We start from the raw sequence: 109,989 nt of genomic DNA, 5'->3' as shown, positions 1-109,989 counted from the left end.
GCACGGTTCGGCCCATTCTCCATGCGGCTTCACGCGTATCGGCCATGACGAACGCGAATCCTTTCAATGGCGCGCGCAGCGTCATTCTGAAAAGGCGGTTCTTGCAATCGTCACTGAGTTGCGTTGTCATGTTTCACTTGCGCGTGGTCACAGCGGTACGGATATGTTGCCTTGATTTTCTAGTAAGCAGGCAGCGTGCAAGCTGTCAAATTTGATCGGCAAACGTTTCAATTCCCAAGATGATACGACACGTTTGTGACGAACGTGATGACGATATGCTTCCGGCCGTAAGGAAATGTGAATGGAAGCGCTAAGCCGCGCTTTCGCAGAAGACGGTTTCTGTGTCCGTTCGCTCGACGGTGAGATTGGCCGAGCGCGCGCCCTTTGGCCTCGTGCAATGGCGCACGCCTGCTGGAATCGTCAGAATGTGGCCCGCATCGAGTTCGACGGAGCCGTCCTCGAAATCGATCACGAGCGTGCCTTCGATTCCCACGAAAGTCTCATCGGATGCGGGATGGAAATGCCAGCGGTAAGGCGCGTCCATCACGCTGATGTGAACCTCGTGATCGTTCAGGTTTGCGATGACGCGGTTCAAGTAGCCATCGCGCGCGGCATCGGCGATAGCCATGAAGTCGGTCGCTTGCGGCATGCTGTCCTCTGCGGTTGCATCGATCGATTCAGGCTAATGCAATGGACCGCAAGTGACAAAGGAATTGTCCTCACGCTCTTGTGAGCGGCATTCGCTTTAGCGTTTTATTTCGGATGCGCCGCAATGAAATTCTTTAGCGCGGTATAAGCGGGCTTTAGCGTTTTTCCATCGTTTTGAATGACGCCATAAGGGCCTTCGCCGCCGGGCGGGTCATCGTAAAGTTCATAGACCTGCACGGATTGAATATTGTATTGCGACGCTAAAGCGAGCATCCTCCCGACCATGTTGTTGGCGAGAAACGCACCCGCCTGCTGCTGCGTGCCGGGAAAGGTCGGGCGCACGCCGGTTTCGTTGATCCAGATCGGTGCACCGAGCGACTTGAGCACGCCGATGACGTTATAGCAACCGGTGCCACCACATGCGTGCGTGATGTCGCCCTGCTCCGAATACCAATGCCATGCCGTGATATCCCACGGCACGTTCGGATGCCCGCTCGTGCCGTCGGGTTGCGTGCCGCGCGCAAGCATGACATCGAAGGCGTAATGCATCCACGTATTGCCGCCCATGATGATCTTGCCTGTTGGATCGATCGACTTGATGCCCGCGATCATGCCGCGAATGACGCCACGCGCGATTTGATATTTCGCGTTATCGAAGTCGGTGTTGCGCACGCCATCGACCCAGCCGACCAGACATTGTTCGGCGAGTTCGTTGGTGACTTCGTAGTAAGGGTAACGACGAACGGAAACGATGGCTCGCGCCTGAGCATAAGCCGCCTGATACGCCGCGCTTTCGTTCGGAAAATTGATCCCTTGCAGGATCACCGGATAGACCATGACGCGGGATCTCGCCATCGTGTGGGCCACGCCCGCGAGGATCGTTGCGTTGGTCTGATCAGAGACATCGTTTCGATAGACGGTAATGCCGAGATCCTTGAGTTGCGCAAGCTGCGTCTGCACGCTCGTCGAGGTATAGGGGCCCCAGCGCACGGCATGTCCGTTCACGCCATAGAAGATGCTGCCGGGGCGAAATGCCGCGGCGACAGGGTTTGTCGTGGCGGCCTCGGGCGTACCTTCGGGTGGACTGGCAGAAGCGGTATCGACTGCCGATGCAGCGGATGCACTCGATGCAGGCGCTTCCTGCGCGGCCGGCGCCGATGCCGCCGAAGTGTTCGTCGAGGAAATCGGCGTCGTGCCGCTGTCGCCTCCGCCGCATGCCATCAGCGTGGCCGCGAGCGAAATGGACAGCACGGTTTCAATCACATGCATGATGAGATGCGCTTGTTCGAGTCGATGGTTTTTGCGTGTCGAATCGCCGGGCCTGCATTGGTTTGCATCGATCAACAGTGAAATGGTTTCCCGGTTCGTATTCTAATTACCGTGGATTCCTAACTGTTTATTTCCCTGCCGGTCGAATGAATCTTGGGAACATGATATTCACTGGATACCGGTAATCAAGCGCGCATAGCGAGAGTGCGTTGTCGTCGGGCGAATCAATCGGATGGGGAAATTCGGGAGGGGATTGTGGGCAAAAAACGCCATTAACACTTTGTGACCGCAGCGTGAATCACTTCCTATACGATGCGTCGCTCTTCATGGCGAGAGCGACGCCCTATCGCTCGCTTTCTTCGTTTCTCGAATGACTTCACAACGGTCCTGGCTCATCACCGTGCTGTTCACTGCTGCCTGCGGTGTGGCAGCCTCAATCGTCAACGCGTGTTTGTTTCGCGCGATGGATACGTGCGCGAGCTGTCGGCTCACGCTCGTCTGGCGACTCGGCGCGGCTTTGGTGGGCGCGCTGCTGCTCGCACGCTTTCTGATCGAATCGCCGCGTGCGTTGCGCGGGCCGACTGCGCCATCGACCTATGCAACCGGGGTCATCGCGCGAGTGGGAGAAGTCAGATACGTCGTGCCCGGCGTGAATACGTTTTTCTCGACGACACGCGTGCTGCAATTGCTGGGCATCGTCGTGTGTCTGGCCATGCAGTTCGTGATTTTCGATGCACCATCGCAAGAACCTGAGCACGGCAAGCGCCCTTCCGAACATTTCCGCCGTGACAGGTTCACTGCCTGAGCGTATTGCAATGACACATACATCCTCGCCCAGCATGTCCCGACAGGTCTTCCATGTCGGCGTGCTTCTGCTTTCACTTGGTGCGATCGGCGTCGCGCTTTATTCGTTGACGGTCGCCTTCCGCGTGTTCGACATCCATCTACGTTTCTGGAGCTGGTTCGGCCTGGCGATGCTCATGTTCCTGTTCGGACTGCTCGGGCTGGAATTCTCCGCCGAACGCATCAAGACGATGTAATCAGAGCGCGTTCGCGTGCCCCATGATCGATGCGATATTCGCCACTGCCGGTTCCTTGTAAGTCACCGGCGGTGCATCAGAGGGCAACGGCGCAGGACCGCCGCTCGCCGAGCGCGTATAGACCGGCAACGGCGGCGCGCTCATATTGGCCGATGCCACCGGAAACACCGGACCACCCACGATTCCCACTCCAATGAACGGATGCGCCTGCGCCGCCGTCACCAGCGTTGCGCTCAATGCCACGGCCACCATCGCGTTTCTGATCAGCTTCATTTCCTGCTCCCGGTTGATTGCTTCGTCGATGGAAGCATTCTGCGCGGCAAGAATGAGAGAAGAATGAGGACGCGTCCGCGCGTATTTCGCCGATACGGTTAGACTGCGCGTTTGCATCTTTCGACGAAACCGGAACGCGTCATGAAGCGAATCCTCATCATCGGCATCGGGGCGGGCGATCCCGACTATCTCACCATGCAGGCCGTGCGCGCGCTCAACGAAGTCGATGTGTTCTTCGTGATGGACAAGGGCGAAGCGAAGGCGAAGCTCGTCGAATTGCGGCGCGAAATCATCGAGCGATATGTGACGCAGCGCGACTATCGCGTGGTCGAGGCGACGAGCCCCGAGCGTCAACGTGAAGGCGCGTACCGTGCCGCCGTCGAGCAGTTGAACCGCGACAAGCAGCAGGTCTTCGAACATCTGATCGCCGATGAACTCGCCGATGGCGAATGCGGCGCGTTTCTCGTGTGGGGCGATCCTTCGTTGTATGACAGCACGATGCGTATCGTCGAAAGCATTGCGCAAAGCGGGCGGCATGCATTCGACTATGAGGTGATTCCGGGCATCAGCAGTGTGCAGGCGCTGGCGGCGAAGCATCGCATCGCGCTGAATGCGATCGGGCGGCCGGTGCAGATTACGAACGGGCGCGGGATTGCGGAGGGATTTCCCGCGGATGTGGATAGCGTTGTGGTGATGCTGGATGCGCAGAACGCGTATCGCCAGGTTATCGGGGAAGAGGTCGATATCTACTGGGGCGCGTACGTCGGGACGCCTGATGAGATTCTGGTCGCGGGGAAGCTGGAAGACGTGGCCGATGAAATCGAGCGGGTGCGGGCGGAAGCGAGGGACAGGAATGGGTGGATTATGGATACGTATTTGTTGAAGCGGCGAAAGGCGGACGCAGGATAGGCGGGGCATCGAGAGACGTCCACGCTGGTTTAGAATCGTACCAATGCATTCACGCTCCAACGGGCATTGCCCACACAGGGATTTCCGACATGAGACTGCTTTCCATCGAACTCCAGAATTACCGCTGTTATAAGGAATTTAAGGTTGAGTTTCAGCCTGGGTTTAATGTGATTGCGGGGGTGAATGGGAGTGGGAAGACGTCTTTGTTGAAGGCGATTCGGGATGGGCTCCTCTCCTATACTCTCTCGGTTGGCGCAAATCCATTGGCACTGCACGAGCTCGAGATGGTTCGAATTCAAGCCGCAGTGTCGAATTCACGATATCGCTTCGAGCGTGTGTATCCGGTGAAAATAAGCATGACTGCTGAGGCAGGAGGAGTTCTTTTTGATTGGACGCACGAGAAAACCGGCGAAACAGCCTATCCGATAACGCTCGGCATCCACCCTTCTCCCCTGAACGGCGAAATGCAGATGTCGAATTCTCGACAGGCGGCTGCGAAGGAAGTACTCGCACTTCCAATGCTTGCTTACTTCCCGGCTTACCGGCAATGGGCTACGTTCAAGTTGCAGGAGACAACTGCAGCGACGCATCAAGAGTCGAGGACCGCCGGATACGAAAATTGGTGGGACGCATCAGCAAGCTCGCCGGCTTTGCAACAGTGGGTCATCACGAAATCGCTGGAACGCCTGCAGTTGGCAAACGAGCGAGTAGTCGATTTCGAAGCAGTCGATGATGACGATCTTGCTGTAACCAACATGGCCTTGAGCAACGTTATAGAAAACGCCAAAGCCATCCGCTACGACTTCATCCAAAAAAGCCTGATGGTTGACTGGGTTGACGGCAGGCCGCCAGTCGCGTTCCAAAACCTGAGCGACGGGCAGCGCGTCGCGATCGCGCTCGTGGCTGATATCGCCCGCCGCATGTGCCTGCTCAACCCGCAACTTGGCGTGAACGTCGCGCGCGACACGCCGGGCATCGTGCTCATCGACGAACTGGATATTCATCTGCATCCAAAGTGGCAACGCCTGTTGGTGAAAGGTCTGCCCGCAGCATTTCCAAACGTGCAGTTCATCGCAGCAAGCCACTCGCCTCAAGTGCTCAGCGAATTAAAGCCTGAAGAGATCATCCTGCTGCAGAACGATAGCGCGAACCATCCTTCGACCAGCTATGGCTTGGATTCAACGCGCATCCTCGAGCAGATCATGGATGCCGAACCCCGTCCGACTGAAGTCACGGAATCACTGACGGCGTTGTTCGCCTCCATCGAACGAAACAATCTGGCCGATGCGCGCGAACGCCTCGCCAAGCTGGCCTTGCAAGCGCCGGGCATTCCGGAACTGGCAGGCGCCGAAGCCCTGATCAAGCGTAAAGAGGTTCTCGGTCGATGAAGCACATCGTAAAAGGAGCATCACCCGATTCGTTCAAACGATGGAAGGAAGCAGCAAACGCAGACTGGGAACCGAGTTACGCCGAACTGCGCAATCCCGAGAAACAGGACCTTCACCAGAGCTTGTTGAAAGAACAGGGCTGGGTGTGCTGCTATTGCGGCCGTTCAATCGAACTCGGCGATAGTCACATCGAACACTTTCGCCCGCAGCATGCGTTTAAAGACCGTCAACTGGACTTCCGCAATTTGCACGCTTCATGCATGCGAGAAGCGAAACCGGGATTGCCACTTCATTGCGGTCACGCAAAACAGAATGCTTTCGAGGAAAGCCTGATCATCGATCCGCAGGATGATTCTTGCGAGCGGCGTTTCTTGTTCACGGAGCAAGGTGCGGTCGTCCCGATGAACCCATCGGACGAACGCGCGGCTTATATGATCGAACTGTTGTCTCTGGATAATTCAGCGTTAAGCGCAAAAAGATCCGAAGTCCTAACACAGACCCTCGGCGTCGACTTCCTTTCAACGGCGACGGACGAAGAACTCGCCGCACTGCGCGATGCCTTCAGAAGCCCTGATCAAGAAGGACGACTTCCCGCTTTCGGTCACGTCATAGCTCGTTATGTCGAGCAGTATCTTCCGTAACGAGAACGTGCCATTTTTCACGATACGAAACGCATCCCCAGCCACCGAAACTTCATGCTGCGTGGCACCACAATCCGCTTGCGTATCGGGCAAGCGCGTTTCTCATCGTGATATTTGCTTCGTAACTCCTTGTTTCGCATCGCTTATATAAAGCAAGTTTCTTCACTACGACGCGCGGTGAGTTCGATACGCTCTTATACAAGAGCCGACGCAACGGCATCGCGACTTCACAACACCCTGGAGAAAATGAAATGCAAAACGTCTACATAGAACCGATGCCGAAAGGCCGTTATGGTCCGATCGATGGCTATACGCTCGAATTCCACGACGGCACGCGTGTGACGCAAGAGACGTTTCCGTCCGAGATACGCGCGGTCAGCGAAACCAAGCTGCGCGGCTATGTGCCGATGCTTGCGAAGGTTCGCATTACCGATAAGGCCGACACGGCGCATTGGGAACGGGTTGAAGCAATCGGCGCGTGACATTCGACGTTTTCGATTTGTGTCAGCCACGCGGCGAGTTTGATTGAAGGGTGGGGTCTGCATGTCGTGCAAGGGGCTTCTCTTGTTTGGGCTTTTATTGCAGTAGCCGCCTCCCCGGCGGGGGGATAACTTTCTTTGCTGCTGCAAAGAAAGTCACCAAAGAAAGCAGCTTTTACCCCCATGCACGCTGGCTGGAAAGGGTGGTCTGGATTAACGATGCAGTGGCCACAATAGGACTTTCCTTGGTTGGTTTAGCACGTGGGCAACCTCGCGATTTCGCGCTCGAATCGTTAAGTCTTAGTGGACCGCATTCATTCATTCGGCCATGCGCTGCGCGCGCCGAGAGCTTTAGAACGGAATCCCGCAGCGTATGAGCGCCCAGCCACTTCACATGTCACCGCTATGTCGTTATTTGGCCCTACCTTGGTGAGCGCTTCTGAGCAAAGCACACACATCAACGCAAGCCACCTTTTAGTCGGAGCACTAACCAAGGTAGGGCCAAATAGCAATCTTGCGGGGAAGCGTGATGTGGCTGGGCGCTGATAGACTGCGGGATTCCGTTCTAAAGCTCTCGGCGCGCGAAGCGCATGGCCGAATGAATGAATGCGGTCCACTAAGACAAAAGGATTCGAGCGCGTAATCGCTAGGTTGCCTAAGCGCTTGTTATGCGTGGCAAGTCCTATTGCGGCCACTGCATCCATTAATCCAGACCAACCCTCTCCAGCCAGCGTGCATGGGGTAAAAAGCTGCTTTCTTTGGTGACTTTCTTTGCAGCAGCAAAGAAAGTTACCCCCCCGCCGGGGAGGCGGCTACTGAATAAACACAACAAACAACAGCAGCCCTTTGCACGACAGAACTACAAAATCAAGCCAACAACCAGGGCGCATCATTTCACCCCACCCGCGGGCACAAAAATAAACCCATCCGCAACATCGCCATAAGCCCGCGTCTTACCTTCGATAAGCCATTGCGCCGTCAGCGCACAAAGCGCGGCATCAAGCGCATCGATCGATTTGAGACCTGAAACGTCAGTCAAAAACCCCTCAACAAGCTCCCGCCGCTGCACACGCTTGAGCTTCGCCGAAACCAACTCACCCCCACGCAACGCGCAAGTAATCGCATGCGGAAACGTCTCAATGACCGCGCGCCCACCGCAATATTCCGGCGTCCGCAAGACAGGATGCGTCGTCGCAAACGCCTCATACAAGCGCGCGCCATTGAACATCCATTCATAGAAACCGCTCACATTCTCACGAGCACGCGCCTCGGTCGGCGTCGCAAAGCACGAGATACGCTCGCGCGCGAGTTCACGCTCGGCGCTTCGTCCCGCACGTTCGACGGCCCATTGGCTCGGTGCATCGATGGCGGCGACATCGACATCGAATGCAAGACACGCCCGATGCAACGCATGCGCATCTTTAGTCACGCCGATGTCAAGCATCTCGCGCCCGCGCAGGATCACGAAGTGAAAGCCCTTGTTCGTGCCGCCGACATCGATGCCGGCCACCGTCGATGCATGCACCGGTTATCGTCGCGCGTAAAAGGACGTGTCGCGAAGCGCCAGCAACGGCACACTCACGATCACAATGGAACGAACGAGCAGAATGAAAAGCGCATCGGAAAGATGCGTCAAAGCATTTTTAGCGTAGCCCATGTTTTCCCCGGACCCGTTTCCCACAGGCCACTGTTCTTTAAAAGTCTCTCAGTACTTCGATTCAAACGCAGATTGTATGCATCTGTTTAAGTTTCCTAGTCTAACGACCTAAGCGTGCGATGGCACATGCACGTCACGGCAACCTTGCAAATAATGAGCGTCCGCCCACATTGCTTGCAAAATATGCGCGAAATGCAATCCTCGCGTGTGGCAATTGCAAACTCGTGCGAATGGATCGCCATCACAAAAGGGAATGCGCTTTGCTAAGATAAAAATACAAATACGGCGTCAGGCTTCGAGCCGCGCCGAAGAGACGAGAGAAAAGCCGTGCGCACGCACACCGCGAACGCCGGTTGCAATTCCGAGGATTTCTATATGGGTCGTTCGACCGCGTCATCGACGCGCGCGGCAGCTTGCCCACACGCACGTCGACGAAGAGACAGCCGATGACCTCCGAGCATCCGGCGTCCGAAACCAGTCACGAATACATTGCGCCCCGGCACGACTTCCGCGCGGCGCGGCGGCGGCTGTTGCTCGCGCTGGTGCTGTCCATCGCGGTTCCCCTGATCGGTGCAGCGGCGTATGCGCATGTCACGTTCGAGCGCGTCATCGCCGAAAAACAGAGCACGCTCGAACGGCTCGCGTGGATCGCGGAAAGCAAGATCGAACAGGTGCTCGATTCGAACCGCGAACTCGTGGAACGCGTGGTGGAGATCGTCGGCGAGCATGACGAAACCCACGTGCGGCGCGATGAAACCCCCCTGCATGAAAAATTCGGCTCGCTCGTTTCGGATCAGCCGTATGTGTCGGCGCTGTCGATCGTGGGCCGCGACGGCGACGTGCTGGTCACGAGCCGGATTGCGCCGGTGCCAGCCATCTCCATTGGCGACCGCGACGACTTCCTCAACACGCGCGCCAGCAAATCCCTCCTGCACGTATCGATGCCCGAACGCGGCAAGCTCAACGGCACGGATATCGTCAACGAGCTTTTCACGCGCACGGATGCCGATGGCCGCTTCATCGGCGCGGTGATCGTGTCGCTCAAGCGCGCCGCCCTGCTCTCGTTCTTCGAGGAGCTTCACGCGCGCAATCCCGGCCTGACGCTCGGCCTGTACCGGCAGGACGGCGGCATTCTCGCGCGCGTGCCCGCGCCGCGCATCGCGCATCCGCCGATGCGTCACGTGGCGCTGGCGGGCGCGTTCGTGCAGCCGGGCGGGAGCGGCTTCATGCGCGTGGTGTCGCCGATGGATGGCGGCAAGAGCATGATGGCGTATCGGCAAGCGGGCGATTATCCGGTGTACGTATCGGCGGGCTACGCCATGTCGGATGTCATGCGCACGTGGCTGCGTCAGGATGTGCCCGTGGTAGCCGTGGCGCTCGCGCCGTGCGTGTGTCTGTGCTTCCTGATTCTGTTTTCGCTCAGGCGTCTGTCGGCGGAAGAAGCCGCGTGGCTCAACTGGCGGCGCGAATCCGCGAGCCGCCAGCGCGCGGAAGAAGCCGCGCGTCATCTGCAACGCATGGGCGCGCTCGGCAATCTGGTCGCGAGCGTCGCGCACGACTTCAACAATTTGCTGATGGTGGTCACCGCGAACATGGAAATCGTGCGTCGCAAGAACTACTGTGATGTAAAGAACGAGGTGAACGCGGTCGAGCGTGCGTCGATCAACGCGCGCGTGCTGGCGCGCCGGTTGATGAGCGTCGCGCGCAAGCAGCCGTTGCAGCAGCAGGTCGTGCAACTGGATCGATGGCTGGAGCAGACGGAGCCGCTCATCGGTTCGGCGCTCGGCGCAAAGATCGAACTGAACGCCTATGCGCTCACGCCGCTCTGGCCGGTGAAGGTCGATCCGGTGGAGTTGACTTCGGCGCTGGTGAACATCGCGGTGAATGCAAGGGATGCCATGCCCCACGGCGGCGAGTTTCATGTCCGTTTCCAGAACGCGTATTTCAACTCGCGGCATTACGGCATGGAGCCGGGCGATTACGTGACGTTGGAATGCACGGACACCGGCGCCGGTATGAGTGAGGAAGTGGCGCGTCACGCTTTCGAAGCGCTTTACACGACCAAGCCCGCAGGCGCGGGGACGGGTCTGGGTCTTGCGCAAGTGCTCGCCACCGCGGAACAGGCGGGCGGCTCGGCGCGGCTCGAATCGCGCGAAGGCCGTGGCACGACCGTGTTTCTTTATCTTCCGCGCTGGACCGGTGAAGCGCCGCCCATGCCGGAAAATCTGAAAACGGTCGAAACAATTCGTAAAGATGACGCCACGGTGCTTCTGGTCGAGGACAATGAGGAAGTCGCGGCCGGTCTGGTCGCCGTGCTCGACGTGCTCGGCTGGCAGGCGCGACATGAAGCCACGGGCGATGCCGCGCTCGCCGTGCTGGAACAGGGCGGCGAGTTCGACTTAGTACTTTCGGACATCCAAATGCCCGGTACCATCGACGGCATCGGGCTGGCAGAATGGATTCGCAAGCAGCGCCCCCGGCAGGCAATCACGCTGATGACGGGGTATGCTGATCACCTGGCCGAAGCAAGGCGACTGGGCGTTTCGGTGCTCGCCAAACCGTTCAATGCGGATGACCTCAAGGCGCTCCTGACCGGCGTGCCCATGGGTTCCGTCAACTGAACGAAAGTGCACGAATAACCCGCCTTGCTTACTTCGCATCATTTAAAACAAGAAGGATAGTCATGACTCAGACCAGTACCGATGTCCAATCCGACTTTCTGAATGCACTGGTCGCGGAACGCAAATCCGTGTGGGTGTTTCTCGTCAATGGCATCCGGCTCACGGGACTTATCGAGGCGTACGACAATTACGTCATCGCCGTGCAGTCGCCCACGGGCATTCAAACCATCTACAAGAACGCGATCTCGACCGTTTGCGAGCCGCACGAAGTACCCGGCGGCGCAAGCGCGCGGCGTGCATCCGTGAGCCGTGGCGAGCGTCCGCCGCGAAGGTCATAGGAATCAGCGCGTTCGTTTCAGTCCGGCGTTGGTTCGCGGGCTGACTTCGGGCGCGCCTCGCTTTTCAGATAGCTCAGGCACAACGCTTCGAGCTGAACGCGCAGGCGCTTGAGCATGGATGGCGGCGCCAGTCCTTCGAGCAGCAACCTGGTCGGGCCGACCAGCGCGCCCGCCAGCATGAATGTCGTCGTGGCGATATCGTCGAAATGCGCATCCGATGCCGTCTTCAGCATGGCTTCGAGCGCGGCGCGGTTGCGCGTTTCGATCTCGCGCACGAAGCCGCGCGAATCGAGTTCGGCGGCGACCGCATACAACGCCCGCGACTGATCGATGCGCGTCGTCTTCACCTTCACGTAAGCAGCCACGACCGTCTTCACCATTTCTTCCAGCGTCAATCCGTGCGCGGAGGCCGTGGCTTGCTCCATCGCCTGACTCAGCTTTTCCAGATGCTGCCGCAACACAGCGAACAGCAGCGCCTGCTTCTGCGGAAAGTACTGATAGAGCGTGCCGACCGACACGCCCGCCTTCTCGGCCACGCGAATGGTCGTCAGCCGTTGCAGGCCTTCCGTCAGCAAAACCTGAATAGTCGCCTCGAAGATCGCGTCCACGGTCACCACCGAACGCGCCTGCTGCGGTTGTTTACGGGCGTGCAGCCCGGGCTCCTTCGGCGTGCGCATATGCGAATTCACAATCTGAATGATTATTCGTATTCTAGGTGAACCGCATCAAGCCGATGCAATCTCACCCGAAGGAGTGTTTCGATGACCGATGTTACCCGCGCAGGCACCTACACACTGGGCGATTCCACCGTCACGCGCATGGGTTACGGCGCCATGCAGCTTGCAGGTCCGCATGTGCTCGGGCCGCCGAAGGATCGCGCGGAGGCGATCAACGTGCTTCGCACTGCCGTGGAAAGCGGCATCGATCATATCGATACGAGCGATTTCTACGGTCCGCACGTGACGAATCAGATCATCCGCGAGGCGCTGCATCCCTATTCCGATTCGCTGACCATCGTCACCAAGATCGGCGCGATACGCGGCGACGACGGCTCGTGGAACGTGGCGAACAAGCCTGCCGAACTGGAACGCGCGGTGCACGACAATCTGCGTAATCTCGGGCTGGAGGTGCTCGATGTGGTCAACATGCGCCTCATGTTCGATGTGTCCAAGCCGACCGAAGGCGATATCGAGGAACAGATCACGGCGCTCGCCGAGTTGCAGCGCAAAGGGCTGGTGCGGCACGTCGGCATCAGCAGCGCGACGCGCAAGCAGATCGAGCAGGCGCGAAGCATCGTCGAAATCGTGTGCGTGCAGAACCTGTACAACCTCGCGAACCGCAATGACGATGCGCTGATCGACGAACTGGCGAAGGCGAACGTTGCCTATGTGCCGTACTTTCCGCTCGGCGGCTTCACGCCCTTGCAGGCCGATTCGCTGAACCACGCCGCGCAGACCTTGAACGCGACGCCCATGCAAGTGGCGCTCGCGTGGCTGTTGCAGCGTTCGCCGAATATTCTGCTGATTCCGGGCACGTCATCGGTGGCGCATCTGAAGCAGAACATCGAGAGCGTGAATCTGGAATTGCCGGACGATATGCTCGCGGAACTGGACAAGATCGGCGCCGCGAAGGCCTGATTCAGGTCGCCACGTCGGCGCGGCTGCGTTGCGGCGCTTCGAGCGATGCCGCCGTCACGCGGTTGCGCCCTTCCGACTTCGACCGGTACAGCGCCTTGTCGGCCAGACGCATCATGTCGTCGAGTTCCGCGCCATCGGCCGGACGGCACACGACCAGACCGATGCTCACCGTGATCGGCGGCAACGCGGGCCGCGTGTTGATCGCGCCGGTCGCGGCGACTTCGGCGCGAATGGCTTCGGCGACTTCCGCCGCGTGCGTGGTGGTGGAATCGGGCAGCACGACGACGAACTCTTCGCCGCCGTAACGCGCGACCAGATCGGCGCGCCGCCGCGCGTGCCGTCGCAGACATTGCGCGATCCAGCGCAACGCGCGGTCGCCGGTTTCGTGGCCGTGGGTATCGTTGAAGGCCTTGAAGTGATCGGCATCCACGAACAACAGCGCGATATGAACGCCCGAACGCGCGCACAACGCCCATGATTCTTCGAGCGCGGCATCCAGCCTGCGCCGGTTCGCCACGCCCGTGAGGCCGTCCGTGTCCGCGATTTCGACGAGCTTGGCCTGCGCGGCATCGCGCTGACGCACGGCGAATACGAGCAGCCATACGACGAGCGTGAACGCGCCCGCCACCACGATCACCAGCGTGCCGATGATGAGCGAGCGATGCTTCCATTCCGCCGTCACATCGTCGATGGCGGGCGCGACCACGACGATCAGATTGCTGCCGCGCACATGCGAGAACGTGACGATTTTCTCGACGTTATCGATGGGCGAAGTGGCATCGTAAGAGCCGCTGTCGGTTTTCAGCATCGGCGAAAAGCTCGACCAGTTCTTCACGACGGCGGGTTCCTGCACGGCCGTCTTCGGATTGCGGGCGACGACGAAACCATCGGTCTGCAAAATGGTCGCCGAGCCGTGATGACCGAGATGGATGTCATCGACGAGTTGCTGGAAATAGCCGAGATTGATCGCGATCAACGCGACGCCGCCGAAACTGCCGTCGGGTTTGAAGATGCGCCGGCTGAGCGCGATCGACGGCGTGTCGCTGCGCAGCCGCGAAAGATACGGCCGCGAAATGAACAGCCCGGCATCCGCGCGATCGCGATGCACGGTGAAGTAATCGCGGTCGCCCAGGTCCGTAGTCGGGAGTTGCCGCGCGCGGCCCTGCACGACGCGGCCGTGTTCGTCGAGCGCGTAGATGCCGCTGATGTACGCGGCGGTCGTCGAACGGTCGAACAGCACCTGATGCCGTATCTCGGGCGGCAGGCTCAGGATGTCCGGGTCGGTCATGCCATCGACCACGGCCTGAAGCGAGAGATCGTAGATTTCGAGGTTGCGCGCCATGTCGCGCGCCAGCGCCGAGGCCACGTTCGCGGACGTGTGACGCGCGCGCGTGATGGCGTCGTTGCGCCCGGCAGCCAGCACCAGCACGGTCGTGATCAGGATCACGACGCTCGCGCACGTAGCGGCCACGGCAACCCAGACCGAATGCCGGTCCACCCATGTGGTCGTCAGGTTGCGCCGGTTCGCGCTGGCTTCAAACAGGTTCAAAACGGCTTCTCCTCCCGTGCCGGGATCGCGCTGACAAGCTTAGTTCTTTTGATGATTTGTAGGATTTTAACGCCGCGGCCGTGATCGCGGCATAGGGCGTGTCATCGAATGGAGGTATCGAGCGCGTTCGGACCTCGGCGTAGGCGCTTCATGATGAATTGCGTGCATGCCCGCAGTCTCGGCGATGTCTGCAGGCGCGCCGCCGTCACCGCCCATACGTTCGCTTCCTGCCGATAGTCAGGCAACACACGCTGAAGCCTGCCTGATTTGAGCGCGTGAGCGACATCCCAGCTTGCCAGCAAAATGATGCCGTGCCCGTCCAGCGCCCAGTTGCAAACGATATCGCTGTGATTCGAGCCGACCGGCCCGGTGACTTTCACGGTCTCATCGCCGTGCGGCCCTTGCAGCCGCCACGATCCGAACGTCTGATGCCGCTCGCGATACAGCAGACAATCGTGACTGGCCAGTTCCGCGACGGTTTTCGGCATGCCGCGCCGTTTCAGATAATCCGGCGCGGCGCACAGCACGCGCGCGTTTTCCGTCACCAGATGGGAGACGAGATGTGGCTCGGACACTTCGCCCATGCGGATATCGATATCGAAGCCTTCGGCGAGCAGATCGACGCGGCGGTCCATCAACTCCAGCCATATCTCAAGTTCCGGATGCGCGCGATGCAACTCCGCGAGAATCGGCGAAAGATGGTTGCGGCCGAGCCGCAGACTCGTGCTGATGCGCAGCGGCCCGGCCAGCCCTGAGTCCGTGTGCGCGACGCTGTCGTTGAGTCCGTCCACCGCTTCGAGCACCTTGCGCGCCCACGCATACGCCGCCTCGCCCGCATCGCTGATGCGCACGCGCCGCGTGGTGCGATGAAACAGCGTGACGCCCAGCGAGCGCTCCAGATCGGCGACGCGCTTGCTAACGTACGCTGGCGAGATACCGAGTTCGGTTGCCGCCGCGACGAAGCTCGACCGCCGCGCGACCTGGCAGAACACGCGCAGGTCGATCAAATCCCAGTCATTATTCACGATCTGGAAGGAGTGAAGTGAACGATGCACGCATTGTAGGCGCATCGGTTGACTTTAAGCTCTCAGCTTCAAAAGGAGACAAGTGATGAACGAGACTCGCATCGCGGTAGCAGGAGCCGGGTATATCGGACAGGCGCATATACAAGCGATCATCGGCAGCGAGAAGAACGTGCTTGCCGCTATCGTGGACCCGTCACCGGCGGCGAAGGCGCTGGCCGAACGCGAAAACGTGCCGCTCTACGCGACGCTCGATGCGCTCTTCGACAAGGACAAGCCCGATGGCATCGTGCTGGCGACGCCGAACCAATTGCACGTGCCGCACGCGATGCAGGCGCTCGACGCCCGCGTGCCGATGCTGCTCGAAAAACCCGTCGCGCCGACCGTCGCGGAAGCCGAAGTGCTGGTCCGCGCTGCCGACGATGCAGGCGTGCCGATCCTCATCGGTCATCATCGCGCGCACAGTCCGATCATGGCGAAAGCGCGTCAGGTCGTGGAATCCGGCGCGCTCGGGCGCTTGACCGCAGTGACAGGCACCGCGCTGTTCCTCAAGCCCGATCATTATTTCGCCGATGCCCCGTGGCGTCGCGAACCCGGCGCGGGTCCGATCCTCTTGAACATGATTCACGAGGTCCACAACCTGCGCATGCTGTGCGGCGAGATCGTCGCCGTGCAGGCGTTCAAGTCGAGCGTCACGCGCGGATTCGCCGTGGAGGATACGGTCGCGATCAACCTTCGTTTCGAGAATGGCGCGCTCGGCACTTTTCTGCTGTCCGACACCGCCGCAAGCGCGCGCAGTTGGGAACAGACATCGCAAGAGAACAAGGCCTATCCGACTTACGACGACGAAGACTGCTATCACATCGCGGGCACGCGCGGCAGTCTCTCCATCCCGACCATGCGCCTGAAAACCTATGCGCGCGATGAAGACCGCTCATGGTGGAAGCCATTCGAAACCGGCACGGTCGGCATGGTGCGCGAAGATCCCATCGCGCTGCAGATGATGCACTTCGGCGCCGTCGCGCGCGGTGAAGTCGCGCCGCTGGTCACGGTGCGCGATGGTCTTCGGAACCTGCGCATCACGGAAGCAATCGTTGAAGCGGCAATGCAGGGAACGGTCGTTGAACTGCCGAACGACTGAATCCACTATCTGAGAAAGAGAGAGAAAGACATGAACATCCTCATGCTTCACGGCGTCAACCACGACATGTTCGGCAAGCGCGATCCGGTTCAATACGGCACCGTCACGCTGGCCGAGATCGACGAAAAACTCAAGACGCTCGGCCGCGAACTGAACGTCGAAGTGGACAGCTTCCAGACCAACCACGAAGGCGCGATGTGCGAGCGCATCCATCGTGCATTCGAGGACGGCGTGGATGCCGTGCTCATCAACGCGGGCGCGTGGACGCACTACAGCTACGGCATCCGCGATGCGCTCGCCATTCTCACCGTGCCCATCGTCGAAGTGCATATGTCGAACATCCACGCACGCGAGGCGTTCCGGCATCACTCGGTGTTCGCGGAAGTGGTGAAGGGGCAGATTTGCGGCTTCGGCGTTGACAGCTATCTGCTCGCGTTGCGCGCGGCGGTGTCGGCTGTGTCGGCGCTGGCGTAAGTTTCAGAACAGTTCCATCTCCAGCGGCAAGAGGTTTTCCCACTTCACCGCCGTCTTCCGCTCGATGCCGTCATCATGGATCGAGCGGATCATCACGCGCCGTCCGCGCGCCTCTCCCAACACCTCGACGATCCGGTTACGATAGCGCGCCAGCGTGCCGCGCGGCGGCTTGCGTTTCTTGCGAATGCGGGTTGACACTACAGGCATGGGACGTGACAGCGATTTATGACGGCATCATCATAACCATCGCCGCGTCCGGGCTCAAACGCTGGCCCCGACACTTCTCTATTTTTTGCGGACCGTCACATCATGCGTCGAATCACCGTTCGGACTTCGCCCGTTCATGGCCGGGGAGTCTTCGCGCTCGCCGATCTGCCCGTCGGCGCCTTGCTGCTCGAATACAAGGGACGGCGGCTCACATGGCAACAGGCGCAGCGCGCGCATGCACGCTCGAACGCGGAGGAAGGCCACACCTTCCTGTTCGGTCTCGACGATGGCAGCGTGATCGACGGCGCGCACGGCGGCAACTCGGCGCGCTGGCTCAATCACAGTTGCGCGCCGAACTGCGAAGCGGAGCAGGACGGCGAGCGCGTGTTCATCCGCGCGATTCAGCCGATCGTGAAAGGTCAGGAGTTGTTCATCGATTACTGTCTCACCGTCGATGGCCGCCGCACCGCCGCGCTCAAACGCATGTACGCCTGCCGATGTCTGGCCGACGCGTGCCGCGGCACCATGCTCTCGGCGCGGCGTTAGCGGTCGGGCCCAAGGCGCGCGGTGCATCCCGCGCGGGCCGGCGTTCGTATGTCTTGCATCGCGACATCGCTTGCAGGGAACCGAACAATGGCCAGTTTTCTCGTGACCTTAGGGCCGGTCGCCATAGAGCAATGGCGGCGCACGGTGATATATTGCGGCGGTGATCCATGCCCGAGCACAGCTCGACTCATCCTGCCCATGACGGACACGAACTCTGGCAGCACCGGAAACATCGACCCTACCGACGCCGATCGCGAACGCCGCGAGCGCGCCAACGACCTGCTCGCGAACGTCGCGCGCGGCGATCAGCAGGCGTTCGCGGAGCTGTACCGCGCCACGTCGTCGCGCGTGTTCGGCGTGATCCTGCGCATGATGCACGACCGTGGCGAAGCGGAAGACATCCTGCAGGAGGTCTACGCAACCGCGTGGCGACGCGCGGAAACGTTCGATCCCGCACGCGGCAGCGCCATCACGTGGCTCATCACGCTCGGGCGCAATCGCACCATCGACCGGATGCGGCAGCATCGCGAAGAATTGCTCGGCGACGACGACACGCCCGAAGTCGCCGACGATTCCCCCACGCCCGCCGCCGCCGCCGAATCGACGCAGGAGCGTCTTCGTCTCGAACGATGCCTCGAACAACTCGGCCCGCAGCAAGGCCGCGCGGTGCGTGAGGCGTTCTTCACCGGCACGACGTATGGCGAACTGGCGCAACGGCTCGCGGTGCCGCTCGGCACCATGAAAAGCTGGATTCGCCGCAGTCTGATGCAGCTCAAGCTCTGTCTCGAACAATGAACACGCCCGCCGAAAACGACGACGAACTCCGCTGCGCGGAATACGCGCTCGGCGTGCTCGACGCGCAGGAACGCGCCGCGCTCGAGGCCGATATCGCGCGCAACGCGGCGCTGCAACGCATGCTAGACGACTGGCAAGAGCGTCTTGCGCCGCTCGCGTTCGACGTGCGCGCGGTCGAACCGCCGTCACGCGTATGGGCACGCTTGCAACTGGAACTTGGCTTCGGACAGACGCGAGCAACGACGCCTGCCCCGGCGCGCAAGAGCCTGTGGGACAGCCTCGGACTCTGGCGCTGGCTCACGGTCGGCGCGAGCGTGGCCGCGCTCGTGTTGCTGGGCGTGAATCTCTCGTCGCTGCGTCAGCCGCCGCCGGCGCCCACGGTTGCGACCGCCGCCAACGGCTACATGGTCGCCACGCTCGCACGCAAGGATGGCCTCGCGCACTGGACCGCGACCGTCGATGTGCAAAACGCGCGGATGGTCGTGGTTCCCGCGGCATCCGCCAACGTGCAGACGGACCGCGCAACCGAGCTTTGGCTGATCGCGCCGAATCAAAAGCCGGTGCCGATCGGCGTGTTCCCCGCGTCCACGCCCGCGACCATGCAACTGCCGCCCGCCATCATGGCGCAGTTGAACGCGCAGGCCGTGCTCGCGGTGTCGGTGGAACCGCCGGGTGGGTCGCCCACGGGTCAGCCGACGGGTCCGGTCATCGCCACGGGCGCGATGCATTCGACTTGAACGCGTGAGCCTTTGGACGCGCGCCGCGTGCATTCTTTTGCAGGCGGCGCGTTCGTTCATTCGCGGCACCAAGCGCTTCGCTTCACCACCTCGTTAAAAAATCTTGTGCGATGCCGCGCCGCGCCCATCGCGCGCGTCCATTTTTCGTTCGCCGGGCGATGGCCTGAAACCCGCTGCATCCCGCGCCAGTCGGCATCCGTATTGCTGATGTGCACCTTATTCACGGATGCCGCGCATGCCCTTCTTCGTTACCTTAGCCATTGTTATCGTCGGACTCGTGCTGGTGTTTTCCATCGTGTGGCTGTGGCAATTGCGCACGAAGAACGCCGGCATGATCGATCCCATCTGGGCGGCTTCGCTCGGCGTGGTGGCGCTCGTCATCGCGGGATGCGGAACGGGCGCGATGATCAATCGCGTGTTCGTCGGCGTGGCGGGCGCGGTGTGGGGTCTACGCCTCGGCTGGCATCTCTGGATGCGCAATCATGGCAAGCCGGAAGACCCGCGCTATCACGCGTTTCGCGAACGCTGGGGCAAGGATGCATCGCGCAAGATGTTTTGGTTCTTTCAGTTGCAGGTGGCAATCTCGGTGCTGCTTTCGATTGCGTTCTTCGTGCCTGCGTATGCGGAGCAGCCTGCGCATCCGCTTGCGCTTGGCGCGGGCGTCGCGATCTGGCTCATCGCCGTGCTTGGCGAAGCCACCGCAGACCGTCAGCTCAAGCATTTCGCCGCCGATCCCGCGCATCACGGCAAGGTGTGCCGTGAAGGCTTGTGGCGGTATTCGCGGCATCCGAATTACTTCTTTGAATGCGTGCATTGGGTCGCTTACGTGGCGGTCGCGATCGGCATGCCTTGGGCGTGGCTCACGTTCGCGCCGCCCGTGCTGATGGCGTGGCTGCTGCTGAAAGTCTCCGGCATTCCGCTGCTCGAAGCGCGCCAGTGCGAAACGCGCGAAGGTTATCGCGAATACATGCGCACCACGAGCGCGCTGATTCCGTGGCCGCCGAAACACGAACACGCTCCCGAGGAGCCCGCACGATGAATGTCTCTGCACAGAGCGCGCCGCCGAACCTGCACGCATCGCTTGAAAACGCGGCGATCCACGCGTGCGAACGCGGCTGGCTGCCCGATGCGCTGATCCGCACCGGCATGCGCACGCTGATCCGTCAACGCCTGCGCGACGAACACGCCGATGACATCGCGCAGCACATGCAGGCGTTCGAGCGTCTGCTGACGGAGTTGCGCGCGAGTCCCATCGCCATCGAAACGCAGGCGGCGAACACGCAGCATTACGAGGTGCCCGGCGCGTTCTTCGAAGCGCATCTCGGCCCGCGCATGAAGTATTCGTGCGGCTACTATCCGAACGGCAGCGAAACGCTCGCGCAGGGCGAAGAAGCCATGCTCGCGCTCTATGCCGAACGCGCGCAACTCGCCGATGGTCAGAACGTGCTCGATCTTGGCTGCGGCTGGGGATCGTTCGCGTTGTGGATCGCGGAGCGGCATCCCAATTCGCGGGTCGTGGCGTTGTCGAATTCGCACGGACAGCGCGCGTTCATCGAGGCGCGCATGGCGGAACGCGGCATCGGCAATTTGCGAGTGGTGACGGGCGATATCGCCACGTTCGATTTCGGCTTCGAGGATGACAGTACGCGCTTCGATCGCATCGTGTCCATCGAGATGTTCGAGCACATGAAGAACTACGGCCTCCTGCTCGAAAAACTCGCGCGCTGGCTCGATGACGACGGCAAGCTGTTCGTCCACATTTTTGCGCATGAAACACTGGCGTACCACTTCACCGCGCGCGATGGCGGCGACTGGATGTCGCGCTATTTCTTCACCGGCGGCACCATGCCTTCCGCCGCGCTGCTGCCGCGCTTTCAGGACGATCTGCGCGTGACGCGGCAATGGTGGATCGATGGCCGTCACTACGCGCGCACCGCCACGCAATGGCTCGCCGCGCTCGATCACGCCCGCGCGCGCGTCATGCCGATGCTGCGCGAAACCTACGGCGATGAAGCCGCCGTCTGGTTCCAGCGCTGGCGCATGTTCTACATGGCAGTGGCCGAACTGTTCGGTTATGCGCGCGGCGGCGAATGGGGCGTCGCGCATTATCTTTTTGAAAAACGGTTGCAAGGAGCGATGTCATGAAACGCGTTCTCGTCATCGCACTGATCGCGACGGGCGTGGTGGCCGTGGCTGCAAGTTGCTCGAACGATCCGCCGAACCCCAACCCGCGCGCCGATGTGCCGCTCAAAAGCGTGCCGGTGGATTTGCCGCGCTACATGGGACGCTGGTATGTGATCGCCAATATTCCGTACTTCGCGGAGCGCGATTACGTGGCGAGCCGCGCCGAATGGACGCTGCGTCCCGACGGCAAGATCGACGACGTGTTCTACGGCCGCAAGAAGGGTTTCGATCAGCCGGAATCGCGCCATCAGTTTCTCGATACGGTGAAGCCCGGCAGCGGCGGCGGTGAATGGAGCGTGCAGTTGTTCTGGCCGGTGCATGTCACGCAGATGACGCTCTATGTCGATCCCGACTATCGCTACACAATCCTCGGCTATCCGAACAAGAAACTCGGCTGGATTTTCTCGCGCGAAGCGACCATGAACGACGACACGTATCACGCGCTGCTCACGCGTCTCGACGCGATGGGCTACGACACGTCGCGCTTCCGTCGCGTGCCGCAGACGCCCGAGCAGATCGGGCAGCCCGGCTTTGCGAGTCCGGGACAGCGCGATTAGCGCTTCGGCGTGCATCCGCGCGTCTTTATCCATCGTATGTCCAGTGTGACACCGCTTTTTTGTCGCCGCGCGCCCAAGGACAACCGCCCGGCGGCATCGGCGTGAGGAGACCCTAGCGTATGGAAGAACCGTCGCCCGAAAGACGACAACGCATCGCGGTGATCGGCGCGGGAATCGCCGGTCTGGCGAGTGCTTATTTGCTCGCGCGCAAGCACGACGTGACGCTGTTCGAAGCCGATGCGCGTCTCGGCGGTCATACGAATACCGTCGATGTCGAACTGGATGGCACGCGTCATCCGGTCGATACGGGCTTTCTCGTGTTCAACGACCGCACGTATCCGAATCTCATCGCCTTGTTCGATGAACTCGGCGTGCAGGCGCATCGCACGGATATGTCGTTTTCGGTGTCGCTGGATGGCGGGCGCTTCGAGTGGGCGGGGACGAATCTGAATACCGTGTTCGCGCAACGAAGCAATATGTTTTCGCCGAGCTTTCTGGGCATGTTGCGCGATATTTTGCGCTTCAACGCGAGCGCGCCGCGTCATCTGGAAGCAGTCAGCACGAGCCGTTGCACGGTTGGGGAAATGCTCGTCGAGCACCGCTACGGCGCGTGCTTTCAGCGTAATTATTTGCTGCCGATGGCTGCGGCCATCTGGTCCAGCGCGGCCAACGATATCCTGCATTTTCCCGCTGCGACCTTTCTGCGCTTCTGTCTCAACCATGCGTTGTTGCAGGTGAATCAGCGTCCGCCGTGGCGCACGGTAGTGGGCGGCGGGCGCGAGTATGTGCGACGCATCGCGGCGACGCTCACCGATATCCGCACCTCGACGCCCATCCGCGGCATCCGCCGCGATGCACACGGCGTCACGGTGATGACCGACCGCGCCGGCCCCGAGCGCTTCGATGCCGTCGTGGTCGCCACGCACGCGCCGACGAGCCTTCGCCTGCTCGATGACGCATCCGACGACGAACGCGCGTTGCTCGCAGCGGTGCGTTATCGCGACAACATCGCCGTGCTGCACACCGACCGCACCTTGTTGCCGCGCCGCCGCCTCGTGTGGTCCGCGTGGAACTATCTGGGCGCGCGCACGCGTTCCGGTTCCAGCGAGGCACAGCCTGTTTGCGTGAGCTATCTCATCAATCAGCTTCAGCCGTTGCCGTTTCAAACGCCCGTGATCGTCACACTCAATCCCGTCGATGAACCCGCGCCCGGCACGGAACTGGGCCGCTATGCATACGAACATCCCTTGCTCGATCTCGATGCCATCGATGCCCAGCGACGCCTGCCCGCGCTTCAGGGCACACGCCGCACATGGTTCGCGGGCGCATGGACGGGCTACGGCTTCCACGAAGACGGCCTGAAGTCGGCGCTGCGCGTGGCAAGCGACTTCGGCGTGCGACCCGAATGGGCGAGCCTATGAACACACGCCCGCTCGACTTGCTCACCGGCCGCGTGATGCACGAACGTCTGCGTCCGGCGCGGCATCGCTTCGAATATCCGGTGTGCTACGTGCGCTGCGATATCGCGCGGCTCGACGAGATGACAAGCGCGTGGTTCGGCATCGACCGGGCGCGGCCGTTCGGGCTGCATCGGCGAGATTACGGCCCGCGCGATGGCAGCGCACTCGAACCGTGGATACGCGCGCGTCTCGCCGATGCCGACCTTCCCGCCGATGGCCAAATCCTTTTGCTGACCATTCCGCGCGTGTTCGGCTACGCGTTCAATCCGGTGAGTTTCTGGTTCTGCCACGACCGCGCGGGCAACCTGCGCGCGTTTTACGCCGAAGTGCGCAACACGTTCGGCGCGCATCGCGGTTATTTGCTGTGCGCGCCGGATCGCGGACCGATCACGAACGAGACCGAACTCACGTGCCGCAAGACGCTCCACGTCTCGCCCTTTTGCGATGTCACCGGCGACTACGTGTTCCGTGTGCGCACGACAGGCGAACACGTTTCCGTCTCGATCGATTATCTCGATGGCGATGGCCTGCTGATCCGCACCGCCATCGGTCTGCATGCTCGACCGATGAACGGCGCGCTCGCATGGCGCACGCTGCTGGCGCGGCCGTTTCTTGCCACGAGCGTGATGCCGCGCATCCACTGGCAGGCGCTGCGGCTGTGGCTCAAGCGCGTGCCCTTTCACGGCAAACATCCGCCTGGCGAAGCGAATAACAAAGAGGCCCGACCATGAATTTGCTGCGCTTCCTGTCCTCGCCAACCGATGCACCGCTGTCGGCGCGTCTCTTCATGGGACTGTTGCGGCGCATCCATGTGGGACATCTCGTGCTCGTCACGCCCGACGGCGCGCAATGCATCTTCGGCGATCCGCTGATGCAACCCGCCGCGCGCCTCGATATCCACGACTGGCGCGCGTGCCGCGCGATTCTGCGCGCAGGCGATATCGGTTTCGGCGAGGCGTATCGCAATCAATGGCTCGATTCGCCCGATCCCGCCGCCGTGCTGCGCCTGGCCATGCGCAACGAAGCGGGCATCAACCGCACCATCACCGGCGGCGCGATTGCGCAGTGCTGGCACAACCTGCGGCATCGGCTGCGGATGAACACGCGTGCGGGCAGCCGTCGCAACATCCACGCGCATTACGACATCGGCAATGCGTTTTACGGCTTGTGGCTCGATCCCACGTGGACCTATTCGAGCGCGCTGTTCGATGGCGATGTCGAGCGCTCGCTCGAAGCGGCGCAGGCGGCGAAGTATCAGCGCATTGTGGATACGTTGGGCTTGCGTGCGGGCATGAGCGTGCTGGAAATCGGCTGCGGCTGGGGCGGTTTCGCGCGGCATGCGGCGCGGCTTGGCATTGCGGTGCGTGGCGTGACGATCTCGAAAGCGCAGCATGATTTCGCGAAGGCGCGCATGGAGCGTGAAGGGTTGAGCGGTCTGGCGCGCATCGAACTGAGCGATTATCGCGACCTGCGCGGGCAATACGATGCGATCGTCTCCATCGAAATGTTCGAGGCGGTCGGCGAGCCGTTCTGGCCGCTCTTTTTTCGCACGTTGCGGCGGTGTCTCGCGCCGGGCGCGCAGGCCTTGATCCAGTCGATCACCATCGACGATGCGCGGTTCGCGGCGTATCGCGCATCGAGCGATTTCATCCGCGAATATCTGTTTCCGGGCGGCATGCTGCCGAGTCCCGAACGCTTCGTGCGTGCTGCGCGTGTTGGAGGGCTTTCCGCCACGCCGACGCTATCCTTCGGCACCGACTACGCGCGCACGCTGCGCCATTGGCGCGATGCATTCGACGCGCATATCGACACCGTGCGCGCGCAAGGTCTCGACGAGCGTTTCGTGCGGACATGGCGGCTTTATCTGGCCTACTGCGAAGCCGGCTTCGACGAACGGCGCACGGATGTGTGGCACTTTCTCGTCTCGCGGCCCGCCTGATCTTCACTCACGAAAAAAAACCGCCTCCCGTTTTTCACGGTGAGACGGCGCAGTCCGACGTGTTGTGGCGAAAACGTCGGTATGAGGATTGTAGTGCTCTTTTAGTTGATAAATCCCTTTACTTTGGCTTTCACATTGAATTTAAGACAACTCGACTGAAACGTTTAAGCGGTTTATTCGAATAAGTTTAATAAATGCACGAGACAATTCTAAAAGTACGAAATGCGCGAGAAACGTACGCGTGGCTTTCGTACGGTCTCTTCTATGCTAGAGCGCAAGGAGTGTGAACCCTCTCGGTTCGCTCCGTTTTTTGGCCCGCTGGGACGAGCGGGCCTTTTTTTCACCCAAAGAAACGGAATAACTTTTCGTTACGCGTGCATTCTTCGATTAAAGCATTCTCCACCATACGCCGTTATTGCACGCATCGCCCGATTTGTCAGAGATTTAGACGACACAATGAGCCAACGACAAACCAACGTTACAGCCAGCCCGCTGAAAGCCGCTTTCCTGCGCCATGGAGAAACACTCGCGCCGTCCGAACACGCGCTCGGCGAAGACGATCACACCGTTTATCGAACGCTGCTCGAATCGACCAAGGCGATTCCCTGGAAGATCGATTGGGCGACCATGCGCTTCGCCTACATTGGTCCGCAGATCGAAACATTGCTGGGTTTCGCGCCATCTTCGTGGCAGACCGTCGATGATTGGGCGGCGCGCATGCATCCCGATGATCGCGAGGCCGTGGTGAACTTTTGCGTCTCGCAGTCGCTGGCGGGCACGGATCACGAAGCGGACTATCGCGCGCTCACGGCGAGCGGCGCGTATGTCTGGCTGCGCGATGTGGTGCATATCGTGCGCAATGAGCGTGGCGAGGTGGAATCGCTGATCGGCTTCATGTTCGACATCAGCGAACGCAAGCGCACGGAAGAAAAGCTCGCGCAATTGCAGGCGGAACTCGAACGTCTGTCGCTGTCCGACAGTCTGACCGGCGTGGGCAATCGCCGCATGTTCGATATCGTGATGCAGCGCGAATGGGCGCACGCTTTAGCTTCGGGCCAGCCGCTTTCGCTCGTGATGATCGATATCGATTTCTTCAAGGCCTACAACGATTATTACGGCCATTTGCAAGGCGACGAATGTCTGAAGCGCGTGGCGCGCGTGCTTGCCGAAGCCGCCGGGCCGCAGGCGTTTTTCGGGCGCTTCGGCGGCGAGGAGTTCGTGCTCGTGCTGGCGGATACGGATAGCGAAGCGGCGGTGCGTATCGCGGAGCGCTGCCGCGCGATGATCGCCGATGAGGCTATTGCGCATTTGCGCTCGCCGCATCATCAGCGGGTTACTGCGAGTTTTGGGGTGGGGACGGTGGTGGCCAATGAAGGCATTGATGTGACGGCGTTTATCAACCTGACGGATGCGCAGCTTTATCGGGCTAAGGATAATGGGCGTAATCGGATTGCGTCTGTGGATTCAGGGGGTGGTCGTAGTGGGCAAGGGGCTTCTCTTGGTGGTGCGGTTTATTCAGTAGCCGCCTCCCCGGCGGGGGGGTAACTTTCTTTGCTGCTGCAAAGAAAGTCACCAAAGAAAGCAGCTTTTTACACCATGCACGATGGCTGGAAAGTGTTGGTCTGGATTAACCATGCAGTGGCCGCAATAGGACTTTCCACGCGTAACAAGCCGCTTAGGCAACCTCGCGATTACGCGCTCAAATCCTTTGGTCTTAGTGGACCGCATTCATTGTTTCGGCCATGCGCTTCGCGCGCCGAGAACGTAAGAACGGAATCCCGCAGCGTATGAGTGCCCAGTCGCATCACGCCGCATCGCACCTCTCCCATTGAGCCCTACCTTGGTAAGCGCTTCTGGGCAAAGCACGCACACCAACGCAAGTCGCCTTTTAGTCGGAGCACTAACCAAGGTAGGGCCGAATAGCAATCTTTCGGAGAAGTGTGATGTGGCTGGACGCTTATAGGCTGCGGGATTCCGTTCTAAGGTTCTCGGCGCGCGCAGCGCATGGCCGATTGAATGAATGCGGTCCACTGAGTGTTGATTCTTCGAGCGCGCAATCGCTAGGTTGCCTAAGTGGCTCGTTATGCGTGGAACGTCCTATTGCGGCCACTGCATCGCTTAATCCAGACCACCCTCTCCAGCCATCGTGCATGGTGTAAAAAGCTGCTTTCTTTGGTGACTTTCTTTGCAGCAGCAAAGAAAGTTACCCCCCCGCCGGGGAGGCGGCTACTGAATAAACACAACAAACAACAGCAGCCCTTTGCACGACAAGAGCCAAGTGCTCCCGCCTACAATTCAATTAATGCGCGCCCGATCGGCAGTCACCACTTCAAAGTGACGCCCTCGTCCCGCAAGCAACCACACCACCCCCGCGACCGACAGAGCGCAAACCCCCGCCACCATCAACGATGCAGAGAACCCGCTGGCAAAACTCTCACGCGCCGCCTGCACGATCAACGCGCCATTACCCGCATGCGCCAGATCACCCGCGAGCACGCGTGAGAGGAACGTTGCATCGAGCGTTCGGCGTAATTCGGGCAACGCGTTCGCATGAACCAAAAGCGCACCTTGCGTTCGCATGGCAAGCACCGCACCCAACACTCCCACCGACATGACAATGGCGGTAAACCGCGTCGTCGTGCTGATACCCGAAGCCATGCCGGTGCGATGCGACGGCACACACGCCATGATGGCCTTCTGCGTATCGCCATTGAGCACGCCCGCACCGAGCCCGGTCACGATCATCCCCACCGCGATCAGCCCGTAACTCGACCAACCCGCGAACCACGCCGTCAGCAAATTACCCACGCCGATGGTCGCGAGGCCAATGCTCAACAGCGTCATCGACGGAATGCGTCTGCCGAGCGTCGCGCCGATATGCGGGCCGGCGACCATCGCGACCGCGAACGGCAACATGCCGATGCCCGCGCGCACCGCCGGCAACCCGAACGCGTTTTGCAGATAGAGCGGGAGGAAGGTCATCATCACCTGCGCGCAAGCGGCGTAACCGAACATGGCCAGCACGGCGGCGACGAAGCGCGGTTGCCTGAACAGCGCGAGGTCGATCATCGGATGCGAGCGGCTTCTTTGCACGCGCACGAACATCACAAGCAGCACGACGCACGCCGCGAAGCGCAACAGGATGCGCCAGTCGGTCCAGCCGAGCGCCTGCGTGCCGATCAGCGCCCAGATGCCGAGCGCGAGCGCGGCGGCGAACAACGTGCTGCCCGCGAGATCGACCGGCCCCGCATGCGGATTGCGCGATTCGCGGATGCCGCGCCACGCGCACCATGCCAGCACCGCGCAGATCGGCAGATTCATCAGAAAGATCCAGCGCCAGCCGAGCCATTGCGTGATGACGCCGCCGACCAGCGGCGCGATGGTCGTCGATACGCCCATGCAGGTGCCCCACACGGCCCATGCGCGCGCCCGCGCCGCGCCTTCGTGAAAGGTGTTCGCGATGATCGCCAATGCAGACGTGAGCAGCATGGACGCCCCGACGCCCTTCGCCGCGCGCGCCACGTTCAGCGCGAACGCGGATGGCGCAAGGCCGCATCCGAGCGAGGCAAGGAGGAACACGGCGAGTCCCGCGATCAACATGCGCTTGCGCCCGAAGCGGTCGGCCAGCGCGCCCGCCGGCAGCAGACACGCGGCGAACGCGACCATGTAGGCGCTCACGACCCATTCGACATCGGCGAAACCGGCATGAAAATCACGCGCGATGGACGGCAGCGCCACCGCGACGACGTTCGTATCGAGCGTGATGAGCGCGCAGGTGGCGGACGCGGTGAGCAGGACGAAGCGCGCGGCCTTCGGTGAAAGCGTGGTTTCGGACATGACGATGAACGCGGAAAAATGATGAGCCGTGCATCGATGTTAAAGACGCGTGTGTTTCCTGTCATTGACATAGAATCGCAAAATAATTAACGAATTCGTGAACAGATCATGCCTGTGGAATTGCGTCATGTACGCTGCTTTTTGAGCGTCGCGCGGCATCTGCATTTCTCGCGCGCGGCGGATGAACTTGGCATCGCGCCGCCCGCGTTGACGCGGCAGATTCAGGAAGCCGAACGATTGCTCGGCGTGCGCCTGTTTCATCGGACGAAGCGTTCGGTTGCGTTGACGGCGGCGGGTGAAGCGTATTTGAGCGAGGCGGTGACGGCGCTCGATCATCTCGCGCGCGCCGCCGAGCGTGCAGCGATGGCGGAGCGTGGCGAGGTCGGACGGATCGTGATTGGGTATGTGGGATCGGCGGTTTATTCGGGTGTGTTGCAGGCGACCGTGCGCGGCTTTCGGGAGAAGTATCCGCGTGTGCAGATCGATATTCGCGAAATCGTGATGCGCGAGGCGGGGCCGCTGGTCGCCGAAGGACGCGTTGACATTGCTTATGTGCGTCCGCCGGTGCCGATGCCGGATGGCGTCGCGCTGCGCACGGTGCATGCGGATGCGTTCATCGTCGCGCTGCCGGAGGATTCGCCGCTCGCCGCGTTGGATGTCATCGCGCCGGTGAAGCTGCGCGGTCAGTCGTTCGTCGTGCCGGAACAGGAGTCGGGCACGATGGAAGTCGCGCGGCGCGGACGCTTCACGCCGCATATCGTCGGGCAGCCGGGGACGCTGGCGGCGGTGCTCGCGCATGTTTCGCTCGGCGGCGACGTGGCTGTCGTGCCGCGTTCGCTGTCGGAGTGTGTGGCGGTGCCGGGCGTGGTGTATCGCGAGATCGCGGGGCGGCCGGTGGCTTCGGAAGTGGCGACGGTTTATCGGCGGTTCGAGAAGGCGGCGGCGGTTAAGGCTTATCTGGAGTTTGCGTCTGCTTGCGTTTGATGAGAAGCGGCGAGGTCGACGTGCGTTTTCATGGGTCGAGATCTGCGATGAGGGTTTCGAATTCTGCGCGGGCGTGTTGGGCTTGGGTCTCGGCGTTTTGCTTTGTCCATGTGGATGTATAGGCTTGTTGCTTGCCGTTGTCATGGGGGAGATTTATGCATGGCAGGTCATATGCCGTGGCCACGATGCGTCCGTGCAGGCTGCTGCCGATATAGCCTCCGCTGCTTGCGATCAGCGCGCAGATGTCCCATATATTTAGGGATTCGAAGATTGTTACTTGCTTATGTTGGATGAGTGTTTTGAAGCGTCGATAGACGGCGAGATTGTCGTGCCACGGCGCCGCGCCTGCGCGGAATAGGACGATGTTTTTGTCTTGTGCCTTAAGCTGCGCGGCGAGTTGAGCGAGAGTTGCGTCGTCGCCGAAATCGGCGCTGAATTGGACGACTAGATAGGCGTGCGGGAGGGCTTTCCGGATGCGCTGTGCGTGATCGTGGATGCGCTCGTGGAATAGCGTGGCGATCATCGTTACGGGATCAGGTGATAGGCGTGCTTCGATGTTTGCTTCTTGAAGGATGGATTGCGTTTGCATATCACGAACGCTGACTGTTTTTGCGGTGCCTAGTTTATTCAGGACTTCTCTTTGTAAGTTCGTGTCGCATGATGCCAGCGCGATGCCGCCGACTGCGTTGAATCCAATCGATGTGGGACGCGCAAATGAGTCGGTTCCGATGACGTAGGGCGCGAGAGCATCGGTGCCGAGCGTGGCACATGCGAAGGCGGCGCGGTCTTCTACGCATGCGCCGTGACGTGCGATGCAGGCTTGGGCGTCGTCGGGACGTTGGAGCATTACGGCGGCATCCCAAGCGGTGCAAGTCAATAACTCGCCGCCTGCGTGAATCAGCGCGGCATTGTCGTTCTCTTTAAGCGATGCGAGTGCCTTGACATCGTGGCCGCCCCATCCGCGCAGATCGCGTGCGACAAGTCCCGCGACGATGGTCCGGACGTCAGGACGCGTCTCCTTAACAAGCCGTTCGGCGATGTGCGCGAATAACATGTCGCCGAAATTGTGGCGATCGAATGCGCCAAAAATAATGAGCGTCGGGTGGGAATTCACGGTGGGTCTCCGTCCTCACGAATCTCTAATTCTCCGCGATCAGACTTCCGTTCACACGCTGCAAACGAAACGGGAGGGGATTGTGAAAATAGAACCGAGTTATATCGCGGGGGGATCGCTTATTGAGGGCGACGCGGTTGGTGTGCGGGCGGTAGTTGATGAAGTTGCCGCTGCTCCTGCGCCTGCTTCTTCGCCGACGGAAAACGTCATGTCCTACGAAGATCTGCTGCCCTACCTCCTTCTGCCGATGGCCGGAGCCTACTGATTCAAAAGGGGGCGCGCCAAGAGCCAGCGGTTCTTAGGTTGCAGCGACGAAGGATGGACCCATCTCCGCGCATGCGGAGCGACTACTGATCAATCTACTTGCTGACACACATTAAGAAATTCCGTATTCAGTTCTCTTCAGTCCCTATCGATAATGCGCACCGAGACATTCTGCGTCCTATGATGTTTCGTACCACTGTCGTAAGAGCTCTCGGCCCGCCTTGCGCGGGTTTTTTTATCTATGTCTTTTATCTTATTAGACCGCACACATGCGTATTGGAACAGACGAACTTTTGTATTGGAAAACGAATGTCTTTCTAGACTGGAAACAACGCGAAGGGTGCAATCCAGTCTACGACGTATCCGTGTCGCATGATTTGGAGCCGCCCGAGTGCAAGTTCGGCGATGCCCCCTCGAAGGAGAAAGAGATTAAGGAGGAGCGATTACCACCCTTCGATATTCAAGAAATTCCCGACGCCATGCGTTTGTCCAATATGCCTGTATCGGCAAAACTCATGGAACGGTGGTTTGCAGGTCGACTGAATTATTCACCCACGGAGCAAGATGAACGCGATCTCATCAATCAGGATGGGCAACCGTATCCTGCCAGTATGTTTGATACCACTACCGTTACCTTGAAATGGGTACTCACGTTTGCCCGCGCAAAAGAAGCCTTCAACAGACTGTGTTCAAGGGAAGTTTTATCTTCACCCCGTGCAACCGTGGCCTTGCGCAAGCGGATAGCTCCGTTTCAGTACTTGTTCTCAGGCCTAACCAGTGAGATAAGCAAGGGGAACATGCTCGAATTGCACCGAAATTTCCAGTTCCAGCTCAGCTCCGTGGAAGGAACGTGGATCGACAAACTTAAGTCGGCGAGAGCACTTTTCCATAAGGACGAGTCTTTTCCTGACGACCTGACCGGCGCGTTAGGCTCATTCAATTTTTACGCTGCACCACGGGAATTCCATATCCGAAAGATCGGCCAACCGACAGCGTTGATCTACAGCGTGTTCATCTATGTAAAGGATAACTATACCTTCACTGATGCTGCCGGAGATGTGTCGCAATATCTTGGACATTGGAGCAAGAAAGGCGTCATCCTCGTCCCTAGCGATGCTGTCCTCACCGCATTGAACATCCCGTCGGTTTCAGTGCCCATCGATGATGATTGGTTCGACTCTGCGGTATCCATAGGCAACGCTCGGAAAGCAGGAAACGTCTACTATCCGGTTCGAAATAGTTCCTTTCGAGACTGGCAGAGAAAGCACCATCAAGGCGGCGACTTCGTCGTTTTCTCGGACATGCGAACGATCAGCTTTGATCCCCCTTTGGAGGTAGCTCTGTAATGGGAATGGCTGACTTTACCCGCACATGGGGCATGTTCTATTTGGTTCTTTTTGCCTTGACCGTTGTGGTTGTCGTAGCCATCTGTTCACTGCCTTGGGGTTGGCGAGCGGTAACCAAGCGCTCGGTTGCCGCCATCGTGCTTATTTTTCTCGCAGGTGCCGGATGGAACTACCGTCATCAAGCCTTGCTGAGAGCCCTTATCAATGAAGCCCGATGTACGGTTGAGCGCTCACCCAATGACCTGTACACCGCTCATCTATGTCTTTCTGGTCGGCACTACACAATTCGGCTGTACGACCTGACGACAAAGCAATTGGTGGCCGAACGAACTGTGGTAGATCGTGGTGAAGCACCTGTAATTCTTTGGGAAAATACACGGTTCTTATATCAGGATGGTAATGCGGAAGCGTTGAGTGCAATCAGACTGCCACCGTCGTATATCGACCGCTTGCTTGCCAAGCTACCTTGAAAAATAGTTAGTTGGCCCCTGTGTTTGACCACGCCCCACCGCAATGGCGGGGCAATCCGCCTCGCTTCAGATCAACACTTGCCTGCTCGCAGGTGGCCGCACATCTCCTGTCGGGTCTATCTCCGCATACGCGGAGGAACCTATGCGACGGATGCGGGCGAACTCGTCCAGATGGGTCTATCTCCGCATACGCAGAGCAACCCCTCGATCATAACCTCCTAAACCATCACGACAAAACCCCAAACCCTTCTTCCAAAACATCACCCCAAACAGAAGCACCCGCCCTAACCCGTAACCCGAGTCACCCCCCCACTCGACAACAACCTCACCCGCTGCCCCGCATAAAACATCTCCCCATCCTCCGCCTGCGTGATCGCCCGCAAATCCCCATTCGCCAGCCGCACGGTAATCTCCAACCCGTCATGCCGATCCATCCGCCCCTGCACTTCATTCCCCGCCACCGCACCCGCAATCCCACCAATAATCCCCGTCAACAACGACCCACGCCCGCCGCCAAACGCACTCCCCGCCACCGCCCCCAGCGCACCACCACCCAGCGCACCAAACGGCACCGCCTGATCGCTATCGATCGTCACCCGCCGCACACTCTCCACAGTCGCCATGCGCACCGTCTGTTCGCGCTGCGTCTGTGCGCTGTCGTAGATATCGGCGGAACTGCTCATTGAAGCGCACCCGCTCATGCCAACCGTGCACGCCGTCGACAGCACACATACCGCGATGATGGACCCGTTCATGATTCCCTCCTCAGCCATTCGATTTGATGTCACTCGTTCGATCGACGCAGCATCGCGTCGACATGGGAGCATCGTAGAGAGGGAGAGTGAGCGTCGAATGAGGATGCGCCAACGCTTGACCTGCATCCGCCGAACGCCTATACAGGACGTTCACCGCCCGCGCCGTTCGTGATGTCGCGATGACGTGACGACCGACGGCGTGCATCGAACACGACCGGATCTTCCAATGAAAATAACTGCGCTGTGCGCCGCTGTCGTCTCTGTCTTTTCTCTTTCACTCACCGCCTGCTCGACTAACAGCACGAGCGGACCGCCGCCCGGCAGCATCACGACGACGAACCCATCGGGCGGCGTCTACACCGGCACGCTCAAAAACAGCTCGACCTACGCCACGCTGCTCATGCTTTTCGACGGCACGGCATACCTGTTCTACGGCGCTCCGGGACAAGCGAATCTCTCCGGCGTCACCGTCGCGCGCAACGGCACGCAAACGAGCGACGGACGCTTCTCCAGTTCATCGGGCATCGACTATCGCATCGGCACCGCGCCCGCCGCGCCAGTCGCGTTCATGGCGAACTTCGCGCACGCGCCCGCCGTCGATGGCGCGGTGGTCAACAAGGACGGCAGCCCCGATCTCGCCTTCACCGCGAACGCCCAACCCATGCTCGATGTCGCGCCGACGCTCGCCAACGCGGGCGGTCTCTACAACGGGCGCGGCATGTCGCTCGGCGGCGCGACGGACACGCACATCACGCTGGCCGCCGATGGCTACGCGGCGGGACAGACATCGTCCGGCTGCATTTTCAAAGGGATGGTCGCACCGCATCCGGGCACGAACGCGTACGACGTCTCGGTGACCTTCGGCCCCGCGCCCTGCCCCGTCCCGAACGCGACGGTCACGGGCGCCGCCGTGCTGGACAGCGCGCGCTTGCTGGTCGCGGTGCAAAGCCCCGACCGCGCCAACGTCTTCCTCTTCGATGGTCGGAAATAGATGCCGCCTCGCGCCGGATCGTTACGGATAAACGCTTAGTGGAGCCATCGAAACGTATTTTGTATCCTAAGATTCATTTGCCCATAGTTTGAACAGCGGGTTTGAACCGCGGCGTTCGCGTCCCTGCTCGTTGAAGGCCGCATGCCTCGGCGAAAGTTGCAGTCGTGTTTTTCCAGTGCCCCTAAGAAGCAAGAGAAGCCAGAGAAGCCAACAACCGGAGACACCCCGATGAACGCAACGCTCAAGCTTTGGCCGATGGCGCTCGCCGTCGCGCTCGCGTGCACGCCCACCGTGCAGGCAGCACAACCCGCGCAGGCCGCGCAGGACAACGTCAGCACGCTGTCCAACTTCAAGACGACAGGCAACAGCACGCCCGCCGAAACCATTCCGCAAGGCGGCCAGACCGCCGACGCGCTGCGCAAGAACCTCGAACAGATCAAGCTGCCGCCGGGCTTCAAGATCGAGCTGTACGCGATCGTGCCGGAAGCGCGCGCCATGGCGATCGAACCATCGACGGGCGTGGTCTTCGTCGGCACGCGCAAGAACCGCGTGTGGCAGGTGACGGATCGCACGCATCAGCGCGTGGCGACCGATGTCGTGCAGTTCGCTTCGTCGGTGACCTTCAAGGTGCCCAACGGCGTGTGCTTCTCGCCGGATGGCGTGCTGTACATCGTCGAACAGAATCGCGTGCTCGGCTTCCCGGCGGCGCAGTTCTTCGGCGAAGGCGGACCGGACGTGGCGGCGGCGGTCGTCGTGCCGCAGGGCAAGCTCATTCCCACGCAGTTCGAGAGCTTCAATCACGGCGCGCGGTATTGCCGGATCGGACCGGACAAGAAGTTGTATATCGCGCTCGGTCAGCCGTGGAACGTGCCCGCGAAGGACAAGTGGCCCGAACTCAGGAAAGCGGGCATGGCCGGCATCATCAGCATGGATCAGGATGGCAAGAACCGCGAAATCTATGCGTATGGCATTCGAAATTCGGTCGGTCTGGACTTCAATCCGAAGGACAAGACGCTCTGGTTCACGGATAACCAGGTCGATGGCATGGGCGACGATATCCCGCCCGGCGAGCTGAATCACGCGGACAAGGCGGGCATGAACTTCGGCTTCCCGTGGTACGGCGGCGGCCATGTGCGCACGGTCGAATACAAGGACGATACGCCGCCCGCCAATCTCACCTTCCCGCAGGTCGAGTTCGCGGCGCACGCGGCGGATCTCGGCATGTCGTTCTATAACGGCAAGATGTTCCCGGACAAGTATCAGGGCGGCATCTTCGATGCGGAGCATGGTTCGTGGAACCGCACCAAGCCGATCGGCGCGCGCATCATGTTCACGCCACTCAAGGACGATGGCACCGCAGGCGCCACCGAAGTCTTCGCGGAAGGCTGGCTCACGCCGAGCGGCGAATACATGGGCCGCCCGGTTGACGTGCAAACGCTGCAGGACGGCTCGCTGCTCGTTTCGGACGACTACGCGGGCGCGATCTACCGCATCTCCTACACGGGGTCCAAATGAGGGGCGCGCTGACGGTGGCGGTGGCCTTGTCGCTGCTCGGCGCGATGCACGCCTCCTTCGCGGCTGGCGACATCAAGGCCGGACGCGCCAAGGCGGCGGCGTGCGCGGCGTGTCATGGCATCGATGGGATGTCGAAGCTGCCGGAAGCGCCGAATCTCGCAGGACAGACGGAGGAATATCTCGTGAAGGCGCTCAACGACTTTAAGTCAGGCGCGCGCCAGAACGAGATGATGTCGATGATGGCAAAAACGCTGTCGGATGCGGATGTCGCGAACCTTGCGGCGTATTACAACAGCCTCGGCGGCAAGCAGTAGCGTTCGCGTCGGTCGAAAGAATTTTATTTTCCGCTTGACTCGGAGGATTAAGGGTTTATACTAACTCTTGTCTCCTCCATGTCTCAACCGATATGGATTCAAGCCCGCTCTCTGAAGCGGGCTTTTTTTTCGCCTACGTGCGGGCTAGTCTTTGGCGTCGTTCAGACGCGAACGTGCACGCTCAATCGACTGATGCAACCGCGCCTGCAACGCCTCGCGCGGCGGCAGCACGGTCAGATATTCGGCCACGTGTATGCCGCTCTTGCCCAGTTCCAGCAGTTCGATCTGCTCCTGCTTCTTCCCCGCGCACAGAATGATGCCAATCGGCGGCTGCTCGTCCGGTTCCTGCTCGTGCTTGGCCAGCCAGCGCAGATAGAGTTCCATCTGACTTTTGTATTCGGCCTTGAACGCGCCGAGCTTCAGTTCGACCGCGACTAAACGTTTGAGCTTGCGGTTGTAGAACAGCAGATCGAGATAGAAATCGTCGTCGTCGATCAGGAGTCTTTTCTGACGCGCGACGAAGGTGAAGCCCGCGCCCAGTTCCAATAGAAACTGCTCCATTTCCCGAAGGATGGCGTCTTCCAGATCGCGCTCCAGATAGCGATCGTTCAGGCCGAGGAAATCGAGCACGTAAGGATCTTTGAGCACGAGTTCGGGCGTCAGTTGGCGCGATTCCCGAACCTGCGCGAGTGCGTGCTGGATCGCGTCTTCGGGCTTGCGGGCCAAGGCGCTGCGTTCGAACAGCATCGACTGGATGCGCTCCTGCAATTGCCGCGACGACCAATTTTCGAGCCTCGATAGCTCGATGTAGAAGTCGCGCTTCAACGCATCATCGATATAGATCAGCGTCTTGAGATGTGTCCAGCTCAATTCTCTCCGCAGTGCGGAGAGAATCGTCTCGTCGGGGAAAACTTCGGCTGCGCGTACGCAATGGCGCAATTGCTGTTCGCTCCAGCCGCGCCCGTATTCGGTCGTAAGCCGCCGCGCGAGTCCGGCGAGCACTTCCTTGCCGTATTCGGCTCGCGCACCCAGCAACAGGTCGATGCGAATGCGTCGCCCAATCTGCCAATAGAGCAAGGTCAGTTCGGCATTCACCGCCGACACGGCCCGCGCACGCGCAGACTCGATCAGGCGACGAACGTCTTCGACAAGCGAACCAGGTATGAGGTCAGACATGCAGGGAGGATGACGAGGCGCCAGCCATCGCGCGAAATGAACCAGCGGCCACGTTACCGCAATCGGAATGCAAGCGAAACCCCGCGGACCGGACCGGAATTCTCTCCGCACTGCGGAGAAAATTCCGGCGATCCTTTCGTTTTGCACCATTCGTCCTGCACATTCCCAACCCGGCCCCGAGCGAAAGGTTGGGGTTACTGTCCGAGGCTCATTGGCCCCGCTTGGCTTTTTTGCTGGTCTCCCCGGTCTGTACGTGGCAGCGTCGGAGTCGTCATCGAGGCTCGGCGGCCTCGTTGCTTCTTTATGGCTGGTCTCCCCTCTCGCCGATTCCGCGCATGGCCGGAGGTTCTTGTACGAAGCAGGCTGGCTTCGTTTGCAACAAGTTACTTGTTGTTATCGCGTGGCCCCGTCGCGGGAAAAAGACCGCTCCGGCTTATCCACAGTTTTTGTTCACAAGCCTGTGGATATCGATGTGAGCCGCGTCGCAACGTCTTGTTTCTGCACCGCTTATGACGCTCGCCACGCAATGCGCCCCGTGCACTGCTCAGTCGAGGTCCTGCACGCAGGACGCGAACATCTCGCCCATGCGGTTCCATTCCACCACCATCATCGATTGCGGTGCGGCCGCCGCGCCCGGTTGATCGGCGGCGCCTTGCGGCAGCGCGAACACGATCGTGCTCGTCGCCAGTAACGCAATCAGCATCGTCAGTAGCCAGGTCAATAGATACATCGCCGCACCTCTTTTAAAGTTTCCCCGTGGTCTCGCGCCTTGAACGTCAGCGCATGAGTGAAGATTAAAGAATCGCGGCGATGCGCACGACCCCGCAGAGGGAGGGACGTGAAGGAGGGAATAAAACGACCGTCAGCGAATGTCCGGCGATGCGAGCGGCGACACGCCCTGCGCACGTGCGGCTTCATCTTGTGCACGCAATGCGCGGATGAAACCCTCACGCGCCTGAAGCCGTGCCCAATAACGCGCGACGGATGGCGCGAAACGCGCATCGAGGCCGATGTGCTGCGCGAGCATCAACGCATAGCCGACCGAAATATCCGCCGCCGTGAAGCGCCCTGCGCACAGATAATCCTGATGCTCCAGAAGCGGCGCGAGCGGCCGCATGCGCGCGACGAACCACTTCGCATAGTCCTCGGCCACTTGCGGCTGACGACGCTCCGGCGGCTCGAGATGCGTATAACGCAGCACGAGCGTTTGCGGAAACGTGAGCGTGGCTTCGCCGAAATGCAGGAAGTTGAGATAGCGGCCGAAGTCGGCTTCGTGCGAAGCGACATCGAGCACGCCGGGAGAATGACGCGCGGCCAGATATTGGCAAATGGCCGCCGATTCCGTCATGAACAACGCATCGTCCTGAAACGCGGGAATGGTGCCGAGCGGATTCACTTCGAGATATTCGCGCGCAAGCACGCGCGGCGGAAACGGCAGCATCTTCAGTTCATAGGGCAATCCGAGTTCTTCCAGCATCCACAAAGGCCGGAACGAACGCGCGCTCACGCAATGATGCAGCGAAATCATGGCATTCAACCCAGCCAGGACGGCTTGCGCTTTTCGAGGAAACTGCGCACGCCTTCGCGTCCTTCATCGGATGCACGAATGCGCGCGATCCGCTCCGCCGTCTCCGCAATAAGCGTCTCGTCGATCTCCTTGCCGCCCAAGTCCGCGACAAGCTGCTTGCACTCGCGCACCGCATTCGGGCTGTTCGCGGCGATGCTGCCCGCGATGCCTTCAACGGTAGCTTCCAACTGATCCGCCGTGGCGAGCTGATGCACGAAGCCAAGCCGCAACGCCTCGGCTGCATCGAACCGTTCCCCCGTCACGAAGTAGCGATGCGCAGCGCGCGCGCCCATCGCACGAATGACGTAAGGCGCGATGGTCGCGGGCATCAGCCCGAGCTTCGCCTCCGACAAACAGAACTGCGCGGACTCCGCCGCCACCGCGATATCGCACGCGGCGACGAGGCCCATGCCACCGGCGTAGGCATCGCCCTGAACGCTTGCGATCACGGGCTTGAGGCTCGTGTAAATGGTGTTGAGCATGGTCGCAAGCCCGAGCGCGTCGCCGCGATTCTCCGCCTCCGAATAGTCCGCCATGCGCTTCATGTAGTTGAGATCCGCGCCCGCGCAAAAGGCCGGACCGTTCGCCGCGAGCACGATCACGCGCACGCTGGCATCGTCGTTCAGGGCGCGGAAAGCGGCGGTGAGTTCGACGATGGTGGCATCGTCGAAGGCATTGCGCACTTCGGGCCGGTCGAGCGTCACGCGAGCAATGTGGCCGGTGATCGCGAGCTTCAGTCGTTGCAGATCCATGCGTGGTTATCTCCTGCGTTTGAGCGTGGCTCAGTTTTTTGTCGAGTGTCCGCGAAAAAAGAAGCAACCGTCAATCCTGACCATTGAGCGTCACTCACAATGCGTCCGAATAAATGCATACCCATCATGTCACGAAGCCAACACGCGCACGCGCAATATAGTCGTATATATTACGGTGCTTGCTGTCTTCAACGACCATCAGAACATCAACCCGATCCAAGGAGATCTACGTGAAGATTCGTCTCATGCGCGCTTTGCTTGCCGTCGCCCTCGGCATGGCCGCAGCCTCGTCGTTCGCCGGTGAAGTGCAAGTGGCCGTCGCGGCCAATTTCACCGCGCCCGTGAAGGCCATCGCCGCCGACTTCGAGAAAGACACCGGCAACAAGGTCGTCGCCTCGTTCGGCGCGACCGGCCAGTTCTACGCGCAGATCAAGAACGGCGCGCCCTTCGAAGTGTTCCTCGCCGCCGACGACTCCACGCCCGCCAAGCTCGAAAGCGAAGGCATGACGGTGGCCGGCAGCCGCTTTACCTACGCCACCGGCGCGCTCGCGCTGTGGTCCGCGAAGGACGGCTACGTGGACGACAAGGGCGAGGTGCTCAAGAAGAACGCGTTCACGCATATCGCCATCGCGAATCCTAAGGCCGCACCTTACGGGCTTGCCGCGTATCAGACGCTCGACAAGCTCGGCCTCACGGATCAGATCAAGCCGAAGGTCGTCGAAGGCCAGAACATCTCGCAGACGCAGCAGTTCATCGCGACCGGCAATGCGGAACTGGGCTTCGTCGCGCTGTCGCAGATCTATAAGGATGGCAAGATCACGGGCGGTTCGGCGTGGCTCGTGCCGTCGGATTTGCATGAGCCGATCAAGCAGGACGCGGTGATTCTGAACAAGGGCAAGGACAATCCTGTTGCCAAGCAATTCGAGGACTATCTGAAGGGTCCGAAGGCGGCTGAAGTCATCAAGTCGTTCGGATACCAACTCTAAGCGATATGCCGATCGATAGCGCCGATCTTCAGGCCATCACGCTGACGCTGGAACTGGCGTCGCTGGCGACAGCGCTGTTGCTGCTCGTCGGCACGCCGATCGCGTGGTGGCTGGCGCGGACTGCATCGCGCATGAAGGGCATCGTGGGCGCGGTGGTGGCGTTGCCGTTGGTGCTGCCACCGACCGTCATCGGCTTCTATCTGCTCGTGTTGATGGGGCCGAACGGCCCGGTTGGCAAGCTCACGCAGTCGCTCGGCATTGGCTTGTTGCCGTTCACGTTCACGGGGCTGGTGGTCGGCTCGGTGATCTACTCCATGCCCTTCGTCGTGCAGCCCTTGCAGAACGCGTTCGAAGCCATCGGGCCGCGTCCGCTGGAAGCCGCAGCGACGCTGCGCGCGGGTCCGTGGGACACGTTCTTCACCGTCGCGCTGCCGCTGGCGAGGCCCGGCATCGTCACGGCGGCGATACTCGGCTTCGCGCACACGGTCGGCGAATTCGGCGTGGTGCTGATGATCGGCGGCAATATTCCGGGCCGCACGCGCGTGGTGTCGGTGCAGATTTTCGATCACGTCGAAGCGCTCGAATACGCGCAGGCGCACTGGCTGGCGGGCGGCATGGTGGTATTCTCGTTCGTCATTCTTCTGATATTGTATTCGAGCCGCCGCAGCACGGCGGTGCACGCCTGATTCCTTTTTCATCCGATGGCCGACATCCGCATGACCCGCGCTGACGCGGTCTTATCGAGCGCATCGAATATCGGCGATGAGAGCGCGATCGAAGCGCGGTTTCTCGTCGAGCAAGGCGGCTTCACGCTCGATCTCGATCTCAACTTGCCGGGACGCGGCGTGTCCGCGCTGTTCGGGCATTCGGGTTCGGGCAAGACCACGGTGTTGCGATGTCTCGCGGGACTGACGCGTCCGCGCGAAGGCCGGCTCGTGGTGAATGGCGAAACATGGCTGGATACATCGCGCGGCATTTTCCTGCCGACGCACAAGCGCCCGCTCGGCTACGTGTTTCAGGAAGCGAGCCTGTTCCCGCATCTGAACGTGACGAAGAATCTGCGTTATGGGCTGGATCGCGTGGCTGCTGCCGAGCGGCGCGTCGATCTTGCGCAGGCGGCGGAACTGCTCGGCATCGGCCATTTGCTTGAGCGCATGCCAGCGGGGTTGTCCGGCGGCGAGCGGCAGCGCGTGGGCATTGCGCGGGCGCTGTTGACGAGTCCGCGTTTGCTGTTGCTCGACGAACCGCTCGCCGCGCTCGATCAAAAACGCAAGCTCGAAATCCTGCCTTATCTCGAACGTCTGCACGACGAACTGGACATTCCGGTGCTCTACGTGAGCCACGCGCCCGAGGAAGTCGCGCGTTTGGCCGACCACCTCGTCCTGCTCGAAGCCGGCCGCGCACTCGCCAGCGGCCCGATCGCGGAAACGCTCGCGCGCCTGGACCTCCCGCTCGCCTTTTTCGACGATGCCGCCAGCGTGCTCGAAGGCGTGGTCGTCGAACACAACGACCGTTACGGCCTGCTTTCGCTGATGCTGCCGGGCGGACGAGCATCGCTCAGATTCGTGCATGAGCCGATCGAAACCGGCAGAACATTACGCGTGGCCGTGAAGGCGCGCGACGTGAGCCTGATGACCGGCATCTACGAACACGAATTCAGCAGCGTGCTCAACGTGTTGCCCGCGAAAGTCATGGCGATTGCGGACGATACGAACCCCGCGCAATCCCTCGTTCGGCTCGATGTGGACGGCTCGCCGCTGCTCGCGCGCGTCACGCGTTATTCGCTGGACCGTTTGGAGATTGCAGTCGGCGTGCAGGTGTGGGCGCAGGTCAAAGCAGTGTCTTTATTGGCTTGATGCCGAGCGCCTTCAGCGCGACGTGCTGCAACAGCATGATGGTCTTGCCGTCCATGATTTCGCCGCGTTCGATCATCTCGAGCGCGGTGACGAGCGGCACTTCCATCACTTCGATTTCCTCGCCTTCTTCCACCACGCCGCCGCCGTCGTTCACGCGCATGGAGCCGTCGAATTCGCCGAGGTAGAAGTAGAGCTTCTCGGTGACCGAACCGGGGCTCATGAACGCCTCGAAAATCTTCTCGACGTGATGCACGCGGTAGCCCGTTTCCTCCTCCACTTCCGCGCGAATCCGGTCTTCCGGCGAGGCGTTGTCGAGCAAACCGCCGGGCGCTTCGATCAGCATGCCATCGTGCCCGTTGACGAACGCGGGCATGCGGAACTGACGCGTGAGCAGCACGGTATCCGTCTTCGGATTGTGCAGAAGGATGGTCGCGCCGTTACCGCGATCGTACGTTTCGCGGCTTTGACGCTGCCATGTTCCGTCGCGGCGCAGGAAATCGAACGTGACCTTTCGGAGCACGTACCAGTCGTCCGACAGAACGTCGGTTTTGTGGATGCGAACGCGTTCGCTCGTATTCATCGCAGTGTTCATTGAGTGGTCTCCTCGACAAATGGATGACTGCATGGTAGCGTGCGATTTCGTGCAAAATCAAGAAATTTCGTGCAAATCCATGTTGACCAGCCAACGCAAGAAAGCCATTCTCGATGCACTCGCCCGCGACGGTCAGGTGCTCGCCACCGAACTCAGCGCGCACTTCGGCGTGTCGGAAGACACCGTGCGCCGCGATCTGCGCGAACTCGCGGCCGATGGTCTGCTGCAACGCGTGCATGGCGGCGCGTTGCCGGCGTCGCCTGCCACGGCGCCGTTTGCGCGTCGTCAGGAGATGGAGTCGGACGCGAAACGGCGCATCGCGCGCTGCGCGGCGGAGATGATTGCGCCGGGGCAGGTTGTCATCATCGATGGCGGGACGACTTCCGCGCTGCTGGTCGCGCAATTGCCCGCGAATCTCGTCGCGACGGTGGTCACGCACAGTCCGAGCGTGGCGGTGGCGCTGGCGGAACATGCATCGCTGGACGTGGTGTTGATCGGCGGCAAGTTGTACAAGCATTCCATTGTTACGGTGGGCGCGGCGGCGGTGGAAGCCATGTCGCATATCAACGCTGATGTGTACTTCATGGGCGTGACGGGCGTGCATCCGAAAGCAGGGCTGTCCACCGGCGATTACGAGGAAGCGCACATCAAGCGGGCGCTCGCCGCACGGGCTGCCGAAACGGTGGTGCTGGCGTCTGCCGCGAAGCTCAATGCGGCGTCGGCGTATCGCATTGGCGGGATCGAACTCGCGCAGACGATCATCGTCGAAGATTCGACCGATGCGAAGCTCACCGAACCGCTCGAACACGCGGGCATGACGGTCGTTCGCGCTTAACGCGGGCCTAATTAACCTCGGGTGTAATGCGTCCGATGGCCCTTTGAAGGTCACATAAAGTCACGCCGTAACCTCATGAAAAAATCGAGCCAGGCCCGGTAATTGATATTCCTTCATAACTGGCGCATCGTTCGGAAATGCGCGAGATACGGTGCGTGGAACTAACATTTTTTCGGAGAAAATCGTGAATCGCCTCAAGGCTTTCATCGCGCTGTTGATGCTGTGCAGCGTGGGTATCGCGGGTAACGCTTATGCGTGGGCGCGCGTCGGCGTGTGGGTCGGCGGACCTGTCTATTACCCTTACGCGCCGCCGGTGCCGTATTACTACTATCCGCCGCCGCCCGTGTATGTCGCGCCTGCCGCGCCGACCACGTATGTCGAGCAAGGACAACCCGCCGGTGCGGATGGTGCGCCCGCTCAACAACCGGGCACTTGGTATTACTGCGAATCGGCGAAGGCGTATTACCCGTACGTCAAACAGTGTTCGAGCGGATGGCGCGAAGTACCCGCCTCGCCGCCGCCGTCGAACTGAACCCACGATCACCAGTGATTTCGCACGAACTCATGAACATCTCAAGGCTCGCCCTGCTTCTTGCGGCCATCGGCCTTTTGTCGGCCTGTACCGTGATGCCCACCGGCCCCAGCGTCATGGCGCTGCCCGGCAGCACGAAGACTTTCGATCAGTTCCGCGCCGATGACGGCTCGTGCCGTCAGTTCGCCAATCAGCAAGTCGGCGGCGTGGATGCAAATACCGCCGCGACCAACAGCGCGGTCGGCAGCGCGCTGGTCGGCACGGCGCTGGGCGCGGCGGCGGGCGCGGCGTTCGGCGGCGGCACGGGCGCGGCTATCGGCGCGGGCGCGGGCTTGCTGACCGGCAGCGCGTTCGGCGTCGGCGCGGCGCAGACATCGGGTTATAACGTGCAGCAGCGTTACGACTCGGCGTATCTGCAATGCATGTACGCGGCAGGCGACAAGGTTCCGGTGCGCGGCGGCGTGCGCACCATCCGGCCGAGCAACGGCGCGGCGTACTACACGCCACCGCCTCCGCCGCCGCCTCCGGGCTGGCAACCGCCGCCTCCGGGTTGATTGCATCCAATGCGCGGCGGGAATGAGCTTTCATTTCCGCCGCCGCCAGCGGTCATCGACTACGGGTTCGGGCGTCGCCATCACCGGCGGCGGCGCGACGAACAGCCCGATCACCCAGCCGATATAAAAGCGCATGTCGCTCCAGAATTCGCTCCAGTCATAGACGCGAAACCCCTGCACATTCGCCGCCCACAGCACCAGTTGCAGCACGCCGGTAATCAGCAGCCAAGCCAGCGCGATGACCGCCGTCGCACGGGCGCAGCGCCGGAAGGTCGCTTCGTCCCATTGTTCGCGCACGACGATGCATCCCGCCGCCAGCACCAGCAGCGCCGGAATCGCGCTCGTCAGCAGCGAGCGCAAGGCCCACTCGAAGATCACGCCCGTCAGATAACTCGCGATCACGACGACCGCCACCGCCGTCCACGCGAGCCACTTCGGCCCGCGCGCCGCCATCCACGCCAATGTGATGAAGAACGGAATGGCCGCCCATTGCAGCGCCTGCGACACCGCTTTCACGAGGTTTTGGCTGGCCTGTTCGTTCAAGTGACTCGCGGCGATATACACGGTGATCGCTTCATGCACGCACACGGCGACCACCGCGAAGCTCAACGCCACGCACGCCGCGAAGGCGGGCGATTTGCGCTCATGAGGCACGTGGTCGAAGCTGCGCACGCGCTCCAGCACGGGTTCCACGAAGAACGCGAGAATCGCGCCGATCAACAGCGCGGCGGCGGCATCGGTGAGAGAAAAATGACTGACGAGCGACACCAATCCTTGCCACAAAAACTCGGGCGATGCCGCGCACACCGCGACCCACAACGCGAAGAAGAAACCGTTCGAAGCCTGTCGTAACGGCATGGCCACCTCGTTGTGTTTTTCATGGTGCGGGCGGAACGGTTTCGCGCACGCGTTCGACGAGTGCATCGCGTACGCGCGCGCGCAGATCGTGCGGCAGCGCGAAGCATTCGTACGCAAGCGCCTGCGCGACGGTCACCACCTTCATTTCCTCATAGCGCCGTTCGCTGCCGATGAACGCCTCGAACGCATTGGCGCGCTCGTTGATCTCGATGGGATCGGCATCCACGAGCAATACCGCATGGGCGAGCACGGCATAAAGCGGTTCGTCGTCGTCATTCGGTGGCGCGCCATCCGCGCGCGGCACGCGACGCCAGTATTGCGCGGTGCCCGCGATCTTGCGCGCATCGCCGCCCGGACCCCACGCGAGGTTGAAGCGGCCGTCGCAGAAGGAACCTTCGACGGCCTGCCAGTGCGTGAACACGCCGAGCGAGTGAAGCGCATCCGCGATGAGGCCGCACAGGTGCAGATAGACCGCTTCGGACAATGCGCCCATCGGCGCGCGTACCGGATAGGCGAGACTCAGATTGAGGATGCCCGGACCTTGCGGCACGAGTCCGCCTCCTGACAAACGCAGCCAGACCGGACAGCCGCGCCGGGCGAACTCGGCGCGCGCATCCGCGAGCAATGGGAAACGCTGGTAGCTGCGCGGCACGATCAGCGAAACGGGCGCTTCCCAGAGATGCGCGACGGCATCGCCCGAGGCGGCGCGGGCGAGCAGCAATTCCTCGGCGTCGAGCGGGTCGCCGGAGAGTGATGCGGGGTCGATGAGGGTGAAGGGCATGGCGTCGGCGAAGAAGGGATTCACGCATGGTAGCCAAAATGGGGCGAAAGCGAATGCGCCCCGTCGGCAGCCAATGCCGGCGGGGCGCGTCGTCACGTCTCGTTGCTGCAAAAAACAATCAGGCGGCGCTGACGTGCTCCTTCAACAACCCATTCACCTCGTTCGCCTTCTCCATCTGGCTCATATGCCCCGCATCGTCGAACACGCGAACGTTCGCGCCCGGCGGTGCGTTCTTCGCGTGCGCGGCGGGAATGATTTGATCCTTTCCGCCCCAGATGATGAGCACCGGCTTGCCCGTTTCCGCCAGCTTGCTACCCGGCTTCGCGCTTTGCCTGCCATCCGCGAACAGACCGGCATTGAGCGATGTAAGCGCATCGCTCACGCCGTCCAGACGCTTGTACTTGAGCAGATCGTCGAGCATCTGACGGCTGACCAGTTCGGGATTGGCGAACAACAATTCCACCACCGGCTTCAACTCGCGCCTTGATTCGGCCTTCACGAAACCTTCGGTGTACGCGTTGTTCACTTCATCGCCGAAACCGGAGGGCGAAATGAGCGCGACGGATTGCACGCGGTCCGGCGCATCCACGGCCATTTGCGCCGCGATGCCGCCGCCCATCGAATGTCCGACGAGATGCGCGCGGCCCAGTTTCACCGCGTCCATGAACTTGCCGACGAAACCCGCAAGCGCCGCCAGCGTCGTGCCTGGCACTTTCGGCGTGGATTGCCCGTGGCCGGGCAGATCGAGCGCGTAGACGCGGTTCTTTTCCGCGAGTGCATCGAGATTGAACAGCCAGTTGTCGAGATCGCCGCCGAAGCCGTGGATGAATAGCACCGCCGGACGGCTAACGTCATCGCCACCGCGCGCGGCGTAACGCACGCGGATGCCATCGACATCGACGAAGTGATACGCCGCTGCTTCCTCGCCTTCCGCTTCGTCCTCGGCAGGCGTGACGTAGGACGACACATACGCATCGATATCGGCATCGCTCACCGTGGACGGCGCGAGCACGCCGAGCAGCGCCTTGACCGGCAGCGTATCGCCCGCCGATGCCACGCGCCGCCGCAGCAATCCCGCGTCCGGCGCTTCGACCGCGTTGGCGATCTTGTCGGTTTCCACATCGAGAATCGGCATGCCGACGGTGATCTCCGTGCCCTCCTCCACGAGCCACTCGTTGACCGTGCCTTCCTTCATCGACAGGCCCCATTTGGGCATTACGATGGGTGTGATCGCGGACATCAGTGCTTTCCTCCCTTCATGGTTTTTCGGGCGGCGTCGGCAATCTGCGCGGCGCTCGGAATGTACAGATCTTCGAGCGTCGGCGAGAACGGCACCGGCGTATGCGGCGCGCACACCATCTCGATACCCGCCTTCAACGCGCCGAACGCCTTCATGGCGACCTGCGCGGAAATATCGGTGGCGATGTTGCAGCGCGGATTCGCTTCATCGACGACAACCAGCCGCCCCGTGTTCTCCACGGTCTCCAGCACCGTGTCCAGATCGAGCGGCGAAAGCGTGCGCAGATCGACCACTTCCGCCTCGATCCCTTCCTTCGCGAGCGTCGCCGCCGCTTCCAGCGCGCGATGCACCATCAGCCCATACGTGACGATGGACACATCCTTCCCGTCGCGCACGATATTCGCCTCGCCGAAGGGAATGGCATACGAGTTCTCCGGCACTTCGCCTTCGAAGCCGTACAGGTTCTTGTGTTCGCAGAAGATGACCGGATCGTTATCGCGGATGGCCTGAATCAGCAGCCCTTTGGTGTCATACGGCGTGGACGGGCACACCACCTTCAATCCCGGAATATGCGTGAACAGCGACGTCAACATCTGGCTGTGCTGAGCCGCCGCGCGAAAGCCCGCGCCGACCATCGCGCGGATCACGACGGGCGTTTCCGCCTTGCCGCCGAACATGTAACGAAACTTCGCGGCCTGATTGAAAATCTGGTCGAAGCACACGCCCATGAAGTCGATGAACATGAGTTCCGCGACCGGCCGCATGCCGCACGCCGCCGCGCCGATGGCCGCGCCGACATACGCCGACTCGGATAGCGGCGTATCCAGCAGCCGGTCGCCGTGCTTCGCGTACAAGCCTTTGGTCACGCCGAGCACGCCGCCCCACGCGTCCTTTTCGCCATCGGCGCCTGCGCCGCCGACGATATCCTCACCCAGCACGATCACGCTCGGATCGCGCATCATCTCCTGATCGAGTGCTTCGTTGATCGCCATCTTCATGCTCAGTTTGCGGGCCATGATGTGTGTCTCCAGAATTTAGTATTTGACGTAGACATCGGTGAGCAGATCGGCCGAGGTCGGTTGCGGCGCGTCCTTCGCTTCCTGCACCGCGCGGTCGATCAGCGCAGCGACTTCGCGGTCGATGGCATCGAGTTCGCCGGGGGCGATCACATCGGCTTGCGTCACGGCGGCGGCGAACTTCTTCAGGCAATCCTTGTTCGAGCGGATATCGTCGACTTCGCCGGGTGCGCGATAGGTCTGCGCATCGCCTTCGAAATGGCCGTAGAAGCGGATCATCTTGCATTCGAGCAGCGACGGTCCGCCGCCTTCCCGCGCCCGCTTGATGACTTCGCCCGCCGCTTCGTACACCGCGAAGAAATCGGTGCCGTCCACCGTCACGCCCGGAATGCCGAAGCCCGCCGCGCGATCCACGTAGCTGTCCACCGCCGTGCCGTAATCGCGCGCGGTCGATTCCGCGTAGCCGTTGTTCTCGATCACGAACACCACCGGCAGATTCCACACCGCCGCGAGATTCAGACTCTCCAGAAAGGTGCCCTGGTTCGACGCGCCATCGCCCGCGAAAGTGATGCCCACTTCGCCCTTGCCGCGAAACTTAGCCGCCAGCGCCGCGCCGCAGATCAAAGGCGCGCCCGCACCGAGAATGCCGTTCGCGCCCATCATCCCTTTAGAGAGGTCGGCGATATGCATGGAGCCGCCCTTGCCATTGCACGAGCCGCCTTTCTTGCCGTAGATCTCCTTCATCATCGCGACGGGATCGACGCCCTTCGCGATGCAATGTCCGTGGCCGCGATGCGTGCTCGCGATCCGGTCGCCATCGTTCAGATGACTCATGATGCCGACGCCCGCCGCTTCCTCGCCCGCGTACAGATGCACGAAACCGGGAATATCGCCGCGTCCGAAATCGACGTGCAGGCGTTCCTCGAAATCGCGGATCGTGCGCATCTTGCGATAGACGCCGAGCAGTTCTTCCTTCGAAAGCGGCAAGCCGCCCGCATGCTGTGCTGTCATCTCTGTCTCCTTCGGTTGATGGATCAATGCGATGCGTGGATGGGCTGGCGCATCAGCCCGGATGCCGCCGCGAAGCGCATGCACGCGGCGACATCGATGCTGCGAAAAGCGTTTTCGCGCAAGGTGACGGTGACCTGATCGCCGGGGCCGAAAGCAAGCTCGCGTTCGCCGTCGAGCGCGACGATTCCTTGCGTCTGCTTCACGCGATGCGGCACGCCATCGACAAGACGCGTCCAGCCCGCGATGGGCACCGGCTCCATGAGCCCCGGCGCAATCGGCGCGCACAAGTCGAACTCGCCCTGGCCGGGCGCGGCGAGTTCGACGGCGAGACCGCCTGCATCGTTGCGGCCTACAGGTTCGATCAGCGCCGCGATGGCCGACATGCCGATCGCCTGCGGATCGGCAAACGCGACATAGACGGCCGCGAGCGTGTCGATCTTCCACAGCGCGCGCGCGCCGACGAAGTGTTCGTTGGAGATGACGGCATCCACGAGCGCGATGTCGTGACGCACGTGGCCGTTCGCATCGCGGATTTCGATGTCGAGCCGTTTGTTCGATGCCAGCGCGTGCTTCGCCGGAATGCGGCCGGTCGCGTACAGTCCCGTCGCGAGGCCGGAGATGGTCGATTCGCGCATCTCGGGATAGGCGTTGTTGGTGCCGGTGGACAAACCCGCAATGGGCACGTCGCCGCATTCGCGAACCACCGCGCGATGCGTGCCGTCGCCGCCGAGCACGATCAGCGCATCGACGCCGGCGTCGCGCATCTGGCGTGCGGCGCGGAAGGTGTCATCGACGCGCGCGGTCACCGGCATGTCGAGAAACTCGACGGCGGCGAGCGCGGCGTCCGGCCCTTGCTTGCGTGACAGATGCCGCGCGAGCATGACCTTGAGACCTTCGCGGTCCGGCATCATCAAGACGCGCGGGATGCCGCCTGCCGCCAGCGACGACAAGAGCCGCAGCACGATATTCACACGATCCGCAAGCTGAAGACTGTTCGCGTTCGCCACGATGCGCCGTATGTCGCGCGCCGAAACAGGATTCGCGATGATGCCGACGAGCGGCGTCCTGGCGTTCATGCCTGTGTCTCCTTTTTTCTACCGCTTTGTTTTAGTGTGCGGCGGATTAAGGCAAGCGTTATGCCAATGGGAAAGTTGCGGGATTACCCTTGTTTTATGGGGTTTTCAGACGTGTTGGAGCGGGCGTGTGTGACAGGTGTCACAGCGCAGGTGTCTCGTTTAAGTGGACAGGTGGAACTATCGCCCACTAACATCCCGCTGATTCGGCGACCGAATCCCAAACCGCTCCATCCGCCGATAAAGCGTCATCCGGCTGACCCCAATCTGCCGCGCCACCGCGCTCAGATTCCAACTCGCCGCGCGCAGGTATTGCATCAGCAGCATGCCTTCGGGCGGCAGCTTGTGCGTGTCGAAAACATCTTCCATCTGCATGGGCGGTTTGAGCGACGCATCGGCGAAGCCTTCCGGCAAATCGTCCACATCGATCGAGCCGTTCGAACACACCGCGCGCGCATAGCGAAGCACGTTCGAAAGCTCCCGCAAATTCCCCGGCCACGCATGCCGATGCAACCGCTCCCGCGCTTCAGCCGACAACGTGATCGCTGACGAACCACGCGCCGTATCGTCATCGAGAAACTTGCGGATGAGCCAGTCCAGATCGCTCCGTTCGCGCAGCGGCGGCAACGTGAAACGCGCGCCATTCAGGCGGTAATAGAGGTCTTCACGAAACCGTCCATCCTGCATGAGTTGATCGAGCGAATGATGCGTCGCCGAGATCACGCGCACATCGACGGACACGGGCCGCGATGCGCCGATCGCCAACACCTCGCCCTCCGCCAGCACGCGCAGCAAACGCGATTGAAGCTCGCGCGGCATGTCGCCGATTTCATCGAGAAACAGCGTGCCGCCATCGGCTTCCTGAATCAGCCCGCGTTTGGGCCGCGCGCCCGCGCCGGAAAAGCTGTGCGGCAGATGCCCGAACAATTCGCTTTCGATGAGCGTCTCGGGAATCGCCGCGCAGTTCACCGCGACGAACGGCCCCGCCCGCCGCGCACTCGCGCGATGCAGCGCCTTCGCGAAAAATTCCTTGCCGCTGCCGGTCTCGCCATTCACCAGCAGATTGATCGGCGAATCGACCAGCTTCGCCGCGCGTTCGAGTTGCTTCGCGAGCGTGGCATCGCCACCGCCGAGTGCTTTGAGCGGCGCGGGAACGGTGACGGTACGCGCATCGCGAACAGCAGACGATGGCGTGAAGCACGGCGCAGGCGGCATCACGCTCAAGTACAGCAACGCGCCGCTTTTCGACAGCGGCAACGCGCGCAACTCGCTCGGACGCGAATACACGAAGCGCCCGAGTTCTTCGAGACGCGCATCGAACAGCGTATCGAACGGCACATGCAGCAAGGACGCCGCCGATTGTCCCGGCTCGATCGGCCGCCCGATCTCCGCCGCCAGCATTTCATGCGCACGCCGGTTATGTCCGACGATGCGCCCCGCCTCATCGAGCGCGATCAGATATTCAGGATCGACATCGACGAATTCGGGCGATGTATTGAGCTTCAATATCCAGTCCTGCCGATGCGTGCGCAGAAAATTCGCGTTCTCGATATGCCGCGCGTAGATGCGCACGAGTTGCAGCGCGAGGTTCTGACTGTCGCGCGCTTGCGGCGACGTGAGCGCGGAAATATCGAGAATCGCGGAGAGCGCGCCGCGTGAATCGAACAGCGGCGCGGCGGTGCAGGTGAGCGGAATATGCGTGGCATCGAAGTGATCGATCTGATGAACCGTCAACGCCTGACCCGTCGCGAGCACGGTGCCGACCGCGCACGTCCCCGCGCCGTTCTCGCTCCACTCCGCGCCGAGATAAAGGCCCGCGCGACGCAGCGCGTGGTCGGTGTTCGCATCGCCGATATAGTCGACGGTCACGCCCAGCGCATCCGTCAGCAGGACGACGTAACCCATGCCCGCGACCTGCTCGTAGAGCGTCTCCAAGCCATGCCGCGCAATCCGCGCAAAGTCGTCGATGCGCTGCTGATGTTCGCGCAGCCGCGTCTGCGTGAGAATGCGCGCTTCCTGCATGCGGCCCGGATCGAGCCCGTACTGATGCACACAGCGCCGCCACGAGCTTCGGATGATGTCGTCGTGCGTGCGCGCCGGCGCCAGCATCTCCTGGCGCGTGGTGGCCGCGACGACGGCCTCGATGTGCTCGCGTTGCCGCATGTCCATCGTGCTCTCCTTGATGTCCCCGTCTCGCTTTTTAGTTTTTTTGTCGCGCGTCTTCGCTGACCGCGGGTAAACCGCTCCGTGCGCGGCCTGTCCGTGGCCATATGATGCTCGAATCGCCATCATGCGTCATGCAGCGGGATCGTTGCGGCGCAGCAAAAAAAGCGTGCCACGGATGGCCGGATCGCCGGTCACGACATCACGAAAACGCGGGAGACAGAAGCGATGACGAAGATCGCCTTTGAAGATTTCGAGCGACAAGTCGTGCAGCATCACCTCATTAAAGGCAACGTGTACGAGGACGGCGCGAAGCTCGTCGCGCGCGCCAATCAGTGGATCGCGGAGAACGGGATCGATGTGCTGAACGTCGAAAGCCTCTCGACGTTCGGCGCAGGCGACGATACCAGCGTCAGCCATTGGTATTCGGGCATTCGGGTCTGGTATCGCGTCGCGGGGTAATTCGGAGCGATTAGCCGCGCCCGACGAACGGCATCTTGGTCGCCATCACGGTGTGGAACAGCACGTTGGCTTCCAGCGGCAGATTCGCCATGTAAAGCACGGACTGGCCGACGACCTTGACGTCCATCATCGGTTCTTCCGCGATCTCGCCGTTGGCCTGCGGCACGCCCTTTTTCATGCGCGCGGAAAGCTCGGTGAAGGCGTTGCCGACATCGATCTGACCGACCGCGATATCGTACTTGCGGCCATCGAGCGAGGCGGATTTGGTCAAGCCCTGAACCGCGTGCTTGGTGGACGTGTAGGCCGCCGAATTCGGACGCGGCGCGCTCGCCGAAATCGAACCATTGTTGATGATGCGGCCGCCCATTGGCGTTTGCGCCTTCATGGTGCGGAAAGCCTGTTGCAGGCAATAGAACATGCCGTTCAGGTTGACATCGACGACGCCTTGCCATTGTTCCGGCGTCCAGTCTTCGAACGGGCCGGGCGGATTGCTCACGCCCGCGTTGTTGAACAACAGATCGACGCGGCCGAAGCGCTCGACCGCGGCATCGAAAAGCTTTTCGACGGAAGCGGGATCGGCGACGTCGGTCGGCACGGCAAGCGCGCGTGCTTGCGCGTTCGATTCTGTGATCACCGCATCCAGCGGATCGGGACGACGCCCCGCGAGCACGACCGACCAGCCGTCCAAAAGTAGCGCAAGCGCCGCCGCGCGTCCGATTCCGCTACCCGCTCCGGTGACGATGGCAATGCGTGAGGACTGGCTGGCTGCGTCCGACATAACGGCGTTCTCCTGTTGTCGTGCGCGCGACAGATCGCGCGCGTTTTGGTGATCGGGAGAACATTATCGGGCAATGCGGAATGAAGCGCCGGGGTCCTTTCAACGATTGCCGGACGCTTCTTTCGTCACACTGACGGTTGCGGTAGTCGCCGTGGCGCTGGCGGTGCGAATGGCGCTGCCGTCGCAGAACACGGCGGTCATGATCATCGGGATGACCTGATGCACGATCGCCGTGCTGCTGGATTCGCGCACGCGATCTTCCACCACGTCCTTCGGCGCCATCACGACCACGCCGTACGACGAATCGTTGATCGGCTGGCCGCTGCCTTGTTTGAACATCGCATCGCCCTGTTCGTAGCCGAGCACCGCGTAGACGCGAAATCCGAACGCGGTGAGATCCTTGCCGCTGGCGGGCTTGAACGCGTTGACGGAGTTGGCTTCGACGCGCATCGGCGTGGCCTCGATCGATTGTTCGTCACGCAGCGGCGCGATAAAGCGATGCGCGCTGGATTTGCAGTCGAGTTGGGAGTCGAGCGGATGGGCGTCGCTTAGCGCGGGCAACATTCCCCCGGCGATGGCGAGCGCGGCAATGGCGGCGAGCGGTGCGGTTTTCATGGCGGCAACACGTAACGAGCGGTGGCAATGTCAGCGGCGACGACGGGCCGCTCAAATCTCGTGCGGCACCGCGTACGATGCAAATTGCGAGCCAGTTTCGAAGCTCGCGTAGCGCGCCTGTGCTGCATGCTGTCCGCAAGGGACGCTGCGTTATTTTGTCGGTTTGTGAGGCACCGCTTCGTGCCCGTTTCATCAAGCGATTCCTACAATCGCTCTGTAGCAGACGCAAATACAGCGTCCTGCTTTCAACGTTGCGAGTCTGTACGCGAACCCTCGCTATTCTTCGCGCGCCGATTTTTAACACGGCTGATCGAAGCGAAATGGTTATAGTGAGGACTCTTTTAAAAGGAGCCAGAATGGCCGCGCTATCCGACTTCCCGATCACGCAGAAATGGCCCGCGCAACATCCCGAGCGCATCCAGCTTTATTCGCTGCCGACGCCCAATGGCGTGAAGGTGTCGATCATGCTGGAAGAAACCGGCTTGCCCTACGAGCCGCATCTCGTTCGTTTCGATATGAACGATCAGCTTTCGGCGGAATTCGTCTCGCTCAATCCGAACAACAAGATTCCCGCGATCATCGATCCGAACGGTCCCGGCGGCGAGCCGTTGCCCTTGTTCGAATCGGGCGCGATTTTGATGTATCTCGCCGACAAGAGCGGCCGCTTCATCTCGCAGGATGCCGCGCGTCGCTATGAAACCATTCAATGGCTCATGTTCCAGATGGGCGGCATTGGCCCGATGTTCGGGCAACTCGGCTTCTTCAACAAGTTTGCGGGCAAGGATTACGAGGACAAGCGGCCGCGTGCGCGCTATGTCGCGGAATCGAAGCGGCTGCTCGGCGTGCTGGACAAGCAACTCGAATCGCGCGAATGGATCATGGGCGATGATTACTCGATCGCGGATATCGCCACGTTTCCGTGGGTGCGCAATCTGATCGGGTTTTACGAAGCGCGCGAACTGGTGGACTTTCATGAGTTCGCCCACGTGCAGCGTGTGCTGGATGCGTTTCTGGCGCGGCCTGCGGTGCAGCGTGGTTTGGAGATTCCGAAGCGCGTGTGAACGTTAAGGAGTGCCGTGATGAAGAAGCCGATTGCCCTTCTGTTTTTGGCTTGCATGCCGCTGGCGCACGCGGCAACGACCGCACATCCCACTTTGCAGGATGTGCAGTCCGCCGCCGCGAAGCTCGGGCGTCTGTACGACACCGACTACGCCGCGCACAACGCCGACGCCATGGCGAATCTCTATGCCGACGACGGTCTGCTGGTGTCGCCCGCCGGCAAGATCATCAAAGGACACGCGGCGCTGAAGCAGTATTACGAGGCGCGCTTCAAGTCCGGCGCGAAGGGACATCACATCCACGTGCTGGATGCGAACGTACAGGGCGACGGCGGCTTCAGCATCGCGGAATTTTCGGTCGATGTGCCGAACGCCGATGGCACGTTCCGGCGCGAGTCGGGGCACATCGTCGCGGTGTTCGTTCGGCAAGCCGATGGCTGGCATTTTCGCGCCGTGGAACCGAGCGTCGCGCCGAAAGAGTGAACGTTAGTTCGCTCGCGCCACCGTGAAGCGCGCCTTCACGTGCTGCGGCTTTTCCAGTTCGTCGACCACGGCGATGGCGAAATCCGCAACGGAAATGCCTGCGGGCTTATCACCCTCCATCAGCAGGTTTTCGCCACCGACGCGATACGTGCCGGTGCGCTCGCCTTCTTCCAGCATCGCGGGCGGGCTCAGGAACGTCCAGTCGAGCGCGGTATTGCCGCGCATGGCGTTGAGCGCATCGCGCGCGGCGCGCGCGCCGGGGACGATATTCGCCGGAACGTGCGTCAGGAATCCTTCGGTATCCACAAGCTGCACGCCCGGCGCGACGAACAGACTGCCCGCGCCGCCGATCACCACGAGCCGCTTCACGCCGCTCATCTCCACGCCCTTTTCGATCGCCGCGCTGCCGCGCATGAAGTTGTCGAACAGTTGCGGGTCATTCCAGCCGGAATTGAACGCGGACACCACGGCGTCGTGGCCTTTCACGGCATCCGCGACGGATGCGGAGGAATAGGCATCGCCGATAACGTATTGCACGGCGTGTTGCGGCGCGTCGGTATTGGCGCGACGCACGAGCGCCGTGACCGAATGACCGCGCCGAAGCAATTCCTGCTGAACGTGTTTCCCGACGAAACCCGACGAACCGATCAAAGCGACTTTCATAAACGTGACCTCGAAAAAATGAACGAATGAAGAGAGGTTATCGGTTTCACGCGTGCTTTAAAATACGCTGAAAATCACCTTCTCTTTGAAGCCTGACTTCACAATGAACGATTTACGCAAGTTCGTCGTTTTCGCGGAAACCGTCACGCAAGGGTCGATGACCGCTGCCGCCGCGCGGCTTGGCATGACGCCATCGGCGGTTAGCCAGACCATCAAGGCGCTCGAACGGCAGGCGGGCGTGACGCTTCTCCATCGTTCGACGCGCAAGCTCACGCTCACCGAAGACGGCAAGCGCTGCCACGCGCATTGCGTGCGGATGATGGACGCATGGCGATCGGCCAGCGAATCGCTCACGCAGGCGCGCGATGCGCCGACCGGCGAATTGCGCATCGCCGCGCCGCTGGGTTTTGCGCCGTATATCGCGCCCGCGCTCGCGCCGATGCTCTCCACATGGCCGGAATTGCGCTTACGCCTTTTGGTCAGCGATGAACTCGTGGATCTGATCGACGCGCGCGTGGACCTCGCCATCCGCGCCGGCAAATTGCCCGATTCTGGATGGACGGGCCGAAAGCTCTGCGAACTGGAGACGGTGCTGTGCGCATCGCCTGCGTATCTGGAGCGTCATGGCGTGCCCAATCATCCGCGCGATCTGGCGAACCATCACTGGATCGCGCACGAACGGGAGATCGACGATTCGGAAGAACCGCCCTCGGTCAGTCTAAGCTTGCAGGGAGAAAAACGAACGAAGGAAAACGTGCGGGTGACGGTGCGGATCGTGAGCAGCACGCAGCCGACCTTGCAGCAGATTTGCGAGCACGGATTGGGCATCGCGCACATGGCGTACATCGATGCCCAGCCATCCATCAAACGGGAAACGCTCGTTCAGGTGTTGCCGAACTGGCGCTTCCCGAGCCTGCCGGTGACGATGGTTTCACCGACCCGCGATCGCGAGCCGGCGAAAGTCCGCGCGGCGATCGACGCGTTGCGCTCGCATTTCGCGAGCTTGCCGACCGCACGCGCGGACAAGATTTAACGCGCAATCTTTAACGCGCAATCGTCGCCATGTCGATCACGAAGCGATACTTCACGTCGCTCTTGAGCATGCGCTCGTAAGCCGTGTTGATTTCGTCCATGCGAATCTTCTCGATGTCCGAAACAATGCCGTGCTTGCCGCAGAAGTCGAGCATTTCCTGCGTTTCCGCGATGCCGCCAATCAGCGAACCGGCAATCGAACGGCGGCGGAAGATCATGTTCATCACCGAAGGCGACGGATGCGGATGCTCCGGCGCGCCGACCAGCGTCATGGTGCCGTCACGCTTGAGCAGCGACATGAACTGATCGAGATCGTGCGATGCCGCCACCGTGTTCAGGATGTAGTCGAAGCTGTTGGCGTGCTGGGCCATTTGATCCGGGTCCTTCGAGATCACGACTTCGTTCGCGCCGAGGCGCTTGGCGTCCTCGATCTTGCTCGGCGACGTGGTGAACAGCACGACGTGCGCGCCCATCGCGGCCGCGATCTTCACGCCCATGTGACCGAGCCCGCCCAGACCGACGATACCCACCTTGTCGCCCTTCTTCACGTTCCAGTGCTTGAGCGGCGAGTACGTGGTGATGCCCGCGCACAGCAGCGGTGCGACAGCGGCCAGTTCCAGATTGTCCGGAATGCGCAGCGTGAACGCTTCATCGACGACCATGCTTGACGAATAGCCGCCGTACGTCACGCCGCCCGACTTCTTGTCCGGCGAGTTGTAGGTCTGCGTGAAGCTGGCCGGGTCTTCGCAATACTGCTCCAGCCCTTCCTGACAGGACGGACAAACACGGCACGAATCCACCATGCAGCCGACGCCCGCCAGATCGCCCACCTTGAACTTCGTCACGTCCGAACCGACTTCGGCGACGCGGCCCACGATCTCGTGGCCCGGCACCACCGGATAGTTCGTGCCGCCCCATTCGTTGCGCGCCATGTGCAGGTCCGAATGGCACACGCCGCAAAATTGCACGTCGATGCGCACATCGTTCGGGCCGACTTCGCGGCGGCTGATTTCCATGGGGCCGAGCGGTTTATCCGTTGCGGATGCGGCGTAGGAATACGCTTTGTACATGATGAACTTCCCTCTTTGATTTGAACTTTGGTGAACGAGGCCGGCGTCTTTTTCAATGACTCGAAGACGAGGCCGAACCGACGAGCGCTCGAACGCGTGATGTTTTTATGTGCGGCAGCGAACGTTCGGCATCAAGCTGCGCACGCGTTGCGGCTTCCTTGCCGATGACGCCGATGTTTCGGCGTCGACGCGCAACGCCGTTACTGTATGCCTATCGACTGAAGTCTGCAAAAACGGGGCGTGGCATGCGGCGTGCGATGAATTGCCCTTCGCGGGCGTGACAACCCCTGCTGTTTCTCCCTGCTTTTGCGGGCTGTTTTTGCAACGCGCCTGGCCTTAAGGTCGGCTTGCAAGGCGGCGGATTCTATCAGCGGGGCGCGGAAACGGACGGGCATCATCAAAACGTCACGTCGGGGCGCGCAGCATTACTCGAAATCAAAGAGCGAGACCATGAAGACCAACACGATCACGGCGAACATCGATATGCCGGAAGGCGCGGTCAGCGCCGAGTTTCAAATCGATACGGGACGGCTGCGGATTCTTGAGCGCGGCAAGCTGCGCGTGGAACTGTTTCCGCCGCAGTCGTGGTTCACCATTGCATCGGTGGCGGGGAATAGTCGCTGGGGCACGCGGCCGCGTGAGCGCGATCTGTATCTCGTCGTCGAGAACTTCATCCTGCAACGCTTCGGGATGTCGGCGTATCGCGCCGATCCGGCTGCTGCTTGCGAACCGTCCACCGTGTTGAATTCGAAGCCCGCGATGGTGCGCACGCTCGCCTAACGCTTGCGCGCCGCGCGGCGTGTGCGTTCGTGGAAACCGTCGGGCTTGGTCTTGACCCAATCGACGAAGCTGCGCACGTCTTCGTGCGCGAGGAGCGCATCGACGGTGGCGTATTGCTGCGCGAGTTCCTTCTCGGTGAACAGCGCGTGCAGTTGCCGGTGACAAATCCGATGCAGCACGGCGGTTTGACGGCCGCCCTGCGACTTCGGCACGAGGTGATGAAGATCGCGCTCCGCGACCGGCACCGGACGGCCGCACAGCGCGCACACTTCCTCTTGCGGCGGGTGATACCACGGTTCGGGCGTGCGTCGGGCCATCGTTGTCTCTCGTTGCGGATGCCTTCCAGTTTACGCCGCATGCGTTACACGCGTTCTCGCGGCTATTTTGTTTTCGGTTCGGGCATGGCACCATGAAGACGCGGTTCACCGACCACGTTCACCGATAGCCGGGAGAAGCCATGGAAGTGAGCATCAGCGAATTGACGGGGTTGCTGGCGGAACTCGAACAGGAAGATCCCGTGGATTACGGCGATCTCCCGTTCGGCGAGCAGGAATTGCGGAGTCTGGTGCTGGGCTCGCTGCTGGAGCGGCATCGCGCGCTACAAGCGAGCGGGTTAGATTCGGGCGATGTGAATCTCACCTACATGCTCAGCACCGCGATGCTCGTCCTCGAAAATCTGGTGCTGCATGCGCGGTTGCTGGTGTTGCAAGGCAACCGGATCGATGTGAATGCGCTGCTGAGAAAGTATTCGGCGGGCTGAACTCAAAAGCTGCGTCGCGCGGGCGGACGATAACCGCGAATCTGTTTCAGCGCGGCATGCGACGCGGCGGACAACCCCGCCATCTTGTCCATGCTCGCGCGCAGATCGATCTGCGTTTGCGCGATGGCATCGCGCAACAGCGTGAGGCGCGGCGTGATGGTGTCGTCGAAGGACTCGCCACACGCGAGCAGCGCTTCGGCATCTTCGCGCGTCTCGCGCAATTCCATGACATTCACCTTGCTTTGCGCGATCAGGCGTGCGTGGCGCTCGGCGGCATCGCCCAGACCGATGGTGCGCATGCGTTCGACAAACTCGCGCATGGAGCGCATGGAGACGTCGCCGGCGTCGTAGGCGAGGAATTCGGCATCGGGGATGGATAGCGAAAGGCGGCCTTCGCTGGTCTGGAATTCGATCTTGGTGGGCATGTTCATCGCACGGCAAATTTAAGATGGACGGATTGTAGGAACGCCCATGCCGTGCGCCTTTAAGACGAGTTCGAATCTGGCTGCCGCCCGGGCGAACGGAGTGTTTCGCGCGGGCGATGCCTGCGTCCTCAGGACGCGTCGCTCATGCCCTTCGGGATCGCGTAGTGTCCGTTGCGGTAGTCGAGCGTGAACGTGGCGCGCACCGGCGCGTCATCGTGGCTCTTGCACTCGCCGCCGACCTTCTTATCGACCGAATGAATCGACTTCTCCGATACCTTCAAGGCCGCCACGCCGTTTGAACCGATGGCGCCCATGTCGATGGTTCGCGTCGTGGTGTCGTAAGACGCGGAGCACTCGCCGCTGTCTCCACTGCTGTTGGATTCCACTGTGAGTCGATCGAGCACGGTCCGCAGCTTCTGGCCTTCGATCGCATAGAGACTCAACGCAGTCGTTCCGAACGAATCGGCGCGCGACAAGCTCTGATTACTCACGCGCACACCAAACGCGCGGTTGTCCTTCGATAACTGATAGCGCGCCGTGTCCAGCGTGAGACCCGAGAAGCGAACCGCGTCCGACGTGATCGCGGAAGGCTGATAAACATGCGCGATGATCGTGCCCGTCGCGCGATCCGCGACCAGCACTTCCAGATCGAAGATGCCCTGGTCATCGCTGTTGTCTGCGTGCGGGAAAGGAAGCGCCGCAACCATCAACGCATCGTTGGCGGGCCAGTCCTTGCAGACCGCATGGTCTGTATCCAACGTGCGCTGCGGATGTAACTTGTTCATCCACGTCTGGAAGTAATCTTCGCAACCCGCATGCGCGAGCACGGGCAAGATCAGCGAGGCCGCCAGCGCGAGCCAGTTCTTTTTCTTCATGTGCTTGTTGTCCTTGGTGACCCTGAAGATCACAGATTCTTCAAAGCCCGACATTCTGCAACGCCATGTCTTCCCAAAGTCCTCCGGCGACATGTTTTGACAGGTGTCCCAAGTACCGCCAGACAACAAACTGCGACAACTTTCCCCTTGCGCATTCATTGCCCATTCGTTCCACATTCAGGCAATCAATGCCGTCATAAAGCAACTCTCAAGCACTGCCTCGCGTCACGGTGTCGCACATTCTCTCGATGCGACCAAATTCCATCATTTATCAATTGCGCGAAAAATCATGCATGGCATGATCGCGACGCGGCAAAAGCCGTGGACGGCGTTCTTCCCGGGACGCTTCGATTCTCAAGAACCAGCGAATGCAATGAATGAAAATACTCCACGTTTAGCAAGGCCATTGTTATCGGGGTTGTTTGCCAGTCTGTGCCTTGCGGGATGCAACATGAACGAGCTGCACGTGTTGGATTCCAAAGGGGCGATCGGCAAGGCGGAAGTCTCGCTGATCGCCACGTCGGTCTACGCGATGCTGATCGTCGTGATCCCGGTGATCCTGCTCACCCTGTTCGTCGCCTGGCGCTATCGCGCATCCAACACCCGCGCCACCTACGCGCCGAAGTGGGCGCACTCCACGATCATCGAAGTCCTCATCTGGACCATTCCGACGATCATCATCCTGTATCTCGGCATCCTGACGTGGCGCACCACGCACGCGCTCGACCCGTACAAGCCGCTCGAATCGAACGTCAAGCCGATCCGCGTGGAAGTGGTCGCGCTCGACTGGAAGTGGCTGTTCATCTATCCGGATCTGGGTATCGCGTCGGTCAATCAGCTCGCGTTTCCGGTGGACACGCCGGTGAACTTCCAGATCACGTCGGATTCGGTGATGAACTCGTTCTTCATCCCGCAACTCGGTGGCCAGATCTACGCGATGGCCGGCATGCAGACCAAGCTGCATCTGATCGCCGATCACGCGGGCGATTACGCGGGGCTCTCCGCGAACTACAGCGGCGCGGGTTTCTCGGACATGAAGTTCCGGGCGCTCGCCATGTCGCAACAGGATTTCGACGCGTGGATCAAGAACGTCAAGAACGCGCCTGAAAATCTCAACATGGATGTGTACGCGGGCGTCGCCCGTCCGAGCGAGAAGGTCGCGGTGCGGTATTTCTCGACCGTCGATCCCAAGCTCTTCAACAACATCGTCGCGAAATATAACGGCGGCCGTTTCGATGTCAACGGTGCCAACTGTGTAACCAAGGGGTAAGCCATGTTCGGCAAACTAACGCTCGAGGCGATCCCGTATCACGAACCCATCATCATGGGGGCGACCGCCTTCATGGCGCTGATGGTGCTCGCGACGGGACTCGTCATCACCAAACTCGGCAAGTGGGGCTGGCTGTGGCGCGAGTATCTGACGTCCACCGACCACAAGCGCATCGGCGTCATGTATCTCGTGCTCGCCTTCCTGATGCTCCTGCGCGGCTTCGCCGATGCCGTCATGATGCGCGCGCAGCAGGCCATCGCGATGGATTCGCCGGGCATTTTCCCGCCGCATCACTACGACCAGATTTTCAGCGCGCACGGCACCATCATGATCTTCTTCATGGCCATGGCGCTGCTGGTCGCGTTGTTCAACCTCGTCCTGCCGCTGCAGATCGGCGCGCGCGACGTCGCCTTCCCGATGCTCAACTCGCTGTCGTTCTGGATGACGGCGGCCGCTGCCCTGCTCGTGAACATTTCGCTGTTCGTCGGCGAGTTCTCGAAGGCCGGCTGGCTCGCGTATCCGCCGCTCTCGGAACTGCAGTTCAGTCCCGACACGGGCGTCGATTACTACATCTGGGCCTTGCAGATTTCCGGCGTCGGCACGTTGCTGTCAGGCGTGAACTTCTTCGTCACCATCGTGAAAATGCGCGCACCCGGCCTCACGTGGATGAAGCTGCCGGTCTTCACGTGGACGGCGTTCTGCGCGAACGTGCTGATCATGGCGACGTTCCCGATCCTGACCGTGGCGCTCGCGTTGCTGGGTCTGGACCGCTACGCCGGCATGCACTTCTTCACGAACGACGGCGGCGGCAACCCGATGGTCTATCTGAATCTGATCTGGGCCTGGGGTCACCCCGAGGTCTACATTCTGATTCTGCCGGCCTTCGGCATTTATTCGGAAGTGGTCGCCACGTTCTCGAAGAAGCCGCTGTTCGGCTACAAGACGATGGTCTACGCGACGTGCTGCATCATGGTGCTGTCGTTCCTCGTGTGGCTGCATCACTTCTTCACGATGGGTTCCGGGGCGAACGTGAACGCGTTCTTCGGCATCGCGACCATGATCATCTCCATTCCGACCGGCGTGAAGATCTTCAACTGGCTGTTCACGATGTACCGCGGCCGCGTGCAGATGAACTCGCAGATTCTGTGGACCATCGGCTTCATCATCACGTTCACGATCGGCGGCATGACCGGCGTGATGCTCGCGATTCCCGGCGCGGACTTCGTGCTGCACAACTCGCTGTTCCTGATCGCGCACTTCCATAACGTGATCATCGGCGGCGTGGTGTTCGGTTACTTCGCGGGCGTGTCGTACTGGTGGCCGAAGGTGTTCGGCTTCAAGCTGAACGAGAAGCTCGGCAAGGGCGCGTTCTGGTGCTGGTTCGTCGGCTTCTTCGTGGCCTTCATGCCGCTGTATGTGCTCGGCTTCATGGGCGCGACGCGCCGCATGAATCACTACGACAACCCGGCATGGCAACAGTATTTCATCGTCGCGGCCGTGGGCGTGGCGATCATCGCGCTGGGCGTGGCGTTCCAGGTGGCGCAGATCGTGGTGTCGGTCATCAACCGCAACAAGCCGGAATATCGCGATGTCACGGGCGATCCGTGGGGCGCGCGCACGCTCGAATGGTCCATCAGCTCGCCGCCGCCGAAATACAACTTCGCGCGCATGCCGATGGTCCGCGAACTCGACGCCTTCGCCGACGCGAAGGAAACCGGCCGCAGCCTCTACGAAGGCGCGTTCCGCGACATTCACATGCCGTCGAACACGAGCGCGGGTTTCTTTATCGGCGCGTTCAGCCTGGTGCTGGGCTTCGCGCTGATCTGGCATATCTGGTGGCTCGCGATCGTGGGCGGGCTGGGCATCGCGGTGAGCGCGATCGCGCACAGCTTCCTGAAGAACGAGGGTTACATCATCCCCGCATCGACCGTCATGGCCATCGAAGGTCATAAGGGTCCGCAGACGCCGCTCAAGGCAGGCGCTGCGCGCGATGTGGAACTGGAGGTCGTTTAATGTCGTCGCAATCGATGCTTTCATCGCAACACGAGCACGCACATGAGCACGAACACGTGCCGTCGCAATCGGTGTTCGGCTTCTGGGCCTATCTGATGACCGACTGCGTGCTGTTCGCGTCGCTGTTCGGCACCTTTGCCATGTTCGCGATGCAGACCGCAGGCGGCCCGACCGCCCGCGATCTGTTCAACCTGACGGATGTCGGCTACGAAACCGCCCTGCTCCTCACGAGCAGCCTGACCTTCGGCTTCGCGATGATCAACGCGACGCGCCAGAAGTCGTGCATGACGCTGGCGTGGCTTGGCGTCACGTTCGCGCTGGGCGCGGGCTTTCTGTATCTGGAACTGCACGAATTCGCGCATCTCGCGGCGGAAGGCGCGGGTCCGGGACGCAGCGCGTTCTGGTCGGCGTTCTTCACGCTGGTCGGCACGCACGGTCTGCACGTGACCGTCGGCATGATCTGGATGATCGTCCTGATCGTGCAGATGCTGCTCAAGACCGGCACCGACGAACGACGCCTGCGTCGCCTCGCGTGCCTGAGTCTTTTCTGGCACTTTCTGGACATCGTCTGGATCTGCGTGTTCTCCTTTGTCTATCTTGCGAGTGTCGCGTAATGGCTCAATCACATACTCATCATGACGCGCATCACAGTGACATTCCGCATGTCACCGTGAAGGGTTATCTGATCGGTTTCGTGCTGGCGGTCGTGCTGACGGTAGGTTCGTTCTGGGCCGTGAAGTCGGGCGCGTTCAAGGGCGAAAGCGCGGTCATGGCGCTGGCGGTGCTGGCGGCCGTGCAGGTGATCGTGCATGTCGTGTTCTTCCTGCACGTGAACACGTCGAAGGGACAGCGCTGGCATGTCATCTCGTTTGCCTACACCATCCTCATGTCGATGATTTTGATCGTCGGCACGGTCTGGGTGATGCATAACGCGCAGATGTTCATGATGGCGCGATAGGCCGTCTTCGGTTCATCTTTGCCGTGAAAAGCGGGCCTGCACACGCAGGCCCGCTTTTTTTTCATCGTCACGCCAACGCTTGACAAGCTGCCTCAAAGCAGCCGATCATTTGTCCATAATCTGATTCATAAATCCACAATATGGACAAAGGAGACGCGACGATGCCCGCGCCCAAACCTACGGCCGATGCGATGACGCCGTATCAACTCCCCTTCCCTAAAGAAGCGCAGAAGGAAATCGTCGTTCCCGCCGCGATTCCCACCGACGAGCGCGAATGGGTGCCGCAAGCGGAGAACGTCTGGTTCCGTCCGCTGTGCCTGAACGTTTCCACCGGCTATTGGATGAACCTCCTGCGCGTGCGCAAGTCCGGCGTGCTGTCGCGGCACCGGCATCCGCAAGCGGTGCATGGCATGGTGCTCAAGGGCCGCTGGCGCTATCTCGAACACGACTGGGAAGCGGTCGAAGGCAGCTATGTGTTCGAGCCGCCCGGCGAGACGCACACGCTTTACGTGCCCGAAGACGTGGAGGAAATGATCACGTATTTTCAGGTCAACGGCGTGATGTTCTATTGCGATCCGTACGGCAACTACACCGGTTACGAAGACGTCTTCACCAAGGTCGACATGTGCCGCAAGCACTATGAATCCGTCGGACTCGGCGCGAATTTCGTGGACCAGTTCATCCGCTGACTAACCTAACCCCGCTAACCCCGCTAACCCCGAAGCCTCGCAGAAGCGCATTCGGAGGAGACGACAACATGCTGGAAAAATCACCGCGCCTGAAGCGCCTTCAGATCGTCGCGATCGCGTTTCTCACGCTCGCGGGCATCGTGAATTATCTGGACCGCAGCACGCTGTCCATCGCGAATCATTCGGTCTCGCAGGAACTCGGGCTGTCCGCTTCGCAGATGGGCTTGCTGCTCTCCGCGTTCTCGTTCGCGTATGCGTTCTCGCAGTTGCCCATCGGCGTGATGCTGGACCGCTTCGGCGCGCGCATCATGCTCGGGCTCGGCATGTTCGTGTGGTCGATCGCGCAATTGTTCGGCGGGCTGGTGACCAACCTTCAGCAGTTTTTGATCGCGCGGATTGCGCTGGGCATCGGTGAAGCGCCGCAGTTTCCGGCGGGCGCGAAGGTCGTCTCCGAATGGTTCGCGCAGCGCGAACGCGGCAAGCCGACCGGCATCTTCGTGACGTCATCGACCATCGGGCCGGCACTCGCGCCGCCGATTCTCACCGTGCTCCTGCTGTCGTTCGGCTGGCGCAACATGTTCGTCATCATGGGCGTGTTGGGGATCGCGGTGGCGATTGGGTGGTACATCGTGTATCGCAATCGGCGGGATATTGCGCTGGAAACGCAGGAGCTTGCGCACTTGACCGAGGGCGAACCGGCGCAGCGCGCGGAGCGTCGCATGACGTTCGCCGAATGGCGCGGCCTGTTCGGCAAGGCGACGACGTGGGGCATGATCTTCGGCTTCATGGGCGTGATCTACATGGTGTGGCTGTATCTCACGTGGCTGCCCGCGTATCTCGAACATGAGCGGCATCTGACGATTGCGAAAACCGGCTGGGTGGTGACGATTCCCTATCTCGCGGGCACGCTCGGCATGCTGTCGTCGGGCTTTATCGCCGATGGTCTGATGGCGCGCGGCGTCGCGCCCATTCGCAGCCGCAAGTGGCCGATTTGCTCGGGGCTGATCGGTGGCGCGCTGTTCACGGTGCCCGCCGCGTTCACGCCGAATCTCACGCTGGCGATCGTCTATCTGTCGGCGGCGATGTTCTTCGTCAACATGGCGAGCGGCGCGGCGTGGGCGCTGGTGTCGGTGGCGGCGCCGCGTCACATGGTAGCGTCGCTCGGCAGCATCCAGAACTTCGGCGGTTACTTCGGCGGCTCGTTCGCGCCGTTCATCACGGGATTGGTGGTCGACAAGACGCATTCGTTCGTGAATGCGTTTCTGATCAGCGCGGCCGTGGCGTTCGCGGCGGCGCTGGTTTATATGTTCGTGGTGCGCTCGCCGATCGAAGATGTCGATGCCGACCCCGCCGCCGTTCCCGTCGTCTGATTTCAGAAATCGTCATGACTTTTCAAGCTGATTTGTTCGAAGGCAAGCGCGTGGTCGTCACCGGCGGCACGCAGGGAATCGGTGCGGGCATCGCGCGGCAATTCGCGATGCTCGGTGCGCGCGTGATCGCGGCGGGACTCGCGCCGACCGACGCACAACGCGATGCGCTCGGCGCGCGCATCGAACTCGTCGAACTCGATGTCGCCGCGCCCGAGAGCGTGGCCGCGCTGTTCGGCAAGCTCGACACGCTCGATGTACTGGTGAACTGCGCAGGCATGATCCGGCGCGGCGAGGAACACGACATCGACGTGTTCCAGCGCGTGATCGACGTGAATCTCAACGGCACGATGCGCATGTGCGCCACGGCGCGTCCGCTGCTGGCGAAAACGCGCGGCTCGATCGTCAATACCGCATCGATGCTGACGTTCTTCGGCGGCGGCCTCGTGCCCGCGTACAGCGCGAGCAAGGGCGGCGTCGCGCAACTCACGAAGTCGCTCGCGATTGCCTACGCGGCGGATGGCATCCGCGTGAACGCGGTCGCGCCCGGCTGGATCGCCACGCCGCTCACGCAAGCCTTGCAGGAAGACGATGGCCGCTCGCAAGCCATCCTCGACCGCACGCCGATGAAGCGCTGGGGCCTGCCGGAAGACGTCGCTCGCGTGACGGCGTTTCTCGCGTCGCCGGCGGCATCGTTCATGACCGGAACCGTGGTGCCCGTCGATGGCGGCTATCTGATCGCTTAAGTCATGTCCGCCGAATCGTCTTCTCTCGATGCCGCCAAGGCCACCGGCACCGCCGCGTTCTCGAAGTTCATGGCGGTGTTGCAACTGATCGCCGATGCCGCGAGCGAGCCGCCGAACATCGCGCAACTTTCGAGCTTGAGTGGCTTTCCGCGTCCGACGGTGTATCGCATTGTCGGGGCGTTGATCGCGGAAGGGCTGGTGATCGAAGGCCCGCGCGGCGGATGTTATGCGCTCGGGCCGCGTTTGCTGTCGCTCGCGAGCCGGAGTTGGGAGCGCTCGGATTTGCGCATCGCGGCCACGGATGCCTTGCAGACGCTGCGCGATGTCACGCAGGAAACGGTGCATCTGGCGGTGCGTAGCGGATCGGAGATGGTGTACATCGAAAAGCTCGAAAGCCCGCATGCGGTACGGATGGCGTCGCGTGTCGGCACGCGCGTGACCTTGTATTCGAGTTCGGTGGGCAAGGCGTTTCTCGCGACGCTCACGCCCGACGAACGCGATGCCGCGTTGCAAGGCATCACGTTGCAGCGCTTCACGCCGAACACGATCACCGACCGCGCTTCACTCTTTGCCGAACTCGACGCCACCCGCACGCGCGGTTACGCCGAAGACCGCGAGGAAAACGAGCCGCAAATCTTCTGCTACGGACGCGCGATCGTCGGCGCGGATGGCGCGGCGCTGGGCTGCGTGAGCGTGAGCATTCCGTTGTTCAGAAAGAGCGCGACGCCGTTGGAGACTTACGTCGAACCGCTCGAAGTTGCGTGCCGCGCGATTGCGCAAGGCATGAGTCCAGGCACGCGCTAACGTCTTTGCGTTTGCGCGTTGTCGGCCACATGCGCGATGAGCCTCGGCAGACGCGGCAAGATCTGCGGCCAGTGCGTGGCTTCGCGCGCGAGATGCGCGACGAGTCCATGACATCCCAACTGATCCGCCGCCAGCCGCGCGATGACCTTGCGCGCGATCTTCCACACATCGACATCCGGCGCGACTTCATGCGCCATGCGCTCGATCGCTTCCACCGAACGCGACAGCATGACCGCGCGCGAGGCGATCCGCCCATGCGCCGCGCTGAACATATGCTCGACCGGCGCGCGGCCGATGGCATCGAAAAGATGCGACACGCCGAACTGATGACGCGCATGCGGCGACGAAAACCGTTCCGCTTCCCGGCGATACGTCGATTCCACCCGCACTTCGTGATGCTGCCCGTTTGACTCCGGCCGTCCATGTTCGAGATGCGTGCGCGCGGCGGCCTTGTGATCGCCGTCGAGCAATGCATCCGAAACGCCGACGAGGAATTCGCGCTCGTGGGCGGCGAAGAACATCGACGGGTTATCGGCTTCGAGCACGAGTTGTCCGCGCGTGTCGTCCTCGATGCTCACGCGCGCGCCCGCTGCATCCAGTCCGGCGTGGTACAGCCCCTGGCCGAGCGCCATTTCGAAGAACGCCTCGATGAGCGTGGCGACGAGGTCGGCCTGATCGAAACCGTGCATGGCGAGCGCATGGGCATCCGACAGTGCGATGGTGTCGATGGCGCGCGTGGTCAGCACGTTCTCGTTGCAGTAGTCCCAGAGCACTTCGGGCACGGCGAGGCGATTGTCGTCCTGCAGGCGAAAACGCAGATAGCTTTGATCGGCGGCGCGCTGGCGCAGGTCGATCATGGCATCGACGTTTTCCTTGGCGCGCTGCATCCATTGCGCGGCGTGGAGGCTTCGGGCCTTGGTCGAGCGACGCTCGGCGAAACGCGCCGCCGCGAGCGCGAGGGAGAGATCGTCGTCGAGTTCTTCGCGCGTGTCGGGCCGCAATAGCGTAATGCGCACCCGCGTTTCGCCGATGCGCGCGGCGTGCGTTTGTTCGGCGAGTCCCATGCGCAATGGCGTGGCGCTCACGTCGATCACGCGTGCGGGTGTTGTTGTCGCGAGGGCGGCGATGCAGGCATCGGCGAAATGCGGGGCATCGTAAGGCTCGAATAAACCGTCCATTTCGACGAGCGCCACGCGCACCGCCGTTTCCGCCAGCGCCGGATGCCGCGCGAGCGCGCCCGAGGCCGCTTCCAGCACGCGCGGAAGCTGACGCAGCACGGGCACGCCGGCGGTCAGCGGCGCGGCGCGCGCACCGTGCGACGCGAAAAAACGCGCTACGTGCTGCATGGAAGCGCCTTCATCGGTCAGATGGCTTTCGCGAACGAAAGCGCGGCCGAGACGGTAGAGCGTCGCGAGTCGTCGCACGGGGAAAAGAGTTTGTAGGTAAAGAGACTTAGATGTAACACGAATTGAGAGAACGTGCTGATGAAACGGTTCCAGATGCAGTCTCGTCAAACTTTGTTGAACTGACTATGCCGACGCTCGTGTCCTATTGCGGATTTTTTCCTGCGTTTGTAAGCTGGAAATGCCGGCTTGATTGAGCGGCGAGATGCATGCAAAAAAGCAAGCATAACGAATAGATTACACGTGGCAATCAAAGACCGGATATGTCATCTATCGTGCGTAACGTTTTTCTGTGCCTTTGCCTGGCGATATCGTCAGGTGCTCGTGCTTGCGTGCCTGGCGAGAACTTCGATATCCATTTCAATCGAAACAGCGCCGAGGTTCCGACTTCGGAAGTCCTGCGGCTCGCTGATTGGGTAAGCAAACAAAGAGCCGACTATGGCAAGCACGTTACGAAGGAAACAACGCAGATAAGCGGCCATGCAGAAACGACCGAGCATATTCCGCAGACGCTCGCGGACGCCCGCTTAGTAGCCGGAACACGCCTCCTCGCCCAACTCGGCTTTCTGAGAGGCGAAATTGAAACGGATACGCATATCTACGAACGCACTCGGTTGATCGATGGCAAGCGAGTCGAGATTTCGTTCCTGCCCGAATGTCCTAACGTTTGCTGTCCTGCCCATTCCGAACTTCCATAGGCCCGCTATGAATCGATCGACATTCGGCTTGAGCAACGCGTTGCACGAAGCACCGTCCATTCGCACATTCGTGGCTTGGAAGAACGGTCAGCCGCTCATCGAACATTTCCGGCATGACCTCACTCCGCACACGCTTGAGGAAATCAACTCGATTACCAAAAGCGTAGTGGCGCTGGCAATAGGCATCGGGCTGGATGAAGGTGTGCTTTCCAACCTCGATATTCCGCTCACGCACTATCTCCCAGAAGCCCGCGATCCCTCTTTCGACAACCGCGTGCGCCGCATCACCCTCGCGCACCTCCTGACCATGACCGCCGGTTTCGAATGGAACCCCGCCGACATCGACGACTGCGTGCTCGGCGCATGCGAACGCTTTCCCGACGCACAAGAGCGCCTGCGCTTCATCCTCTCGCGTCCATTCGCGCACGAACCGGGCGAACGTTTCATCTACGACTCGCACGCGGTGCATCTTCTATCCATCGTGCTTCAGCGCGCGACGGGCATCACGGTCGAGCGATACATCGCAGCAAGAATATTCGCGCCGCTCGGCATCGAGCATTGGGAATGGATCGGCGATGAATCCGGCCATACCTTCGCCGCGCGCGGTCTCATGTTGCGCACGCCCGACCTTCTGAAAATCGGCTTGCTGATGCAAAGCCAAGGCCGCTGGCACAACGCCCAACTCATCAAAGCAAATTTTCTGAAAGACGCTACCCGCGTCCACAACGAAGCCGGCCCGCCACACGCCGACGCCGCATACGGCTATCTCTGGTGGATCGCGCGAGACTCGCGCTATGTATTCGCCGCAGGCTACGGCGAGCAATTCCTCTTTATTGCCTCAAAGCAGCAATTAGTCGTGGCAGCAACCTGTGATGCGGACGACGTCCACAAAGGCATACGCCATCTATTCGAAACTTATCTTCTCGGCGATGCATCGCTCTAAGCGCAACCAAACCGCGCGCTCTTTGTGTATTTTTTTGTTGAACTTGATACCAGAATAATCCTAATCCGGTATCTTAATAAAAAGACAGCAGTACAAATCAGCACTAAATACCGAGAGACTCATGCAGCACGAAGGCGAAGCAACACAAGACAGCCTCGCAGAGGCGATGACCATTCTGGGACGCATCGGCGCAGTCGTTTGTCATGAGCGCGGACCGAAAACCGACACAACGCTCCTCACCACATTGGCGTCGAATCCGGCGGAAGGGTTCTGGCAGGCCATCGCGTGTCTGAACGCTCGCTGCCCGTCCGCGGCCACTCATCGATGCGCGTTACTCACGGCCAAGCGTCACGAAATAGCGCGGCTCGCGCGCGCCTTGCCGCATCCGTTGCCGGCGAATGTACCAGCCTGCGAACAGGCGCCCTTCTGGGCGGGATACTGCGAGTTCTGGGAAGAAGTATCGAAAGCGCACGTGCAACAGGAATCCGAAGCTCAGCACGTCAACGCATGAGCACCGCACGCGCGTTCGCATCCACGCAAAAATACTGACGCAGCACATCGATCATCGTGTCCAGCGCCGTGGGCTTCACGAAATAGCCGTTGAAACCCGTGCGCTGCGCACGGTTCCAGTCCTGCGGATCGGTGCGGCTCGTGTGCGCGAGCAGCAGCATGCCGAGATCGATCGCGCGGATGGCTTCGGCGGCTTCCCAGCCGTCGCCGAGCGGCATCGTCAGATCGAGCAGCACCACGCCGGGACGCCACTTGCGCGCGGCCGTCACGGCATCCAGTCCGGTGTGCACGGTGCGCACGCTGAAGCTTGAATCCTCCAACGCAAGCGAGATGGCGCGCGTCGCTTCCATGTCGTCATCGGCGATCAACACGCGCGGCTCGTCATGACCGCCCGGGCGGGTCGGAATCTGCCAGATGGCCTGATCGGGAATACGGTGATAAAGGTCTTGGCGATTCATGCGCGAGCCCTCGGAATAAGCGGACCTTCAAGCAACGTTTGTTCCGCTGAAGCGGCATCATCGCTCGATGCAGTCTTCATGCGGCCCGCGAACGTTACACTTGGGGATTACCCGATGCGCCCACGTGCCCTCGAATCGGGCACGGTATGAAGCATTTGCACCGTGTTGACCGGATCGCACCCGTGGCGGTCACGCACTCAACTTATCGTCGATAAAAGGCAGAAAGATGTTCGTCGTGTATTGGCTGGAAGCGCGCGCCGAAACGAATGGTCAGGCGCATTTCAAACGCTTCGAAGCCGACGCGCTCGCCGAAGCGCTGCGGTATGCAGAGGAATTGCGCAAACGTCAGGCAAGCGGCGAGGATATCGCCTTCGTCACGCTGTGCAGCGAGAATCCGCAATCGGTGGGCAAGCCCGGCGCGGCCGATCCGCCCGCCGATTACGAATGGAAGAAGCGTCGCCGTTAAGCGCTCACGAACCCGCGACGCTCTGATCGTTTTCCTGCCATCCGCCGCCGAGCGACTTATACACGGCGATCAGATTCGTCGTCACGTTCACCGTCGATTGCGCGAGTTGCGTGCGCGTTTGCGCCAACTGACGCTCAGCATCGAGCACGGTGACAAACGGCGTAATGCCCTTGCGATAACTATCCGTCGCCAGATTCAGACTGATGCGGTTCGCCTCCACCGTGCGCACGAGCGCCGCGCGCCGGTCCTGCTCGGTGCGATAGTTGACGAGCGCGTTATCCACGTCCTGCAACGCGCTAAGCACGGTCTGCCGATACTGCAACGCCGCCTGCCCCGCCTCGGCCTTCGCCACACGTACGTTCGCACGCAACGCGCCACCCTGAAAGATCGGCAGCGAAATGCTCGGCCCGACCGACCAGAACAAGCTGGACCAGTGCGCGAGATAGCTCGCCCGCAGCGCCCGCGTGCCGATTTGCCCCGTCAGCGAGATATCGGGATACAACTGCGCGACCGCCACGCCCACTTCGGCGGTGGCCGCATGCAATTGCGCCTCGGCCTGACGGATATCGGGACGCCGCCGCGCCAGCGTCGATGGCAATCCGATCGGCACCGTCGGCGGCACGGGCGGCGCGGCGGTCGGTGCATCGGGCGCGCTGGAAAGTTCGGCATCCAAAGTACCCGGCGCGCTGCCGATGAGCACGGCGAGTCCCGTCATGGCCTGCGCGATCTGCGCATCGAGCGACGGAATCTGCGCCTGCAAGGTGCCGACCTGCGCGCTCGCGCTCTGCACATCCTGCTGGCTCGTCAGGCCGACGCGCGCCTGTTCGCGCGTGAGATCGAGTATCTGCTGCTCGGCGTCGATCTCGGCCAGCGTGATCTGCTTGATCGACTGCGCTCCACGCAACTGCGAATACGTGCGCGCGACTTCGGCTTCGAGCGAGACGAGCGCATCGTTGCGGCTTTCGATCTGCGCCTGCGTCTGCGCGTTGGACGATTCCACCGAGCGCCGCACGCGCCCGAACAAATCGAGTTCCCACGATGCATCGAAACTATCTTGATACAGCCACGTCGGCGCGGTGATCGAATCCAGTCCTTGCCGAACCTGCGCGCCATTCGCGCCGAGTTGATTGATCTTGTCGTACACGCCCTGCGATTCGAGGATGCCCTTCGCGCCGAGTTGCTCGCGCATCACGCTGGCGCTCGCGTTCACTTGCGGCAAGCCCGCCGCCGCCGCGGACACGCTCTGCTCGCGCGCCTCGACGATGCGCAACACGGCCACCTGCAAGTTCAGATTCCCCGCGACGGCGCGATCGATCAGCGAATCGAGCATTGGATCGTTGAACTGCTTCCACCAGCGCGGATCGGGATCGGCGGCGGTCTGCACGACCGAAGGCGAATCCGCGTGCGGCACGCGCGTGTCGCTCTGCGCGTTTTGCGAGCGTTGCGTGTCGCTCCAGTTGTCGGGAACATCGGCGGTCGGCTGTTTGAAGTCGGGGCCGACGGCGCACGCGCTCAGCAGCAGCGCGAAACTCATCAGGGAAAGTCGCGGTGTCATCTCAATGCCCTCCCGCCTGACCGGACGCTTTCACCGGCGAAAAGAACAACGATAGCGGAATGAACATGAACGAGAAGATCGCGCAGCCGAGAAACACGTCGAGATAGGCGAGAATCGTCGATTGCGAAACGAAAGTCTGGTACATGTGGCCGGTCGCATTGGTCATGGCTTGCGACATCGTTTGTCCGGTGTCCATCAGCGTTCGCGCGATTCGATTCACGGTATCGGTATAAGGCTGGTTCAGCGGCGTCATGTGTTCGACCAGATGCGCCATGTTCGCCTGCGTGCGCTCGCGGATCGCCGCTGTTGCCAAAGATATGCCGATGGAACCGGCCACGTTGCGGAACATGGTGAAGAGCGCGGAGGCATCGTTGTTCAGGTTCTTGGGCAGCGAGAGATATGCGAGCGTCGTCACCGGCACAAACAGAAAGCCGATGCCGATGGATTGCGCGCTGCGCATCTTCGTCAACGTCACATAGTCGATGTCGGGTACGAGGTGATGCGAGTAGAGCAACGCGCATCCCATCAGAAAGAAGCCGAACGCCACAAGAAAACGCGTCTGGATATAGTTCATCAGCTTGCTGACGATGGGTATCAGAAACACGATGCAGACCGCGCCCGGCGACAGCACGAGGCCCGCGAGCGTCGCCGTGTAACCGAGCGTCTGCTGCGCGAGTTGTGGAATGAGCACCGCGCTGCCGTAGAGCACGGACGCGAAGCCGAAGATCGCCGCCGAGCCGAGCGCGAAGTTGCGGTCCTTCAGCACGCGCAGATCGACCACGGGCCGTTTCGCGTACAACAGCCAGAACGTCGCGCCGATGATGCCCGCCGCCGCCAGCACGGCAAACGTGGTGATGAACGATGAGGAGAACCAGTCGTCGTCCTCGCCGCGATCCAGAAACACTTGCAGGCAGCCCAGTCCAATGGCGATCAAACCGATGCCTATCGCATCGAAACCGATCTTCTTCGGGTCCTGGCGCTTCTCCCAAGGCGGGTCTTCCACGAACTGCAACACGGCGAAGGTGGTCAACACGCCCACCGGCACGTTGATGAGAAACACCCAGCGCCACGTGAAGTTGTCGGTGATCCAGCCGCCGAGCGTCGGCCCGAGCACGGGCGCGACCACGATCGCCACCGCCGAGATGGAAAACGCGCGGCCGCGTTGTTCGGGCGGGAAGGTATCGAGAATGATCGATTGCTGGCTCGGTTGCAGCCCGCCGCCGAAGAAGCCTTGCAGAATCCGAAAGATGATGAGTTCACCCAGATTCGACGCGATGCCGCACATGAACGAGCACACCGTGAACGCGCCGATGCAAATCAGGAAGTAGCGCTTGCGTCCGAGGATCTTCGAGAAATACGCGGACAGCGGCAACACGATTCCGTTCGCGACGAGATACGAAGTCAGCGTCCACGTGGCTTCGTCGTAGCTCGCGGACATGGTGCCGGAAATATGCGGCAAGGCGACGTTGACGATGGTCGTGTCGAGCACTTCCATGAACGCCGCGAGCGTGACGACCACGGCGATCAGCCACGGATTCGAGCGTGGCTTCCAGCCGCTGTGATCGTGTTCGGCGGTGGTGTCGCTCATCGTCGGCGCCTCAGTGGCGGAGCATCACGGTCGGCACGACGGACAAGCCCAGCGGCAACGATTTGTCATCGTTCAACCCGCTATCGATGACGATCTTCACCGGCACGCGCTGCACGATCTTCACGAAGTTGCCGGTCGCGTTTTCAGCGGGGAACGCGGAGAAACGCGAGCCGCTGCCGAGCTGCACGCTGTCCACATGACCATGCAGCTTGATGCCGGGATATGCGTCGATATCGATATCCACCTTGTCGCCGGGATGCATGCGGTCGAGTTGCGATTCCTTGAAGTTCGCCGTGATCCACAGGCGCGTGGTGACGAGGTTCAGGATCGACGTGCCCGCTTGCAGGAAGGTGCCGTATTGCACGTTGCGCTTGGTGATCCAGCCATCGGAAGGCGCGCGCAGCTCGGTATAGCCGAGATTGAGTTGCGCGGTTTCGACCTGCGCTTCGGCCTGACGCACTTGCTGACGCTTTTCTTCGACGTTCGCGACCACGGTCGCAATCTGCTGCGGCACGAGCGCGGCGGTGCGCACTTGCGCGCGTGCCTGCGCCACGTTCGCCTGCGCGCTCTTTTGCTGGGCCGTTGCCGTATCGATGTTCTGTTGCGACGTCGCGCGGACATCCACGCTTCGCTGCCGTTGATACGCGGCATCCGCCTGCACGAGATTCGCGCGCGCGGTCTGTTCCTGCGCCTGAGCCTGCGCGAGTTGCGCCGGATACTGCACGCGCGCCACTTCCAACTGCGTCTGCGCCGATTGCAGTTGCGCCTGTGCGAGACCGAGCGCTGCGTTCGCCTGATCGAGTTGCGCCTGATAATCGCGCGGATCGATCTTGATGAGCAGATCGCCCTTGTGGACGAAGCGGTTGTCGTCGATATTCATCAGCACGACGTAGCCTGATACCTTCGGCGCGATGGTGACGACATCGCCATCGGTATAGGCGTCGTCGGTGCTTTCCTGATTGCGCGTCATCAGCCACCAGACGATCGCGCCAATGGCAAGGATCACGACCACGATCGCAAGAATGATGATCGGTTTTTTACCGGGCTTCTTGCGGTCCTTGCCGTCGTCCTTCTTTTGATCGTCATCCTTGGAGCCGTTCCCGTTGGTCTTGGCTTTGACCTTGGGCTTGGCGCGGGCGTCGTCGCTCGGCCCTTGTTCGGCGTGCGTGTCAGGGCGTGCGTTTTCGTGGGTGTCGTCTTGATCTGGCATTGCCGCTCACATCGGGTTGAATCCCGGTCGGGGCGCCGGGCGGAACCGCTGCTGAAACTGCGCGTGCAATCATACGAATGCGATTCGAATGCTTTCGAATACCTTGGAACGCTGTGTCGCCCGTCTGGCGGGCATTCGAGGCGATTACGGAAGCAAGGCACGTTCCTTAACATGCGCACTTGCCCGTAAGCCGAACAAATATGCGGGTTGGCATGTTTCTTAGCCGTGTTTCGCCAGACGCTTTGTGTCGGCGGGCGTGTAAAACTTCTCTCATTCCCGTCTAACTTTGCGCGGCGATGATGCTCTCCTAACCAGCCCCTTCAAGTCAGTTCGGACGGAGAACATCATGTACAGGCATATTTTTGTCGCTATCGGAACCAGTCTCAGCGAACACGCCCTGAGCGCCGCCATTGCGCGGGCGCGGGAATGCAATGCGCGTCTGACCGCGCTTCATGTCGTCGATCAGACGCCGTGGTGGGCGGTGGTCACGGCGGATTGCAACAGCGCGGAGACGCTCGCCGTCATCGACGATCACGCGCGCGCCGTGCGACGCTACAGCGCGCGGATGATGGATCGTGCGGGCATCGACGGCGTGGCGCGCAGTGTCGTGATGCCGCTGTCCGGCGAGTCGATGGGCGAAGTCATCGCGGCCGCCGCGCGCGAGTGCGGCGCGGATCTCGTCGTGCTCGGCGGCGAGGACGATCACGGCTGGCGTCATGGCGAGCCGCGTCTGCGCGATATCGTGTGCGCGGGGATCGACTGCGACGTGCTGATCGCATCGCACGGCCCGACGCTCGGCGCGGCGGACGAGATGGAGCGCATCGAGGCACGCTTCGCGATGCGTGTCGCGCAGCAGGACGGCAGGCCCGCGCGACGGCGCATCGAGCGGCGCGATCCGATTCCACCGGTTTCAAAGCGCCTGACGCAGCTTCCCGGCCATCTGCACGACGCCGATTGAGATTTGCTTCTCGCGCTTTGCATCGAGCCGGCCGACGGGCACGCTGGTGGATACCGCCACGCGCTTGCCTGCGGGCGTCATGCCGATGTAGGCCGCGAAGCATGCCAGCCCTTCGGTGACTTCTTCGCGTTCGACCGCCAGCCCGCTCACGCGAATGGCGGCGAGTTCGCGCAGCAAGGCCGCGCGGCGCGTGATGGTGCGCGGCGTCACCGCTTCGAGACGGTCGGGGAGACGCGCGATGACGTCATCATCGGCAAGACCCGCAAGCAGCGCCTTGCCGAGCGCGCAGCAATGCGCGGGCAGCCGCGAACCGAGGTCCGACACCAGCCGCACCGGCCGATGCGCATCCTCCCGCGCCACGTACACCACATGCAAGCCGTCGAGCACGGCAAGCTGCACGACCTCGTTGTGCTTGTTGATGAACGCGCCCGCGTGCTCGCGGAAAGCGGACTGCAAGGCATCGTGACGCACGTAGGCATTGCCCAGTTCGAACAGGCCGACGCCGATCACATAGCCTTCGTCGCGCTTCTCGACCCATTGCAGACGCGCGAGTGTTTCGAGCATCAGATAAAGCGTGCTGCGCGAAAGGCCCGTTTCTTCCGCAAGCGATGCCGCGCGCACCGGTTTCGCGGCAGCGGCGAGCGCTTCGAGGATGTCGTTTGTGCGGCGCAGCGCGGGGACATCGTAGGCTTTTTCCATGTGTGTGAGCGCAAAAGCGAGGAACACATTATTCCAACAGGTTGGATAAACATGCAACCCGATGGACACTCGAAAGCACGAAGGCTACGATCGTTTCTCCTTTTTTCGCTTTCACACGGCTCAAGCTCATGCAAACACTTTCCGTCGCCGCCTGCCTGCCTGAAGATCTCGCCGATGCCGTGTTGATCGGCCGCGTGTGGCGTCCCGCACCCGTCGATGGCCCGGCGGTCGTCGCGGTGCGCGGTGGCGAGGTATTCGACATCACGCGCGCCGCGCCGACCACGGCGGACCTGTTCGATCGTCCCGATGCGCTGGACATCGCGCGCAATGCGCCGGGTGAGCACATCGGCCATGTTCAGGCGTTGATGCAGGCCGCGCTCGACGGCAACACCGATGGCCCGCGTCTGCTTGCTCCGTGCGACGTGCAGGCCGTGAAAGCATGCGGCGTGACCTTTGCCGTGAGTCTTCTGGAACGCGTGATCGAGGAACAGGCCGGCGGCGATGCCAGCCGCGCGCAGGAAGTGCGCGACACCATCAACAAGCTGATCGGCGCGGATCTTTCGAAGATCAAGCCCGGTTCGGAAAGCGCGGCGAAGCTGAAGGCCGAGCTTGAGCGGCGTGGCGCGTGGTCGCAATACATGGAAGTGGGCATCGGGCCGGATGCGGAGGTGTTTTCGAAGTCTCAGCCGATGTCGTCGGTTGGTTTCGGCGCGGATGTCGGCTTATATCCCACGTCGCAGTGGAATAACCCGGAGCCGGAAATCGTGCTTGCGGTGAATGCGCGTGGGGAGATCGTCGGCGCAGCGCTCGGCAATGATGTGAATCTGCGCGATATCGAAGGCCGCAGCGCGCTGTTGCTTGGCAAGGCTAAGGACAACAACGGTTCATGTGCGATTGGGCCGTTCGTGCGGCTCTTTGATGATCGCTTCACGCTCGATACGGTGCGGGGGACGAGCGTGTCGTTGCGCATCGAAGGCGTGGACGATGACTTCGTGCTGGAAGGCGTGAGTCACATGAGCGAAATCAGCCGCGATCCCGCCGATCTGGTGACGCAGACGCATGGGGCGCATCATCAGTATCCGGATGGGTTCATGCTGTTTCTCGGCACCATGTTTTCGCCGATCAAGGATCGGGATACGAAGGGGGGTGGGTTCACGCATCATCTTGGGGATGTGGTGACGATTTCCACGCCTGAGTTGGGGGCGCTTGTTAATACGGTGAGGCTTTCGACGGAGATCGAGCCTTGGATCGTGGGGGTTAGGGCGTTGTATGGGAGTTTGGCGAAGCGGGGGTTGCTAAAGGCGGGGTGATTAGATTGTGAAGCTCTTTCCGCGCATGAAGGTTTCGCGCATCTTCTCCTCGCTGATGCCGCGAAACTGACCGCGCATGAGTTGTGACAGTGCGGGCTGGCTGATTGCAAGCGCTTCGGCAGCCTGTTGTTGCGTCCAGCGATGCGTCTTGATGATTTCGCTGACCGTGCCGGCAAGCTGCGCCTTGAAGTGCATTCCTTCAGCGTCGGGAAGGTCGAGGTCGGCGTAGACGTTGCCGCTGCTACGTTCGATTTCAATCGCGCTCATGACTCGACCGCTTTCAGAAGTTTGAATTCCAGACCGTTAAACCGGTAGAAGTAGGTGCCCCGCTCGCGTTCATCCTTCCTTCCGCGAACGATCAGCAAGCAACTGTCCTTCCGATAATCGAGCGGCTCGACAACATCGGATGGCCAATCCGACACGGTAAAAGGAAGCACGACAGCATTGCCCGTTTTCGCATCGACGGTTCCGGCCATCACGCAACCCGCGCCGCAGCCCCATTCAAGCAAGATATAGTGGCCCGCGAAGTTCACGGACTGATCGGCCGCTCGTGCAAACTGGCTTGCATATCGGCGGCTTTTTGAATCGTGTAGTTCGATCTTGAGGGGCTTTCGCGGCACTTCGACTTTTGACTTGCAGTCCGAGAAAGCAGGCTCTTGCGCGAAAGCACGACAGTCGAAAGCGGATATAAACACCAAGGTGAGAAAGAAAAGTTTCAAGCGCATGAGTCAGTACCAGTGGTGTTTTTCCCAGAAGGCACGCGCCATTTTCGCGGTATGGTAACGCCCGTAGATGTAGCGAATGCCGCCTTGACATTCTTCCACTGCATTGCCGAGCGACTTCTCGCCATTCGGGTATAGACCGTATTGGGCTCTCAAGAGCTGGTATAACCCACGCGCGGACGAGTCCTCGTTACGAGCACCGACTACGCCGCTCGATTCCTGAGCAAGAATCCATAGCAGGCCGTCGAAATCGGCTGCTGAAACGCCTTCCTTTTCGATGGCCGCTCTAAGTGCAGCCCTGACCTGCAAAGGAACAACGTCCGTCGAGATGGCTTTCCACGCCTTCTTGCCATGCAAGATGCGTCGATGGGAATGAGCAAGTTGGCCCTGCATGCGTCTGTCCGTGAATATGGTGCTTTCAGCCTACATATACAGTTGACGGCATTTAACTAGAGTATTCCTAACTTTAGTTGACGCTCGTCCGCACAAAAGGCCTGAGACCCCTCAAGCCCCATTCCCCACCACACTCCCCTTCATCACCACCTGCACCGGCGTCTGAATATACGGCGACAAATCCCTTTGCCGCCGTCTCTCCAACAACGCCTTCACCGCCACATCCACCCCAAAAACCGCCTGCCTCGCTCCAAACTGTTCGACAGTCGCAAGCAAGCGCCCATCGGCCAACATCGGCGCGACGGCTTCGATATTGTTATACCCCGTCACCAGCACGCGCGGCTTTTTACCGGCGATACGCAACGCATCGATCGCGCCGATCGCCAGGTTGTCGTTCGCGCACATGAAGCCCGCAATAGCTGCATTCGCGCTCAACATCTGCAAGGCGATGACCTTGCCGCTCGCTGTGCTCCAGTCGCCCGAATCGGTCGCAACGACGTGCATGCCCGCCGCATCCATCGCGCGCTTGAAACCGGCCGTGCGCTGTTGCGCGTTGAGATCGTTCACCGGTCCGGCGATGATCCCCACGTCGCTGCCCGCCTTCAACTTCGTGCCGAGATAATCGCCGACGAGCCGTGCCCCACGCCGGCTGTCTGGACCAACAAAGGGAATCGACACGCCCGCCGCATCCTGCGCGGCTTCGTCGAACGGCGTATCGATGGCGATCACGATGATGCCCGCCGCAATCGCCTTCGCCATCGCGGGAAGCAGCGCCTTCGAATCGGTCGGCGCGATCACGATGGCGCTGACCTTCGCCTCCGTCAGCGTGCGCACGATGCGAATCTGGCCCGCGACATCGTTATCGGTCTGCGTGCCGTACGCCTGCAAATCGAGTTGCGATGCGTAATGCCGCTGATAGTTCTGCGCGCCCTCGATCATGGTCGTGACGAACGGATCGCCCAGCGACTTCATGACGAGCGCGACGACCGCCTTGGCATCGTTCGAAGAAGCCTGCGCGCGCACCGGGCCGTGCACGAGCGCGCATGCGCCGGAAGCGCAGGCGGCAAGCAATCGGCGGCGGGCGAGACTCGTCATCGGGATTGGGGTCGCCTTATGTCGGCGTAAGCGCCGGTCAGCGCATCAACGAGAATTCGAAGGCTTGTTCCATGCATGCGCGATGAACGCAGTGCACAGCGCTTCCATGCCGGTGGCGTCTTCGTTATCGAAGCGTCCGGGAACGGGACTGTCCACGTCCCACACGCCGATCAGCGTGCCGTCGCTTGCGACGAGCGGCACGACGACCTCCGAGCGCGAAGCCGAATCACAGGCGATATGGCCGGGAAACGCTTCGACGTCCGGCACGACCTGCGTGCTGCGCTCGCGCGCCGCCGTGCCGCACACGCCGCGCCCAAGCGCGATGCGCACGCACGCCGGTTTCCCCTGAAACGGCCCGACGACAAGCTCGGTGCCATCGAACAGATAGAAGCCAGCCCAGTTCAGATCGGGCAGCGAATGGAACACGAGCGCCGAGAAATTCGCCGCGTTGGCGATGAAGTCGCTTTCATCGGCGAGCAGGGAACGGACTTGCTGAAGCAGATCGTCGTAGTGCGCAGCCTTGCTCGCATGCGCGGCCTGAGAGATGGAAAACATGATGGCGGTCGAACGCGCGGCGCGCGAGAAATCGGAAAAAACTCAAAGTGCCGCCGACGATAGCACAACGCGCCACCCGTCGCTTTGCGCACTGCGGCTTGGACTTGCGCATTGCATCGCCTAGTGTGGAAGCGCCGATCCATCGTCTAAGCAAAATTCGAACGATCAATTCAAAAGGCGCTTACTTCCTACATCTTCGACTATTTCACGTTCTTCGGGATTTCCCTCCTTTACTTCAAGTCCGGCTCGTTCTTAAATAAATCAACTTGATTTAATTAATGGCCACGGCACTGACCGATGGCCAAATCCGGAGACGAATGCGTGATAGCCCCAGGCGGCAAAAACGGCAGAGGCAGCAATTCGGCGAGCGTGCGCCGGTACAACGAGCGGCTGTTGCTGCAAGCGTTGCGGCGCACCGAGCCTGCGTCGAAGGCCGATCTCGCGCGTCACGCCAATCTGACGAGCACGGCGGTCGGCGGCATCATCGAGTCGCTGGAGAAGGCGGGGCTGATCGAGTATTCCGGGCGCAGGCTCGACGGTCAGCGCGGCCAGCCCGCCTCGCTCATCCGGCTCGATCCGCGCGGCGCGTTCGGCATCGGCGTAAGGCTGGACCGGACCAGCATCGAGACGGTGCTGGTGAATTTCGCGGGCGATGTGCTCGCGCGCAGCGCCATCGATACCGTGCTGCCACATCCGGACGCGGTGCTCGAAATCGTCGAACGCGATGTGCGGCGCATGCTGGACCTGTTGAGCGCGGCGGAACGCGAACGGCTGACGGGCATCGGCATCGCGCAGCCGTTCAATCTCGGCAGTTGGCTGCGCGAACTCGGCCTGCCCGCCGACACCTTCCGCGCGTGGGACGACACCGACTTTCCGCAAGCGCTGTCGCGCGCGCTCTCGCTGCCGGTCTTCACCGAAAACGACGGCAACGCCGCCGCGACCGCCGAACTGTTCTACGGCCACGGCCGACGCTGCGACGACTTCATCTATCTGTTCCTCGGACCGGCCATCGGCGGCGGTATCGCGATCGATGGCGACTGTCTGCGCGGCGCATCGGGCAATGCGGGCGATATCGGCGTGATTCCGGTGCCGCCGTCGCGCCTGCCGTCCGCGCCGCAACCGGCCGGTGCATGGGACATTTTGCTGTCGCGGGCGTCGCTCAATGCGCTGGTGCGGCATCTGAACTACAGCGGCGCGCCCGCGAACAACCGCGTGGATTTGCAGGCCTGCATCGAACAGCGTCTGCCCGCGGTGGACGAATGGATCGACGACTGCATCGAGGCGCTCGCGCCCGCGCTGCGCTCCACGCTGTGCGTGCTCGACGTGCCGATGGTCGTGATCGATTCCGATATCGACGGCGGCTTGCTCGATCAACTCGTGCAACGTCTCGCCGCGACGCTCAACGCCAACGCGCCGGAATCGCGCGGCACGCCTGCGCTGGTGCGCGGCAGTTTCGGTTCGGACGCGGGCGCGATCGGCGCGGCCACGTTGCCGATGTTCTTCAATTTCTCACCGCGCGCGGGCGTTCGCCACGCGGGCATCAAGTCCCTGGAGGTGAACCATGCCGCATGATCCGGCCGAATCCGCTTCAGTTCGAACGCCGCTGCTGGAGATGCGCGGCATCAGCAAGACTTTTCCGGGCGTGCGCGCGTTGAACGACGTGCGGCTGTCCGTGTTCCCCGGCGAAGTGCATTCGTTGATGGGCGAAAACGGCGCGGGCAAATCCACGCTGATGAAGATTCTGTCCGGCGCGTATCAGGCCGATGCAGGCGGTCAGATTCTCGTCGATGGCACGCCGGTCACCATCGACGGGCCGCTGGCCGCGCGTTCGCTGGGCGTCGCGGTGATCTATCAGGAGTTGAGTCTCGCGCCGAATCTGTCAGTGGCAGAGAACATTTATGCGGGGCGCGAACTGCGCAAGGGCCGTCTGATCGACCGCGCAGGCATGGAGCGCGGCTGCGAGGACGTGCTCAAGCGTCTCGGCGCGACCTTCAAGCCGCATACGCTGGTCGGCGACTTGTCGATTGCCGAGCGGCAACTCGTCGAGATCGCGCGCGCGGTGCATGCCAAGGCGCGCATTCTCGTGATGGACGAACCGACCACGCCGCTCTCCTCGCGCGAAACCGACCGCCTGTTCGAACTCGTGCGCACGTTGCGCGCGGAAGGCATCGCGATCATCTATATCTCGCATCGGATGGCGGAGATTTACGAGTTGTCGGATCGCGTGTCGGTGCTGCGCGACGGCGCCTACGTCGGCACGCTGATGCGCGACGAACTCTCCGCCGAAAGCCTCGTCAAGATGATGGTCGGCCGCGATATTTCGGGCTTCTACAAGAAAGAGCACGCCGCCTACGATCCGGGCAACGTGGTGCTGTCCGTGCGCGATATCGCCGACGACAACCGCGTGAAAGGATGCAGCCTCGACCTGCATTCGGGCGAAGTGCTCGGCGTCGCGGGTCTGGTCGGTGCGGGCCGCACGGAACTCGCGCGCCTGATCTTCGGCGCGGAACCCGCCACGCGCGGCGAAGTGTCGATGCACGGCAAGCCGCTCAAGCTGCGCACGCCGCGCGACGCCATCGATGCCGGTCTCGTCTATCTGACCGAAGACCGCAAGGGCCAGGGCCTGTTCCTCGACATGAGCGTGCGCGACAACATCAACATCACGATTGCCGGGCGCGACGCGAAAGCGGGCGTGATGGACCTGCCGCGCGGCAACACGCGCGCGAAGGACGCCATTGCCGCGCTCACCATTCGCGTGCCGAACATGCGCGTGAACGTGGGCGCGCTGTCCGGCGGCAATCAACAAAAGGTGCTGCTTTCGCGGCTCTTGGAAACGAAACCCGAAGTGTTGATCCTCGATGAACCCACACGCGGCGTCGATATCGGCGCGAAGTCTGAGATCTATCGAATCATCAACGATCTGGCGAATACCGGCGTGGGGATCATCGTGATATCGAGCGAACTGCCGGAAGTGATCGGCGTGGCGGATCGCGTGGTCGTGATGCGGGAAGGGGAAATCGCGGGCGAACTCGGCGGCCATTCCGGCCGGGCGATTTCGCAGGAGGCGATCATCGAACTGGCGACGGGATCGAAGGTCGTGCTGGGTCAGGCGGCATAAGAGCATATCTGGAGAGAGACATGGCTGATACGACGAAGCATCACGATACGGGCACGGCACCCGTCAAGGCCGAAAGTGTGGCGCAGCGGCAAAAGAGCATCGAGCACCGCGAACGCATGCAGGTGTTGATGCGAACGGCGGGCATGTTGCCGGTGCTGATCTTGCTGTGCATCGGTTTCGGCATCGTCACGGACGGGTTCTTCAGCTTCCAGAACCTGTCGATCGTCGCGCAGCAGGCGTCGATCAACATCGTGCTCGCGGCAGGGATGACGTTCGTCATTCTCACGGGCGGCATCGATCTGTCGGTCGGCTCGGTGCTGTCGGCGGCGGCGGTCACGGCGTTGCTGGCATCGAATATTCCGGGCATGGGGTGGCTGGGCATTCCCGCCGCGCTGGCCACGGGTCTGGGCTTCGGCGTCGTCAACGGTCTTTTGATCTCGCTGCTCAAGCTGCCGCCGTTCATCGTGACGCTCGGTTCGCTCACGGCGGTGCGCGGCATCGCGCGGCTGATCGGTCACGATACGACCATCTTCAATCCGCAACTGTCGTTCGCGTTCATCGGCAACGATTCGCTGTTCGGCGTTCCGTGGCTCGTCATCATCGCGTTGCTGGTGGTGGCTGTGTCGTGGTTCATTCTGCGGCGCACGGTGCTGGGCCTGCGCATCTATTCGGTCGGCGGCAATCCCGAAGCGGCGCGGCTCTCGGGCATCAAGGTGTGGGGCATTCAGCTTTTCGTCTACGCGATGTCGGGCATGCTCGCCGGTCTGGGCGCGGTGATGTCCGCCGCGCGACTCTTTGCCGCCAACGGCCTGCAACTCGGCCAGTCGTATGAACTCGATGCCATCGCCGCGGTCATTCTCGGCGGCACGAGTTTCGTGGGCGGCGTCGGGTCGATCGTCGGCACGCTGGTGGGCGCGCTCATCATCGCGGTGCTGTCGAACGGTCTCGTGCTGCTCGGCGTGTCGGATATCTGGCAGTACATCGTGAAGGGGCTGGTCATCATCGGCGCGGTGACGCTCGACCGTTATCGTCAACGTGGTTCGGCCCGTACCTGAACCTGATTACACTTGTTCGGATGCATGCAGGTCCGCATGCATCCGGCCTTTATCCTCGATACCAACGGACCCTCTGGAGACAACAACATGCGCAAGAACAAACTCGTGGCCAGCGTCGCACTCGCGCTCGGTTTCTGCATGACCATGCCCGCGCAGGCGGCAGACAAGCAACTGAAGGCGGTGGGCATCACGGTCGGGTCGCTCGGCAATCCGTACTTCGTCACCATCGCGAACGGCGCGGAAGCCAAGGCCAAGCAGATCAACCCGAGCGCGAAAGTAACAGCGGTGTCGTCCGACTACGACATGAACAAGCAGTTCACGCAGATCGACAACTTCATCTCGGCGCACGTGGACATCATCCTGCTCAACGCGGTCGATCCGAAGGCGATCGAGCCGGCGGTGAAGAAGGCGCGCGCGGCGGGCATCGTCGTGGTCGCGGTGGATGTGGCGGCGGCAGGCGCGGACGCCACGGTGCAGACCAACAACGTGCAGGCGGGCGAACTCGCGTGCGATTTCATGGCGAAGAAGCTCGGCGGCAAGGGCAACGTGGTGATCGAGAACGGCCCGCAAGTGTCGGCGGTGATCGATCGCGTGAAAGGCTGCAAGACCGTGCTGGCGAAGAATCCGAACATCAAGGTGCTGTCCGACGATCAGGACGCCAAGGGTTCGCGTGAAGGCGGCATGAACGCGATGCAGGGTTATCTCACGCGCTTCCCGAAACTCGACGGCGTGTTCGCGATCAACGATCCGCAGGCCATCGGCACGGATCTGGCGGCCAAGCAGTTGCGGCGGAACAATATCGTCATCACGTCGGTGGATGGCGCGCCGGATATCGAAAACGCGCTCAAGACCGACACGATGGTGCAGGCGTCCGCCAGCCAGGATCCGTGGTCGATGGCGCAGCAGGCGGTGGGCGTGGGCTACGACATCATGAACGGCAAGAAGCCCGCCGATCCGATGATCCTCATGCCCTCGAACCTCATCACGCGTGACAACGTGGGTTCGTACAAGGGCTGGTCGTCGCCGCATTAAAAGAAAGAAAGCGCGTCATTTGATGGGCCAGACGCGCAGGCTGCTGGGCTTGTCGCGGTCGCTCGAACGATCGACCGCGATCAGCCGCTTGCGCGCCCGGTCCACCGCGACGCCGCGCGGCTGGTCGAGATCGTTGGCGATCACGGTCGGCGTGCCGCGCTTCGAGAAGCTGCAAATGCCGTGCGGGCCGCACTTCGTGTAGAGCGTGCCTTCACGTGTCGATGCCAGCAAATCGGGCGCTTCGACCTGCGCGAAAACGTCGGTCGCCGGAAGGGGTGGATCGGCGACGCGCGCGGCTTGCCAGTCCACGCGATAGATGCGGTTCGCCGCCTGATCGCTGATAAAGAGCGTATCGCCGAAGAACGCGAGTCCGACCGGCTTCGACAGTCCGGTGACGATATCGCGCTCCGTCACGCTGCCCGGCGTCGCGCCGCGCGTGATGATGCTCACGCCGCCCGTCGCGGGCGCATCGCCTTCCTTCGTGAACCAGCTCGACAGATACGAACCGCCGTTGAGCACGTAAAGCCCGAGGCGCCGCCGCGCGGGATTCGTGTCCGATGCGAGCGTGACTTGTCCGCCGGGCGCGACATCGAACACGGCGCTCGACGTGCCGAAGCCGAAGCGTTCCACCAGCAAATGCCCGTTCGGCCCGAACGCAATCTGGCTCAGGCTCGCGCGCCCGTTGTCCTGCGCCGGAAGGCTCGCGTAAGGCATGAACTGCGGCGAGGCATCGGCGATATTCGCGCTCTGCACGACGCCGTTGGTCTTGTCATCCGTGACGAAGACCGCGCCGTCCATCTGCCGCACCGCGATGCCGTTCGGCGTGACCGACAGCGGCACCGTGAGCGGCGCGCCGACATCGCTCGCGCCGCCTCCGCCCGTGGCGCACGCGCCCGTCAACAGGGCCGCTGCGGTCAGCCACGCAAGACGCCGAATCATGTGCTTCTCCTGTAATAACGCGTGGACCATCATCGATATGCGGCCGAAAACATGGCATCGCGTTTTCGCTCGTAATATAGTCGCAGATATAGCGACGTGACCTGCGAGCTTATCTCCATGCAACTTGCTTACCCGAACCCCGTCAGCACCATGCCGGTCGTCGAGATCGGCGGCGCGGTGCAGCGCCCGCAACGCTTCGATCTTGCCGCATTGCGCGAATTCGCGAGTGTGAGCATCGCGCCATTCGATCTGGTGTGCTTCTCGACTGGCCGCTACATTCGTCCAATGAAAAGTTATCGCGGTGTGCCTCTGCGCATTTTGCTCGATGCAGCGGGCGTGCGCCGTCCCGACAACACGGATTTCAAGCGCACGGTGTTTCTCGCGCAGGCGCACGATGGCTATTCGGTCGTGTTCTCGTGGCATGAGTTGTTCAACACGCCGATCGGCGATCAGGCCATCGTCGCGTATGAATGTGGCGAGCGTGAGATCGGCGTGGAAAGCGGCTTGCCGGTGCTCGTGTCCGGCGCCGACAACGTTCACGCGCCGCGCCATATGAAGCGCCTCACGCGCATCGATGCGCACATTCTCGGAAGCTGTCACCTCCCATGAACGGTGCGGCGCGCGCCCTGCTCGCCCGCGCTGCCGTTCCTCACGCGGCCGATACGGTGCTGTTCGCGCGGCTGATCGGTGCGCGTGTCGAAGGTGGTGATCTATCGTTGCTCGGGTTGACTGACGACGCGCTTTCTGCTTTGATCGAGCGGCATTTTCCCGGCGCTGCGGTTCCATTCGCAGGGCGCCGTCTTGTTTTGCACAACACGTTCAGGCGCGATCTGCGCGCGCTGCTGCTTTGGCACGACCGCACGGATTGCCGGGATGATGTCCGTTGTCTCGCCTCCATCATCGCGGAAGCCTCGCTGCGGCCGGATCATCTCTGGCGCGACCTCGGCCTGAGCGGCCGCGATGATGTCACCGCGATGCTCGATCGTCACTATCCCGCGTTGATCGCGCGCAATGTCGCGAACCTGCGCTGGAAGAAGTTTCTCGCGCAGGAAGTGGCGCGGGCGCATGCGGTTGCATCGGCAAGTGTGGTTGCTTGCGCGCCCGGTTGTCCCGGCTGCGAAGACTTCACATTTTGCTATCCCGAAGGCACCGCGCGCGTGCCGGTCTGAACACGCGTTCGTGTATCCTTTCGGGCATGGCGACATCCCTCAAAACCAAGGACAACGTGACCGACACGGCGACGGACGAACCCGCGCAAGTGCGGTTTCGCATGCGCATCACGAAAGGCGAGGCCATCGCGGTCGGGCCGGGCAAGATCACTTTGCTCGAAGCGGTGCGCAAGCATGGTTCCATTTCGGCGGCGGCGCGCAGCCTCGATATGTCGTACCGGCGCGCGTGGTTGTTGATCGACGAACTCAACAAGTCGCTCAAATCGCCCGCGACGGTATCCGAACAGGGCGGTCAGAGCGGCGGCGGCTGCGTGCTCACGCCGGTCGGCGAAGACATCGTGCGGCTTTATCGCGAAGTCGAACGCCGCGCGTACGATGCCTGCGCGGAAGAAATCGCCACGCTTACTGCGCTCATCAAAGATTAATCAACCGTGACGCAGGCAGAAGGCCGAAGGCGGCGGCGCGCTCGCGTGTTCGTCGCGTGCTTCCTGTTCGCGCGCATCCAGCCGCGCGATGAATTCGACGAAGCTCGCCACGCTGGCCGTGCGTAACGGCGCGTAGTTCACGCCGTAGCGCTCGCAGACGCGCTTTAGCGTGCTCATCGAATCGTGATCGATGCAATCGACGGGAAACAGCGCGAGATCCGCGTTCGGCAGCGCGGCGGCAAGCAAGCCTTTGCGATCTTCGATGCCGCCATCGTGCACGGTCAGCACGCCGCCTGCGGCTTCCACGAGCGCGCGCAGCATCGCGTTCGAATTCGGCCGCCCGCCCACGTACACGATGCGCCGTCCCGTCACCCACTCGATCGCGCGATGACGCGCGTCGTTGCGCTCCGAGGCGAACGTCGCGCGTTCCAGCGCGGCGCTTTCGGCCTGCACGATCTTGAGCATGGCGTCGGCTTCGTCGAGTTGCAGGCGCAGCGTGCGCACTTGTTCTTCGTAGTGCTGCGCGCGTTGCTCGGCGGCTTCGCGTCGGCTCGTATGCAGCGCGAGACGCCGCTCGCCATCCTCTACTTTTTCGATGAGACGCTGCACGTCGTCTTTCTGTCGAGCGGCGGGCCGTTCGAGTTGCAGCGCCTGTTCGCTCAACTGACGAACCGATGCATCGCGCTCCGTGCTCAATTCCAGCAAACGCGTCTGCTGGCGTTCGAGCTTGTCCCGCAGCGCCGCGTTTTCTTCTTCCAGCGCGACGAGCCGCCGAATGTCCGCGCGATTCGCAGCGCCGACCAGATGAGACAGCATGTGCAGTTCACCGAACGCGGACTGACGCACTTCGATGCTCGCATGCGGATGCGTCATCACGGCCCAGTACGCGGGCGGGATATCGCCGGACTTGAGCGCGTCGTTCCAAAGCGTGAGCAGCGCTTGCGAATCGCGCGCGGCGTCGAAGCGGCGGATCGCGCCTGCGTAACGTTCGTCGAGCGCTTTGTGCAGCGCCTTCGCTGCCGCGCCGCCCGCAATTGCGAGTTCGACCGCTGCGTGGTGAATCTCCAGATCGCTCGCGTGATAACGGTCGATGCTCGCGAACTTCGGCACGAGCCGGCGCAATTCCCCAGTCGAAAGACACGTCCCGATGATCGAGCAATGCAGATGCGAATCCAGTTCGTGCAGCTTCGCCCGGCGATTGCGGGACTGACGCAGTTTGGCATCGCTCGGCTGGCAGCAACCTTCGGGATGGCGCGGGTAAGCGGCATCGGCGAGAGGCTGCGTGCTGGTGCGGGCGAGGGGAAACGGAGGGGTCGGCATCGTCACCTCGTGTCGGTCTGCGCATGGGAATCTATTTCGCAATATATCACTGAATATAGCGAAGACCGAAACGACCCGTCCTCTGCGGCATGGCGCAGGCACACGGCGTATGCTACGACTTCGGCGCGGACCGCCCACCGGCTCGGCGTGGCTCGCCGCCCATTTCCGCAGGACCACACGCATCGCTTACAAGGAGAAAACGCATGGCCAGGATTGAAGTCAAGGTGCCGCAACTTTCCGAATCCGTCACCGAGGCGACGATGTTGCCCTGGAAAAAGAAAGCGGGCGACGCGGTGACGCAAGACGAAATCCTCGTCGAACTCGAAACCGACAAGGTCGTGCTGGAAGTGCCCGCGCCTGCATCGGGCGTGCTGGCGGAAGTGGCGAAGAAGGAAGGCGATATCGTGCACGCGGATGAAGTGCTCGCGGCTATTGATACGGAGGCGAAGGCTTCTGCTGCGCCTGCGCCTGCACCCTCGCCCGCCGCTTCACCTGCGCCGACGCCCGCGCCTGCACCAGCTCCCGCCGCTGAAAAATCCAGCGAGAAAGCCGAATACGACGTCATCGTGATCGGCTCCGGTCCCGGCGGTTACATCGCCGCGATCCGCGCCGCGCAGCTCGGCAAGAAAGTCGCGTGCGTCGAGGAATGGATCAACCACGCGGGCAAGGCGAAACTCGGCGGCACGTGTCTGAACGTCGGCTGCATTCCGTCGAAGGCGCTGCTGGCATCGTCCGAACAGTTCGAGAAGGCCAGGCTGCACTTCGATGAACTCGGCATCACCATGGACAACCTCGCCGTCGATGTCGACAAGATGGTCAAGCGCAAGGAAGCCATCGTCGAGAAAATCACGGGCGGCGTGGAATTCCTCTTTCGCAAGAACAAGATTACGTGGCTCAAGGGTCACGGCAAGCTGGCGGGCAAGGACGGCGGCAACTTCAAGATCGACGTGAGCGGCGGCGGCAAGACGGAAACGCATACCGCGCAATACGTGATCGTGGCGACGGGTTCAAAGGCGCGGCATCTGCCGAACGTGCCGGTCGATAACAAGATCGTCTCCGACAACGAAGGCGCGCTCGCCTTCGATTCCGCACCGAAGAAGCTCGCGGTGATCGGCGCGGGCGTGATCGGCCTCGAACTCGGTTCGGTGTGGCGCAGGCTCGGCGCGGAAGTGACCATTCTCGAAGCGCTGCCGGATTTTCTCGGCACGACCGATACCGCGCTGCAAAAGGAAGCCGCCAAGCTCTTCAAGAAGCAAGGGCTGACCATTCACGTGGGCGTGAAAATCGACGACGTGAAGACCACGGATTCAAGCGTCAGCGTGTCCTATAAAGACAAGGACGGCAACGCGCAGACGCTGGAAGCGGACCGTCTGATCGTGTCGATCGGACGCGTGCCGAACACAGACGACCTCGGCCTCGATTCCATCGGCCTCGCGACAGACGAGCGCGGCTTCATCCCCGTCGATGGCCACTGCGCGACGAAAGTGCCGAACGTCTACGCCATCGGCGATGTCGTGCGCGGCCCCATGCTCGCGCACAAGGCGGAAGACGAAGGCGTGCTGGTGGCGGAAATCATCGACGGGCAGAAGCCGCATATCGACTACAACTGCATTCCGTGGGTGATCTACACGCATCCGGAAATCGCGTGGGTCGGGCAGACGGAACAGGCGCTGAAGGCCGAAGGCCGCGCCTACAAGACCGGCCAGTTTCCGATGCTCGCCAATGGCCGCGCGATGGGCATTGGCGAGACGGACGGCTTCATCAAGATGATCGCGGATGCCAAAACCGACGAGATTCTCGGCGTGCATATCATCTCGGCGAACGCGTCGGATCTGATCGCCGAAGCGGTCGTGGCGATGGAGTTCAAGGCCGCGTCCGAAGATATCGGACGCATTTGCCACCCGCATCCGTCGCTCTCGGAAGTCATGCGCGAAGCGGCGCTCGCGGTGGACAAGCGCGCCTTGAATATCTGAGCATCACACGCGGCGCGGCATCCACACGCGCAGCAGCGAATACAGCCGGTCGATGTCGATCGGCTTCGCCAGATAATCGCTCGCGCCCGCCGCGAGACATTGCTCCTGGTCATCCTTCATCGCTTTCGCGGTGATCGCGATGACCGGGAGCTTCCTGAAGCGCGCGTCCTGCCGCAAGCGACGCGTGGCTTCCAGTCCATCCATGCCGGGCATCATCATGTCCATCAATACGACATCGATATCCGGCGTGCGGTCGAGCGCCTCCAACGCCTCGAAACCGTTGCGCGCGATATCCACCGTCAAGCCCTGATGCTCCAGCGCGCTCGATAGCGAAAAGATGTTGCGAATGTCGTCATCCACCAGCAACACGCGGCGGCCATCCAGCACGCGGTCGCGCGCGCGGGATACATGCAGCATGGCCTGGCGGTCCGCCGACAGTTCCGTTTCCACTTTGTGCAGGAACAGCGTGACTTCATCGAGCAAACGTTCAGGCGAACGCGCGCCTTTGATGATGATCGACTGCGAATAGCGCATGAGTTCGGCTTCTTCCTCGTGCGTCAGATTGCGGCCCGTGTAGACGATCACCGGCGGGAACGAGTACGAATCCGTCGCGGCCATCTGGCGCAGCAAGTCGCCGCCCTGCATGTCCGGCAGTTTCAGATCGATGATCATGCAATCGAACACGGTGCGCTTGAGCAGGTCGAGCGCGTCCTGACCGTATTCGACGGGCGTGATTTCCACATCCGTATCGCTGATGAGTTCGACGACGCTCTGACGCTGGCGTGCGTCGTCTTCCACGAGCAGCACGCGCTTGATCTTCTGGCTGCTCTTTTCTTCGAGACGTTGGAAGATGGACGTGAGTTGATCGCGCGTGGTCGGCTTGACCGCGTAACCGATCGCGCCGAGATGCAACGCGGCCTCGCTCCGGTCCGATGCCGACACCACGTGAACGGGAATATGCCGCGTCTTCGGGTTCGCCTTCAGTTCCTGCAGCACGACCAGCCCCGAGCGATCCGGCAAGCCGATGTCGAGCAGGATCGCGCTCGGCGCGCGCTCTTGCGCGACGCGTAATGCATCGCCCGCGGTGCCGCACACGATGCAGCGATAGTTCAGTTCGTGCGCGAGTTCCAGCAGCACGTGCGCGAAGTCGGGTTCATCTTCGACCACGAGCACGAGACGGCGCGTGGGCGAGGTATCGTCGCGGTCATCGGCGATCACGAAGCTCGCCTCGATGCACTCCGCAGGCACTTCGATGACGGCGGGCGCGGGCACATCGACGGGCGGCGGCGCTTCGAACGATGCGGGCGTTGAAGATGACGCCGCTGCATCGAACGAAATCGGCATGGTCAGCGTGAAGGTGCTGCCCTCGCCCAGCGTGCTTTTCAGCGCGACCGAGCCGCCCAGCAAGCGCGCGAGACTGCGCGAGATCGACAGGCCCAGACCGGTCCCGCCGTAGTGACGGCTCGTGGTGCCATCCGCTTGCTGGAACGCTTCGAAGATCGCTTCCTGCTGCTCCGCCGCGATGCCGATGCCCGTATCCGCCACCACGAACTGCACCGCGTTCTCGCCCGCGCGCCGCAGCGTGAGCGAGACGCTGCCGGCATCGGTGAACTTCACCGCGTTGGACAGCAGGTTCTTGAGGATTTGTTCGAGCCGCCGGAAATCGGTGGTGAGCGTGAGATCGCCTTCGAACTCGCTTTGCAGATTGAGCCGGAGGTTCTTCTGCCGCGCGATCGGCTCGAAGGTGCGCGCGAGCGTTTCCATCACACGCTTCGATGGCACATCTTCGACATGCAGATCCAGCTTGCCCGCCTCGACCTTCGAGAGATCGAGAATATCGTTGATGAGATTGAGCAGGTCGTTGCCCGCCGAATAGATGGTCTGCGCGTACTTGACCTGATCGACCGTGAGATTGCCCGCGCGATTCTCGGAGAGCAGCTTGGCGAGGATCAGCGAACTGTTGAGCGGCGTGCGCAACTCGTGCGACATGTTGGCGAGGAATTCCGACTTGTAGCGGCTCGCGCGTTGCAAGGCATCGGCGCGCTGCTGAAGTTCGCCTTGCGCGACGCTCAGCGCCGTGTTGCGTTCATCGAGCGCGCGCGCCTGTTCGGCAAGCTGATCGTTGGTCGTTTCCAGTTCGGTCTTTTGATTCGCGAGATACACCTGCGCCTGCGAAAGCGCCGTGGTCTGCTGCTCCAGTTCCTCGTTGGTCGTGCGCAGTTCTTCCTGCTGCATCTGGAGTTCTTCGTTTAGCTGCTGCGTCTCTTCGAGCACATGCTGCAAACGCTCGCGATACTGCGCGGCCTCCACGAAATCGCCGATGTTTCCCGCCACGAGTTGCAGAAAGCGCTGATCGCGCTCGGCAAGCGTGTGCATCGCGCCGAGTTCGATCGCGCCGTTCGCCTGCCCTTCGTTCTCGATCGGCACGATGACGACGCTCGCCGGTTCCCCCGCGCCGAGCGCCGAGTTGATCTTCCAGTAACCTGCGGGCACTTGCGGAAGCTTGGTCAACGTGCGCGTATGCACCGCCTGCCCGACGAGACTGTTCACGCCTGTCATCGTCTCGGGCACGCTCGCGGAAGCCGGATCGAAGCCGAAGCTGGCGGTACGTTTCAACGAACCGTTCGCCTCGCGTACATAGAACGCGCCCAGCGACACTTGCAGATAGCCCGCCAGAAAATCGAGGATGGTCTGACACAACTGGTCGAGCGATTGCTGGCCGATCACGCGGCCCGCGAGTTGCGTCTGTCCATCGCGCAGCCACGCCTGCTCCTGAAGCGCGTGCGCCTGCTTTTCATGTTCGGCGATGGCCGTGCTGAACGCGCCCGACAGTTGCATCAGTTCGCGCCGCCCGAACACGGCGAGCACCACGGACAGCGTGAGACTCAGAATCAGGAAAACGGCGACGGTGATGGTCGTCAGTTGCTTGGCAGACGCCACGCGCTGAATGCGCAAGGTCTGCTCGATGTTGAGGAACGCGTCGAGTTCGCGGTCGGTTTCGGCGCGTTCGGCGGCACCGCGTCCGCTGCGCACGAGCGAGGCGATGTCGGCACCGTGACGGCGCGCGGCGATCAGCACGTCCGCCACCTGGTCCCATTGCGCCTGCAACGCGCGAATGCGGATCATCCGGTCCACTTGCGGCGTGTTGTCCGAGACCAGGTCGGCGAGCGTGTTGATATCGGCGTTGAGCTTGGGCTTGGCGGTTTCGAAGGTGCCGAGGAAGGACTCGTCGCCGGTCAGCAAAAAGCCGCGCAGCGCGCTTTCCTTGTCGCCGACGAGCCGCCCGATTTCCTGCGTGTTGCCGATCACCCGCTCCGAATGCTCGACCCATTCGATTCCAGACAGCAAATACAGCACGAGCGCGACGAACGCCACCGCCGTGACGATGCCCGCTCCGAGCGGCACCGCGAGATTGCGAAAGAGAATCCGACGAAACGATGACTCGTCGACACCAGACCGCAAGGGCATGAGCTTTGCTCCCAGGACGCGAGCGCCACGCGACGCTCATCGATTGATTTGTAGTTTTCGTTTCTGCCGGTTGCGCATCATAACCGGTTGATAAGTGCCGCGTCGGTTGATGACTTTTCGATGGCCTTCGGATCGTCAGGGCGCACGTACGTTCGAAACAGTTACACCAGCCTGAATGTTTGCCGATACCGCCTTACAATGTGCGCGCGGTCCGCACGTGGCCGCTTGAATCGCTGGTGCATGTCTGGTTAGTCGCTCAATGCTTCATCTCCCGCTTCATCCCCGCCGTCGGCTTCAATGCCGCACGGCGTCCATAACGATCTGAGGAGTCACCATGAAAGCAACGCTTGCCAACAAACTCGCTGTTTCGTTGATCGTGGCTGCATTCGGCGCAGGCTTCGCGCCGGCATCGTTCGCGCAGGACACAGGCACGGCCGCGACCGATGCCACACAAGGAACGGCATCCACCAAGGCGCAACGCAAGGCAGCCCGCAAGCAGGCACGCGCGAAGAAGAATGCGGAACTCAAGAAGCTCGAAGACGCAGGCTATAACCCCGCGAAGCGTGACGACGCCACCTATCCTTCCGACGTGCAGAACGCCGAGAAGAAGGCAGGCATCGGGCAACCCAAGACGCAGTAATCCGCTTTAGCCGAACGCGCCGTGCGCGACCGTCGATGGTCGTGCACGGCGCTTTTTTTTGCGGCTTCAACCAGCGGTGCCGTTGGTCGCCAGCGGAATGCAGGTGAACGAAACGGTGGCCGATTGTTCTTCGAGCGAACGCACGCCCTTGGTCGCTTCCTTTTTCACGGATGCGCGTTGCGAGCGTTGCTTGCAGAAGTCGTTGGCGGCATCCAGCGCCTTGTTGCGCGCGGTGACCCACGACATATCCGTGCCGGTGGCCTTGCCCGTGACCTGATACGTGTTCGGGACGGGGCCGGCGGTGACATCGCTGGCGGTGCCGCACGCGGCGAGCAGCATCGAAAGCATGCATGCGCCGAGCGCATTACGTGTGATGAGAGAGGATCGGAGAGACTTCGACATACGCCTGAACCATGTTTTTTTGAGGTACGGCATGCATGGTACAAGCGCTGGCGAAAATCTTCAGGCATCGCTGCGTCTGAAGAAAGCGGGCACGTCGTCAGGATTGCGCGATGCGTTCCAGCAGACGTTGCAGCCGCGTGTGCTGCGAGGTGGCGAGTCCCGGCGTGGCGAGCGCATCCGCGACGCGCGTTCGCCAGTAGGTCTTCGAAAACACCGAATTCGCGCCTTCGAGATTCAGCACTTGTTCGAGATGCTCGATGGCGGCATCCAGATGCGTCACGCTGTACGAGCGCGCCACGACGTTGAAGTTGTTCATGGACGTAAGGCACGCCCCTTGGGAAGCGGTTTGAAGCGTAGACATGGCCGGTCTCTCTTAGATCGATGCGACACGCGCACGATGGATCGAACGCAGCGCGCATTCAGCGATGCGCGCCGCGCTGGCGTTGCGTCAGTGCATCGACGCGTTACTGCATGTGCTGACCGCCGTTGATCGCGATGTTCGAACCGGTGACGAAACCGGCATCGTCCGAGCACAGGAACGCGACGAGCGCCGCGACTTCTTCTGGCTTGCCCAGACGCCCTGCCGGAATCTGCGGAAGAATTTTCGTGTCGAGAATCGTTTGCGGGATGGCCGTCACCATCTTCGTGGCGAGATAGCCGGGCGAAATGGTGTTGACGGTCACGCCCTTCTTCGCCACTTCGAGCGCGAGCGACTTCGTGAAGCCGTGCATGCCTGCCTTGGCGGCGGCGTAGTTCGTTTGCCCGACTTGCCCTTTCGATCCGTTCACCGAAGAAATATTGATGATGCGCCCCCAGCCCAGCGAGACCATTTCTTCGCAGACCGGCTTCGTCATGTTGAAGATGGAATCGAGGTTGGTGCGCAGCACGGCGTCCCAGTTCACCTTCGTCATCTTCTTGAAGGTCGTGTCCTGCGTGATGCCCGCGTTGTTCACGAGAATCGCGATCGGTCCGACTTCGCGCTGAATCTTCGCGATGCAATGCTGCGTGGAGTCGTAATCGGCGACATCGACCGGATACGCGCGGAAGTTGCGCCCCTGACGATCCATGCTCGCAAGCCACTCGGACGCGCTCGTGTTGTTCGGCGAATGCGTGACGACGACGGCAAAACCCGCGTCATGCAGTTTGATGCTGATGGCTTCACCCAGGCCGCCCATGCCACCCGTTACCAATGCGATTCGTTTGGTCATCCTAATGCCCTCTCTCAGGTTGATACCGCTTTTAATGGCTCCGGCGCGGCGTTCGGCTTTGCGCCGTTTTTCTATCGCCGCGCCGGGTTGCTGCTTTACGGACGTTCGACCGCCAGCGCGACGCCCATGCCGCCGCCGATGCACAGCGACGCCAGGCCCTTCTTCGCATCGCGCTTCTGCATTTCGTGCAGCAGCGTGACCAGAATCCGCGCGCCCGATGCGCCGATCGGATGCCCGATCGCGATTGCGCCACCGTTCACGTTGATCTTCGACTGATCCCAGCCCATCTGCTTGTGCACGGCGAGCGCTTGTGCGGCGAACGCTTCGTTGATTTCCATCAGGTCGAGGTCGTTCATCGTCCAGCCTGCGCGTTCGAGACAGCGCTTCGAGGCCGGCACCGGGCCCATGCCCATCACTTTCGGATCGACGCCTGCGTTTGCATACGCTTTGATGCGCGCCATTGGCGTGAGGCCGAGCGCTTCGGCCTTCTTTGCCGACATGACGATCACGGCTGCTGCGCCATCGTTGATGCCGGATGCGTTCGCCGCCGTGACCGTGCCTTCTTTCGAGAACGCAGGTTTTAACGAGGAAAGCGCTTCTGCGGTCACGCCATGGCGCACGAACTCGTCCGTGGTGAACTTGACCGGATCGCCTTTTCGCTGCGGGATCGAGACCGGCACGATTTCATCGTCGAAGCGGCCGGACTTTTGCGCGGCTTCAGCTTTGTTCTGCGAGAGCGCCGCAAACTTGTCCTGCTCTTCACGCGTGATGCCGTACTCGCGCGCGACGTTCTCGGCCGTCGTGCCCATGTGGTAGTTGTTATAAACATCCCACAAGCCATCGACGATCATCGAATCGATCAGCTTTGCATCGCCCATGCGAAAGCCATCGCGCGAACCCGGCAGCACGTGCGGTGCGGCGCTCATGTTCTCCTGACCGCCCGCGATCACGATCTCCGCATCGCCCGCGATGATGGCATTGGCCGCGAGCATCACCGCTTTGAGGCCCGAGCCGCACACTTTGTTGATCGTCATGCCCGGCACCATGTCCGGCAATCCGGACTTGATGACCGACTGACGTGCCGGGTTCTGTCCCGAACCCGCCGTCAACACTTGTCCGAGGATGACTTCGCTGATCTGCTCGGGCTTCACGCCCGACCGCTCCAGCAAGGCCTTGATGACCGTTGCACCCAGATCCGGCGCCGCGATTTTCGCGAGCGAACCGCCAAACTTGCCGACCGCGGTACGCACAGCCGATACGATCACTACGTCATTCATGTCGAGTCCTCCTTACTCGTTGCTCTGGATACTTGCCTGTTGCCCGATGTTTCTCGAACACGCGCGCGCCTTCCCGCAAGGAAATGACGAAGCCGCTACGGGTCTGGCTGTGCGATCGACCCGCGCCCGCTCGCACGGAAAAGTCGATGCCGGAATATCGTTTGTTTAAAGCAAATGACCGGGTCCAACTATATGGACCTTTGATTGATGCTCTCAGGTTCAGCCACCGCCCTTCTCTCATACCGCGTACGCTTTACGTAAAGACGTGATTCGACACCGCGCGAAGAATCCGCATGCGCGCGTTCGAACTGCATGGTATTGGGAAGTTATTCGGTATATGCGCGCTTGTGCGTCGCATCAATTTGAGATGATTTTAAACGTAAACCATGGCTAAAAACTTTCATATTTCTAGGTGAAAACCCTAGGTTAAGTAAAAAGTCCCTGCGCTATGTACGAAAAGGCTCCGGTTTAGCAGAACGGACGTTCAATAATAGTCATATATGACGATGAAAATTGCGTTCGCTTCAACATTTTGAGATTGCGCACGGTATACCGAAACGCCAATCGGCGATGATTTTTGCAGCTCGGGTAAATAAATTCGCTGTTATATGAGATTGGAGAGGCAGCCTTTGCGGGCGCACGTCCTATTCACAGATATATAAGGCATTGGAATGATCGCGATGGCAAAAAGGCATAACGCGAAACAATTAGCATAGTTGAATACGTTATTAAAAAGTGTTTCCGTATCTTTCCATAAGCAATCATATTGACGACACGACTGCTTCCCGCCGCATAGCGCGCCACGGAATGCCTCCACGCGCTAAGGTGCTGTTTTCTCGCGTGGCTCTACTATCAACCGGCGTTCAGACTCACCACTTCCAGCGCACACCCGCTCCGCCTTCGATCGCGCTGCGATGCGCCCCGCCCACGTTGATCCCATAACCGGCGTTCGCATACACGCTGCCCCGCGCGCTCACTTTCGCGACGATGCCCGCGCCGAACTGCGCCGAAGTCGCGGCGACGGCCGTTGGGATGACGGTCGTGTCGGCGAAGGTAACGGCGTCGGTCGCGCCGAAAGTGCGCCAGAGATCGGCGCGCACGGATGGCTCCCATGACGTGCCGAGCGCGTCGAAGTGAGCAAAGAGGCGCGCGCCGAGCCGTCCGATGAAGCCGCTCGCTTCGTGGAAGGACACGTTCGAAATACCGTCGTCGATGTCGTTCAGCGTGACGTGCTGCCAGATGACCTGAAGCTGCGGCTCGATGCCGAACTTCGCCGCGAACATGATCGGCAAGCCCGCTTCGAGCGATGCAGCGAGCGCGCTGCCGTGCGGCGTCGCGCCGATGTTCCGGTTCGATGACGCATCGGCGTTCAATGCGCTGGCGAGCATGACGGCGTCCGTGTACCAGCCGGCCGGTCCGATGTGCGTCCAGTACACGCCGCCGCTGTAGGCGTTCATCGACAGATGACCGGCATCGGCATTCGGAAGGCCGAGCGCGAAGCCGCCAATGTCGCCGCTCGCGCGCGCGAAGCTCAGGAAGAAACCGAAGTGATTGCGTTGACCGCTGGCGGTGGCATCCGCGAATACGTCGTGTCCGATCTGGATGCCGCCGATACCGCCGCTGAAGGATTGATCCGCCGCGCCGTCGCTGTGCAGCGACGCGTGACCGCCCCACACGCGCGACCACGCGGCGGGCAGCGCGCCGGTTTCGGTCAGCAGCGATTGCGCGCCCTGACGGTCGTGGAAGATGCCGATCTGTTGCGTCGTCAGTTCGCGCGCGAGGGGCGGCACCTCGGCGTAGGCCGGGACTTCGATGCGGTAGAGCGGCGTCGGTGGCGAACCGGGCGCAGGCGGCGGGGGAAGGATGGGGGTTCCTGCTGCGGCGACGGGCGGGGTTGTTGGAACTGGAGTTGGGATCGGCGCGGGCGCGGGCGTGGGTGTTGGGCTTGCAGTTGGCGCCGGTGTTGTTACAGGCGTCGGAACCGGCGTCGCCACAACCGCAGGCGGAACGCTCGAACGCAAATACCAGTTATCCGCCGTCCCCGCGCTCACCCCGCCTTTGAACAGGAAGTAACTGTATGCGCCCGCATCCACCGAATGCGCGAGCGTGAATGCGCCCGCCGAACTCGTCGCGCCATTCGTCGCCTGCACGACCATGATTCCGTCGCCCACGGTGAGACCGCCGCGCCCGCCGACATTGCTCACGCCAATCGACGTCGTTCCCCCGGCGACACCGCTCGCAACCACGAGCCGATCGCCCGGCGAATCGTCCGCGCCCATCACGGTCTGCACGAGCAGCCGGGCATTGTCGCCAAAGTAGTTGCCCTTCACGATGAACACATCGCGCGTGCCCGAACCGCCGTTCGTGAGATCGATGATGCCCGCGTTGTTCAAGGTCACGCTTCGCCCCGCGATCGCCGGTTGCAACGCAGTCTGTCCGACGCCGCCCGCGAAGATCGCGCTCGCCGCGTCGATATCGAGCGTGCCGGTGCCGGTCGCGGCATCGCCGAGCGTGAGACCGTTTGCATCGAACGTGAGCTGACTGCCGTTCGCCACATTCACCGCCTCCCATCCGGCGATGCGCGCAAGCCCGCTCATCTGCGTGCCGTCGAACGTGAGCGTGTCGCGGCCCGGACCGCCATCGATGCGCGTGGTCGCGTCGAGCGTGGCATCGCTCAGATTGCGGATGGTCGCGTGATCGTCGCCCGCGCCGAGCGTGATCGGACCGGCGATGGTGCCGCCGCTCCATGTCAGCGTGTCGGCACCCGAAGTCGTGTTGATGCCCTGACCGATCGTGCCGCCCGTGATGGTGAGATTGTTCGTGCCGCTGCCGAGATCGACGCGTCCGCCGATCGCGCCGCCCGACATCCTGAACGTGTCGTTGTTTTGCGCGGCGGTGAGATTGCCGTCGATCTGTCCGCCCGACATGTCGAACACGTTGTTGCCGATGTTGAGATCGACCGTGCCGATGCGTCCACCCGTCATCGTGCCGATATCGCCGTTCGCGAACAGGCCGACGATATGGCCGCCGGACATGCGAAAGGTGTCGGAGCCGTCACCCTGATCGAGCGAATCGAGCTGGCCGGCGGTCATCGTGAAGGCATCGACACCATCGCCTTGCCGAATCTGGCCGGTGACCGTGCCGCCATTCATGTTGAACGTGTCACTACCCGTATCGGTTCTGACCGCGACGCCCGCGCCTCCGGCAAGCGTGCCCGTGTTGGTGATCGAGACGTTGATCTTGCCGCTCGCCGCGATGGCCTCGGCGCGCGTGCCGCGAATGGACCCGCTGTTCGTGATGGTTTCGGCGCCATTCGAGATCGAGACGCCCGTCGTTCCGCTGATCGACCCGCGATTGTCGAGTGTGCCGCCGCCGTTCGCGACGATGCCCGGAACCGTGCTCCTCGAAATCGAACCCGTGTTCACGAGATTCGCCGCTTTTGCCACGATCCTTAAAGCCGGGTCGCATGGCGTGCCGCTCGCGCAGGCGGCGAACGCGGGAAAGGCGCGCATCGTGCAGGTCACGCCGAATGCGAGCGAGAACCCACGGGACGCGGACGAACGAAGCATGTGTCCTCCGGCCGTCGCGATCGTTCGAATCGGCGCAACGAAGGCGGAACACGTCACGCGAATACAACATGATCCGCTGTCCCTCGCTGGTCGGTCACACCCAACGGCCAAGGTCCAGCGTAGACCACGCGCGCGCATATCCAAAGGACGATGCGCGCGCGTGGCCGCTCAGACCGGCTTGCCCTCGCTCGATGCCCAATTGGGCATCAGTTCGTTGCTCGGCAAGGTTTCATCGAGAAGTTTCTGCGCGGTCTTGCGCCCCGCGACCGGCAACCCGGTTGGATCGAGCACGCCGATCTGCACGAGCACGGAAGCCTGATCCCAATAGATGTGTTCGTTATAGAGCTTGTCGCCGCGAAAGCGTATGACCGCGAGCATCGGCACTTCGAAGTAGCGGCCGGTCGGCGCGAGGCCGGGCAACAGCCAGTCGATTTCGCGATCGTGCGTCGCGCAGAACACGAATTCATCGACGACGCGATCCGAGCCGATGGTCCGCGACACGGGAATCAGCTTCGTGTCCGCCGGATTCGAATTGACGAAGTGATGCGTGTAGAAGCGCTTCAACTGTTCGTAACCGACGCCGCCCGTCATGGTCGGCACGTGATTCACGTACGGTTCGGCGACCATCGTGGGCATGACGGCATCGACATCGCGCGTGGCGAATTCGAAGTAGCAGTGCTGCTCCCACAGGCGGTTCAGATCGTAGACCGGACCGAGCACCGCGCGCAGCAGCGCGAGCGTGCGCGAATAGGCCATCAGCGAAGCGGCCTTGTCGGCGTGTGGGCTGGCGGGATCGGCGAACCCTGCGACGCATCCCGGATAAACGTATTGCTGAATGGCGGGCTTTTCCGAGAGTTCGGGCAGGCCGGCGCTTTCGGCGAAGTGGAAGACCATCGGGCAGCGGATCGTCGGGATGTCGGCGAGGCAGGCTTCGAGGTCGTCGGCGTAGTAGCTGACGGCGCAATCCACATCGGATTGCGCGGCGATGCGTGTCGCAAGTCGGCCGCCCGCGCCGAAGCCTACGACGCCGATCTTGCCGGCACGTTGCGGCAACGCGCGCAAGGCATCGAGCACGGCCGCGAGATTTTCCGAAGCGATGCCGCCGGGCTTCGGCTCGCGGTCCGGGAGTTCCGGCGCGAGGACCACGTAGCCCTCTTCCGCGAAGCGCTCGGCGGTGTGCGCGATGAAGGCATCGGGTCCGGTGGCGTCGTGCAGCAACAGAAGGCCGGGACCGGAACCTTGGGCGGGTTGCGTGACATAGGCGCGGATGGCCGCGGCATCGCGAACCGGAATATCGATGAACCGGCCAGTCATGGCGAAGTGCTCCATATTGGTGAGAGAGATTGGGATGTTCGCGCGCTCAGGAAAAGAACGTATCCGCGAGCAGCTTCACGTTCAATACGATGATGATGCCCGCGACCAGCCACGCCAGCGCCGCGAGCGCGCCACCGATGGCGAAGACGCCCATCTTGCCGCGATCGGAAACGAAACGCACCAGCGGCACGATGGCGAACGGAAGCTGCATCGACAGGATGACCTGACTCAATACCAATAGATGCGCCGTGCCTTTGTCGCCGTAGATGGCCGTAACGACGATCACCGGCACGATGGCGATGGAACGTGTCACGAGCCTGCGCGCCCAACTCGGAATGCGCAGGTGCAGGAAACCTTCCATGACGATCTGTCCGGCGAGCGTCGCGGTGACGGTCGAGTTCAGACCCGAGGCAAGCAGCGCGACCGCGAACAAGGTCGATGCGAGCGAGAAGCCGAGCAGCGGCGAGAGCAGACGGAAGGCATCGCCGATCTCCGCGATATCCGTTCGGCCATGCGCGTGGAAAACGGCGGCGGCGAGAATCAGGATCGCTGCGTTGACGAGCAGCGCGAGAGTCAACGCGATCGTGCTGTCGACGGTCGCCCAGCGGATGGCATCGCGGCGTGCCTCGACCGAATCGCCGTACGCGCGCGTCTGGACCACCGACGAATGCAGATACAAATTGTGCGGCATCACCGTCGCACCGATGATGCCGATCGCCACGTAGAGCATCTCGCCGTTCATCACGATTTGCGGGGACGGCACGAATCCGCGCAGCACGGCGGCGAGCGGCGGCGCGGCGGCGGCGATCTGCAGCGCAAAGCATGCCGCGATGATGACGAGTAGCGCGATCACGAAGGCTTCGAGCAAGCGAAAGCCTTTGTTGAGCAGAAGCAGGAGCAGGAAGGCATCGAGCGCGGTGAGCAACGCGCCTGCGATCAACGGAATGCCGAACAGTAATTGCAGCGCGATGGCGGTGCCGATGACTTCGGCCAGATCGCACGCGACGATCGCTGCTTCGCACGCCAGCCACAGCGTGATGTTGACCGGCTTCAAATAGTGTTCGCGGCACGCCTGCGCAAGATCGCGCCCGGTCGCGACGCCCAGCCGGACCGAAAGCGCCTGAAGAAGAACCGCCATCAGATTGGAAAGCAGGATGACGGCGAGCAAGGTATAGCCGAAGCGCGAACCACCGGCGAGATCGGTCGCCCAGTTGCCGGGGTCCATGTAGCCGACCGAGATCATGTAGCCCGGTCCGGTGAAAGCGAGCAGGCGTCGCAGCCACGAACCGCCCTGCGGCACGCGCACCGATGCGTACACCTCGGGCAGACTTGGAGTCGATTCATCGTCTTTCCGGTGCTGCTTGTATACAGTGCGGCGGGGATCGCGCATCGGCGACGGTCTCCTGCGGATGCCGGGAACGGGTGTGCTGGAAATATGCGCCGCACCGCTGCAAGATTCAAGCGGACCCTGCATCCCGCGCTCGTCCTGAATATTTAGGCTGATAATTCTACTTATCAGATGCAGTGATTTACGTTGTCAAAATCGAAGTAGCTTGATAACCTCCGCCTAACTCCC

Annotated in this window: 114 protein-coding genes and 1 pseudogene (1 of these 115 only partly in view); 63 read left to right on the top strand and 52 right to left on the bottom strand. The window is 61.6% G+C overall.

The window, feature by feature from the left end; all coding sequences use genetic code 11:
* The 3 genes from ACZCWR_RS27260 to ACZCWR_RS27250 all read right to left on the bottom strand — a co-directional run.
* Positions 1-130 carry the beginning of a hypothetical protein gene (locus ACZCWR_RS27260; RefSeq protein WP_487304800.1) on the bottom strand. It extends 260 nt beyond the left edge of the window, so the window shows 130 of its 390 coding nt (coding positions 1-130); the start codon lies at positions 128-130; the stop codon falls past the left edge of the window.
* Positions 131-310: 180 nt separating this feature from the next.
* Entirely contained in the window at positions 311-649 is a 339-nt protein-coding gene (locus ACZCWR_RS27255; RefSeq protein WP_487304799.1) for a cupin domain-containing protein, read from the bottom strand.
* A gap of 104 nt (positions 650-753) precedes the next feature.
* Positions 754-1,917: a lipopolysaccharide biosynthesis protein gene (locus tag ACZCWR_RS27250; RefSeq protein WP_487304798.1), complete on the bottom strand. Its 1,164-nt coding sequence runs from the start codon at positions 1,915-1,917 to the stop codon at positions 754-756.
* A gap of 370 nt (positions 1,918-2,287) precedes the next feature.
* Between ACZCWR_RS27250 and ACZCWR_RS27245 the strand changes: the two genes are divergently transcribed.
* Positions 2,288-2,722: a hypothetical protein gene (locus ACZCWR_RS27245; RefSeq protein WP_487304797.1), complete on the top strand. Its 435-nt coding sequence runs from the start codon at positions 2,288-2,290 to the stop codon at positions 2,720-2,722.
* A gap of 10 nt (positions 2,723-2,732) precedes the next feature.
* Complete coding sequence (locus tag ACZCWR_RS27240; protein ID WP_487304796.1) at positions 2,733-2,957, top strand: hypothetical protein; 225 nt, start codon at positions 2,733-2,735, stop codon at positions 2,955-2,957.
* Here ACZCWR_RS27240 and ACZCWR_RS27235 read toward each other — a convergent pair whose 3' ends face one another.
* Complete coding sequence (locus tag ACZCWR_RS27235; protein ID WP_487304795.1) at positions 2,958-3,230, bottom strand: hypothetical protein; 273 nt, start codon at positions 3,228-3,230, stop codon at positions 2,958-2,960.
* Positions 3,231-3,371: 141 nt separating this feature from the next.
* Between ACZCWR_RS27235 and cobF the strand changes: the two genes are divergently transcribed.
* The 4 genes from cobF (at position 3,372) to ACZCWR_RS27215 (ending at position 6,650) form a co-directional block, all read left to right on the top strand.
* The gene (cobF, locus tag ACZCWR_RS27230) at positions 3,372-4,139 is read left to right on the top strand and encodes a precorrin-6A synthase (deacetylating) (protein ID WP_487304794.1); all 768 of its coding nucleotides are present in this window, start codon (positions 3,372-3,374) and stop codon (positions 4,137-4,139) included.
* 89 nt (positions 4,140-4,228) lie between these two features.
* Positions 4,229-5,527 carry an AAA family ATPase gene (locus tag ACZCWR_RS27225; protein WP_487304793.1) on the top strand — a complete coding sequence of 433 codons (1,299 nt, stop codon included), beginning with the start codon at positions 4,229-4,231 and terminating at the stop codon, positions 5,525-5,527.
* Positions 5,524-6,168, top strand: a complete 645-nt coding sequence (locus ACZCWR_RS27220) for a retron system putative HNH endonuclease (RefSeq protein ID WP_487306122.1) — start codon at positions 5,524-5,526, stop codon at positions 6,166-6,168. The genes ACZCWR_RS27225 and ACZCWR_RS27220 overlap by 4 nt, the downstream gene beginning before the upstream one ends.
* 251 nt (positions 6,169-6,419) lie before the next feature.
* Positions 6,420-6,650: a hypothetical protein gene (locus ACZCWR_RS27215; RefSeq protein WP_487306121.1), complete on the top strand. Its 231-nt coding sequence runs from the start codon at positions 6,420-6,422 to the stop codon at positions 6,648-6,650.
* A gap of 886 nt (positions 6,651-7,536) precedes the next feature.
* On the opposite strand, the gene ACZCWR_RS27210 is transcribed toward ACZCWR_RS27215, so the two are convergent.
* A complete protein-coding gene (locus tag ACZCWR_RS27210) occupies positions 7,537-8,172 on the bottom strand; it encodes a DUF429 domain-containing protein (protein WP_487306120.1) in 636 nt (211 codons plus the stop codon).
* A gap of 578 nt (positions 8,173-8,750) precedes the next feature.
* Here ACZCWR_RS27210 and ACZCWR_RS27205 point away from each other — a divergent pair.
* Positions 8,751-10,925 (top strand): hybrid sensor histidine kinase/response regulator, encoded by a 2,175-nt coding sequence (locus tag ACZCWR_RS27205; protein ID WP_487306119.1) that lies wholly within the window; start codon positions 8,751-8,753, stop codon positions 10,923-10,925.
* Positions 10,926-10,987: 62 nt separating this feature from the next.
* Positions 10,988-11,263 carry an RNA chaperone Hfq gene (hfq, locus tag ACZCWR_RS27200; protein WP_487306118.1) on the top strand — a complete coding sequence of 92 codons (276 nt, stop codon included), beginning with the start codon at positions 10,988-10,990 and terminating at the stop codon, positions 11,261-11,263.
* Positions 11,264-11,280: 17 nt separating this feature from the next.
* On the opposite strand, the gene ACZCWR_RS27195 is transcribed toward hfq, so the two are convergent.
* Positions 11,281-11,940, bottom strand: a complete 660-nt coding sequence (locus ACZCWR_RS27195) for a TetR/AcrR family transcriptional regulator (protein WP_487306117.1) — start codon at positions 11,938-11,940, stop codon at positions 11,281-11,283.
* 84 nt (positions 11,941-12,024) lie between these two features.
* Here ACZCWR_RS27195 and ACZCWR_RS27190 point away from each other — a divergent pair, with 84 nt between their 5' ends.
* Entirely contained in the window at positions 12,025-12,900 is an 876-nt protein-coding gene (locus tag ACZCWR_RS27190; protein WP_487306116.1) for an aldo/keto reductase family oxidoreductase, read from the top strand.
* A 1-nt stretch (position 12,901) separates the two neighbouring features.
* Here the strand turns inward: ACZCWR_RS27190 and ACZCWR_RS27185 are convergent, their stop codons facing one another.
* Both ACZCWR_RS27185 and ACZCWR_RS27180 read right to left on the bottom strand, forming a co-directional pair.
* Positions 12,902-14,449, bottom strand: coding sequence for a GGDEF domain-containing protein (locus ACZCWR_RS27185; protein ID WP_487306115.1), 1,548 nt, complete (start codon positions 14,447-14,449; stop codon positions 12,902-12,904).
* Between the two features lie 101 nt (positions 14,450-14,550).
* On the bottom strand, positions 14,551-15,504 hold the full coding sequence (locus tag ACZCWR_RS27180; protein ID WP_487306114.1) for a LysR substrate-binding domain-containing protein: 954 nt from the start codon (positions 15,502-15,504) through the stop codon (positions 14,551-14,553).
* 55 nt (positions 15,505-15,559) lie between these two features.
* Between ACZCWR_RS27180 and ACZCWR_RS27175 the strand changes: the two genes are divergently transcribed.
* The gene (locus tag ACZCWR_RS27175; RefSeq protein ID WP_487306113.1) at positions 15,560-16,612 is read left to right on the top strand and encodes a Gfo/Idh/MocA family protein; all 1,053 of its coding nucleotides are present in this window, start codon (positions 15,560-15,562) and stop codon (positions 16,610-16,612) included.
* Between the two features lie 30 nt (positions 16,613-16,642).
* Positions 16,643-17,086, top strand: a complete 444-nt coding sequence (aroQ, locus tag ACZCWR_RS27170) for a type II 3-dehydroquinate dehydratase (RefSeq protein ID WP_487306112.1) — start codon at positions 16,643-16,645, stop codon at positions 17,084-17,086.
* A gap of 3 nt (positions 17,087-17,089) precedes the next feature.
* Here aroQ and ACZCWR_RS27165 read toward each other — a convergent pair whose 3' ends face one another.
* Positions 17,090-17,293 carry a hypothetical protein gene (locus ACZCWR_RS27165; protein ID WP_487306111.1) on the bottom strand — a complete coding sequence of 68 codons (204 nt, stop codon included), beginning with the start codon at positions 17,291-17,293 and terminating at the stop codon, positions 17,090-17,092.
* A gap of 102 nt (positions 17,294-17,395) precedes the next feature.
* Here ACZCWR_RS27165 and ACZCWR_RS27160 point away from each other — a divergent pair, with 102 nt between their 5' ends.
* The 10 genes from ACZCWR_RS27160 to ACZCWR_RS27115 all read left to right on the top strand — a co-directional run bounded on the left by ACZCWR_RS27160 (position 17,396) and on the right by ACZCWR_RS27115 (position 27,056).
* Entirely contained in the window at positions 17,396-17,839 is a 444-nt protein-coding gene (locus tag ACZCWR_RS27160; RefSeq protein WP_487306110.1) for an SET domain-containing protein, read from the top strand.
* A 198-nt stretch (positions 17,840-18,037) separates the two neighbouring features.
* Positions 18,038-18,634 carry a sigma-70 family RNA polymerase sigma factor gene (locus tag ACZCWR_RS27155; protein WP_487306109.1) on the top strand — a complete coding sequence of 199 codons (597 nt, stop codon included), beginning with the start codon at positions 18,038-18,040 and terminating at the stop codon, positions 18,632-18,634.
* Positions 18,631-19,371, top strand: coding sequence for an anti-sigma factor (locus ACZCWR_RS27150; RefSeq protein ID WP_487306108.1), 741 nt, complete (start codon positions 18,631-18,633; stop codon positions 19,369-19,371). Before ACZCWR_RS27155 ends, ACZCWR_RS27150 begins: the two co-directional genes overlap by 4 nt.
* 235 nt (positions 19,372-19,606) lie before the next feature.
* Entirely contained in the window at positions 19,607-20,410 is an 804-nt protein-coding gene (locus ACZCWR_RS27145; RefSeq protein WP_487306107.1) for a DUF1295 domain-containing protein, read from the top strand.
* Complete coding sequence (locus ACZCWR_RS27140; protein ID WP_487306106.1) at positions 20,407-21,516, top strand: SAM-dependent methyltransferase; 1,110 nt, start codon at positions 20,407-20,409, stop codon at positions 21,514-21,516. The genes ACZCWR_RS27145 and ACZCWR_RS27140 overlap by 4 nt, the downstream gene beginning before the upstream one ends.
* Positions 21,513-22,112: a lipocalin family protein gene (locus ACZCWR_RS27135; protein WP_487306105.1), complete on the top strand. Its 600-nt coding sequence runs from the start codon at positions 21,513-21,515 to the stop codon at positions 22,110-22,112. The genes ACZCWR_RS27140 and ACZCWR_RS27135 overlap by 4 nt, the downstream gene beginning before the upstream one ends.
* A 119-nt stretch (positions 22,113-22,231) precedes the next feature.
* Entirely contained in the window at positions 22,232-23,533 is a 1,302-nt protein-coding gene (locus ACZCWR_RS27130) for an NAD(P)/FAD-dependent oxidoreductase (protein WP_487306104.1), read from the top strand.
* Positions 23,530-24,303, top strand: coding sequence for a DUF1365 domain-containing protein (locus ACZCWR_RS27125; protein ID WP_487306103.1), 774 nt, complete (start codon positions 23,530-23,532; stop codon positions 24,301-24,303). The genes ACZCWR_RS27130 and ACZCWR_RS27125 overlap by 4 nt, the downstream gene beginning before the upstream one ends.
* On the top strand, positions 24,300-25,511 hold the full coding sequence (locus ACZCWR_RS27120) for a class I SAM-dependent methyltransferase (protein WP_487306102.1): 1,212 nt from the start codon (positions 24,300-24,302) through the stop codon (positions 25,509-25,511). Before ACZCWR_RS27125 ends, ACZCWR_RS27120 begins: the two co-directional genes overlap by 4 nt.
* A 456-nt stretch (positions 25,512-25,967) precedes the next feature.
* Positions 25,968-27,056: a GGDEF domain-containing protein gene (locus ACZCWR_RS27115; RefSeq protein WP_487306101.1), complete on the top strand. Its 1,089-nt coding sequence runs from the start codon at positions 25,968-25,970 to the stop codon at positions 27,054-27,056.
* A gap of 750 nt (positions 27,057-27,806) precedes the next feature.
* On the opposite strand, the gene ACZCWR_RS27110 is transcribed toward ACZCWR_RS27115, so the two are convergent.
* The gene (locus tag ACZCWR_RS27110) at positions 27,807-29,348 is read right to left on the bottom strand and encodes an MFS transporter (protein ID WP_487306100.1); all 1,542 of its coding nucleotides are present in this window, start codon (positions 29,346-29,348) and stop codon (positions 27,807-27,809) included.
* A gap of 108 nt (positions 29,349-29,456) precedes the next feature.
* Here ACZCWR_RS27110 and ACZCWR_RS27105 point away from each other — a divergent pair, with 108 nt between their 5' ends.
* A complete protein-coding gene (locus tag ACZCWR_RS27105; protein WP_487306099.1) occupies positions 29,457-30,332 on the top strand; it encodes a LysR family transcriptional regulator in 876 nt (291 codons plus the stop codon).
* Between the two features lie 28 nt (positions 30,333-30,360).
* Here the strand turns inward: ACZCWR_RS27105 and ACZCWR_RS27100 are convergent, their stop codons facing one another.
* On the bottom strand, positions 30,361-31,446 hold the full coding sequence (locus ACZCWR_RS27100) for a polysaccharide pyruvyl transferase family protein (protein WP_487306098.1): 1,086 nt from the start codon (positions 31,444-31,446) through the stop codon (positions 30,361-30,363).
* Positions 31,447-31,528: 82 nt separating this feature from the next.
* Here ACZCWR_RS27100 and ACZCWR_RS27095 point away from each other — a divergent pair, with 82 nt between their 5' ends.
* The 3 genes from ACZCWR_RS27095 to ACZCWR_RS27085 all read left to right on the top strand — a co-directional run bounded on the left by ACZCWR_RS27095 (position 31,529) and on the right by ACZCWR_RS27085 (position 33,526).
* On the top strand, positions 31,529-31,711 hold the full coding sequence (locus ACZCWR_RS27095; RefSeq protein WP_487306097.1) for a hypothetical protein: 183 nt from the start codon (positions 31,529-31,531) through the stop codon (positions 31,709-31,711).
* 268 nt (positions 31,712-31,979) lie between these two features.
* Positions 31,980-33,056 carry a DUF6402 family protein gene (locus ACZCWR_RS27090; protein WP_487306096.1) on the top strand — a complete coding sequence of 359 codons (1,077 nt, stop codon included), beginning with the start codon at positions 31,980-31,982 and terminating at the stop codon, positions 33,054-33,056.
* A complete protein-coding gene (locus ACZCWR_RS27085) occupies positions 33,056-33,526 on the top strand; it encodes a hypothetical protein (protein WP_487306095.1) in 471 nt (156 codons plus the stop codon). Before ACZCWR_RS27090 ends, ACZCWR_RS27085 begins: the two co-directional genes overlap by 1 nt.
* 284 nt (positions 33,527-33,810) lie before the next feature.
* Here the strand turns inward: ACZCWR_RS27085 and ACZCWR_RS27080 are convergent, their stop codons facing one another.
* Positions 33,811-34,281 carry an outer membrane lipoprotein gene (locus tag ACZCWR_RS27080; RefSeq protein ID WP_487306094.1) on the bottom strand — a complete coding sequence of 157 codons (471 nt, stop codon included), beginning with the start codon at positions 34,279-34,281 and terminating at the stop codon, positions 33,811-33,813.
* Between the two features lie 226 nt (positions 34,282-34,507).
* Between ACZCWR_RS27080 and ACZCWR_RS27075 the strand changes: the two genes are divergently transcribed.
* The 3 genes from ACZCWR_RS27075 (at position 34,508) to ACZCWR_RS27065 (ending at position 37,101) form a co-directional block, all read left to right on the top strand.
* A complete protein-coding gene (locus ACZCWR_RS27075; RefSeq protein ID WP_487306093.1) occupies positions 34,508-35,272 on the top strand; it encodes a hypothetical protein in 765 nt (254 codons plus the stop codon).
* 228 nt (positions 35,273-35,500) lie between these two features.
* A complete protein-coding gene (locus ACZCWR_RS27070; RefSeq protein ID WP_487306092.1) occupies positions 35,501-36,787 on the top strand; it encodes a PQQ-dependent sugar dehydrogenase in 1,287 nt (428 codons plus the stop codon).
* Entirely contained in the window at positions 36,784-37,101 is a 318-nt protein-coding gene (locus ACZCWR_RS27065) for a c-type cytochrome (protein ID WP_487306091.1), read from the top strand. The genes ACZCWR_RS27070 and ACZCWR_RS27065 overlap by 4 nt, the downstream gene beginning before the upstream one ends.
* 144 nt (positions 37,102-37,245) lie before the next feature.
* Here ACZCWR_RS27065 and ACZCWR_RS27060 read toward each other — a convergent pair whose 3' ends face one another.
* The 4 genes from ACZCWR_RS27060 to ACZCWR_RS27045 all read right to left on the bottom strand — a co-directional run bounded on the left by ACZCWR_RS27060 (position 37,246) and on the right by ACZCWR_RS27045 (position 40,596).
* A complete protein-coding gene (locus tag ACZCWR_RS27060) occupies positions 37,246-38,277 on the bottom strand; it encodes a PDDEXK nuclease domain-containing protein (protein WP_487306090.1) in 1,032 nt (343 codons plus the stop codon).
* 544 nt (positions 38,278-38,821) lie between these two features.
* On the bottom strand, positions 38,822-39,007 hold the full coding sequence (locus ACZCWR_RS27055; RefSeq protein WP_487306089.1) for a hypothetical protein: 186 nt from the start codon (positions 39,005-39,007) through the stop codon (positions 38,822-38,824).
* A gap of 132 nt (positions 39,008-39,139) precedes the next feature.
* Complete coding sequence (locus ACZCWR_RS27050) at positions 39,140-39,805, bottom strand: glutathione S-transferase family protein (RefSeq protein ID WP_487306088.1); 666 nt, start codon at positions 39,803-39,805, stop codon at positions 39,140-39,142.
* A gap of 5 nt (positions 39,806-39,810) precedes the next feature.
* On the bottom strand, positions 39,811-40,596 hold the full coding sequence (locus ACZCWR_RS27045) for an enoyl-CoA hydratase/isomerase family protein (protein ID WP_487306087.1): 786 nt from the start codon (positions 40,594-40,596) through the stop codon (positions 39,811-39,813).
* Between the two features lie 230 nt (positions 40,597-40,826).
* On the opposite strand from ACZCWR_RS27045, the gene modA reads away from it, so the two are divergent.
* Genes modA through modC form a run of 3 tightly spaced genes read left to right on the top strand, consistent with a single transcriptional unit; the run spans position 40,827 to position 43,438 of the window.
* Positions 40,827-41,582 (top strand): molybdate ABC transporter substrate-binding protein, encoded by a 756-nt coding sequence (modA, locus tag ACZCWR_RS27040; protein ID WP_488876527.1) that lies wholly within the window; start codon positions 40,827-40,829, stop codon positions 41,580-41,582.
* Positions 41,583-41,587: 5 nt separating this feature from the next.
* Complete coding sequence (modB, locus tag ACZCWR_RS27035; RefSeq protein WP_487306086.1) at positions 41,588-42,268, top strand: molybdate ABC transporter permease subunit; 681 nt, start codon at positions 41,588-41,590, stop codon at positions 42,266-42,268.
* A gap of 30 nt (positions 42,269-42,298) precedes the next feature.
* On the top strand, positions 42,299-43,438 hold the full coding sequence (gene modC / locus ACZCWR_RS27030) for a molybdenum ABC transporter ATP-binding protein (RefSeq protein ID WP_487306085.1): 1,140 nt from the start codon (positions 42,299-42,301) through the stop codon (positions 43,436-43,438).
* On the opposite strand, the gene ACZCWR_RS27025 is transcribed toward modC, so the two are convergent.
* Positions 43,413-44,018 carry an NUDIX domain-containing protein gene (locus tag ACZCWR_RS27025; RefSeq protein ID WP_487306161.1) on the bottom strand — a complete coding sequence of 202 codons (606 nt, stop codon included), beginning with the start codon at positions 44,016-44,018 and terminating at the stop codon, positions 43,413-43,415. The genes modC and ACZCWR_RS27025 overlap by 26 nt on opposite strands.
* 43 nt (positions 44,019-44,061) lie before the next feature.
* Between ACZCWR_RS27025 and ACZCWR_RS27020 the strand changes: the two genes are divergently transcribed.
* From ACZCWR_RS27020 to ACZCWR_RS27010, 3 genes are all read left to right on the top strand, one after another.
* Positions 44,062-44,865, top strand: a complete 804-nt coding sequence (locus tag ACZCWR_RS27020; RefSeq protein WP_487306084.1) for a DeoR/GlpR family DNA-binding transcription regulator — start codon at positions 44,062-44,064, stop codon at positions 44,863-44,865.
* 184 nt (positions 44,866-45,049) lie between these two features.
* Positions 45,050-45,397, top strand: a complete 348-nt coding sequence (locus tag ACZCWR_RS27015; RefSeq protein ID WP_487306083.1) for a hypothetical protein — start codon at positions 45,050-45,052, stop codon at positions 45,395-45,397.
* Between the two features lie 32 nt (positions 45,398-45,429).
* Positions 45,430-45,951 carry a hypothetical protein gene (locus tag ACZCWR_RS27010; RefSeq protein WP_487306082.1) on the top strand — a complete coding sequence of 174 codons (522 nt, stop codon included), beginning with the start codon at positions 45,430-45,432 and terminating at the stop codon, positions 45,949-45,951.
* Between the two features lie 30 nt (positions 45,952-45,981).
* Here ACZCWR_RS27010 and ACZCWR_RS27005 read toward each other — a convergent pair whose 3' ends face one another.
* The 7 genes from ACZCWR_RS27005 to ACZCWR_RS26975 form a co-directional block, all read right to left on the bottom strand.
* Entirely contained in the window at positions 45,982-46,809 is an 828-nt protein-coding gene (locus tag ACZCWR_RS27005; RefSeq protein ID WP_487306081.1) for a hypothetical protein, read from the bottom strand.
* A gap of 19 nt (positions 46,810-46,828) precedes the next feature.
* On the bottom strand, positions 46,829-47,590 hold the full coding sequence (locus ACZCWR_RS27000) for a lipoyl protein ligase domain-containing protein (RefSeq protein WP_487306160.1): 762 nt from the start codon (positions 47,588-47,590) through the stop codon (positions 46,829-46,831).
* A gap of 118 nt (positions 47,591-47,708) precedes the next feature.
* Positions 47,709-48,830 (bottom strand): acetoin dehydrogenase dihydrolipoyllysine-residue acetyltransferase subunit, encoded by a 1,122-nt coding sequence (locus ACZCWR_RS26995; RefSeq protein ID WP_487306080.1) that lies wholly within the window; start codon positions 48,828-48,830, stop codon positions 47,709-47,711.
* Positions 48,830-49,846, bottom strand: a complete 1,017-nt coding sequence (locus ACZCWR_RS26990) for an alpha-ketoacid dehydrogenase subunit beta (protein ID WP_487306079.1) — start codon at positions 49,844-49,846, stop codon at positions 48,830-48,832. The genes ACZCWR_RS26995 and ACZCWR_RS26990 overlap by 1 nt, the downstream gene beginning before the upstream one ends.
* 18 nt (positions 49,847-49,864) lie before the next feature.
* Positions 49,865-50,857, bottom strand: a complete 993-nt coding sequence (locus ACZCWR_RS26985) for a thiamine pyrophosphate-dependent dehydrogenase E1 component subunit alpha (protein ID WP_487306078.1) — start codon at positions 50,855-50,857, stop codon at positions 49,865-49,867.
* A gap of 23 nt (positions 50,858-50,880) precedes the next feature.
* The gene (locus ACZCWR_RS26980; protein WP_487306077.1) at positions 50,881-51,933 is read right to left on the bottom strand and encodes an ATP-NAD kinase family protein; all 1,053 of its coding nucleotides are present in this window, start codon (positions 51,931-51,933) and stop codon (positions 50,881-50,883) included.
* Positions 51,934-52,110: 177 nt separating this feature from the next.
* On the bottom strand, positions 52,111-54,099 hold the full coding sequence (locus ACZCWR_RS26975; RefSeq protein ID WP_487306076.1) for a sigma-54-dependent Fis family transcriptional regulator: 1,989 nt from the start codon (positions 54,097-54,099) through the stop codon (positions 52,111-52,113).
* 222 nt (positions 54,100-54,321) lie between these two features.
* Between ACZCWR_RS26975 and ACZCWR_RS26970 the strand changes: the two genes are divergently transcribed.
* Positions 54,322-54,555 carry a hypothetical protein gene (locus ACZCWR_RS26970; RefSeq protein WP_487306075.1) on the top strand — a complete coding sequence of 78 codons (234 nt, stop codon included), beginning with the start codon at positions 54,322-54,324 and terminating at the stop codon, positions 54,553-54,555.
* A 10-nt stretch (positions 54,556-54,565) separates the two neighbouring features.
* Here the strand turns inward: ACZCWR_RS26970 and ACZCWR_RS26965 are convergent, their stop codons facing one another.
* Positions 54,566-55,333, bottom strand: coding sequence for an SDR family oxidoreductase (locus ACZCWR_RS26965; RefSeq protein WP_487306074.1), 768 nt, complete (start codon positions 55,331-55,333; stop codon positions 54,566-54,568).
* Between the two features lie 99 nt (positions 55,334-55,432).
* Positions 55,433-55,948, bottom strand: coding sequence for a hypothetical protein (locus ACZCWR_RS26960; RefSeq protein WP_487306073.1), 516 nt, complete (start codon positions 55,946-55,948; stop codon positions 55,433-55,435).
* Positions 55,949-56,304: 356 nt separating this feature from the next.
* On the opposite strand from ACZCWR_RS26960, the gene ACZCWR_RS26955 reads away from it, so the two are divergent.
* Entirely contained in the window at positions 56,305-57,009 is a 705-nt protein-coding gene (locus ACZCWR_RS26955; protein WP_487306072.1) for a glutathione S-transferase N-terminal domain-containing protein, read from the top strand.
* A gap of 18 nt (positions 57,010-57,027) precedes the next feature.
* Entirely contained in the window at positions 57,028-57,489 is a 462-nt protein-coding gene (locus ACZCWR_RS26950) for a YybH family protein (protein ID WP_487306071.1), read from the top strand.
* 3 nt (positions 57,490-57,492) lie between these two features.
* Here the strand turns inward: ACZCWR_RS26950 and ACZCWR_RS26945 are convergent, their stop codons facing one another.
* Positions 57,493-58,152, bottom strand: coding sequence for an NAD(P)-dependent oxidoreductase (locus ACZCWR_RS26945; RefSeq protein ID WP_487306070.1), 660 nt, complete (start codon positions 58,150-58,152; stop codon positions 57,493-57,495).
* Between the two features lie 103 nt (positions 58,153-58,255).
* Here ACZCWR_RS26945 and ACZCWR_RS26940 point away from each other — a divergent pair, with 103 nt between their 5' ends.
* Positions 58,256-59,185 carry a LysR family transcriptional regulator gene (locus ACZCWR_RS26940; protein ID WP_487306069.1) on the top strand — a complete coding sequence of 310 codons (930 nt, stop codon included), beginning with the start codon at positions 58,256-58,258 and terminating at the stop codon, positions 59,183-59,185.
* A 10-nt stretch (positions 59,186-59,195) separates the two neighbouring features.
* Here the strand turns inward: ACZCWR_RS26940 and ACZCWR_RS26935 are convergent, their stop codons facing one another.
* Positions 59,196-60,254, bottom strand: a complete 1,059-nt coding sequence (locus ACZCWR_RS26935) for an NAD(P)-dependent alcohol dehydrogenase (RefSeq protein WP_487306068.1) — start codon at positions 60,252-60,254, stop codon at positions 59,196-59,198.
* A 450-nt stretch (positions 60,255-60,704) separates the two neighbouring features.
* On the opposite strand from ACZCWR_RS26935, the gene ACZCWR_RS26930 reads away from it, so the two are divergent.
* Positions 60,705-61,034 (top strand): hypothetical protein, encoded by a 330-nt coding sequence (locus ACZCWR_RS26930; RefSeq protein WP_487306067.1) that lies wholly within the window; start codon positions 60,705-60,707, stop codon positions 61,032-61,034.
* Here ACZCWR_RS26930 and ACZCWR_RS26925 read toward each other — a convergent pair.
* Complete coding sequence (locus tag ACZCWR_RS26925; RefSeq protein ID WP_487306066.1) at positions 61,031-61,351, bottom strand: HNH endonuclease; 321 nt, start codon at positions 61,349-61,351, stop codon at positions 61,031-61,033. The two genes, ACZCWR_RS26930 and ACZCWR_RS26925, sit on opposite strands and share 4 nt — an antisense overlap.
* Before the next feature lie 140 nt (positions 61,352-61,491).
* Between ACZCWR_RS26925 and ACZCWR_RS26920 the strand changes: the two genes are divergently transcribed.
* Positions 61,492-61,794: a hypothetical protein gene (locus tag ACZCWR_RS26920; protein ID WP_487306065.1), complete on the top strand. Its 303-nt coding sequence runs from the start codon at positions 61,492-61,494 to the stop codon at positions 61,792-61,794.
* Positions 61,795-61,796: 2 nt separating this feature from the next.
* On the opposite strand, the gene ACZCWR_RS26915 is transcribed toward ACZCWR_RS26920, so the two are convergent.
* Entirely contained in the window at positions 61,797-62,219 is a 423-nt protein-coding gene (locus ACZCWR_RS26915; protein ID WP_487306064.1) for a hypothetical protein, read from the bottom strand.
* Positions 62,220-62,347: 128 nt separating this feature from the next.
* Complete coding sequence (locus ACZCWR_RS26910) at positions 62,348-63,094, bottom strand: PA3715 family protein (RefSeq protein ID WP_487306063.1); 747 nt, start codon at positions 63,092-63,094, stop codon at positions 62,348-62,350.
* Positions 63,095-63,467: 373 nt separating this feature from the next.
* Between ACZCWR_RS26910 and cyoA the strand changes: the two genes are divergently transcribed.
* The 8 genes from cyoA (at position 63,468) to ACZCWR_RS26870 (ending at position 70,941) form a co-directional block, all read left to right on the top strand.
* Complete coding sequence (gene cyoA, locus ACZCWR_RS26905; RefSeq protein WP_487306062.1) at positions 63,468-64,364, top strand: ubiquinol oxidase subunit II; 897 nt, start codon at positions 63,468-63,470, stop codon at positions 64,362-64,364.
* Positions 64,365-64,367: 3 nt separating this feature from the next.
* Entirely contained in the window at positions 64,368-66,377 is a 2,010-nt protein-coding gene (gene cyoB, locus ACZCWR_RS26900) for a cytochrome o ubiquinol oxidase subunit I (RefSeq protein ID WP_487306061.1), read from the top strand.
* Entirely contained in the window at positions 66,377-66,991 is a 615-nt protein-coding gene (gene cyoC / locus ACZCWR_RS26895; RefSeq protein ID WP_487306060.1) for a cytochrome o ubiquinol oxidase subunit III, read from the top strand. Before cyoB ends, cyoC begins: the two co-directional genes overlap by 1 nt.
* Positions 66,991-67,335 carry a cytochrome o ubiquinol oxidase subunit IV gene (gene cyoD / locus ACZCWR_RS26890; RefSeq protein ID WP_487306059.1) on the top strand — a complete coding sequence of 115 codons (345 nt, stop codon included), beginning with the start codon at positions 66,991-66,993 and terminating at the stop codon, positions 67,333-67,335. Before cyoC ends, cyoD begins: the two co-directional genes overlap by 1 nt.
* A gap of 161 nt (positions 67,336-67,496) precedes the next feature.
* On the top strand, positions 67,497-68,024 hold the full coding sequence (locus tag ACZCWR_RS26885; protein ID WP_487306058.1) for a 2,4'-dihydroxyacetophenone dioxygenase family protein: 528 nt from the start codon (positions 67,497-67,499) through the stop codon (positions 68,022-68,024).
* A 68-nt stretch (positions 68,025-68,092) separates the two neighbouring features.
* Entirely contained in the window at positions 68,093-69,394 is a 1,302-nt protein-coding gene (locus ACZCWR_RS26880) for an MFS transporter (protein ID WP_487306057.1), read from the top strand.
* Positions 69,395-69,408: 14 nt separating this feature from the next.
* Positions 69,409-70,137: an SDR family NAD(P)-dependent oxidoreductase gene (locus ACZCWR_RS26875; protein WP_487306056.1), complete on the top strand. Its 729-nt coding sequence runs from the start codon at positions 69,409-69,411 to the stop codon at positions 70,135-70,137.
* Between the two features lie 3 nt (positions 70,138-70,140).
* Positions 70,141-70,941 carry an IclR family transcriptional regulator gene (locus tag ACZCWR_RS26870; RefSeq protein WP_487306055.1) on the top strand — a complete coding sequence of 267 codons (801 nt, stop codon included), beginning with the start codon at positions 70,141-70,143 and terminating at the stop codon, positions 70,939-70,941.
* Here ACZCWR_RS26870 and ACZCWR_RS26865 read toward each other — a convergent pair.
* On the bottom strand, positions 70,938-72,287 hold the full coding sequence (locus tag ACZCWR_RS26865; protein WP_487306054.1) for an AarF/UbiB family protein: 1,350 nt from the start codon (positions 72,285-72,287) through the stop codon (positions 70,938-70,940). The two genes, ACZCWR_RS26870 and ACZCWR_RS26865, sit on opposite strands and share 4 nt — an antisense overlap.
* 320 nt (positions 72,288-72,607) lie before the next feature.
* On the opposite strand from ACZCWR_RS26865, the gene ACZCWR_RS26860 reads away from it, so the two are divergent.
* The 3 genes from ACZCWR_RS26860 to ACZCWR_RS26850 all read left to right on the top strand — a co-directional run bounded on the left by ACZCWR_RS26860 (position 72,608) and on the right by ACZCWR_RS26850 (position 74,496).
* Positions 72,608-73,042 carry a hypothetical protein gene (locus ACZCWR_RS26860; protein ID WP_487306053.1) on the top strand — a complete coding sequence of 145 codons (435 nt, stop codon included), beginning with the start codon at positions 72,608-72,610 and terminating at the stop codon, positions 73,040-73,042.
* A gap of 7 nt (positions 73,043-73,049) precedes the next feature.
* Positions 73,050-73,985: a serine hydrolase domain-containing protein gene (locus ACZCWR_RS26855; RefSeq protein WP_487306052.1), complete on the top strand. Its 936-nt coding sequence runs from the start codon at positions 73,050-73,052 to the stop codon at positions 73,983-73,985.
* 121 nt (positions 73,986-74,106) lie between these two features.
* Positions 74,107-74,496 (top strand): hypothetical protein, encoded by a 390-nt coding sequence (locus ACZCWR_RS26850; protein WP_487306051.1) that lies wholly within the window; start codon positions 74,107-74,109, stop codon positions 74,494-74,496.
* Here the strand turns inward: ACZCWR_RS26850 and ACZCWR_RS26845 are convergent.
* Positions 74,486-74,953, bottom strand: coding sequence for a response regulator (locus ACZCWR_RS26845; protein WP_487306050.1), 468 nt, complete (start codon positions 74,951-74,953; stop codon positions 74,486-74,488). The genes ACZCWR_RS26850 and ACZCWR_RS26845 overlap by 11 nt on opposite strands.
* Positions 74,954-75,179: 226 nt before the next feature.
* On the opposite strand from ACZCWR_RS26845, the gene ACZCWR_RS26840 reads away from it, so the two are divergent.
* Entirely contained in the window at positions 75,180-75,419 is a 240-nt protein-coding gene (locus tag ACZCWR_RS26840) for a hypothetical protein (RefSeq protein ID WP_487306049.1), read from the top strand.
* Positions 75,420-75,423: 4 nt separating this feature from the next.
* Here ACZCWR_RS26840 and ACZCWR_RS26835 read toward each other — a convergent pair whose 3' ends face one another.
* Genes ACZCWR_RS26835 through ACZCWR_RS26825 form a run of 3 tightly spaced genes read right to left on the bottom strand, consistent with a single transcriptional unit; the run spans position 75,424 to position 79,772 of the window.
* Complete coding sequence (locus ACZCWR_RS26835) at positions 75,424-76,974, bottom strand: efflux transporter outer membrane subunit (RefSeq protein WP_487306048.1); 1,551 nt, start codon at positions 76,972-76,974, stop codon at positions 75,424-75,426.
* 1 nt (position 76,975) lies between these two features.
* A complete protein-coding gene (locus tag ACZCWR_RS26830; RefSeq protein ID WP_487306047.1) occupies positions 76,976-78,562 on the bottom strand; it encodes a DHA2 family efflux MFS transporter permease subunit in 1,587 nt (528 codons plus the stop codon).
* A gap of 10 nt (positions 78,563-78,572) precedes the next feature.
* Positions 78,573-79,772, bottom strand: a complete 1,200-nt coding sequence (locus tag ACZCWR_RS26825; RefSeq protein WP_487306046.1) for an HlyD family secretion protein — start codon at positions 79,770-79,772, stop codon at positions 78,573-78,575.
* 346 nt (positions 79,773-80,118) lie between these two features.
* On the opposite strand from ACZCWR_RS26825, the gene ACZCWR_RS26820 reads away from it, so the two are divergent.
* Complete coding sequence (locus ACZCWR_RS26820) at positions 80,119-80,730, top strand: universal stress protein (RefSeq protein ID WP_487306045.1); 612 nt, start codon at positions 80,119-80,121, stop codon at positions 80,728-80,730.
* Here the strand turns inward: ACZCWR_RS26820 and ACZCWR_RS26815 are convergent.
* Positions 80,683-81,429 (bottom strand): IclR family transcriptional regulator, encoded by a 747-nt coding sequence (locus ACZCWR_RS26815; RefSeq protein WP_487306044.1) that lies wholly within the window; start codon positions 81,427-81,429, stop codon positions 80,683-80,685. The two genes, ACZCWR_RS26820 and ACZCWR_RS26815, sit on opposite strands and share 48 nt — an antisense overlap.
* Before the next feature lie 128 nt (positions 81,430-81,557).
* Here ACZCWR_RS26815 and ACZCWR_RS26810 point away from each other — a divergent pair, with 128 nt between their 5' ends.
* Positions 81,558-82,739, top strand: a complete 1,182-nt coding sequence (locus ACZCWR_RS26810; RefSeq protein ID WP_487306043.1) for a fumarylacetoacetate hydrolase family protein — start codon at positions 81,558-81,560, stop codon at positions 82,737-82,739.
* Here the strand turns inward: ACZCWR_RS26810 and ACZCWR_RS26805 are convergent, their stop codons facing one another.
* From ACZCWR_RS26805 to ACZCWR_RS26785, 5 genes are all read right to left on the bottom strand, one after another.
* Positions 82,740-83,006 (bottom strand): helix-turn-helix domain-containing protein, encoded by a 267-nt coding sequence (locus ACZCWR_RS26805; RefSeq protein ID WP_488876526.1) that lies wholly within the window; start codon positions 83,004-83,006, stop codon positions 82,740-82,742.
* Positions 83,003-83,464: a hypothetical protein gene (locus tag ACZCWR_RS26800; protein WP_487306042.1), complete on the bottom strand. Its 462-nt coding sequence runs from the start codon at positions 83,462-83,464 to the stop codon at positions 83,003-83,005. Before ACZCWR_RS26800 ends, ACZCWR_RS26805 begins: the two co-directional genes overlap by 4 nt.
* A gap of 3 nt (positions 83,465-83,467) precedes the next feature.
* Positions 83,468-83,854, bottom strand: a complete 387-nt coding sequence (locus ACZCWR_RS26795) for an aggregation-promoting factor C-terminal-like domain-containing protein (protein ID WP_487306041.1) — start codon at positions 83,852-83,854, stop codon at positions 83,468-83,470.
* Between the two features lie 111 nt (positions 83,855-83,965).
* Positions 83,966-84,949, bottom strand: a complete 984-nt coding sequence (locus ACZCWR_RS26790; RefSeq protein WP_487306040.1) for a substrate-binding domain-containing protein — start codon at positions 84,947-84,949, stop codon at positions 83,966-83,968.
* A 45-nt stretch (positions 84,950-84,994) separates the two neighbouring features.
* Positions 84,995-85,504 (bottom strand): GAF domain-containing protein, encoded by a 510-nt coding sequence (locus ACZCWR_RS26785; protein ID WP_487306039.1) that lies wholly within the window; start codon positions 85,502-85,504, stop codon positions 84,995-84,997.
* Between the two features lie 324 nt (positions 85,505-85,828).
* Here ACZCWR_RS26785 and ACZCWR_RS26780 point away from each other — a divergent pair, with 324 nt between their 5' ends.
* From ACZCWR_RS26780 to ACZCWR_RS26765, 4 genes and pseudogenes are all read left to right on the top strand, one after another.
* Positions 85,829-87,076, top strand: a complete 1,248-nt coding sequence (locus ACZCWR_RS26780; RefSeq protein ID WP_487306159.1) for an ROK family transcriptional regulator — start codon at positions 85,829-85,831, stop codon at positions 87,074-87,076.
* On the top strand, positions 87,066-88,622 hold the full coding sequence (locus tag ACZCWR_RS26775) for a sugar ABC transporter ATP-binding protein (RefSeq protein WP_487306038.1): 1,557 nt from the start codon (positions 87,066-87,068) through the stop codon (positions 88,620-88,622). Before ACZCWR_RS26780 ends, ACZCWR_RS26775 begins: the two co-directional genes overlap by 11 nt.
* Positions 88,623-88,726: 104 nt before the next feature.
* Positions 88,727-89,677 (top strand): annotated as a pseudogene (locus tag ACZCWR_RS26770) (ABC transporter permease subunit); the annotation flags it as partial.
* Between the two features lie 87 nt (positions 89,678-89,764).
* Positions 89,765-90,709 (top strand): ABC transporter substrate-binding protein, encoded by a 945-nt coding sequence (locus ACZCWR_RS26765; protein ID WP_487306037.1) that lies wholly within the window; start codon positions 89,765-89,767, stop codon positions 90,707-90,709.
* A 15-nt stretch (positions 90,710-90,724) separates the two neighbouring features.
* Here the strand turns inward: ACZCWR_RS26765 and ACZCWR_RS26760 are convergent, their stop codons facing one another.
* Entirely contained in the window at positions 90,725-91,648 is a 924-nt protein-coding gene (locus ACZCWR_RS26760; RefSeq protein WP_487306036.1) for an SMP-30/gluconolactonase/LRE family protein, read from the bottom strand.
* A gap of 117 nt (positions 91,649-91,765) precedes the next feature.
* Between ACZCWR_RS26760 and ACZCWR_RS26755 the strand changes: the two genes are divergently transcribed.
* The 3 genes from ACZCWR_RS26755 (at position 91,766) to ACZCWR_RS26745 (ending at position 93,242) form a co-directional block, all read left to right on the top strand.
* Complete coding sequence (locus tag ACZCWR_RS26755; protein WP_487306035.1) at positions 91,766-92,257, top strand: molybdopterin-dependent oxidoreductase; 492 nt, start codon at positions 91,766-91,768, stop codon at positions 92,255-92,257.
* A complete protein-coding gene (locus ACZCWR_RS26750; protein WP_487306034.1) occupies positions 92,254-92,817 on the top strand; it encodes a nitrogen fixation protein NifQ in 564 nt (187 codons plus the stop codon). The genes ACZCWR_RS26755 and ACZCWR_RS26750 overlap by 4 nt, the downstream gene beginning before the upstream one ends.
* 101 nt (positions 92,818-92,918) lie before the next feature.
* Positions 92,919-93,242, top strand: coding sequence for a winged helix-turn-helix domain-containing protein (locus tag ACZCWR_RS26745; RefSeq protein ID WP_487306158.1), 324 nt, complete (start codon positions 92,919-92,921; stop codon positions 93,240-93,242).
* On the opposite strand, the gene ACZCWR_RS26740 is transcribed toward ACZCWR_RS26745, so the two are convergent.
* Positions 93,243-94,562 carry a DUF2325 domain-containing protein gene (locus ACZCWR_RS26740; RefSeq protein ID WP_487306033.1) on the bottom strand — a complete coding sequence of 440 codons (1,320 nt, stop codon included), beginning with the start codon at positions 94,560-94,562 and terminating at the stop codon, positions 93,243-93,245.
* 203 nt (positions 94,563-94,765) lie between these two features.
* Between ACZCWR_RS26740 and lpdA the strand changes: the two genes are divergently transcribed.
* Complete coding sequence (gene lpdA, locus ACZCWR_RS26735) at positions 94,766-96,535, top strand: dihydrolipoyl dehydrogenase (RefSeq protein ID WP_487306032.1); 1,770 nt, start codon at positions 94,766-94,768, stop codon at positions 96,533-96,535.
* Positions 96,536-96,538: 3 nt separating this feature from the next.
* Here the strand turns inward: lpdA and ACZCWR_RS26730 are convergent, their stop codons facing one another.
* A complete protein-coding gene (locus ACZCWR_RS26730; protein ID WP_487306031.1) occupies positions 96,539-100,003 on the bottom strand; it encodes a response regulator in 3,465 nt (1,154 codons plus the stop codon).
* A 334-nt stretch (positions 100,004-100,337) separates the two neighbouring features.
* Between ACZCWR_RS26730 and ACZCWR_RS26725 the strand changes: the two genes are divergently transcribed.
* The gene (locus ACZCWR_RS26725; protein WP_487306030.1) at positions 100,338-100,643 is read left to right on the top strand and encodes a hypothetical protein; all 306 of its coding nucleotides are present in this window, start codon (positions 100,338-100,340) and stop codon (positions 100,641-100,643) included.
* Positions 100,644-100,709: 66 nt separating this feature from the next.
* On the opposite strand, the gene ACZCWR_RS26720 is transcribed toward ACZCWR_RS26725, so the two are convergent.
* The 7 genes from ACZCWR_RS26720 to ACZCWR_RS26690 form a co-directional block, all read right to left on the bottom strand.
* Positions 100,710-101,045: a hypothetical protein gene (locus ACZCWR_RS26720; protein ID WP_487306029.1), complete on the bottom strand. Its 336-nt coding sequence runs from the start codon at positions 101,043-101,045 to the stop codon at positions 100,710-100,712.
* A 97-nt stretch (positions 101,046-101,142) separates the two neighbouring features.
* Positions 101,143-101,406: a hypothetical protein gene (locus ACZCWR_RS26715; RefSeq protein WP_487306028.1), complete on the bottom strand. Its 264-nt coding sequence runs from the start codon at positions 101,404-101,406 to the stop codon at positions 101,143-101,145.
* Between the two features lie 103 nt (positions 101,407-101,509).
* Positions 101,510-102,253 carry an acetoacetyl-CoA reductase gene (gene phbB / locus ACZCWR_RS26710; RefSeq protein WP_487306027.1) on the bottom strand — a complete coding sequence of 248 codons (744 nt, stop codon included), beginning with the start codon at positions 102,251-102,253 and terminating at the stop codon, positions 101,510-101,512.
* A 95-nt stretch (positions 102,254-102,348) separates the two neighbouring features.
* Positions 102,349-103,530, bottom strand: a complete 1,182-nt coding sequence (locus ACZCWR_RS26705; protein WP_487306026.1) for an acetyl-CoA C-acetyltransferase — start codon at positions 103,528-103,530, stop codon at positions 102,349-102,351.
* Between the two features lie 869 nt (positions 103,531-104,399).
* Entirely contained in the window at positions 104,400-107,099 is a 2,700-nt protein-coding gene (locus tag ACZCWR_RS26700; RefSeq protein ID WP_487306025.1) for an autotransporter family protein, read from the bottom strand.
* Positions 107,100-107,267: 168 nt separating this feature from the next.
* Entirely contained in the window at positions 107,268-108,413 is a 1,146-nt protein-coding gene (locus ACZCWR_RS26695; RefSeq protein ID WP_487306024.1) for a dienelactone hydrolase family protein, read from the bottom strand.
* Between the two features lie 46 nt (positions 108,414-108,459).
* Positions 108,460-109,803 (bottom strand): Nramp family divalent metal transporter, encoded by a 1,344-nt coding sequence (locus ACZCWR_RS26690; RefSeq protein ID WP_487306023.1) that lies wholly within the window; start codon positions 109,801-109,803, stop codon positions 108,460-108,462.
* Between the last annotated feature and the right edge of the window lie 186 nt (positions 109,804-109,989).

The sequence above is a fragment of the Caballeronia sp. A2-2 genome (genome assembly GCF_057612605.2).
This window is presented reverse-complemented; position numbering and strand designations above follow the sequence as displayed.

Excerpts from the sequence above, each read along its gene's own strand:
- ACZCWR_RS27255 (WP_487304799.1), bottom strand. The coding sequence starts at position 649 with ATGCCGCAAGCGACCGACTTCATGGCTATCGCCGATGCCGCGCGCGAT.
- ACZCWR_RS27250 (WP_487304798.1), bottom strand. The coding sequence starts at position 1,917 with ATGCATGTGATTGAAACCGTGCTGTCCATTTCGCTCGCGGCCACGCTG.
- ACZCWR_RS27245 (WP_487304797.1), top strand. The coding sequence starts at position 2,288 with ATGACTTCACAACGGTCCTGGCTCATCACCGTGCTGTTCACTGCTGCC.
- ACZCWR_RS27240 (WP_487304796.1), top strand. The coding sequence starts at position 2,733 with ATGACACATACATCCTCGCCCAGCATGTCCCGACAGGTCTTCCATGTC.
- ACZCWR_RS27235 (WP_487304795.1), bottom strand. The coding sequence starts at position 3,230 with ATGAAGCTGATCAGAAACGCGATGGTGGCCGTGGCATTGAGCGCAACG.
- cobF (WP_487304794.1), top strand. The coding sequence starts at position 3,372 with ATGAAGCGAATCCTCATCATCGGCATCGGGGCGGGCGATCCCGACTAT.
- ACZCWR_RS27225 (WP_487304793.1), top strand. The coding sequence starts at position 4,229 with ATGAGACTGCTTTCCATCGAACTCCAGAATTACCGCTGTTATAAGGAA.
- ACZCWR_RS27220 (WP_487306122.1), top strand. The coding sequence starts at position 5,524 with ATGAAGCACATCGTAAAAGGAGCATCACCCGATTCGTTCAAACGATGG.
- ACZCWR_RS27215 (WP_487306121.1), top strand. The coding sequence starts at position 6,420 with ATGCAAAACGTCTACATAGAACCGATGCCGAAAGGCCGTTATGGTCCG.
- ACZCWR_RS27205 (WP_487306119.1), top strand. The coding sequence starts at position 8,751 with ATGACCTCCGAGCATCCGGCGTCCGAAACCAGTCACGAATACATTGCG.
- hfq (WP_487306118.1), top strand. The coding sequence starts at position 10,988 with ATGACTCAGACCAGTACCGATGTCCAATCCGACTTTCTGAATGCACTG.
- ACZCWR_RS27195 (WP_487306117.1), bottom strand. The coding sequence starts at position 11,940 with ATGCGCACGCCGAAGGAGCCCGGGCTGCACGCCCGTAAACAACCGCAG.
- ACZCWR_RS27190 (WP_487306116.1), top strand. The coding sequence starts at position 12,025 with ATGACCGATGTTACCCGCGCAGGCACCTACACACTGGGCGATTCCACC.
- ACZCWR_RS27175 (WP_487306113.1), top strand. The coding sequence starts at position 15,560 with ATGAACGAGACTCGCATCGCGGTAGCAGGAGCCGGGTATATCGGACAG.
- aroQ (WP_487306112.1), top strand. The coding sequence starts at position 16,643 with ATGAACATCCTCATGCTTCACGGCGTCAACCACGACATGTTCGGCAAG.
- ACZCWR_RS27165 (WP_487306111.1), bottom strand. The coding sequence starts at position 17,293 with ATGCCTGTAGTGTCAACCCGCATTCGCAAGAAACGCAAGCCGCCGCGC.
- ACZCWR_RS27160 (WP_487306110.1), top strand. The coding sequence starts at position 17,396 with ATGCGTCGAATCACCGTTCGGACTTCGCCCGTTCATGGCCGGGGAGTC.
- ACZCWR_RS27155 (WP_487306109.1), top strand. The coding sequence starts at position 18,038 with ATGACGGACACGAACTCTGGCAGCACCGGAAACATCGACCCTACCGAC.
- ACZCWR_RS27150 (WP_487306108.1), top strand. The coding sequence starts at position 18,631 with ATGAACACGCCCGCCGAAAACGACGACGAACTCCGCTGCGCGGAATAC.
- ACZCWR_RS27145 (WP_487306107.1), top strand. The coding sequence starts at position 19,607 with ATGCCCTTCTTCGTTACCTTAGCCATTGTTATCGTCGGACTCGTGCTG.
- ACZCWR_RS27140 (WP_487306106.1), top strand. The coding sequence starts at position 20,407 with ATGAATGTCTCTGCACAGAGCGCGCCGCCGAACCTGCACGCATCGCTT.
- ACZCWR_RS27135 (WP_487306105.1), top strand. The coding sequence starts at position 21,513 with ATGAAACGCGTTCTCGTCATCGCACTGATCGCGACGGGCGTGGTGGCC.
- ACZCWR_RS27130 (WP_487306104.1), top strand. The coding sequence starts at position 22,232 with ATGGAAGAACCGTCGCCCGAAAGACGACAACGCATCGCGGTGATCGGC.
- ACZCWR_RS27125 (WP_487306103.1), top strand. The coding sequence starts at position 23,530 with ATGAACACACGCCCGCTCGACTTGCTCACCGGCCGCGTGATGCACGAA.
- ACZCWR_RS27120 (WP_487306102.1), top strand. The coding sequence starts at position 24,300 with ATGAATTTGCTGCGCTTCCTGTCCTCGCCAACCGATGCACCGCTGTCG.
- ACZCWR_RS27115 (WP_487306101.1), top strand. The coding sequence starts at position 25,968 with ATGAGCCAACGACAAACCAACGTTACAGCCAGCCCGCTGAAAGCCGCT.
- ACZCWR_RS27110 (WP_487306100.1), bottom strand. The coding sequence starts at position 29,348 with ATGTCCGAAACCACGCTTTCACCGAAGGCCGCGCGCTTCGTCCTGCTC.
- ACZCWR_RS27105 (WP_487306099.1), top strand. The coding sequence starts at position 29,457 with ATGCCTGTGGAATTGCGTCATGTACGCTGCTTTTTGAGCGTCGCGCGG.
- ACZCWR_RS27090 (WP_487306096.1), top strand. The coding sequence starts at position 31,980 with ATGCGTATTGGAACAGACGAACTTTTGTATTGGAAAACGAATGTCTTT.
- ACZCWR_RS27085 (WP_487306095.1), top strand. The coding sequence starts at position 33,056 with ATGGGAATGGCTGACTTTACCCGCACATGGGGCATGTTCTATTTGGTT.
- ACZCWR_RS27080 (WP_487306094.1), bottom strand. The coding sequence starts at position 34,281 with ATGAACGGGTCCATCATCGCGGTATGTGTGCTGTCGACGGCGTGCACG.
- ACZCWR_RS27075 (WP_487306093.1), top strand. The coding sequence starts at position 34,508 with ATGAAAATAACTGCGCTGTGCGCCGCTGTCGTCTCTGTCTTTTCTCTT.
- ACZCWR_RS27070 (WP_487306092.1), top strand. The coding sequence starts at position 35,501 with ATGAACGCAACGCTCAAGCTTTGGCCGATGGCGCTCGCCGTCGCGCTC.
- ACZCWR_RS27065 (WP_487306091.1), top strand. The coding sequence starts at position 36,784 with ATGAGGGGCGCGCTGACGGTGGCGGTGGCCTTGTCGCTGCTCGGCGCG.
- ACZCWR_RS27060 (WP_487306090.1), bottom strand. The coding sequence starts at position 38,277 with ATGTCTGACCTCATACCTGGTTCGCTTGTCGAAGACGTTCGTCGCCTG.
- ACZCWR_RS27055 (WP_487306089.1), bottom strand. The coding sequence starts at position 39,007 with ATGTATCTATTGACCTGGCTACTGACGATGCTGATTGCGTTACTGGCG.
- ACZCWR_RS27050 (WP_487306088.1), bottom strand. The coding sequence starts at position 39,805 with ATGATTTCGCTGCATCATTGCGTGAGCGCGCGTTCGTTCCGGCCTTTG.
- ACZCWR_RS27045 (WP_487306087.1), bottom strand. The coding sequence starts at position 40,596 with ATGGATCTGCAACGACTGAAGCTCGCGATCACCGGCCACATTGCTCGC.
- modB (WP_487306086.1), top strand. The coding sequence starts at position 41,588 with ATGCCGATCGATAGCGCCGATCTTCAGGCCATCACGCTGACGCTGGAA.
- modC (WP_487306085.1), top strand. The coding sequence starts at position 42,299 with ATGACCCGCGCTGACGCGGTCTTATCGAGCGCATCGAATATCGGCGAT.
- ACZCWR_RS27025 (WP_487306161.1), bottom strand. The coding sequence starts at position 44,018 with ATGAATACGAGCGAACGCGTTCGCATCCACAAAACCGACGTTCTGTCG.
- ACZCWR_RS27020 (WP_487306084.1), top strand. The coding sequence starts at position 44,062 with ATGGTAGCGTGCGATTTCGTGCAAAATCAAGAAATTTCGTGCAAATCC.
- ACZCWR_RS27010 (WP_487306082.1), top strand. The coding sequence starts at position 45,430 with ATGAACATCTCAAGGCTCGCCCTGCTTCTTGCGGCCATCGGCCTTTTG.
- ACZCWR_RS27005 (WP_487306081.1), bottom strand. The coding sequence starts at position 46,809 with ATGCCGTTACGACAGGCTTCGAACGGTTTCTTCTTCGCGTTGTGGGTC.
- ACZCWR_RS27000 (WP_487306160.1), bottom strand. The coding sequence starts at position 47,590 with ATGCCCTTCACCCTCATCGACCCCGCATCACTCTCCGGCGACCCGCTC.
- ACZCWR_RS26995 (WP_487306080.1), bottom strand. The coding sequence starts at position 48,830 with ATGTCCGCGATCACACCCATCGTAATGCCCAAATGGGGCCTGTCGATG.
- ACZCWR_RS26990 (WP_487306079.1), bottom strand. The coding sequence starts at position 49,846 with ATGGCCCGCAAACTGAGCATGAAGATGGCGATCAACGAAGCACTCGAT.
- ACZCWR_RS26985 (WP_487306078.1), bottom strand. The coding sequence starts at position 50,857 with ATGACAGCACAGCATGCGGGCGGCTTGCCGCTTTCGAAGGAAGAACTG.
- ACZCWR_RS26980 (WP_487306077.1), bottom strand. The coding sequence starts at position 51,933 with ATGAACGCCAGGACGCCGCTCGTCGGCATCATCGCGAATCCTGTTTCG.
- ACZCWR_RS26975 (WP_487306076.1), bottom strand. The coding sequence starts at position 54,099 with ATGGACATGCGGCAACGCGAGCACATCGAGGCCGTCGTCGCGGCCACC.
- ACZCWR_RS26970 (WP_487306075.1), top strand. The coding sequence starts at position 54,322 with ATGACGAAGATCGCCTTTGAAGATTTCGAGCGACAAGTCGTGCAGCAT.
- ACZCWR_RS26965 (WP_487306074.1), bottom strand. The coding sequence starts at position 55,333 with ATGTCGGACGCAGCCAGCCAGTCCTCACGCATTGCCATCGTCACCGGA.
- ACZCWR_RS26960 (WP_487306073.1), bottom strand. The coding sequence starts at position 55,948 with ATGAAAACCGCACCGCTCGCCGCCATTGCCGCGCTCGCCATCGCCGGG.
- ACZCWR_RS26955 (WP_487306072.1), top strand. The coding sequence starts at position 56,305 with ATGGCCGCGCTATCCGACTTCCCGATCACGCAGAAATGGCCCGCGCAA.
- ACZCWR_RS26950 (WP_487306071.1), top strand. The coding sequence starts at position 57,028 with ATGAAGAAGCCGATTGCCCTTCTGTTTTTGGCTTGCATGCCGCTGGCG.
- ACZCWR_RS26945 (WP_487306070.1), bottom strand. The coding sequence starts at position 58,152 with ATGAAAGTCGCTTTGATCGGTTCGTCGGGTTTCGTCGGGAAACACGTT.
- ACZCWR_RS26940 (WP_487306069.1), top strand. The coding sequence starts at position 58,256 with ATGAACGATTTACGCAAGTTCGTCGTTTTCGCGGAAACCGTCACGCAA.
- ACZCWR_RS26935 (WP_487306068.1), bottom strand. The coding sequence starts at position 60,254 with ATGTACAAAGCGTATTCCTACGCCGCATCCGCAACGGATAAACCGCTC.
- ACZCWR_RS26930 (WP_487306067.1), top strand. The coding sequence starts at position 60,705 with ATGAAGACCAACACGATCACGGCGAACATCGATATGCCGGAAGGCGCG.
- ACZCWR_RS26925 (WP_487306066.1), bottom strand. The coding sequence starts at position 61,351 with ATGGCCCGACGCACGCCCGAACCGTGGTATCACCCGCCGCAAGAGGAA.
- ACZCWR_RS26920 (WP_487306065.1), top strand. The coding sequence starts at position 61,492 with ATGGAAGTGAGCATCAGCGAATTGACGGGGTTGCTGGCGGAACTCGAA.
- ACZCWR_RS26915 (WP_487306064.1), bottom strand. The coding sequence starts at position 62,219 with ATGCCCACCAAGATCGAATTCCAGACCAGCGAAGGCCGCCTTTCGCTA.
- ACZCWR_RS26910 (WP_487306063.1), bottom strand. The coding sequence starts at position 63,094 with ATGAAGAAAAAGAACTGGCTCGCGCTGGCGGCCTCGCTGATCTTGCCC.
- cyoA (WP_487306062.1), top strand. The coding sequence starts at position 63,468 with ATGAATGAAAATACTCCACGTTTAGCAAGGCCATTGTTATCGGGGTTG.
- cyoB (WP_487306061.1), top strand. The coding sequence starts at position 64,368 with ATGTTCGGCAAACTAACGCTCGAGGCGATCCCGTATCACGAACCCATC.
- cyoC (WP_487306060.1), top strand. The coding sequence starts at position 66,377 with ATGTCGTCGCAATCGATGCTTTCATCGCAACACGAGCACGCACATGAG.
- cyoD (WP_487306059.1), top strand. The coding sequence starts at position 66,991 with ATGGCTCAATCACATACTCATCATGACGCGCATCACAGTGACATTCCG.
- ACZCWR_RS26885 (WP_487306058.1), top strand. The coding sequence starts at position 67,497 with ATGCCCGCGCCCAAACCTACGGCCGATGCGATGACGCCGTATCAACTC.
- ACZCWR_RS26880 (WP_487306057.1), top strand. The coding sequence starts at position 68,093 with ATGCTGGAAAAATCACCGCGCCTGAAGCGCCTTCAGATCGTCGCGATC.
- ACZCWR_RS26875 (WP_487306056.1), top strand. The coding sequence starts at position 69,409 with ATGACTTTTCAAGCTGATTTGTTCGAAGGCAAGCGCGTGGTCGTCACC.
- ACZCWR_RS26870 (WP_487306055.1), top strand. The coding sequence starts at position 70,141 with ATGTCCGCCGAATCGTCTTCTCTCGATGCCGCCAAGGCCACCGGCACC.
- ACZCWR_RS26865 (WP_487306054.1), bottom strand. The coding sequence starts at position 72,287 with ATGCAGCACGTAGCGCGTTTTTTCGCGTCGCACGGTGCGCGCGCCGCG.
- ACZCWR_RS26860 (WP_487306053.1), top strand. The coding sequence starts at position 72,608 with ATGTCATCTATCGTGCGTAACGTTTTTCTGTGCCTTTGCCTGGCGATA.
- ACZCWR_RS26855 (WP_487306052.1), top strand. The coding sequence starts at position 73,050 with ATGAATCGATCGACATTCGGCTTGAGCAACGCGTTGCACGAAGCACCG.
- ACZCWR_RS26850 (WP_487306051.1), top strand. The coding sequence starts at position 74,107 with ATGCAGCACGAAGGCGAAGCAACACAAGACAGCCTCGCAGAGGCGATG.
- ACZCWR_RS26845 (WP_487306050.1), bottom strand. The coding sequence starts at position 74,953 with ATGAATCGCCAAGACCTTTATCACCGTATTCCCGATCAGGCCATCTGG.
- ACZCWR_RS26840 (WP_487306049.1), top strand. The coding sequence starts at position 75,180 with ATGTTCGTCGTGTATTGGCTGGAAGCGCGCGCCGAAACGAATGGTCAG.
- ACZCWR_RS26835 (WP_487306048.1), bottom strand. The coding sequence starts at position 76,974 with ATGACACCGCGACTTTCCCTGATGAGTTTCGCGCTGCTGCTGAGCGCG.
- ACZCWR_RS26830 (WP_487306047.1), bottom strand. The coding sequence starts at position 78,562 with ATGAGCGACACCACCGCCGAACACGATCACAGCGGCTGGAAGCCACGC.
- ACZCWR_RS26825 (WP_487306046.1), bottom strand. The coding sequence starts at position 79,772 with ATGCCAGATCAAGACGACACCCACGAAAACGCACGCCCTGACACGCAC.
- ACZCWR_RS26820 (WP_487306045.1), top strand. The coding sequence starts at position 80,119 with ATGTACAGGCATATTTTTGTCGCTATCGGAACCAGTCTCAGCGAACAC.
- ACZCWR_RS26815 (WP_487306044.1), bottom strand. The coding sequence starts at position 81,429 with ATGGAAAAAGCCTACGATGTCCCCGCGCTGCGCCGCACAAACGACATC.
- ACZCWR_RS26810 (WP_487306043.1), top strand. The coding sequence starts at position 81,558 with ATGCAAACACTTTCCGTCGCCGCCTGCCTGCCTGAAGATCTCGCCGAT.
- ACZCWR_RS26805 (WP_488876526.1), bottom strand. The coding sequence starts at position 83,006 with ATGAGCGCGATTGAAATCGAACGTAGCAGCGGCAACGTCTACGCCGAC.
- ACZCWR_RS26800 (WP_487306042.1), bottom strand. The coding sequence starts at position 83,464 with ATGCGCTTGAAACTTTTCTTTCTCACCTTGGTGTTTATATCCGCTTTC.
- ACZCWR_RS26795 (WP_487306041.1), bottom strand. The coding sequence starts at position 83,854 with ATGCAGGGCCAACTTGCTCATTCCCATCGACGCATCTTGCATGGCAAG.
- ACZCWR_RS26790 (WP_487306040.1), bottom strand. The coding sequence starts at position 84,949 with ATGACGAGTCTCGCCCGCCGCCGATTGCTTGCCGCCTGCGCTTCCGGC.
- ACZCWR_RS26785 (WP_487306039.1), bottom strand. The coding sequence starts at position 85,504 with ATGTTTTCCATCTCTCAGGCCGCGCATGCGAGCAAGGCTGCGCACTAC.
- ACZCWR_RS26775 (WP_487306038.1), top strand. The coding sequence starts at position 87,066 with ATGCCGCATGATCCGGCCGAATCCGCTTCAGTTCGAACGCCGCTGCTG.
- ACZCWR_RS26765 (WP_487306037.1), top strand. The coding sequence starts at position 89,765 with ATGCGCAAGAACAAACTCGTGGCCAGCGTCGCACTCGCGCTCGGTTTC.
- ACZCWR_RS26760 (WP_487306036.1), bottom strand. The coding sequence starts at position 91,648 with ATGATTCGGCGTCTTGCGTGGCTGACCGCAGCGGCCCTGTTGACGGGC.
- ACZCWR_RS26755 (WP_487306035.1), top strand. The coding sequence starts at position 91,766 with ATGCAACTTGCTTACCCGAACCCCGTCAGCACCATGCCGGTCGTCGAG.
- ACZCWR_RS26750 (WP_487306034.1), top strand. The coding sequence starts at position 92,254 with ATGAACGGTGCGGCGCGCGCCCTGCTCGCCCGCGCTGCCGTTCCTCAC.
- ACZCWR_RS26745 (WP_487306158.1), top strand. The coding sequence starts at position 92,919 with ATGCGCATCACGAAAGGCGAGGCCATCGCGGTCGGGCCGGGCAAGATC.
- ACZCWR_RS26740 (WP_487306033.1), bottom strand. The coding sequence starts at position 94,562 with ATGCCGACCCCTCCGTTTCCCCTCGCCCGCACCAGCACGCAGCCTCTC.
- lpdA (WP_487306032.1), top strand. The coding sequence starts at position 94,766 with ATGGCCAGGATTGAAGTCAAGGTGCCGCAACTTTCCGAATCCGTCACC.
- ACZCWR_RS26730 (WP_487306031.1), bottom strand. The coding sequence starts at position 100,003 with ATGCCCTTGCGGTCTGGTGTCGACGAGTCATCGTTTCGTCGGATTCTC.
- ACZCWR_RS26725 (WP_487306030.1), top strand. The coding sequence starts at position 100,338 with ATGAAAGCAACGCTTGCCAACAAACTCGCTGTTTCGTTGATCGTGGCT.
- ACZCWR_RS26720 (WP_487306029.1), bottom strand. The coding sequence starts at position 101,045 with ATGTCGAAGTCTCTCCGATCCTCTCTCATCACACGTAATGCGCTCGGC.
- ACZCWR_RS26715 (WP_487306028.1), bottom strand. The coding sequence starts at position 101,406 with ATGTCTACGCTTCAAACCGCTTCCCAAGGGGCGTGCCTTACGTCCATG.
- phbB (WP_487306027.1), bottom strand. The coding sequence starts at position 102,253 with ATGACCAAACGAATCGCATTGGTAACGGGTGGCATGGGCGGCCTGGGT.
- ACZCWR_RS26705 (WP_487306026.1), bottom strand. The coding sequence starts at position 103,530 with ATGAATGACGTAGTGATCGTATCGGCTGTGCGTACCGCGGTCGGCAAG.
- ACZCWR_RS26700 (WP_487306025.1), bottom strand. The coding sequence starts at position 107,099 with ATGCTTCGTTCGTCCGCGTCCCGTGGGTTCTCGCTCGCATTCGGCGTG.
- ACZCWR_RS26695 (WP_487306024.1), bottom strand. The coding sequence starts at position 108,413 with ATGACTGGCCGGTTCATCGATATTCCGGTTCGCGATGCCGCGGCCATC.
- ACZCWR_RS26690 (WP_487306023.1), bottom strand. The coding sequence starts at position 109,803 with ATGCGCGATCCCCGCCGCACTGTATACAAGCAGCACCGGAAAGACGAT.